This window comes from Thiomicrorhabdus chilensis DSM 12352 (genome assembly GCF_000483485.1).
Classification (GTDB): domain Bacteria; phylum Pseudomonadota; class Gammaproteobacteria; order Thiomicrospirales; family Thiomicrospiraceae; genus Thiomicrorhabdus; species Thiomicrorhabdus chilensis.
Genome location: NZ_KI519609.1, coordinates 1066146 through 1181488 on the forward strand (window position 1 = coordinate 1066146; position 115343 = coordinate 1181488).

106 protein-coding genes, 1 pseudogene and 1 riboswitch (2 of these 108 cut by a window edge) are annotated in these 115343 nt (G+C 48.2%); of the genes and pseudogenes, 62 read left to right on the forward strand and 45 right to left on the reverse strand.

The window, feature by feature from the left end:
* Positions 1 to 360: the 5' end (the start) of an energy-dependent translational throttle protein EttA gene (gene ettA / locus B076_RS0105075; protein ID WP_028486358.1), read on the reverse strand. The gene continues 1311 nt to the left of window position 1, outside the view; 360 of the gene's 1671 nt are visible here — the first part of the coding sequence; the start codon lies at positions 358 to 360; its stop codon lies off the left edge, out of view.
* 197 nt (positions 361 to 557) lie between these two features.
* Between ettA and glyA the strand changes: the two genes are divergently transcribed.
* The 8 genes from glyA to thiL all read left to right on the forward strand — a co-directional run bounded on the left by glyA (position 558) and on the right by thiL (position 7661).
* Positions 558 to 1829: a serine hydroxymethyltransferase gene (gene glyA / locus B076_RS0105080; protein WP_028486359.1), complete on the forward strand. Its 1272-nt coding sequence runs from the start codon at positions 558 to 560 to the stop codon at positions 1827 to 1829.
* A 196-nt stretch (positions 1830 to 2025) separates the two neighbouring features.
* Positions 2026 to 2505: a transcriptional regulator NrdR gene (nrdR, locus tag B076_RS0105085; protein WP_028486360.1), complete on the forward strand. Its 480-nt coding sequence runs from the start codon at positions 2026 to 2028 to the stop codon at positions 2503 to 2505.
* Positions 2505 to 3656 (forward strand): bifunctional diaminohydroxyphosphoribosylaminopyrimidine deaminase/5-amino-6-(5-phosphoribosylamino)uracil reductase RibD, encoded by a 1152-nt coding sequence (ribD, locus tag B076_RS0105090; protein ID WP_028486361.1) that lies wholly within the window; start codon positions 2505 to 2507, stop codon positions 3654 to 3656. Before nrdR ends, ribD begins: the two co-directional genes overlap by 1 nt.
* Before the next feature lie 30 nt (positions 3657 to 3686).
* Positions 3687 to 4340 (forward strand): riboflavin synthase, encoded by a 654-nt coding sequence (locus B076_RS0105095; RefSeq protein ID WP_028486362.1) that lies wholly within the window; start codon positions 3687 to 3689, stop codon positions 4338 to 4340.
* 2 nt (positions 4341 to 4342) lie between these two features.
* Positions 4343 to 5476, forward strand: a complete 1134-nt coding sequence (ribBA, locus tag B076_RS0105100; RefSeq protein ID WP_028486363.1) for a bifunctional 3,4-dihydroxy-2-butanone-4-phosphate synthase/GTP cyclohydrolase II — start codon at positions 4343 to 4345, stop codon at positions 5474 to 5476.
* 99 nt (positions 5477 to 5575) lie between these two features.
* On the forward strand, positions 5576 to 6037 hold the full coding sequence (gene ribH, locus B076_RS0105105; RefSeq protein WP_028486364.1) for a 6,7-dimethyl-8-ribityllumazine synthase: 462 nt from the start codon (positions 5576 to 5578) through the stop codon (positions 6035 to 6037).
* A 10-nt stretch (positions 6038 to 6047) separates the two neighbouring features.
* On the forward strand, positions 6048 to 6533 hold the full coding sequence (nusB, locus tag B076_RS0105110) for a transcription antitermination factor NusB (RefSeq protein WP_028486365.1): 486 nt from the start codon (positions 6048 to 6050) through the stop codon (positions 6531 to 6533).
* 108 nt (positions 6534 to 6641) lie between these two features.
* Entirely contained in the window at positions 6642 to 7661 is a 1020-nt protein-coding gene (gene thiL, locus B076_RS12160; RefSeq protein WP_051347186.1) for a thiamine-phosphate kinase, read from the forward strand.
* Between the two features lie 132 nt (positions 7662 to 7793).
* On the opposite strand, the gene aroG is transcribed toward thiL, so the two are convergent.
* A complete protein-coding gene (gene aroG, locus B076_RS0105120) occupies positions 7794 to 8861 on the reverse strand; it encodes a 3-deoxy-7-phosphoheptulonate synthase AroG (RefSeq protein ID WP_028486366.1) in 1068 nt (355 codons plus the stop codon).
* Positions 8862 to 9182: 321 nt separating this feature from the next.
* On the opposite strand from aroG, the gene B076_RS0105125 reads away from it, so the two are divergent.
* Positions 9183 to 9476 carry a DUF3579 domain-containing protein gene (locus tag B076_RS0105125; RefSeq protein ID WP_028486367.1) on the forward strand — a complete coding sequence of 98 codons (294 nt, stop codon included), beginning with the start codon at positions 9183 to 9185 and terminating at the stop codon, positions 9474 to 9476.
* Between the two features lie 132 nt (positions 9477 to 9608).
* On the opposite strand, the gene B076_RS0105130 is transcribed toward B076_RS0105125, so the two are convergent.
* From B076_RS0105130 to B076_RS0105145, 4 genes are all read right to left on the reverse strand, one after another.
* Positions 9609 to 10394, reverse strand: a complete 786-nt coding sequence (locus tag B076_RS0105130; protein WP_028486368.1) for a prepilin peptidase — start codon at positions 10392 to 10394, stop codon at positions 9609 to 9611.
* A gap of 129 nt (positions 10395 to 10523) precedes the next feature.
* Positions 10524 to 10901 (reverse strand): 6-carboxytetrahydropterin synthase QueD, encoded by a 378-nt coding sequence (gene queD / locus B076_RS0105135; protein ID WP_028486369.1) that lies wholly within the window; start codon positions 10899 to 10901, stop codon positions 10524 to 10526.
* 118 nt (positions 10902 to 11019) lie between these two features.
* The gene (locus B076_RS0105140) at positions 11020 to 11907 is read right to left on the reverse strand and encodes a farnesyl diphosphate synthase (protein WP_028486370.1); all 888 of its coding nucleotides are present in this window, start codon (positions 11905 to 11907) and stop codon (positions 11020 to 11022) included.
* Positions 11908 to 12024: 117 nt separating this feature from the next.
* Positions 12025 to 12627, reverse strand: coding sequence for a peroxiredoxin (locus tag B076_RS0105145; protein WP_028486371.1), 603 nt, complete (start codon positions 12625 to 12627; stop codon positions 12025 to 12027).
* A gap of 204 nt (positions 12628 to 12831) precedes the next feature.
* On the opposite strand from B076_RS0105145, the gene B076_RS0105150 reads away from it, so the two are divergent.
* Positions 12832 to 13464, forward strand: coding sequence for a CBS domain-containing protein (locus tag B076_RS0105150; protein ID WP_028486372.1), 633 nt, complete (start codon positions 12832 to 12834; stop codon positions 13462 to 13464).
* A gap of 67 nt (positions 13465 to 13531) precedes the next feature.
* On the opposite strand, the gene trxA is transcribed toward B076_RS0105150, so the two are convergent.
* Together trxA and B076_RS0105160 are read right to left on the reverse strand one after the other, a co-directional pair.
* Positions 13532 to 13900, reverse strand: a complete 369-nt coding sequence (trxA, locus tag B076_RS0105155) for a thioredoxin (RefSeq protein WP_028486373.1) — start codon at positions 13898 to 13900, stop codon at positions 13532 to 13534.
* 35 nt (positions 13901 to 13935) lie between these two features.
* On the reverse strand, positions 13936 to 15327 hold the full coding sequence (locus B076_RS0105160) for a class II fumarate hydratase (protein WP_028486374.1): 1392 nt from the start codon (positions 15325 to 15327) through the stop codon (positions 13936 to 13938).
* A 267-nt stretch (positions 15328 to 15594) separates the two neighbouring features.
* Between B076_RS0105160 and B076_RS0105165 the strand changes: the two genes are divergently transcribed.
* Both B076_RS0105165 and B076_RS0105170 read left to right on the forward strand, forming a co-directional pair.
* Positions 15595 to 17589: a hybrid sensor histidine kinase/response regulator gene (locus B076_RS0105165; protein WP_028486375.1), complete on the forward strand. Its 1995-nt coding sequence runs from the start codon at positions 15595 to 15597 to the stop codon at positions 17587 to 17589.
* 56 nt (positions 17590 to 17645) lie between these two features.
* A complete protein-coding gene (locus tag B076_RS0105170) occupies positions 17646 to 18299 on the forward strand; it encodes a response regulator (RefSeq protein WP_028486376.1) in 654 nt (217 codons plus the stop codon).
* 113 nt (positions 18300 to 18412) lie between these two features.
* On the opposite strand, the gene B076_RS12165 is transcribed toward B076_RS0105170, so the two are convergent.
* Complete coding sequence (locus B076_RS12165) at positions 18413 to 19153, reverse strand: DUF5610 domain-containing protein (RefSeq protein WP_084205709.1); 741 nt, start codon at positions 19151 to 19153, stop codon at positions 18413 to 18415.
* Positions 19154 to 19435: 282 nt separating this feature from the next.
* On the opposite strand from B076_RS12165, the gene prfB reads away from it, so the two are divergent.
* Positions 19436 to 20531, forward strand: a protein-coding gene (gene prfB, locus B076_RS0105180) for a peptide chain release factor 2 (RefSeq protein ID WP_096777356.1) whose coding sequence is annotated in 2 segments (ribosomal slippage) — positions 19436 to 19507 and positions 19509 to 20531 — 1095 coding nt in all. Because the reading frame shifts where the segments join, the coding sequence is not laid out codon by codon here.
* Positions 20532 to 20635: 104 nt separating this feature from the next.
* Positions 20636 to 22147, forward strand: a complete 1512-nt coding sequence (gene lysS / locus B076_RS0105185) for a lysine--tRNA ligase (RefSeq protein WP_028486378.1) — start codon at positions 20636 to 20638, stop codon at positions 22145 to 22147.
* A gap of 153 nt (positions 22148 to 22300) precedes the next feature.
* Here the strand turns inward: lysS and ygfZ are convergent, their stop codons facing one another.
* Entirely contained in the window at positions 22301 to 23386 is a 1086-nt protein-coding gene (ygfZ, locus tag B076_RS0105190) for a CAF17-like 4Fe-4S cluster assembly/insertion protein YgfZ (protein ID WP_028486379.1), read from the reverse strand.
* 235 nt (positions 23387 to 23621) lie between these two features.
* On the opposite strand from ygfZ, the gene B076_RS0105195 reads away from it, so the two are divergent.
* Entirely contained in the window at positions 23622 to 24182 is a 561-nt protein-coding gene (locus B076_RS0105195; protein WP_028486380.1) for a chemotaxis protein CheW, read from the forward strand.
* A 108-nt stretch (positions 24183 to 24290) separates the two neighbouring features.
* Here the strand turns inward: B076_RS0105195 and nadB are convergent, their stop codons facing one another.
* The gene (gene nadB / locus B076_RS0105200) at positions 24291 to 25898 is read right to left on the reverse strand and encodes an L-aspartate oxidase (RefSeq protein WP_028486381.1); all 1608 of its coding nucleotides are present in this window, start codon (positions 25896 to 25898) and stop codon (positions 24291 to 24293) included.
* A 113-nt stretch (positions 25899 to 26011) separates the two neighbouring features.
* Between nadB and B076_RS0105205 the strand changes: the two genes are divergently transcribed.
* The 12 genes and pseudogenes from B076_RS0105205 (at position 26012) to B076_RS0105260 (ending at position 38727) form a co-directional block, all read left to right on the forward strand.
* Positions 26012 to 26539, forward strand: a complete 528-nt coding sequence (locus B076_RS0105205; RefSeq protein WP_028486382.1) for a SoxR reducing system RseC family protein — start codon at positions 26012 to 26014, stop codon at positions 26537 to 26539.
* A 92-nt stretch (positions 26540 to 26631) separates the two neighbouring features.
* Positions 26632 to 28083 (forward strand): DegQ family serine endoprotease, encoded by a 1452-nt coding sequence (locus tag B076_RS0105210; protein WP_038150803.1) that lies wholly within the window; start codon positions 26632 to 26634, stop codon positions 28081 to 28083.
* 245 nt (positions 28084 to 28328) lie between these two features.
* Complete coding sequence (gene lepA / locus B076_RS0105215; RefSeq protein ID WP_028486384.1) at positions 28329 to 30137, forward strand: translation elongation factor 4; 1809 nt, start codon at positions 28329 to 28331, stop codon at positions 30135 to 30137.
* On the forward strand, positions 30137 to 30907 hold the full coding sequence (gene lepB / locus B076_RS0105220; protein ID WP_028486385.1) for a signal peptidase I: 771 nt from the start codon (positions 30137 to 30139) through the stop codon (positions 30905 to 30907). Before lepA ends, lepB begins: the two co-directional genes overlap by 1 nt.
* A gap of 1 nt (position 30908) precedes the next feature.
* Complete coding sequence (rnc, locus tag B076_RS0105225) at positions 30909 to 31619, forward strand: ribonuclease III (protein WP_051347188.1); 711 nt, start codon at positions 30909 to 30911, stop codon at positions 31617 to 31619.
* 98 nt (positions 31620 to 31717) lie between these two features.
* Complete coding sequence (gene era, locus B076_RS0105230) at positions 31718 to 32677, forward strand: GTPase Era (RefSeq protein WP_028486387.1); 960 nt, start codon at positions 31718 to 31720, stop codon at positions 32675 to 32677.
* 29 nt (positions 32678 to 32706) lie between these two features.
* Positions 32707 to 33435, forward strand: coding sequence for a DNA repair protein RecO (recO, locus tag B076_RS0105235; RefSeq protein ID WP_245566321.1), 729 nt, complete (start codon positions 32707 to 32709; stop codon positions 33433 to 33435).
* A 60-nt stretch (positions 33436 to 33495) separates the two neighbouring features.
* Complete coding sequence (gene pdxJ / locus B076_RS0105240) at positions 33496 to 34245, forward strand: pyridoxine 5'-phosphate synthase (protein WP_028486389.1); 750 nt, start codon at positions 33496 to 33498, stop codon at positions 34243 to 34245.
* Between the two features lie 8 nt (positions 34246 to 34253).
* Entirely contained in the window at positions 34254 to 34634 is a 381-nt protein-coding gene (gene acpS, locus B076_RS0105245) for a holo-ACP synthase (protein WP_028486390.1), read from the forward strand.
* A 131-nt stretch (positions 34635 to 34765) separates the two neighbouring features.
* The gene (locus B076_RS0105250) at positions 34766 to 35485 is read left to right on the forward strand and encodes a hypothetical protein (protein WP_028486391.1); all 720 of its coding nucleotides are present in this window, start codon (positions 34766 to 34768) and stop codon (positions 35483 to 35485) included.
* 59 nt (positions 35486 to 35544) lie between these two features.
* The gene (locus B076_RS0105255; protein WP_028486392.1) at positions 35545 to 36459 is read left to right on the forward strand and encodes a bile acid:sodium symporter family protein; all 915 of its coding nucleotides are present in this window, start codon (positions 35545 to 35547) and stop codon (positions 36457 to 36459) included.
* A 159-nt stretch (positions 36460 to 36618) separates the two neighbouring features.
* A pseudogene (locus tag B076_RS0105260) lies at positions 36619 to 38727 on the forward strand (bifunctional diguanylate cyclase/phosphodiesterase).
* A gap of 115 nt (positions 38728 to 38842) precedes the next feature.
* Here the strand turns inward: B076_RS0105260 and B076_RS0105270 are convergent.
* Positions 38843 to 39244: a hypothetical protein gene (locus tag B076_RS0105270; protein WP_028486394.1), complete on the reverse strand. Its 402-nt coding sequence runs from the start codon at positions 39242 to 39244 to the stop codon at positions 38843 to 38845.
* 154 nt (positions 39245 to 39398) lie between these two features.
* Positions 39399 to 39683 (reverse strand): helix-hairpin-helix domain-containing protein, encoded by a 285-nt coding sequence (locus tag B076_RS0105275; protein WP_038150433.1) that lies wholly within the window; start codon positions 39681 to 39683, stop codon positions 39399 to 39401.
* Positions 39684 to 39905: 222 nt separating this feature from the next.
* On the opposite strand from B076_RS0105275, the gene B076_RS0105280 reads away from it, so the two are divergent.
* Positions 39906 to 40544 (forward strand): transporter substrate-binding domain-containing protein, encoded by a 639-nt coding sequence (locus B076_RS0105280; protein ID WP_157753518.1) that lies wholly within the window; start codon positions 39906 to 39908, stop codon positions 40542 to 40544.
* 137 nt (positions 40545 to 40681) lie between these two features.
* Positions 40682 to 43603, forward strand: a complete 2922-nt coding sequence (locus B076_RS12985) for an EAL domain-containing protein (protein ID WP_407635176.1) — start codon at positions 40682 to 40684, stop codon at positions 43601 to 43603.
* 130 nt (positions 43604 to 43733) lie between these two features.
* Here B076_RS12985 and B076_RS0105290 read toward each other — a convergent pair whose 3' ends face one another.
* The 4 genes from B076_RS0105290 to B076_RS12990 form a co-directional block, all read right to left on the reverse strand.
* Complete coding sequence (locus tag B076_RS0105290; protein ID WP_051347190.1) at positions 43734 to 44951, reverse strand: efflux RND transporter periplasmic adaptor subunit; 1218 nt, start codon at positions 44949 to 44951, stop codon at positions 43734 to 43736.
* 4 nt (positions 44952 to 44955) lie between these two features.
* The gene (locus B076_RS0105295; protein ID WP_245566322.1) at positions 44956 to 47322 is read right to left on the reverse strand and encodes an ABC transporter permease; all 2367 of its coding nucleotides are present in this window, start codon (positions 47320 to 47322) and stop codon (positions 44956 to 44958) included.
* 4 nt (positions 47323 to 47326) lie between these two features.
* Positions 47327 to 48082, reverse strand: a complete 756-nt coding sequence (locus tag B076_RS0105300; protein WP_051347191.1) for an ABC transporter ATP-binding protein — start codon at positions 48080 to 48082, stop codon at positions 47327 to 47329.
* A gap of 155 nt (positions 48083 to 48237) precedes the next feature.
* On the reverse strand, positions 48238 to 49467 hold the full coding sequence (locus B076_RS12990) for a hypothetical protein (protein ID WP_051347192.1): 1230 nt from the start codon (positions 49465 to 49467) through the stop codon (positions 48238 to 48240).
* A gap of 151 nt (positions 49468 to 49618) precedes the next feature.
* Between B076_RS12990 and B076_RS0105310 the strand changes: the two genes are divergently transcribed.
* Positions 49619 to 50248, forward strand: coding sequence for a GDSL-type esterase/lipase family protein (locus tag B076_RS0105310; RefSeq protein WP_211230183.1), 630 nt, complete (start codon positions 49619 to 49621; stop codon positions 50246 to 50248).
* Between the two features lie 92 nt (positions 50249 to 50340).
* Here the strand turns inward: B076_RS0105310 and greB are convergent, their stop codons facing one another.
* The 5 genes from greB to B076_RS0105340 all read right to left on the reverse strand — a co-directional run bounded on the left by greB (position 50341) and on the right by B076_RS0105340 (position 54143).
* Positions 50341 to 50859, reverse strand: coding sequence for a transcription elongation factor GreB (gene greB / locus B076_RS0105315; RefSeq protein ID WP_028486401.1), 519 nt, complete (start codon positions 50857 to 50859; stop codon positions 50341 to 50343).
* A 41-nt stretch (positions 50860 to 50900) separates the two neighbouring features.
* Positions 50901 to 51344, reverse strand: coding sequence for a hypothetical protein (locus tag B076_RS0105320; protein WP_028486402.1), 444 nt, complete (start codon positions 51342 to 51344; stop codon positions 50901 to 50903).
* 154 nt (positions 51345 to 51498) lie between these two features.
* Positions 51499 to 51885 carry a DUF6858 family protein gene (locus tag B076_RS0105330; protein WP_028486403.1) on the reverse strand — a complete coding sequence of 129 codons (387 nt, stop codon included), beginning with the start codon at positions 51883 to 51885 and terminating at the stop codon, positions 51499 to 51501.
* Between the two features lie 26 nt (positions 51886 to 51911).
* Positions 51912 to 53036, reverse strand: coding sequence for an NAD(P)/FAD-dependent oxidoreductase (locus B076_RS0105335; protein ID WP_028486404.1), 1125 nt, complete (start codon positions 53034 to 53036; stop codon positions 51912 to 51914).
* 183 nt (positions 53037 to 53219) lie between these two features.
* A complete protein-coding gene (locus B076_RS0105340) occupies positions 53220 to 54143 on the reverse strand; it encodes a 1-aminocyclopropane-1-carboxylate deaminase/D-cysteine desulfhydrase (RefSeq protein ID WP_028486405.1) in 924 nt (307 codons plus the stop codon).
* A gap of 55 nt (positions 54144 to 54198) precedes the next feature.
* On the opposite strand from B076_RS0105340, the gene B076_RS0105345 reads away from it, so the two are divergent.
* From B076_RS0105345 to B076_RS0105360, 3 genes are all read left to right on the forward strand, one after another.
* Positions 54199 to 55416: an ammonium transporter gene (locus B076_RS0105345; protein ID WP_028486406.1), complete on the forward strand. Its 1218-nt coding sequence runs from the start codon at positions 54199 to 54201 to the stop codon at positions 55414 to 55416.
* Between the two features lie 136 nt (positions 55417 to 55552).
* The gene (locus B076_RS0105355) at positions 55553 to 57961 is read left to right on the forward strand and encodes a Lon protease family protein (RefSeq protein ID WP_028486407.1); all 2409 of its coding nucleotides are present in this window, start codon (positions 55553 to 55555) and stop codon (positions 57959 to 57961) included.
* 69 nt (positions 57962 to 58030) lie between these two features.
* Positions 58031 to 58384, forward strand: a complete 354-nt coding sequence (locus B076_RS0105360; RefSeq protein WP_157753519.1) for a PAS domain-containing protein — start codon at positions 58031 to 58033, stop codon at positions 58382 to 58384.
* 5 nt (positions 58385 to 58389) lie between these two features.
* Here the strand turns inward: B076_RS0105360 and B076_RS0105365 are convergent, their stop codons facing one another.
* Positions 58390 to 58944 carry a DUF2062 domain-containing protein gene (locus B076_RS0105365; RefSeq protein ID WP_028486409.1) on the reverse strand — a complete coding sequence of 185 codons (555 nt, stop codon included), beginning with the start codon at positions 58942 to 58944 and terminating at the stop codon, positions 58390 to 58392.
* Here B076_RS0105365 and B076_RS0105370 point away from each other — a divergent pair.
* From B076_RS0105370 to B076_RS0105395, 6 genes are all read left to right on the forward strand, one after another.
* Positions 58943 to 61510: a DNA internalization-related competence protein ComEC/Rec2 gene (locus tag B076_RS0105370; protein ID WP_028486410.1), complete on the forward strand. Its 2568-nt coding sequence runs from the start codon at positions 58943 to 58945 to the stop codon at positions 61508 to 61510. The two genes, B076_RS0105365 and B076_RS0105370, sit on opposite strands and share 2 nt — an antisense overlap.
* Positions 61507 to 62568, forward strand: coding sequence for a tetraacyldisaccharide 4'-kinase (lpxK, locus tag B076_RS0105375; protein WP_028486411.1), 1062 nt, complete (start codon positions 61507 to 61509; stop codon positions 62566 to 62568). Before B076_RS0105370 ends, lpxK begins: the two co-directional genes overlap by 4 nt.
* Before the next feature lie 27 nt (positions 62569 to 62595).
* A complete protein-coding gene (locus B076_RS0105380) occupies positions 62596 to 62796 on the forward strand; it encodes a Trm112 family protein (RefSeq protein WP_028486412.1) in 201 nt (66 codons plus the stop codon).
* 41 nt (positions 62797 to 62837) lie between these two features.
* Positions 62838 to 63626 carry a 3-deoxy-manno-octulosonate cytidylyltransferase gene (kdsB, locus tag B076_RS0105385; protein WP_028486413.1) on the forward strand — a complete coding sequence of 263 codons (789 nt, stop codon included), beginning with the start codon at positions 62838 to 62840 and terminating at the stop codon, positions 63624 to 63626.
* 4 nt (positions 63627 to 63630) lie between these two features.
* Entirely contained in the window at positions 63631 to 63837 is a 207-nt protein-coding gene (locus B076_RS0105390) for a hypothetical protein (protein WP_028486414.1), read from the forward strand.
* A 93-nt stretch (positions 63838 to 63930) separates the two neighbouring features.
* Positions 63931 to 65352 carry a PilZ domain-containing protein gene (locus B076_RS0105395; RefSeq protein ID WP_028486415.1) on the forward strand — a complete coding sequence of 474 codons (1422 nt, stop codon included), beginning with the start codon at positions 63931 to 63933 and terminating at the stop codon, positions 65350 to 65352.
* Positions 65353 to 65399: 47 nt separating this feature from the next.
* Here B076_RS0105395 and B076_RS12180 read toward each other — a convergent pair whose 3' ends face one another.
* The 3 genes from B076_RS12180 to B076_RS0105415 all read right to left on the reverse strand — a co-directional run bounded on the left by B076_RS12180 (position 65400) and on the right by B076_RS0105415 (position 70001).
* Positions 65400 to 66311: a cobalamin-binding protein gene (locus B076_RS12180; protein ID WP_084205714.1), complete on the reverse strand. Its 912-nt coding sequence runs from the start codon at positions 66309 to 66311 to the stop codon at positions 65400 to 65402.
* Positions 66312 to 66426: 115 nt separating this feature from the next.
* Positions 66427 to 68274, reverse strand: a complete 1848-nt coding sequence (locus B076_RS0105405) for a TonB-dependent receptor plug domain-containing protein (protein ID WP_028486416.1) — start codon at positions 68272 to 68274, stop codon at positions 66427 to 66429.
* A 159-nt stretch (positions 68275 to 68433) separates the two neighbouring features.
* Positions 68434 to 68653, reverse strand: a riboswitch (cobalamin riboswitch).
* A 136-nt stretch (positions 68654 to 68789) separates the two neighbouring features.
* Positions 68790 to 70001 (reverse strand): multidrug effflux MFS transporter, encoded by a 1212-nt coding sequence (locus B076_RS0105415; protein WP_028486418.1) that lies wholly within the window; start codon positions 69999 to 70001, stop codon positions 68790 to 68792.
* 357 nt (positions 70002 to 70358) lie between these two features.
* On the opposite strand from B076_RS0105415, the gene glnS reads away from it, so the two are divergent.
* The 3 genes from glnS (at position 70359) to dbpA (ending at position 74001) form a co-directional block, all read left to right on the forward strand.
* Positions 70359 to 72038: a glutamine--tRNA ligase gene (gene glnS / locus B076_RS0105420; RefSeq protein WP_028486419.1), complete on the forward strand. Its 1680-nt coding sequence runs from the start codon at positions 70359 to 70361 to the stop codon at positions 72036 to 72038.
* Positions 72038 to 72472, forward strand: coding sequence for a DUF3010 family protein (locus tag B076_RS0105425; protein WP_028486420.1), 435 nt, complete (start codon positions 72038 to 72040; stop codon positions 72470 to 72472). The genes glnS and B076_RS0105425 overlap by 1 nt, the downstream gene beginning before the upstream one ends.
* Before the next feature lie 149 nt (positions 72473 to 72621).
* Positions 72622 to 74001: an ATP-dependent RNA helicase DbpA gene (dbpA, locus tag B076_RS0105430; protein WP_028486421.1), complete on the forward strand. Its 1380-nt coding sequence runs from the start codon at positions 72622 to 72624 to the stop codon at positions 73999 to 74001.
* Between the two features lie 76 nt (positions 74002 to 74077).
* Here dbpA and B076_RS0105435 read toward each other — a convergent pair whose 3' ends face one another.
* Positions 74078 to 74542, reverse strand: a complete 465-nt coding sequence (locus tag B076_RS0105435; protein ID WP_028486422.1) for a peroxiredoxin — start codon at positions 74540 to 74542, stop codon at positions 74078 to 74080.
* Positions 74543 to 74834: 292 nt separating this feature from the next.
* Here B076_RS0105435 and B076_RS0105440 point away from each other — a divergent pair, with 292 nt between their 5' ends.
* The 3 genes from B076_RS0105440 to B076_RS0105450 all read left to right on the forward strand — a co-directional run bounded on the left by B076_RS0105440 (position 74835) and on the right by B076_RS0105450 (position 79881).
* Positions 74835 to 77411, forward strand: coding sequence for a CHASE domain-containing protein (locus B076_RS0105440; RefSeq protein ID WP_028486423.1), 2577 nt, complete (start codon positions 74835 to 74837; stop codon positions 77409 to 77411).
* Positions 77412 to 77425: 14 nt separating this feature from the next.
* Entirely contained in the window at positions 77426 to 78544 is a 1119-nt protein-coding gene (locus B076_RS0105445) for a PP2C family protein-serine/threonine phosphatase (RefSeq protein ID WP_028486424.1), read from the forward strand.
* Positions 78545 to 78684: 140 nt separating this feature from the next.
* Positions 78685 to 79881: a methyl-accepting chemotaxis protein gene (locus B076_RS0105450; protein WP_038150435.1), complete on the forward strand. Its 1197-nt coding sequence runs from the start codon at positions 78685 to 78687 to the stop codon at positions 79879 to 79881.
* 159 nt (positions 79882 to 80040) lie between these two features.
* Here the strand turns inward: B076_RS0105450 and B076_RS0105455 are convergent, their stop codons facing one another.
* The 11 genes from B076_RS0105455 to metG all read right to left on the reverse strand — a co-directional run bounded on the left by B076_RS0105455 (position 80041) and on the right by metG (position 90439).
* The gene (locus tag B076_RS0105455) at positions 80041 to 80835 is read right to left on the reverse strand and encodes an RMD1 family protein (protein WP_028486426.1); all 795 of its coding nucleotides are present in this window, start codon (positions 80833 to 80835) and stop codon (positions 80041 to 80043) included.
* Between the two features lie 236 nt (positions 80836 to 81071).
* Positions 81072 to 81359, reverse strand: coding sequence for a hypothetical protein (locus B076_RS12185; protein WP_038150436.1), 288 nt, complete (start codon positions 81357 to 81359; stop codon positions 81072 to 81074).
* A gap of 114 nt (positions 81360 to 81473) precedes the next feature.
* Complete coding sequence (locus B076_RS0105465) at positions 81474 to 81905, reverse strand: DUF1841 family protein (protein ID WP_028486427.1); 432 nt, start codon at positions 81903 to 81905, stop codon at positions 81474 to 81476.
* Positions 81906 to 81915: 10 nt separating this feature from the next.
* The gene (gene nth / locus B076_RS0105470) at positions 81916 to 82548 is read right to left on the reverse strand and encodes an endonuclease III (protein WP_028486428.1); all 633 of its coding nucleotides are present in this window, start codon (positions 82546 to 82548) and stop codon (positions 81916 to 81918) included.
* Between the two features lie 31 nt (positions 82549 to 82579).
* Entirely contained in the window at positions 82580 to 83344 is a 765-nt protein-coding gene (locus tag B076_RS12190) for an electron transport complex subunit E (protein WP_084205715.1), read from the reverse strand.
* The gene (gene rsxG / locus B076_RS0105480; RefSeq protein ID WP_028486429.1) at positions 83337 to 83978 is read right to left on the reverse strand and encodes an electron transport complex subunit RsxG; all 642 of its coding nucleotides are present in this window, start codon (positions 83976 to 83978) and stop codon (positions 83337 to 83339) included. The genes B076_RS12190 and rsxG overlap by 8 nt, the downstream gene beginning before the upstream one ends.
* An 11-nt stretch (positions 83979 to 83989) precedes the next feature.
* Complete coding sequence (locus B076_RS0105485) at positions 83990 to 85024, reverse strand: RnfABCDGE type electron transport complex subunit D (protein ID WP_028486430.1); 1035 nt, start codon at positions 85022 to 85024, stop codon at positions 83990 to 83992.
* Positions 85025 to 87202, reverse strand: a complete 2178-nt coding sequence (gene rsxC, locus B076_RS12195) for an electron transport complex subunit RsxC (RefSeq protein WP_051347195.1) — start codon at positions 87200 to 87202, stop codon at positions 85025 to 85027. It lies immediately after the preceding gene.
* Entirely contained in the window at positions 87199 to 87750 is a 552-nt protein-coding gene (gene rsxB / locus B076_RS0105495) for an electron transport complex subunit RsxB (RefSeq protein ID WP_028486431.1), read from the reverse strand. The genes rsxC and rsxB overlap by 4 nt, the downstream gene beginning before the upstream one ends.
* The gene (gene rsxA / locus B076_RS0105500) at positions 87747 to 88325 is read right to left on the reverse strand and encodes an electron transport complex subunit RsxA (protein WP_028486432.1); all 579 of its coding nucleotides are present in this window, start codon (positions 88323 to 88325) and stop codon (positions 87747 to 87749) included. The genes rsxB and rsxA overlap by 4 nt, the downstream gene beginning before the upstream one ends.
* A gap of 41 nt (positions 88326 to 88366) precedes the next feature.
* Positions 88367 to 90439, reverse strand: coding sequence for a methionine--tRNA ligase (gene metG, locus B076_RS0105505; protein ID WP_038150441.1), 2073 nt, complete (start codon positions 90437 to 90439; stop codon positions 88367 to 88369).
* Positions 90440 to 90709: 270 nt separating this feature from the next.
* On the opposite strand from metG, the gene B076_RS0105510 reads away from it, so the two are divergent.
* Entirely contained in the window at positions 90710 to 91021 is a 312-nt protein-coding gene (locus tag B076_RS0105510) for an STAS domain-containing protein (protein ID WP_028486434.1), read from the forward strand.
* A 165-nt stretch (positions 91022 to 91186) separates the two neighbouring features.
* Here B076_RS0105510 and apbC read toward each other — a convergent pair whose 3' ends face one another.
* Positions 91187 to 92311 carry an iron-sulfur cluster carrier protein ApbC gene (gene apbC / locus B076_RS0105515; protein WP_028486435.1) on the reverse strand — a complete coding sequence of 375 codons (1125 nt, stop codon included), beginning with the start codon at positions 92309 to 92311 and terminating at the stop codon, positions 91187 to 91189.
* 341 nt (positions 92312 to 92652) lie between these two features.
* Here apbC and mutL point away from each other — a divergent pair, with 341 nt between their 5' ends.
* From mutL to B076_RS0105560, 9 genes are all read left to right on the forward strand, one after another.
* On the forward strand, positions 92653 to 94551 hold the full coding sequence (gene mutL / locus B076_RS0105520; protein WP_245566367.1) for a DNA mismatch repair endonuclease MutL: 1899 nt from the start codon (positions 92653 to 92655) through the stop codon (positions 94549 to 94551).
* 34 nt (positions 94552 to 94585) lie between these two features.
* Positions 94586 to 95521, forward strand: coding sequence for a tRNA (adenosine(37)-N6)-dimethylallyltransferase MiaA (gene miaA / locus B076_RS0105525; RefSeq protein WP_028486437.1), 936 nt, complete (start codon positions 94586 to 94588; stop codon positions 95519 to 95521).
* 212 nt (positions 95522 to 95733) lie between these two features.
* A complete protein-coding gene (gene hfq, locus B076_RS0105530; protein WP_038150817.1) occupies positions 95734 to 95985 on the forward strand; it encodes an RNA chaperone Hfq in 252 nt (83 codons plus the stop codon).
* A 76-nt stretch (positions 95986 to 96061) separates the two neighbouring features.
* Complete coding sequence (hflX, locus tag B076_RS0105535; protein WP_028486439.1) at positions 96062 to 97381, forward strand: ribosome rescue GTPase HflX; 1320 nt, start codon at positions 96062 to 96064, stop codon at positions 97379 to 97381.
* Between the two features lie 137 nt (positions 97382 to 97518).
* Positions 97519 to 98745, forward strand: coding sequence for an FtsH protease activity modulator HflK (gene hflK / locus B076_RS0105540; RefSeq protein WP_028486440.1), 1227 nt, complete (start codon positions 97519 to 97521; stop codon positions 98743 to 98745).
* Positions 98745 to 99602 carry a protease modulator HflC gene (gene hflC, locus B076_RS0105545; RefSeq protein ID WP_028486441.1) on the forward strand — a complete coding sequence of 286 codons (858 nt, stop codon included), beginning with the start codon at positions 98745 to 98747 and terminating at the stop codon, positions 99600 to 99602. The genes hflK and hflC overlap by 1 nt, the downstream gene beginning before the upstream one ends.
* Before the next feature lie 59 nt (positions 99603 to 99661).
* A complete protein-coding gene (locus tag B076_RS0105550; RefSeq protein WP_028486442.1) occupies positions 99662 to 99847 on the forward strand; it encodes a DUF2065 domain-containing protein in 186 nt (61 codons plus the stop codon).
* A 73-nt stretch (positions 99848 to 99920) separates the two neighbouring features.
* The gene (locus B076_RS0105555; protein WP_028486443.1) at positions 99921 to 101096 is read left to right on the forward strand and encodes an ATP phosphoribosyltransferase regulatory subunit; all 1176 of its coding nucleotides are present in this window, start codon (positions 99921 to 99923) and stop codon (positions 101094 to 101096) included.
* Positions 101097 to 101150: 54 nt separating this feature from the next.
* Positions 101151 to 102470, forward strand: coding sequence for an adenylosuccinate synthase (locus B076_RS0105560; protein ID WP_028486444.1), 1320 nt, complete (start codon positions 101151 to 101153; stop codon positions 102468 to 102470).
* A gap of 168 nt (positions 102471 to 102638) precedes the next feature.
* Here B076_RS0105560 and B076_RS0105565 read toward each other — a convergent pair whose 3' ends face one another.
* Entirely contained in the window at positions 102639 to 102998 is a 360-nt protein-coding gene (locus tag B076_RS0105565) for a response regulator (RefSeq protein WP_028486445.1), read from the reverse strand.
* Between the two features lie 189 nt (positions 102999 to 103187).
* Between B076_RS0105565 and B076_RS0105570 the strand changes: the two genes are divergently transcribed.
* Positions 103188 to 105092 carry a SurA N-terminal domain-containing protein gene (locus B076_RS0105570; RefSeq protein ID WP_028486446.1) on the forward strand — a complete coding sequence of 635 codons (1905 nt, stop codon included), beginning with the start codon at positions 103188 to 103190 and terminating at the stop codon, positions 105090 to 105092.
* Positions 105093 to 105293: 201 nt separating this feature from the next.
* Here B076_RS0105570 and B076_RS0105575 read toward each other — a convergent pair whose 3' ends face one another.
* The 4 genes from B076_RS0105575 to B076_RS0105590 all read right to left on the reverse strand — a co-directional run bounded on the left by B076_RS0105575 (position 105294) and on the right by B076_RS0105590 (position 108115).
* Positions 105294 to 105566, reverse strand: a complete 273-nt coding sequence (locus B076_RS0105575; RefSeq protein WP_028486447.1) for a cupin domain-containing protein — start codon at positions 105564 to 105566, stop codon at positions 105294 to 105296.
* A gap of 18 nt (positions 105567 to 105584) precedes the next feature.
* Positions 105585 to 106259, reverse strand: coding sequence for a high frequency lysogenization protein HflD (hflD, locus tag B076_RS0105580; protein ID WP_028486448.1), 675 nt, complete (start codon positions 106257 to 106259; stop codon positions 105585 to 105587).
* A gap of 31 nt (positions 106260 to 106290) precedes the next feature.
* Positions 106291 to 107412 (reverse strand): tRNA 2-thiouridine(34) synthase MnmA, encoded by a 1122-nt coding sequence (gene mnmA / locus B076_RS0105585; protein WP_028486449.1) that lies wholly within the window; start codon positions 107410 to 107412, stop codon positions 106291 to 106293.
* A gap of 145 nt (positions 107413 to 107557) precedes the next feature.
* A complete protein-coding gene (locus B076_RS0105590) occupies positions 107558 to 108115 on the reverse strand; it encodes an rRNA large subunit pseudouridine synthase E (protein ID WP_028486450.1) in 558 nt (185 codons plus the stop codon).
* Positions 108116 to 108256: 141 nt separating this feature from the next.
* Between B076_RS0105590 and B076_RS0105595 the strand changes: the two genes are divergently transcribed.
* From B076_RS0105595 to B076_RS0105605, 3 genes are all read left to right on the forward strand, one after another.
* Positions 108257 to 110482, forward strand: coding sequence for an NADP-dependent isocitrate dehydrogenase (locus B076_RS0105595; protein WP_028486451.1), 2226 nt, complete (start codon positions 108257 to 108259; stop codon positions 110480 to 110482).
* Positions 110483 to 110600: 118 nt separating this feature from the next.
* Entirely contained in the window at positions 110601 to 111971 is a 1371-nt protein-coding gene (locus B076_RS12200; RefSeq protein WP_051347197.1) for a diguanylate cyclase, read from the forward strand.
* A gap of 143 nt (positions 111972 to 112114) precedes the next feature.
* A complete protein-coding gene (locus B076_RS0105605) occupies positions 112115 to 112558 on the forward strand; it encodes a host attachment protein (RefSeq protein WP_028486452.1) in 444 nt (147 codons plus the stop codon).
* Between the two features lie 77 nt (positions 112559 to 112635).
* Here B076_RS0105605 and B076_RS0105610 read toward each other — a convergent pair whose 3' ends face one another.
* Positions 112636 to 113208 (reverse strand): PhnA domain-containing protein, encoded by a 573-nt coding sequence (locus B076_RS0105610; RefSeq protein ID WP_028486453.1) that lies wholly within the window; start codon positions 113206 to 113208, stop codon positions 112636 to 112638.
* 341 nt (positions 113209 to 113549) lie between these two features.
* Here B076_RS0105610 and B076_RS0105615 point away from each other — a divergent pair, with 341 nt between their 5' ends.
* The 3 genes from B076_RS0105615 to clpA all read left to right on the forward strand — a co-directional run.
* Positions 113550 to 114398, forward strand: coding sequence for a DnaJ domain-containing protein (locus B076_RS0105615; RefSeq protein WP_028486454.1), 849 nt, complete (start codon positions 113550 to 113552; stop codon positions 114396 to 114398).
* A 229-nt stretch (positions 114399 to 114627) separates the two neighbouring features.
* Positions 114628 to 114945, forward strand: coding sequence for an ATP-dependent Clp protease adapter ClpS (clpS, locus tag B076_RS0105620; RefSeq protein ID WP_028486455.1), 318 nt, complete (start codon positions 114628 to 114630; stop codon positions 114943 to 114945).
* Between the two features lie 2 nt (positions 114946 to 114947).
* Positions 114948 to 115343: the beginning of an ATP-dependent Clp protease ATP-binding subunit ClpA gene (gene clpA / locus B076_RS0105625; RefSeq protein WP_028486456.1), read on the forward strand. Its footprint extends 1845 nt past the window's final position; only the first 396 of its 2241 coding nucleotides appear in the window; the start codon lies at positions 114948 to 114950; its stop codon lies off the right edge, out of view.

The window sequence follows — 115343 nt, forward strand, 5'->3', positions numbered from 1 at the left end:
GGCGTCAAAGTCCGCATCGGGTTCGGCATAGGCGGCATAGACGCCGTCCAGTTCTGCCAAGGCCTGCTTGACATCGGCAACCGCTTCTTCAATGTTGCCGCGCACGTCTTTGCTTTCGTCAAGCTGGGGTTCCTGCGGCAGATAGCCGATCTTGATGCCGGGTTGGGGGCGCGCTTCACCCACAATGTCCGTGTCGATTCCCGCCATGATTTTGAGCAATGTCGACTTACCGGAACCGTTTAGACCCAGTACCCCTATTTTGGCTCCAGGGAAGAATGACAGGGAGATGTCTTTCAAGATGTGACGGTTTGGTGGGACGACTTTCCCAACACGATTCATGGTGTAAACAAATTGTGCCATTTAGCGGTTTCCTAAAAGTTGTTAAATACAAATAATAATGACAGCAACTTTACCTAAAAACCGGTGCTTTATAAAGACAAAGTATAGATTCCTTGCATAAGAATTGTAAATCTATGGATTATCGTGGTTATTTTGTCGGAAAACGGGTAAAATTTCTTTCTTTGAACCAATTAAAACTTGAGACGGAGAGCCTGTTCATGTTCACAAAATCAATGACCATCGCCGGATTCGATGATCTGATTGCAGATGCCATTCAAAACGAAGAGAAACGTCAAGAATCTCACATTGAATTAATCGCTTCTGAAAACTATACCAGCCCACGAGTAATGGAAGCGCAGGGTTCTTGCTTCACGAATAAGTATGCGGAAGGTTATCCCGGAAAACGTTACTACGGTGGTTGTGAATTTGCAGACATCGTTGAGCAAGCGGCGATCGACCGTGCTAAAGAACTGTTTGGTGCCGATTATGCAAACGTACAGCCTCACTCGGGGTCTCAGGCCAATGCGGCGGTGTACATGGCGTTGTTAAAACCAGGTGAAACGGTTTTAGGGATGAGTTTGGCGCATGGTGGACACCTGACGCATGGTTCACATGTCAGTTTCTCGGGTAAGATTTACAATGCTGTTCAGTACGGAATTGATTCCGTGACGGGCAAGATTGATTACGATGAAGTACAGGCCTTGGCCAACGAACATAAACCTAAGATGATCATTGCCGGGTTCTCAGCCTATTCTCAAGTGATTGACTGGCAGCGTTTCCGTGACATTGCCGATTCAGTTGGCGCTTACCTATTTGTGGATATGGCACACGTGGCCGGTTTGGTTGCCGGTGGCAAGTACCCAAACCCTGTGCCGTTTGCCGATGTGGTGACCACGACAACGCATAAAACCTTGCGTGGGCCTCGTGGTGGTTTGATTTTAGCCAAGTCTAACCCGGATCTTGAAAAGAAATTGAATTCTGCGATTTTTCCGGGCGGTCAGGGTGGACCTTTGGTTCATGTGATGGCGGCAAAAGCGGTAGCCTTTAAAGAGTGTCTGGATCCGTCTTGGTCCGAGTACTGTGAAAATGTGGTGAAAAACGCCCAAGCCATGGCCAAGGTGTTTATGCAGCGCGGTTGCGATGTGGTTTCAGGCGGAACCGAAAACCATCTGTTTTTGGTCAGTCTGATCGAAAAAGGTTTGACGGGTAAGTTGGTGGATGCCGCTTTGGATAGCGCGCACATTACCATCAATAAAAACTCAGTGCCTAATGACCCTATGTCTCCATTCGTGACCAGTGGTATCCGTGTCGGAACCGCGGCATCGACCACGCGTGGTTTCACTGAAGAAGATTCCACCAATCTGGCGAGCTGGATGTGTGACGTCATTGATGCTTGTGACCAGGAAAATGAAACCTGGGACGAGAAAGTCATTGCTGAAGTACGTGAGAAAGTACAGCAATTATGCGCGGCTAAACCGGTTTATAAATAAGCGGTTGACTTAAAGCCGGCATTTAGGATGCTAAAAAACCACCAGGCCTGGTGGTTTTTTAGCATCTGTCGGTTTGTTTTTGATTGTAAGATTAACCAAAGTTGAAGTCGATTTTTTATCAAAGCTTGTCGCTTAGAGAGGATTTGATAAAAAGTTTGATTCAGTGAATCATTTTTGAGTGTGGAGTGAATGAATTATGCATTGTCCGTTTTGTAATGCACCGGATACTAAGGTGGTCGACTCACGGCTGGCGACCGAAGGAACCCAGGTGCGTCGCCGTCGCGAGTGTTTGCAATGTGCGGAACGTTTCACTACTTATGAGTCGGCGGAGCTTTCGTTGCCAAGGGTTGTCAAAAGTGACGGCAATCGAGAGCGTTTTGATGAGCAGAAAATCCGTCGAGGTTTGATTAAAGCGCTTGAAAAGCGTCCGGTTGAGAGCGATGCGATCGACCAGATTATCAGTCACATGACCAAGCGTTTGATGTCCGAAGGCGTCAGAGAGATCCCGTCTTCACAATTGGGTGAGTGGCTGATGGAGGCTCTTAGGGAGCTTGACCAAGTTGCTTATGTGCGTTTTGCTTCGGTTTACCGCTCATTCCAGGATGTGAATGCATTCAGAGAAGAGATAGAGCGTCTGGTTCAGGCGACAACCGCAAAAACGGATCTTAATTCTTGATGGATGCCGCTTTTAGTGAATCCGATCGGGCATTCATGTTACAGGCCATAGAGTTGGCCAAAAAAGGGATTTACTCAACCAAACCCAACCCAGCCGTGGGTTGTGTCCTGGTTCAGGATGGGGTTGTTGTTGGAGAAGGCTGGCACCGTAAAGCCGGATTGCCGCACGCCGAACGTATCGCTTTGGCTGAGGCGGGAGATCGATCTAGAGGCGCGACTGCTTATGTGACGCTGGAGCCTTGCTCTCACTATGGCCGCACACCGCCTTGTGCTGACGGTTTGGTTGAAGCGGGCGTCAGTCGAGTGGTGGTGGCGATGCGGGATCCAAATCCATTGGTTGCCGGTCAGGGGTTGGCTAAGATACAGCAGGCGGGCATCGTTGTTGAGGAGGGGCTTCTGGAGCAAGAGGCCCGAGCCTTGAATCCAGGATTTATTCACATGATGGAACAAAAACGTCCTTATGTCAGGCTTAAAATGGCGAGCAGTCTGGATGGCAGAACGGCAATGGCGAATGGGGAAAGTCAATGGATTACCGGCCCGGAAGCACGCCGACAAGTCCATAAATTACGGGCTCGCAGTGGTGCGGTGGTCACTGGGATTGGTACGGTTTTGGCGGATGATCCGAGTTTGACGGTTCGACTGGAACCGGAAACGCTACAAGAAATGAATTTGGATGCCGAATCTTGCCAGCCACTCAGGGTGGTATTGGATCCCGGTTTAAGTATGCCGTTGGACTCGAAAATGCTGACTTTACCCGGACGAGTGCTTCTGATGACTTCACCGGAAAGTGCTGAGCGTGAGGTAGATCTACTGGAAACCATGGCGGCTAAAGGCATAGAGTGGGTGGCACTGGCCTGCGAAGAAGGTCGTTTGGACATCGAAGCCGTACTGAATTATCTGGGGCATGAGGAAAGCGTGCATGATGTCTTGGTTGAATCGGGTGCTGTTTTGGCTGGAGCTTTCATGCAATCGGGTTTTGTTGATGAGTTGCACTGTTTTATTGCACCAGTTTTAATGGGTCATCAAGCCCGACCAATGTTTATGTTGCCGGGCTTGGAGTCGATGCAGGATAAATTAAGTTACTCTTTTGAGTTCATCGATAAAGTTGGCCAAGATGTTCATGTGATTTTAAAACCCGATAATGCGCGTTAATTAACGATACGCTCAAGGAAGAAAGACAAAATGTTTACTGGAATTATTCAGGCAGAGGGCACGATTGAAAAAATCGAGCCGCGCCAAGGCGATTGGCGAATGACCATTCACACGGGCAAGTTGGATATGCAGGATGTCGCCATTGGTGATAGTATTGCAGCCAATGGCATTTGTCTGACTGCAATTGAATTGGGCGACCACAGTTACGTCGCGGATGTCTCCGGAGAAACGTTGACGGTGACGACCGCCAATGACTGGAAAGTCGGGTCGGCGGTCAACCTTGAGAAGGCCTTGCGTTTACAGGATCGCCTGGGAGGGCATCTTGTCAGTGGTCATGTGGACGGTGTGGGAATGGTTAAATCCATCAGCCAGGATGCTCGTTCTTGGCGCTATGAGATTGAGGCCCCGATTGAATTGTGCAAGTATATCGCCGGTAAAGGGTCGATCTGCATTAACGGAATCAGTTTGACCGTCAATCAGGTAGAAGGTTGTGTATTCGGAGTGAACATCGTACCGCATACGCGTCAGGAAACTACCATCAAACATCTTCAGCAAGGGGATCGAGTCAACCTTGAAGTGGATTTGTTAGCACGTTATCTGGAGCGTATGTTGTCTGCTCCACAAGAAGCCAATCAGGCTTCAAACATCACGCCTGAATTTTTAGCTCAAAATGGATTTAAATAAACATGCCGTTGAATACGATCGAAGAGTTGATTGAAGATTATAAGCAAGGAAAAATGGTCATCCTGATGGATGATGAGGATCGCGAAAACGAAGGGGATTTGTTGGTTCCCGCGAGTACGGTTACGGCAGAAGACATTAACTTTATGGCGCGTTACGGGCGTGGATTGATCTGTCTGACGATGACACGCGAACGTTGTAACCAGTTGCATTTGCCGTTGATGGTTCGTGACAATACCGATCCTCACGGTACCAATTTTACGGTGTCGATTGAAGCCGCTAAAGGCGTCACCACCGGGATTTCCGCCGCAGACAGAGCGGTCACCGTACGCACTGCGGTATCGTCAGATGCTGGGCCGGCTGACATAGTAACGCCTGGGCACATTTTCCCGTTGATGGCTCAGCCTGGAGGGGTTTTGACACGTGCAGGCCATACTGAAGCGGGGTGTGATCTGGCACGCTTGGCCGGTTTAGAGCCGGCCTCGGTTATTGTTGAAATCATGAATGAAGACGGTTCTATGGCACGCCGAGATGATTTGGAGACTTATGCCCAGGAGCATGACTTGAAGATCGGTACCATTGCGGATTTGATTGAATACCGTTTAAAAAATGAAAAAACCATCGAGCGAGTTTCAGAATGCCAGTTGCCGACAGAGTTTGGTGAATTCAAATTGATCGGCTATCAGGATGTGGTTGAGCATAAAGCACATTTTGCATTGGTGTACGGCCAGTTGGAATCTCAAAAGCCAACCGCCGTGCGGGTACATATGCTGGATACTTTGTGCGATGTGTTTGCCTCCAAACGTTCAGAGTGCGGGTGGTCATTGCAAAAAGCGATGAAACAGATTGTTCAAGAAGGCAGTGGCGCAATTGTCGTGCTGCGAAAACATGAGGAAGCGGCGGAGCTGTTGGATAAGATTCAGCAATTCCAGATGAAGGATTTGGGCGTCAAATCTCCGGAACGCATTTTGGATGACGATACCAAAACCTATGGTTTGGGCGCGCAGATTTTGGTTGATCTGGGAATCAAAAAACTCAAAATTATTGGGTCGGCGTGGCGTATGAATGCGTTAAGCGGATTTGGTTTGGAGATCAACGAGATTTTACCCAAATTGGAAGATGTCGATTTGAGCGTCTGAAAACAGCGAACTCAAGTCGGATTTGAACCCGAATTTTTCTATTTTGCGACGGCTGTGGCAAAATAATTCAATTAACCTGAATTTTAAAGAGATAGATACATGAAAACAATTGTTGGAAATTTGACCGCAACGGATATGAAAATTGGCTTGGTTGTCGGGCGCTTTAACAGTTTTATCGTCGACCACCTGGTGGATGGGGCGGTGGATACCATTGTCCGACATGGCGGAGATGAGGCCAATATTGAAAAAGTGATGGTTCCGGGTGCGTTTGAGATTCCACTGGTTGCCCAAAAGATGGCTCAATCCGGCAAGTACGATGCGGTGGTGGCTTTAGGTGCGGTCATTCGCGGCGGCACACCGCATTTTGATTATGTAGCGGGCGAATGTGTTAAAGGCTTGGGTCAAGTACAACTGAACAGTGGCATTCCGGTCTCCTTTGGTGTTTTAACCGTAGACAGCATTGAGCAGGCAATTGAACGTGCCGGCACCAAAGCGGGCAACAAGGGCGAAGAGTGTACGCTGGCAGCCATTGAAATGGTTAATGTATTGAAACAACTTTAAGAAGTCACGAATGAAGAATCTGAATCAGTTAAAACCGGGACAAGGCGAAGAAGTGCCTGAAGTCGAGGAAAAGGTTTCGCCGCGCACTCAGTCTCGCCGAGTTGCGTTGCAGGCCCTTTATCAGTGGCAAATAAACGCCGATGAGCCGATGAGCATCACCAGGCAATTCAATGAAGATGGTTTGTTGGCTGGTGCCGATGTTGCCCTGTTCAATGAACTTTTGTCTCAAGTATCGAGTAAAGCCGTGGAGTTGGATGAAATCTACGGAGATCTGCTGGATCGTTCGGTTTCTATGATTGATCCGATTGAAAAAAACATCATGCGCATGGGGGTCTATGAACTTCAGACCAAGCCCGAAATTCCTTATAAAGTCATTATCAATGAGTGTGTGGAGTTGGCTAAACGCTTTGGTGCGGAAGACAGTCATAAGTATGTCAATGGTGTTTTGGATAAGGTGGCTCAACAGTTGAGAGCCTTGGAAGTCAGCGCCAACTAAAACCGAAAATGGAAGCGTTTTTTTGTTACGTTTCCGTTTCAGTGTTACCCAGTCAACCATAAAGCCCCGTAAGTTCGCTTGCGAGGCTTTTTTATTATGAGAGAAACTATGTCCGAAGAATTTAACTTGATTGATCGTTATTTTCTGCCTTTATGCCAGCCTCTGGCTGAGGGTGAGGTTGGAATTGGGGATGATGGTGCGGTGATCACTCCTCCGAGCGGACAGCAGTTGGCAGTGGTGACTGACACCCTGGTCAAAGGAGTGCACTTTCCGAATGAAACCTGTGCGTACGACATCGCCTGGAAAGCTCTGGCCGTCAACCTAAGCGACTTGGCGGCAATGGGCGCTGTTCCCGGATTTTATACTCTGGCTTTGACCTTGCCCGAAAATGAGCAGGCCTGGTTAACTGAATTTGCACGGGGTCTGAAAGACTTGGGGGAGCGTTACCAAGTGGCTTTGATTGGCGGCGATACCACTCGTGGACCATTGACGGTAACCGTCACCGCGCACGGTTGGGTGCCCAATCGGAGTGCCGTTTTACGCAGTGGGGCTCGGGTTGGCGACTTGATTTGTGTGTCCGGAGCCTTGGGCTGTGCCGGACTTGGGTTGAAAGTGGCGTTGAACACGCTGTCGGAAAATGAGCAGGCCTGGTTTACCGATGACATGGTCGAGTCTTGCCTACAGGTATTGAACCGTCCTCAACCGCAGCTTGATTTGGGTCTGGCTTTGCGCGATGTCGCAAGTGCCGCTATCGATGTTTCGGACGGGCTTCTGGCGGATTTGGGGCATATTCTTGAGCAGTCTTCCAAGCGTGCCTTGAGCACCTTGGGAGCGGAACTCTATCTGGATGCCTTGCCATTGTCTGAAGCCGTGGGGCAGTGGGTTTCTAAAACGGGAGACTGGTCTCTGCCGTTGGTGGCGGGGGATGACTATCAGTTGTGTTTTACGTTGCCTGAAGAGTCTTGGCAAGCGCTGCAGCAGGAAGCCGCTAAGTTGGAAATTGAGGTGCACACTGTCGGTCGTGTGATCGACAAAAAGGGCATTGAGATTAAACAGAGCCTGGATTCTGAAACCTGTGTTGAAGCACCCTGGTGTGATGGCCTTAAAGCTGGCTACCAGCACTTCTAAACGAAAGTTTGAAATCGAGTTGAGACCCCTAGGTTTTGTTGAATGGGGTTTAGACGGAATTTTCCTAGTGTGAAGCCCGGGGGGTAAGGGCTCTTGAAAATTCCGTAGATAGACAGGGTCAGGTTTTTAGGTTCACGCTTTGGATTGGCGGCGAGCTTTGACGCCTTGGGCCAAAGTCTGCAATATCTTCTCGCTGTCTTCCCAGCCGATGCATGCATCAGTGATGCTCTGTCCATAGGTCAAGGGTTCACCCGGCTGAACGTCTTGGCGTCCGGCCACTAAATGGCTTTCAATCATCGCACCCATGATGTGCGGCGAACCGTTCGACAACTGCTCGGCAATCGATTCGGCCACCACTAGCTGGCGTTCATGTTGTTTGCTGCTGTTGGCGTGGCTACAGTCCACCATCAGTTTATCTTCGACCCCGGCTGTTTGCAGCATGTCCACCGCCTGTTTAACATGAGCTTCATCGTAATTTGGCCCTTCGTTCCCGCCGCGCAAAATCACGTGACAATCCGGATTGCCATTGGTTTCAAAGATGGCTGAGTGGCCGGCTTTGGTCAACGACATGAAAATATGTGGATTATTGGCTGCACGAATCGCATCCACGGCGATTTGGAAGCTGCCGTCGGTACTGTTTTTAAAGCCCACTGGACAGGATAGGCCGGAAGCCAATTCACGATGTCCCTGGCTTTCGGTGGTACGTGCTCCGATGGCACCCCACGAGATTAAATCGGCAATGTATTGTGGTGAGATCAAATCCAGGAATTCGGTGGCCGCTGGTACACCCATGTCGTTGACGTCCAGCAATAATGAGCGCGCCAATTCTAGCCCGCGGTTGATTTCAAAGGATTCGTTGAGTCCGGGGTCGTTGATTAGTCCTTTCCAACCGACTGTGGTGCGTGGTTTTTCAAAATAAACACGCATGACAATCAGTAAGTCTTCACGATGCTGTTCGATCAAGCCTTTCAGGCGAGTGGCGTAATCGCGTGCCGCTTTAGGGTCGTGGATTGAGCAGGGGCCAATAATGACCAGTAAACGATCATCACGTCCGGATAGGATGTTATGGATTTGCTGACGCGTATCGTAGACCGTTTGCGCAGCCATTTCCGTAATGGGAAATTGCTCGTGCAACTCACATGGTGGACGGACTTCGGTAATGTTTTTAATACGTAAATCATCCGTTTGATACTGCGACATAATCAACCCTATTGTTATGTAAAACTCAAATTCTGTGTAGACGGCCTTAGTGACCAATTTAGAACGAGATATTATGCCATGTTATGCATCGAAATGTTTTAGGATTTGATGAATATGTAAGGCTTGAAAGCAAGAATTTTCAAAAAAAATCTTTTTTGAAAATCCACGGGTCTGGTATGAGAGATTTTTGAGAAAAAATAACTTAAAAACCCGCCTGGAATGCTGGGATAAGGATGGTTATTGGGTGGTTTTATGCTAAACTTACCGGGTTTGAATTTTATAGATTCAACTTTTGATTTGTTAATACCTGGACAGAAAAACGTGCATTGCAGATATATTATTGAAGGCTATACCGAAGATGGCCGTAAATTCAGACCAAGTGATTGGATTGACCGTATTTCGTCAATGATGGCAAGTTATGGTAGCGCCCATCGCCTTGTGTTTTCAGATTTGTTGCACCCTGAATTGTATGAAGGGCAGAAGTGCCTGATCATCGATACCGAATTGGAAATCAAAGATCCGATTATGTTTCAGTATGTGATGAATTTTGTTAAGAGCAATAACTTAAAAATGACTCAAGTATGCGACGCCACTGAGTCAAAACTGGGCTGTTAAGTTAAGCCCACGCTGAAATTTTTGAGAATCACATTTGGATTCGTACTTACAGAGATGCAAGTGTGCTTTGATGCGTTTTAGGGGATTCTGGTTTTCAAAGCGTTTTATATCGTTCAGTTTGTAACCGCCTGGTTACATAATATTGCTTCCCGCCAGCAGGGTTACGGCGCCGCCCAAAGCCAAAAAAGGGCCAAATGCCAGCGGGCTTTGATAATCCCTCAACTTCAGCAATACGCCACCCACTCCAATCAATAAACTGCTTACCGATGCAATCAGGATGATTTGCGGAATCGCCGCCAGTCCGAACCAGGCTCCCAAAGCTGCAAGCAGCTTGAAGTCCCCGTAGCCCATGCCTTCCTTGCCGGTCAGTAGTTTAAAACTGTGAAACAGAATCCATAAGATCATATAGCCCACGGCCGCTCCCCAGATGGCATCCGTAGGCGTAGTGAAGAGGGTTTGGGTGTTAAACAGAAGCCCTAACCACAATAGTGGCAAGCTTAAACTGTCTAAAATTAATTGATGTTCGATATCAATGACGCTGATGGTAATCAGAATCCAGATGAAGGCCAATGCGGCCAGACCTGTTGCCGTGAGACCGAATTGCCATACAATCAACGTGGTGGCTCCGGCGGTTGTTAATTCAATTAAGGGGTAACGCATTGAGATTCGGGTTTTACAGGCGTGGCAACGTCCTTTACTGAACACCCAGCTAAACAGGGGAATCAGACGATACCAGGGAAGGCGAGCATCGCAATTTGGACACTTCGAGCCTCCCAGGCTGATGGTTTTCAGCTGTTCACTTTCCTCCATCATCAGGATTCTGGGCAAACGCCAACTCAACATGGAAATGAAACTTCCAATGATTAAACCGATTAGGGCACTGAAGAGTAAAAGTTGAGTGAGGCTGAGCTGGGTCATGCTAAAAAAACCTATAATTTTATGGATAGGCCGATTTTAGCAGGCCTGTCTAAGAATCATAGGTTTTTTAGGGTGATTTTAAACCGCAGTCCCCAAAGGATTTGGATGACACCTTAAGTGAAATTTGGGTTATTCGCTGTAGGTCACGCAATTGCGGTCATTTTCCCAGACAGTAATGCTGTGCATTCGCACTTCCGGTGACGCGATGCGGGCCTCAATGGCACGAAACAGGTAGACGGCAATGTTTTCGGCGGTTGGGTTAACCTCTTGAAAGTGCGGGTGATCGTTGAGGAAAGTGTGATCCAATTCTTTGACGACCTCTTTGGCGTGTCGCTTAATCTCTTTGAAATCAATCACCATGCCGATGTCATTGAGTTGCGTGCCTGAGACCTGAACTTCGATTTTCCAGTTATGGCCATGTAACTTGGCACAATCACCCGGATAACCGCGCAGGCTATGAGCCGATGCAAAATCTAATAGGGTTTTTAAAACGAATGTCTGTGCCATGGCAAGGTGCCTACTCAACTCTGATAATGAAATGGGGGAAGGAATTATATCGAAAAGCCCCGTTTATTGAAAGCGTAGCATATACGACTTTGCTCGAGTCGATTTCTCCGCTAGGATCTCAGTGATTTCGCTGTGCGATGTACTCAATGAGCTTGTCGAGAAACGGGCTGTGTATTTGTAGTTCGATCAAATCCGCTTTGGCCTGACGGATCAAATCGTCACGGTACGTTTTAGACTGGGTCAGACCAAGTAGTTTCGGGAAGGTGGATTTATTGGCCTGTTGGTCGCTACCTTGAGGTTTGCCTAAGGTTTCTGTGTCCGCTTCGATGTCGAGGATGTCGTCTTGAACCTGAAACGCCAGCCCGATTTTATCCCCTAGGTTTGATAGTGTGCTTTGAAGGCTGGCAAAGCGCTCACTCTGCACCGCCCCCATCATCAACGCCGTTCTGATCAGCGCCCCGGTTTTCATGGAATGCAGGGTTTTCAGTTGCATTAGATCGAGTTGCTGGTCTTCTGATTGCATGTCGATTATTTGCCCGCCGATCATGCCGGACACACCACTGGCCTGACTCAGTAGCTGAATCAATTTGATTTTGTGGTGATCGGAAACGGTTTCATCATGACTGAGCACCTGAAACGCCAAGGTTTGCTGGGCATCACCGGTCAAGATGGCGGTTGCTTCATCAAATTGGATATGGCAGGTCGGTTGACCTCTGCGTAAGTCGTCATCGTCCATTGCTGGCAGATCGTCATGCACCAGTGAGTAGCTGTGGATTAGCTCAATGGCGCAGGCAGAACTGTCGAGTTGTACCAGCGGAATTTCAAGTGCTTCGCCAATCGCATAGAGTAAGGCAGGTCTTAAGCGTTTGCCATTGTTTAAGGTGGCATACTTAATCGCATCAGCCAGTTTGGCAGGAACCTTTGCATGAAAAGTTAGACTTTCAGATAACAGATCTTGTAATTTTGATTGGATGCGTTGTTGGTAAAGGGTGAGTTGTGTTTGCAAATCCAGCTCCATAAAAAAAGGCCGTCAATTTGACGGCCTTTTTGTGGTCATATTGATGCTGCTTATTTTAATCGCTGAAGGATTCTAAATAAACACCATTGCAATGAAATCACGCTTTTAGAGTTCGTCGGCGTGTTTGCTTAGGTATTCAGCGACACCGTCCGGAGAATCGGTCATCCCTTCATCGCCTTTGTTCCAGCCGGCCGGGCAGACTTCACCAAACTCAGCATGGAACTGCAATGCTTCGACCATACGAACCATTTCATCAACGTTACGTCCTAAAGGCAGGTCGTTGACAACCTGGTGGCGGACCACTCCTTCGTTGTCGATCAAAAATGCTCCGCGCAATGCAACATTTCCTGGGTGTCTTATGCCATAAGCGTCCATGATCGATCCCCCAAGGTCAGCAACCAATGGGAATTTAACCGGTCCAAGACCACCTTGGTTGACCGGAGTGTTGCGCCATGCGTTGTGTGTGAACTGAGAGTCGACGGAGATACCCACGACTTCGGTTCCCAATTCCTTGAATTTTTCGACACGGTGGTCAAACGCCAAGATTTCAGACGGGCAAACAAACGTGAAATCAAGCGGATAGAAAAACACTACGGCATATTTTCCGGCGATGTGGCTTTTCAGGTTGAAATCATCGACGATTGAACCGTCGGCAAGTACCGCCGCTGCGGTGAAATCTGGTGCGGGCTTGGTGACAAGTACTGACATACTAAAACCTCTGACTGATTAAAAATAAAATGAAAAATTAAAGACCTAAATAGTATAGTGGATTTGTAAGGCATGTGCCAGCTGTGCCGCTTTGGGATGTTTTAAACTCAAAGAGTGTGATAAATGGATGGATAAGAGTGGATTTAATAGTTTATTCATCTTGGCCGATAACCTAATACAGTCGCAAATAACAGAAGGTGTGGAATGTTTGTCGTTTATAGTCCAGAAGGCCGAAGTTTCATTGGGGCTGCTCAGAACCTGCCAGTTTTGAAGGTGGATCCGGCCAAGCGCATAAAAGCTTCTCCTAAAGCGAGTCTGGAAGACATGCGGATGGAACCGGATCACTCCAATCCGCATTTTAGAGAACAGGCGGCCTTGAAGCAGTACCAGCATGTTCAGCAGCCAGAAATGCAGCGTCATACGGTCGTGAAGGTGGAGGAAATTATGACTACACCGGTAATAACCATGGATTTGCATACGTCTATTGAAGAGGCGTGGAAGCTAATGGACGAGCGGAATATCCACCATCTCCCGGTAATGGAAGACAATCAATTGATTGGCATGTGTTCGAGAACCGATGTATTGAAACGAGTTATTCTCAATGGGCAGGGTGAATTGGAGCAGGCAATGCCGGAAGGGGTTGATGTCATTATGCAGTCTGAAGTGGTGACGGCAAAGCAAGGAACCGAGATTCGTCAAGTGGCGATGGCTTTGACGCAATACCATATCGGGGCATTACCCATCATTGATGAAGAGGAAAAGTTGGTGGGCATTGTGACACTGTCGGATTTGGTTAAGCGCCTCTCTCAACAACCTCCCGTAGAACTTTATATCTGACTCATTTTCAATTGCTTCGTGAGTGTGTTGTGGAGAGCGGGTATTTCGCGACCGCTCCCCATTAATTTTATTGCTGCTGTTGGGCTTGTTCCAGGTCTTTATGAACCTGCTGCATGTCCAATTCTTTTAGTTGCTTGATGCCTTCTTCAAGCGCGCTCCCCGGAATGGCTCCCGGATTTGAGAAGACCACAATTTTTTCACGCATGAAGACCAGGGTTGGAATCGAACGAACCTGAAACATTCCGGCCAATTCTTGTTCTTCTTCTACGTTGACTTTGGCAAATACAATGTCAGGGTATTTTTCTGAGATTTCTTCAAATACCGGCCCGAATTGTTTACAAGGCCCACACCACTCGGCCCAGAAATCAAAAATGACGATTTCATTGTTGGTGATGGTTTCTTCAAATTGTGCAGTGGTTAGGTTAACGACGGCCATGCTAACGGGCTCCTTTTTGATGATAAGTTTGAATTTTAAACGGTTGGGTTGCCGCCTTGCGTCAATACCGCAGGATTCAGATATTGACGTAAAGTGGCTTCATCCAAGTCGGTCATTTCCAGCGCGACTTCTAAAACCGGGCGGCCACTTTGGTAGGCTTGTTTCGCAATGGCCGCGCCTTTTTCATAGCCTACCACGGTATTGAGTGCGGTGACCAGAATTGGATTGACATCCAGTGCTTGTTTTAGGTTTTCGGTATTGACGGTAAAGTCTTTGATTGCCAGATCAGCAAGCTGGACCGCAGCATTGGATGCGATTTCAATGCTCTGCAAGAGGTTGGCGGCAATCATCGGTAACATAACATTCAGTTGGAAATTACCGGATTGGCCGCCAATCGTAATCGCAGTATGATTGCCGATGATTTGAGCGGCAACCATGCAGACCGCTTCGGGAACGACCGGATTGACTTTTCCAGGCATGATGGAGCTGCCTGGCTGTAATGCGGGTAGCTGTATCTCCCCCAGACCCGCCAAAGGGCCGGAATTCATCCAACGTAGGTCATTGGCTATTTTCATGAAACTGCTTGCAAGGACATTTAACTGGCCGCTAAGCTCTACCGCTGTGTCTTGACTGCTCAAACCGACATAGAGGTTTTCCATCTGTTCAAACGGAATGGCGGTGATGGTCGACAGGTTGGCGGCGACAAGGCGCCCGAATTCGGCTTCAGCATTAATGCCCGTTCCGACTGCAGTGCCTCCTTGCGGGATTTTATGCAGGCGTTTTTGGGTGTCTTTGAGGCGCTGGATATTGTCAGTAATTTGAACCCGCCAACCGGACAGTTCTTGGCTCATTTTGATCGGAGTGGCATCCATTAAATGGGTTCGACCGGTTTTGATGATGTCAGCCAGCGACCTCTCTTTGTCTTCAATGACGTTCGCCAAATGCATTAAGGCCGGTAGAAGTTGCTCTTCAAGGGCAATGGATGCGGCCACATGAATGGTTGTTGGGATGACGTCGTTGGAGCTTTGGCTCATGTTAAGGTCGTCATTCGGATGAACCTCGATGCCGGTCAAGTTTTTGGCAAGTTGCGCCAAAACTTCATTGGCATTCATGTTGGTGCTGGTACCGGAGCCGGTCTGAAAGACATCAACCGGGAATTGATCGAGGTATTCCCCTTTGATAATCTTGTCGGCGGCGGTTTGGATGGCGTGAGCCTTATCTTCGTCAAGTAACTGCAGTTCACGGTTACTGTCTGAACAAGCGAATTTGACGTAGCATAAAGCTTTGATAAAGAGCGCCGGCATCGGTGTGCCACTGATGGGAAAATTATTGATGGCTCTTTGGGTTTGGGCTCCATAAAGAGCGCTTTGAGGTACTTCAAGCGACCCCATGCTGTCTTTTTCGATTCGAAATTGCTTGTTTGACATGTCTTTAGTTTTTGAAAGTTGAATTGAGAAAAAAATTCGCCGTTTTCAGGATGTTTGAAGGCATCGGCTTTTGAATATATTTCCTATTTTAGTCGATTGTGGCATCGCTTTGGCAGCTTAATGTGTAAAACTTATCCCTAAACTGGGTTCTTTTTTGAGATAAGATAAAATTTTTAAGAAAATAGACGGATGTGGGTTTGCGGTGAAAATCATTTTGAAAGCTGATTGTTTCCTACAAATTGTAGTCGGATTGAGAATTGGATTGGTATGAATATCGATAAACAGTCCTTCAACTCCTGGGTCATTGGTGAGGTTTTATGGTGGCGTTGCGAAGTGGGTTCGACTGACTTTGCCATTCAGTGCTCCTCGGCTTTGCAAAACCTGTTCGATCATTCCGTGCTGACCATGGATGACCTGGTAGGGAGCCATGACGCCGCTTTAATTCATCTTAAAATCAATGAAGTGCTGGAGTTTCCACAGCGTGATATTCGTTTTGTCTGCACCTTTGATACCAAACGTGGTGCGCTGTCATACCAGCACCGCTTAAAGGTTTTTGCGGAGCCAGGGAAAAAGTTCATATTTGCCGAGTGTATTGATGTGACTGAAATGGTTGCGCTGAGCAAAGAAATGGTCGATGCGCAGGGTCGTCTTTCCTTGACGCAAGTTTATGAAAGACAATCTTTTTTGGAAGAGCAAAATCGACTGATTCAGGAGTCTTATAACAAACAGTCACGTTTTTTGGCGCTATTGAGTCATGAATTACGATCCCCCTTGTTGGGCATCAACAGTATGGTCACGCATCTCAAACAATACTATGCGCAGGATCAATATCTGGCGGAACGCTTGCGGATAATCAACTTGACGTCAGAGCAAATGATGTTTCTGGTGAATGATATTTTGACTTACTCACAGACCGAGTACGATGCGATCTCTCTGCACCCTAGACGTTTTTCTCTGAATCAGACGTTTGATTACGTGAAGCAGTTAACCAAATCGATCGCCATTGATAAAGGTGTATTTGTCTCGCTGGTCTATCTTGGTGAGCGCGATTGGGTTTATGGAGACAGTATCCGTTTGTCGCAAATCCTGATCAATCTGATCGTGAATGGAATCAAGTTTACCAGACTGGGAGGTGTCTCGGTTGAGGTGCGCCAGGAAAGCGGTGATCGCTTTTCATTTATGGTGATGGATTCCGGTGAAGGAATCGAAGCTGAAAAACTTGAGAAGATATTTGATCCTTTTACGCAGTTCAAGACGGAGGGCGCCACACGTACCTTGGGTTCCGGTTTAGGTTTGTCGGTGGTGAAACAGTTGGTTGATTTGATGGGAGGGGAGATTTCGGTTTCCTCAACGCCAGGAGTTGGAACGACATTTATTTTCACTCTTGAGCTGCCTGCCGCCGAAACGGATTCTGATAAGTCAATGGATGGGAAGCAGCTTAAGGAGCAAACGGCAATTACAAAGCCCGATTATATTCGAGATGAACAGCCTTTAAGGGTTTTAGTGGTGGATGATTCGAAAATCAATCGGATGGTTTTGTCGGGATACCTGAAAGAGTTGGATTGCACCGTGGTTGAAGCCACCGATGGCCTGGAAGCATGGACTGAATTTCAAAAGCAGCCATTTGATTTTGTGTTTCTGGATATTCAAATGCCGCAGATGGACGGGTTTGAGGTGATGCAGCACATTCAACAGTGCAAGCAAGAAGGCAAAGTACCGAATCTTAGAGCGGTGTTTGCCGTGACAGCAGGTGGCGGGGAGGAGTTGATCCCTAAAGGTCAGACATTGCAGTCTCTTGGGTTTAAAAAATGGTTGGTAAAGCCAATCAGTAAATCTCAAGTTATCGAGTTGCTTACCGAGTCGCCTGCAAAATCGTCTCTCACGCAACAGAAAAAAATGGAAAAAAAGGATGAAGTCGATGAGGCTGAACTTAAAGTCGAGTTTGACGATATTCCGACTGCATTCCATGCCTTACTTAAGCCTTTTGTAGAGGAGTTTTCGCAAAATCTGAACGCATTGGAAAGTGCCATTGAGCAAGAGAGCTGGGATGAGGTAAAACTCTTGGCGCATTATATGAAAGGGAATTGTATGGTATTTCAATTGGTTGCTTGGGTTGAGGTGCTCAGAGAGGTTGAAAGCCTTGCTGACAGGGCGTGTCAGTTCGATGAAAGCAAAAAAATATTGCGTTTGAGGTTGAAAACTCTAGAAAAGGCATTAAAACACCTTGAGAATTTGCGGTTAATTCGCGATAATGCTGATTGAAGCGATTGATTCAAAATCGGGGGCGATGTTGTCCTATATACAGAGGTTAAGGTTCCATGACAAAAAAGATTACGATTTTATTGGCTGAAGATCACAGTTTGGTAAGAGCTGGATTCAAATCGATTCTTCAATCCGAAGAAGACTTCAGCATCGTCGGTGAAGCTGAAGATGGATTGGAATGTCTGGAATTGGTCAGAGCCAAGTCGCCAATGGTGGTGCTGTTGGACTTATCCATGCCTAAATTAAGTGGGTTGAATGCGATTTCTCACATTAAAAAGCGCTATGCGGATACCAAAATCATTGTCTTGACGGCAGCAGAAACCCCAAGTGTTTGGACCGAGGTTCTGGATTTAGGTGTGAATGGTATCGCCATGAAATCGGTTTCTCAAAAAGAACTGATCTCAGGGGTGCGCAAGGTGGTCAGTGGAGAAACCTTTATTCATTCGGAAATCCAGCCGATTTTGGATGCGGAACTCGACAAATTGTCAGCCAATAAGAAATTGTCGGTGCGTGAAAAGCAAGTCGTCAAATTGGTGGCGGAAGGTTATAAAACCAAAGAGATTGCCGAGATTCTTGAGATTAGTGATCGTACAGTCTCCAAACACCGTGAAAACCTGATGACCAAAATGGGTGTGACTTCCACAGCGGAAATTACCAATTACGCGAATGAATCCGGTTTAACGAAAGTCGGACTCGAAGAGATCGAATAACGTTCGAGTCAACGATTCAATTGGAAGTTTATAACGCGATTGATTAGGTTGTCGAGTACAGAAAAAGGGCCGAAAGGCCCTTTTTTATTGTATGAGATAATCCCGAGATGGGGCTATTCCATAAGGTTGTCGGTTTCCCTTTCGGCAGCATCGTCTGCAGTCTTGCTTTGAGTTTCACCGTCTGTTTCAGAGGTGTTCGTTGTTTCAGTTCCAGGGATTGAAGAGATGCCTAGAAAATCGTTTTTGAAGCGTTCCAAACCTTCCTGTACTTTCTGATATGTCAGGTCGACGGTCTCTTCAATATCACCTTCCAATACTTTTAAGTCCCCCAATACGTCTTTGGCTTGACTGAAACCTTGGGTGATTCCGCCACCAATCACATCCAGAAAACGGTTGATGAGCTCTTCACCTTCAAGCTCGGGATGAGCTTTCTGAAACCCGGCTAAAAATGCCGTACTGCCGTCAATGATGCGTTGAGCGGTATTTTCTGGCGTCCAGTATTCCATGCCGCCTTGGCTTTTCAACGTCTCTTGGCTGATGGGTTGAAATTCCATTTGTTCGAACTCTGCGCTTAAAATTTCGTTGAGTTTGTCAATCGCTTCCTGGAAGGTGATTTTCAGGGCGTTTTCCGGAGCACTACTTGAATCGCCAAACAGGTGTGCGACGATGCTTGCCTGATGCTGTTGACGAATAAAAGCGTGAGCATTGACAGCTTGCTGTGCCGCTTGCTCGGGCAATTCCGGCTGGCCATGAGTCCGTTTCCCTTGATTGTTAGGATTGGCCTGGTCTGTAACATTGCCACTGTTCTTTTGGTAAGCGTTCAGCATGCCGTTGTTGATTGATTGAATGGCCATCTGAATTTCCTTTATATACGTTTTGCTTTAAACCATAAAGCGCTATATTACGCTTTATAGGAGTTTATGGTTGTTGATCCTCACCAAGCCTAGCGGGCAGACATTCGGTTTCATCGATGTCTAAAAATGGCTTTGGATTTCAGCTTGTAGGAGATTTATCGGCAGACTCTCAGAACTCTTTAGTTGAAACTGCAATCGTTTGTTGATAAGCCCAAGCAAAAAGCGTTAAATTCTGGTATTATCCCGGTTTATTTTTTAACCTTACGAGAAAGGTCTAAATACATGGAATTAAACCCAATTTATAGTCGAATGGAAGACTACCAAGCACGTACCAGTGTGCTGAGGGGGTATCTTTGACTATGAAACCAAATCGGAGCGTTTAGTCGAGGTTTTACGCGAATTGGAAGATCCGGCGATTTGGAATCAGCCGGAAAAGGCGCAATCTTTAGGAAAAGAAAAATCGCAACTAGAGAATATTGTCGCGACCATTGATGAACTTGAAAGCGGTCTGGACTCCTGTAAAGAGCTGGTCGAATTGGCTGAAATGGAAGAAGATCATGAAATGATCGGCGAAGTCGAGACCGAACTTGAGAGTTTGGGAACCAAGCTGGAGAAACTCGAATTTCAGAGAATGTTTTCCGGTGAACTGGACGCCAACAACTGTTATGTTGAGATCCAGTCGGGATCCGGCGGAACCGAAGCCCAGGATTGGGCCAACATGTTATTGAGAATGTATTTGCGTTGGGCGGAATCGCATGGCTTTAAGGCGGAACTGTTGGAAGTGACCGATGGCGACGTAGCCGGTATTAAAGGGGCGACCATCCATGTTCAGGGTGATTACGCCTTTGGCTGGCTAAGAACAGAAACCGGGGTGCACCGTCTGGTTCGTAAATCGCCGTTTGATTCGGGCAATCGACGCCACACTTCCTTTGCTTCGGTATTCATTTCGCCGGAAATCGACGACAGTTTTGAAATTGACATCAATCCGGCAGATTTGCGCATTGATGTGTATCGCGCCAGCGGTGCCGGTGGACAGCATGTAAACAAAACCGAATCTGCGGTGCGTATCACACATTTGCCGACCAATACCGTGACCCAGTGTCAGAACGGCCGTTCGCAGCACCAGAACAAGGCTGAAGCGATGAAACAGCTGCGTGCTAAATTGTATGAACTGGAAATGCTGAGTCGCAATGCAGAAAAGCAGGCGATGGAAGAATCCAAGTCGGATATCGGCTGGGGAAGCCAGATTCGTTCTTATGTGTTGGATTCCGGACGCATCAAAGATTTGCGCACCGGCGTCGAAACCGGAAATACCACGGCGGTATTGGACGGCGATCTGGATCAGTTTATTGTCGCCAGTTTGAAAGCCGGTATTTAAGAGATTTAAGAAATTACAGAAAATTAACCAGGCCTGCTCATTTTGAAATGCGTTAAAAATGAAGCCGGTCGGGTTCCATTCAAGAATTGAAAGAGAGTGATCTAATGTCAGAAACACAAACCAACGTGCCTGAAGTCGATGAGCATAAAATCATTGCAGAGCGCCGTGCCAAACTGGACGCTTTGAGAAAAATCGGGCATTCCTATCCCAATACTTACCGACGTGAAGATAACGCCGTCGATTTGCATGCGCAATATGACGAGTTTAGCAAAGAAGCCTTGGCTGAAGCCGAGCCGGTTCGTGTCAAAGTAGCCGGACGCATGATGTTGCGCCGCATTATGGGGAAAGCCAGTTTCGCGACCTTGCAGGATCACACCGGACGTATTCAGGTCTATGTAACACGCGATGAGCTGCCGGAAGGTTTCTACAACGAGCAGTTCAAAAAGTGGGATCTGGGTGACATTGTCGGTGCAGAAGGCTATCTGTTTAAAACCAATACCGGAGAACTGTCGATTCATGTTGAGCACATCGAATTGATCACCAAATCGATTCGCCCATTGCCAGACAAGTTCCACGGTCTTCAGGACCAGGAAGTCAAATACCGTCAGCGTTACATCGATTTGATCGTCAACCAGGAGAGTCGTGAAACCTTTATGCTGCGTTCAAAGATTGTCCAGCATGTGCGTAACTTCTTGATCGAGAAAGGTTTTATGGAAGTTGAAACGCCGATGATGCATGTGATTCCTGGTGGTGCGACGGCCAAGCCATTCAACACCCATCACAATGCGCTCGACATGCCTCTGTATCTGCGTATTGCGCCGGAGTTGTATTTGAAGCGTTTGGTAGTGGGCGGTTTTGAAAAGGTGTTTGAAATCAACCGTTCTTTTCGTAATGAAGGGCTTTCAACGCGCCATAACCCGGAATTCACGATGGTTGAGTTCTACGCGGCTTACACCGATTATCATCAGTTGATGGATTATACCGAAGAGTTGTTGAAAGAGTTGGCTGAGTTGACCGTTGGTTCGACGCAGGTGCCTTATCAAGGGCAGGTATTTGATTTTGGTAAGCCGTTTGCACGTTTGACCATGAAAGACGCGATTTTGAAATACAACCCGTCCGCCAAAGTGGAGCAGTTGGACGATTTGGAATCGGCCCGCGAACTGGCTAAGTCGTTGAATGTTCATGTGGAAGAATCTTACGGTTTAGGTAAGATCATGACGGAAATTTTTGAAGAGACGGCGGAAGAGAAGTTGATGGATCCGACGTTCATCACCGAATATCCGGCGGAAGTTTCACCTTTGGCGCGCCGTAACGATGAAGACCCGTTCATTACCGACCGTTTCGAGTTGTTTATCGGTGGCCGCGAATTGGCTAACGGTTTCAACGAGTTGAACGATGCCGAAGACCAGGCGGAACGTTTCAAGGCTCAGGTTGAGGCTAAGGATGCCGGTGACGACGAAGCCATGCATTTTGACGAAGACTACATTACCGCACTCGAGCACGGGATGCCGCCGACCGCTGGGGAAGGGATTGGGATTGACCGATTGGTGATGCTCTTTACCGATAAGCCGACCATTCGCGATGTGCTCTTGTTCCCGCACATGCGTCCGGCGTAATCCAATACCGTTGTTTTGATATGAAAAACCCGCTGTAAAGCGGGTTTTTTTATGGGGGAGGGGTTTATGCCTGCAAGCGTTATTGGAAAATCGGCAGGCCTGTGTTCTTAACAGGCCTGCCGGTTTTGAAGTGGCAAAATAGAGTTAAAAACATTATTCGTCAGTCAGGCTGTAAGGCATGGGTTCGATGATGGCGGCTTTCCCAGATTCGGTCATCAAGTTGCCTTCGACGCTTTCCAAAGGCTTCAGGCTGGCCACCGCCAGACAGCGTGTGCCACTGAGCACATCCGGGTTGGCGCTGATCACGTCGAAACTATGGGTTTTGCCGGCGCTGTCCTTTAGCTTAAGCGTTTCACCCGCGGAAAGTGACAGTGCCTCTTCCAAGTGAAGACGCAGCATGCGTTTGGTGACTTTGCCACGGTAGTGAATGCGGGCGATGATTTCCTGTCCGGGAAAGCAACCTTTTTTGAAGTTGATGGCATTGAGTTTGTCCAGGTTCAGAAATTGCGCCATGAGGGTGCCACTGTTGGCACGGGTGATTTCGGGAATGCCTGCGGCGATATTCAATAGGCGCCAATCTTGTGAGTTGGTAAAGTCGCAGTTGTCGCGAAGTTTCAACCAGGCCTGCTGAATCTGATCGGCCGGGCCGAAGAGATCATATTTGTGGTAGGGTCCTGGAACCTTGACCACGCAAACCTGCTCCATGCCTTCCATTTCAACCAGTCCGGTTTCGTAAACTTCTTTGACTTTGGTGTTCAGGCGTCTTTGGATGTCCAAGTCGCCAAACTCGCCACCGTAACCGATGTGGACCAGATGATCATGGGCATCGGTTACTTGAACATCTGAGCGCAATACAAACATGCTCAGGCGTTTTTGAATGGCGGACTGCAGCGAGCCTTCAAAACTCAGATAGAAGTCATTTTGGTATTTGAAAATCAAGAATACCGCCAGTACATTGCCTTTCGGATCGCAGTATGAGGAAAGTTGTGCGTTCTGATCGGTTACTTCGGCTAGGTCGGCGGTCAACTGTCCTTGCAGAAAGTCAAAAGCATCGCTGCCGCTGACCTTTAGTAGCGCCTGCTCATTCAAGCTGGTGAGAACCGGGCCGTGTTTAATCAGATAACGTTCCACCTCGGCATGACCAAAGGTTACAATTTTGCCGTGTTCGTCCAATTGTGCACCTTGTTCCGTTAAAAAGGCCTGCCAGGATGTTTGGGTTGTTTCATTCAGATCGGTCATGGTTTATCCTTGCTATTTCGATGTGCTGAAATGATACCTTAGAGGCACTAATTCACAAAGTCTCAGGGTTAGATTAATGGAATAAGAAGTAATAAATAGACGCATTCAGGGAATTGCATTTGAATTTTATGGGGGAAGACAGTAGTATTTGAATTTTATTGCATTGTGCACATGGGGCGGTGACCGGCCATATTTGGGTGGCGGCATGGTTCCGTAGCTAACTGGAGACAAACTCGTGTCTGAAACGAAAAAAGATTTTTTGACGTTCCGTTTGGGAAAAGAAGAATATGCGGTTGAGATTCTTCGTGTTCAGGAAATAAGAGGTTGGGAGACGCCTTCTCCTTTGCCGAATGTGCCCAAATTTGTTAAAGGCGTGGTCGACTTGCGTGGCAGTGTTGTGCCAATCCTGGATCTGAGGGAGAAGTTTCACCTGAATGTCTCTTATGATGCGACGACCGTGGTCATTGTCGTGCATGTGTTTACCTCACAGGGCGAGCGCGTGGTTGGCCTGGTTGTGGATGCGGTCTCGGATGTGCAACAGTTTGATATGGCTTCTTTGCAACCGGCGCCGGATGTGGCGACTTCGATCGAGAATCAGTTCATTTTAGGCTTAACCACGCTGGTTGAGGAAGCGGATAAAAACCAGAATGAAGCTGGCACCCATGATCAGCAGGGTCGTGTTACCGGCAAAGGCAGCATGGTGATTCTGATTGATATTGATAAGTTGGCTTCCGATGGTTTGATTGAGCAGGTCGCCAACGCTCAAAATCATAATATGCCGACCGGCAATGGTTGAGGCAACTTGCCTTACTTGTCTTTAGTGGAAACCATCGTTTTCTTTGAATGAAGCTCGAATGAGATCAAAAAAGCCGGCGCTTAATGCGCCGGCTTTTTTGCATAGGCGCTATGGGCGTTTATCTTTTTTGGGTTTCAGGATGGTTGGCTTGGCTTTTTTCAGGGTGTTTGGATAATCCAGATTGTAGTGCAGGCCTCGGCTCTCTTTGCGTTTCTGGGCGCTTTTCACCATCAATTCCGATACCTGAGCCAGGTTGCGCAATTCCAGCAGGTCACTGTGCACGGTGTGTTCGTGATAATATTCATTGATTTCTTTCTGCAGGTTTTTAATGCGTTGGCGGGCTCTCTGCAAGCGCTTGTTGGTACGCACTATGCCGACATAGTCCCACATGACGCGGCGTAACTCGTCCCAGTCATGCGCGACCAATATTTTCTCTTGGGGATCGGTAACATGACTGCTGTCCCATGGTTTTGGGGCTTCAGTATTGTTGATCTCTTTGTGGTAGCCATCTTCAATGCTCTGTTTTGCCATCTCCGCAAACACTAAGCCTTCCACTAATGAGTTACTGGCCAGGCGGTTGGCACCGTGCAGCCCGGTGCAGGCCGTTTCACCAATGGCGTATAAGCCTTCAAGATCGGTTTGGCCGTGCAGGTCGGTGGCGACCCCTCCACAGGTATAGTGTGCGGCGGGTACGACCGGAATTTGTTGTTTGCGGATATCAATCCCGACTTTGAGGCAACGTTCATAGATGGTTGGGAAGTGTTCCAGAATGAATTCTGGTGATTTGTGCGTGATATCGAGATAAACGCAATCTAGACCGTGTTTTTTCATCTCCTGGTCGATGGCGCGGGCGACAATGTCCCGGGGAGCCAAATCCTTTCTGGAGTCATATTTTTTCATAAAGGCTGTGCCATTGGGCAGGCGCAAGATGCCGCCTTCGCCGCGCACGGCCTCGCTGATCAGGAAGGAGCGGTCATTGGGATGGAATAGGCAAGTCGGATGGAACTGATTGAATTCCATGTTCTCCACTGAGCAGCCGGCGCGCCAGGCCATGGCGATGCCATCACCGGTTGAGGTGTCCGGATTGCTGGTGTAAAGATAAGCCTTGCTGGCGCCGCCGGTAGCCAGAACCGTAAAGTCTGCCCAGATGTCATACACCGTGTTTTCCAGTTTGTTGAGTACGTAGGCGCCAATGCATCGAGAGCGCTGCCGATTGAGGATCAGGTCAATCGAGATGTGTTCGGGAAGCAGCGTGATATTGGAGTGTTGTTCAACCTTTTTGATGAGTGTTTCAGTAAGGGAAAGACCTGTATGATCGGCGGCATGAATCACTCTGCGGTGGCTGTGACCGCCTTCTTTGGTCAGGTGGAATGGATAGGTGCACTGCTCTCCTTCGCAACGGCTGAAAGGTACACCCATTTCAATCAATTCTTTAATGGAACCGGCGGCGTGGCTGGCTACCAATTCAACCGCCTTGGGATCGCACAGCCCGGCACCGGCTTCATCAGTGTCGTGGATGTGAGATTCAATACTGTCAAAGGGGTCCAGTACGGCGGCAATGCCGCCTTGTGCATAATGGGTGCTGCCTTCAGATAAAGAGGCTTTGGCGAGGACAGTCACATGGTGGTTTTTTGCCAGTTTCAAGGCAATGGACAGTCCGGCTATGCCGCTGCCAATCACTAAAATGTCTGTTTTTAGGCTTTTTGAACTGGTCACTCGATTCCCTTTGGATTGTGGTGGGGCTTGAAGCTAACGGACTCATCGTGAAAGTCGTTTGGCGTTTTAATAAGAGTTTATTGTCCCCATGAACGGATGACTATTATAGAGAAATGCCGGGTTTAAGCGAAAGTTTTGTGTTAGTTTATGAATTTGATTTTATCAGTTTACAGGATGTGTTGAGTGCCATGGAAAACAATTTATTGACGAGTCAGGGTGTGGTGGTGGAACTTGATGGGGCGTTTGCTCTGGTGGATGTTCAGCGCCAAACCGGCTGTGGGGGATGTCAATCGCAAGCGGGGTGTGGAACCGCGACCTTGTCAAAGTTGTTTTCGCCAAACCGGTCGGCCCCGGTTAGGGTGCTGAATACGCTCGACGCACAAGTGGGAGACAGGGTGGTGGTGAGCCTGGATGAGTCACAGGTGGTTAGGCAAGCCTTTATGGCTTATGGCTTGCCATTAATCGGTCTGTTTTTGGTGGCCATTGTCTTGAAATTTATGGCACAAACCCTATTTAGTATGACAGCGCTTCAACTCGATCTGGTTGCGATTTTAGGAGGTGCAGCCGGACTGGTATTGGGGTGGGGCCTTACGAGAAAGCTGTATCAGCCAAGTTTGCCGGTTCTAACCGAGAAACTTTAGTCACGCAGTTAGGCTTCAAGGCTTTTGTCAGGATTTTAAATTGGATTCTTGCTAGGATGAAAACTCCTTGGAATGACGATAAGGTGAAAAAAATGAAAAGAGTGTCTTTTATTGCCTGGGTAATGGCCGGCGTCGTGTTTATGGTTCAGGCGCCTTTTGCCATGTCCAGTAATGTTGAGCCGGCTGATAAAGCCAGTGCCCAGTATTATGGTCTGCCGGATTTCAGTAAGCTGGCTGAAGAGAATAGCCCGGTGGTCGTGAATATCAGTACCACCAAAAAGATCCAACGCGCCAAGCATCCGCAATTTCAGGGGATGCCGGAAGAGTTGTTGCGTTATTTCTTTGGCATTCCCGGGTTTGGAATGAAAGAGCCGCCTTCGGGTGGCCAGCCAGTTCCTGAGCAGGAGGTGCATTCTTTGGGTTCGGGCTTTATCATCAGTGAAGACGGCTATATCCTCACCAATAATCACGTGGTTGATGGGGCCGATGATATTGTGGTTCGCATGCGCGACCGCAAGGAGTTGAAAGCCCAAATTATTGGAACCGATCCACGAACCGATGTGGCGCTGTTGAAGATTGATGCTGAAGACTTGCCTACCGCAAAAATCGGTTCGTCAAAAGACCTTAAAGTCGGTCAGTGGGTATTGGCGATTGGAGAACCTTTTGGCCTTGACTACACCGTGACACATGGAATCGTCAGCGCAATCGGCCGTTCTTTGCCGGATGACACCTATGTTCCGTTTATCCAAACCGATGTGTCGATCAACCCCGGAAATTCCGGCGGTCCTTTGTTTAACCTGGCAGGGGAAGTGGTCGGGGTCAATGCCCAAATTTTCAGTAAGAGTGGTGGCTCCATGGGGCTGTCCTTCTCGATTCCGATCGACATCGCCATGAATGTCGCCGAGCAGTTGAAAGACAGTGGCAAGGTTGCACGCGGCTTTTTAGGTGTCCAAGTTCAAGAGGTCACCAGTGACCTATCCAAATCCTTCGGTTTGGATTCGCCAAAAGGAGCTTTGGTGGGGCAGACCTTCCCGGATACGCCAGCCGAAAAAGCCGGAATTCGTGCCGGTGACATCATTTTGAAATTTAATGGCCAAGCCGTGAATAAGTCGGCAGATTTGCCGCCTTTGGTTGGGGTGGCGAAAATCAACCAGCCGATCAAGGTACTGCTTTTGCGTCAAGGTAAGGAGATTACCTTAACCGTTAAATTGACCGATTTGGATAAGGCAGAACAGTTGAGTTCGGAAGAAGCCGGTGCCAGCAAAAATGATCGTTTGGGTGCAATGGTGGAGGCCTTAAGCAAAGAGGAGCTGGAAGCATTAAACTTGCCGTTTGGTGTCAAGGTGCTGTCGGTTCGCGACGGTGCGGCACGTAAGGCGGGCATCTTGCCGGGGGATATTATCGTCACCATTGACTTCCAACCGGTCAAAAACGTGGATGCGTTGCGTAAGATTCTCCAGCAGGCTCCTGCGGGCAGATCGCTTCCGGTGAGAGTGGTGCGTAATAAACGCTCGCTGTTTTTGCCGTTGGTATTGGGCAAATGATGCAAAAGTCATAAAAGTGCTGCAGGCGGTTCAAATCGGTGATTTATCTCTGCGTTTTGAGTGAAATTATCGTAAAATACCACGCAATTAGATTTTGAACCGTACTCTATGCCGATTTACATTTTTTTAAATACATTTGGCGCATAGGGAATAAGGGGCTATTGGCCCCTTTTTTTGTAGCGAAATAAGGTGCCAAATACTTTAATATTAAGTGGATAGAGCGCGTTGTTACTGTTGGAGCTTAAATGTCAGACGCATTAAAATTGATTCGAAACTTTTCAATTATTGCCCATATCGACCATGGTAAATCGACCATTGCGGATCGGTTTATTCACCTTTGCGGCGGTTTGACCGATCGTGAAATGGCCGCACAGGTACTCGACTCAATGGATCTTGAGCGTGAGCGAGGCATCACCATCAAGGCACAAAGTGTAACCCTGAACTACAAAGCTAAAGACGGCAATACCTATCAGCTTAATTTCATTGATACGCCGGGCCACGTGGATTTTTCCTATGAGGTTTCGCGCTCATTGGCGGCATGTGAGGGTGCGCTATTGGTCGTGGATGCTTCTCAGGGGGTTGAAGCTCAGACGGTTGCCAACTGTTACACGGCAATCGAGCAAGGACTTGAGGTACTGGTGGTGCTTAACAAGATTGACTTGCCCGCAGCCGATCCTGATCGTGTCATTGAAGAGGTCGAAGAGATCATTGGCATCGAAGCCATGGATGCGGTGCGAGCCAGTGCCAAAGCCGGTATCGGCATAGAAGAGACGCTTGAGGACATTGTCAGCAAGATTCCACCGCCGCAAGGTGATCCAGAGGCGCCATTAAAAGCTTTGATCATAGATTCCTGGTTTGATAATTATCTCGGTGTGGTCTCTCTGGTACGTGTAATTGACGGTAAGATCGGCAAGAAAACCAAAATGAAAGTGATGTCCACCAAAGAAGAGTATTTGGTGGATGATGTGGGGATTTTTACGCCTAAACGCACCTCCAAACCGTTTTTGTCGGCTGGTGAAGTGGGCTATGTGATTTCCGGTATCAAGGACATTGATGGCGCACCGGTTGGGGATACCCTGGCGGATGCCGCCAGGCCGAATGTGGAAGCCTTGCCAGGGTTTAAGCCTGTGCAGCCACGGGTATTTGCAGGCCTGTTCCCAATCAGTTCCGAAAATTATGAAGACTTGCGCGAAGCCTTGCGCAAGTTGCGCTTGAATGACGCCGCCTTGCATTTTGAACCGGAAACCTCGGAAGCTTTGGGCTTTGGTTTCCGTTGCGGTTTCTTGGGCATGCTGCACATGGAAATCATCCAGGAACGTCTTGAACGTGAGTACAATCTGGATTTAATCACCACAGCACCGACGGTTGTCTATGAGTTGTTGACCAAAAAAGGCGATATTATCAAGATCGATAATCCATCCGAATTGCCTGATCCGAGTATTATCGATGAAATTCGCGAGCCGATTATTCAGGCCAATATTCTGGTGCCGCAGGAGTATGTTGGGGCGGTGATGAAGCTGTGTATTGAAAAGCGTGGCGTGCAAAAAGACATGCAGTATTCCGGTGGCCAAGTCTCCATTAATTACGAATTGCCTTTGAATGAAGTGGTACTGGATTTCTTTGACCGTCTTAAGTCGTGCAGTCGAGGTTATGCCTCAATGGATTACGAGTTCAAGCGTTTCCAGGCGGATGACTTGGTGAGAATGGACTTCCTGATTAACGGTGAAGCAGTGGACGCTTTGGCGGTGATTGTACACCGTAATTTTGCCGTTCAGCGCGGCAAGGTCATTATTGAAAAGTTACGCGAAGTGATTCCGCGGCAGATGTTTGATGTGGCGATTCAGGCCGCGATTGGCGCCAAAGTGATTGGCCGCACCAATGTGAAAGCGCTGCGTAAAAACGTAACGGCTAAGTGTTACGGTGGTGATGTGTCGCGTAAGAAAAAATTATTGCAAAAACAGAAAGAAGGTAAAAAGCGCATGAAGTCGATCGGCAGCGTGGATCTACCTCAAGAGGCTTTCTTAGCCATCTTGGATACTGGAGGGGAGTCTTAATGAGTTTTGAACTGATATTGGTCATCGTTACGGCGGTGACAGGCGTGATTGCCTATGTGGATCGTTTGGTCTGGCGACCGAAACGTGAAAAGGCTCTGGCAACTGAGAAGGAACCGATTCTGATTGAATATGCGCGCTCGCTTTTTCCAGTTTTCCTGGTGGTTTTAATCCTGCGTTCGTTTGTCATTGAGCCTTTCAGAATCCCTTCCGGTTCTATGTATCCGACTTTGGAAATCGGTGACTTCATTGCCGTCAGCAAGTTCTCTTACGGCATCAAACTGCCGGTGACTCAGACTAAAATTATTCCAGTGGGGGAGCCGGAGCGTGGCGATGTGGTGGTGTTTAGCTATCCTAAAGACCCAGAGGTTGACTACATCAAACGTATCGTCGGCTTACCTGGCGATAAGATTTCCTATATCGGCCGCATTGTATTTGTTAACGATAAGCCGATTGGTCAGCAGGTCAAAGGGGTGTATCTGGGCAATGATTCCGGTGCGGTGATGAACGGTGCCGACCTGGTCAGCGAAACCATGGACAACGACCATCGTTATGATATTTTATTGGATATGGATAAAATCAGCCGGGATATGGATACCATTACCGTGCCGGAAGGTCATTATTTTGTCATGGGCGATAACCGTGACCACAGTAATGACAGTCGTTTCTGGGGCTTTGTGCCTGAAAGAAACCTAAAAGGCAAGGCGTTTGGTATTTGGATGAACTGGGATAACGGCATTCATTTGAATCGACTTGGCAAAGGGATTGAGTAACATGAAAGACCGAGCTGTCTCATTGAGTGTGGAACGTCAGGCAAAACTCAAGCAGTTATCGAAAAAACTGGGGTATGAGTTTAATAATATCCAGTTTCTGCAACGAGCTTTGACCCATCGTAGCATGGGCGCCAAAAACAATGAGCGTTTGGAGTTTCTTGGGGACAGCTTGGTCAACTTTATGATTGCCGATGTCTTGTTCCATCAATTTAGCAAATTGCCGGAAGGCGATATGAGCCGTGTCAGGGCGCATCTGGTCAAGGGTGAAACTCTGGCCGTGATCGGCAAGGAATATGCGCTGAGCGACTATTTGGTGCTGGGGCCAGGAGAGTTGAAAAGTGGCGGTTATCGTCGCAACTCAATCATTGCCGATACGGTGGAAGCCATTATTGCTGCGGTTTATGAAGATGGCGGTTTGGAAAAATGCCGTGAACTGGTAAACCGTTTTTATGAAAAACGTCTGCAGGAATTGGATCCGACCAAGGTCGGGAAAGACCCTAAAACCCGTTTGCAGGAGTGGCTGCAGTCGCGCCAGGAACCGCTACCTGAATACAGCATCATCAGTGTCAATGGGGCTGCGCATGCACAGGATTTTACCGTGTCGTGTTATGTGGCCAAATTAAACACCAAATTTGAAGCCACCGCCTCCAGCCGCCGTAAGGCCGAACAGAAGGCGGCTGAAACCGCTTTAGCTGCGCTGGATGGTTTGTAAAGTTTGATTGCATGGTGTTCAAACCACCAATTTGCACAATGCCGTTTTTACAGACTGTTTGTTGTGCATCCCACTATAGATTTTAAAAAGGCTTTTGAATGGATCTTTCGGACTTAAATCACAATTCAGATCACTCTCAGGAATCTGCCTCAACCGACTTTCAATCGGGCTTTGCTGCGGTTATTGGACGTCCCAATGTCGGCAAATCCACCATCATGAACGAATTGTTGGGCCAAAAATTAAGCATCACCTCGCACAAACCGCAAACCACACGTCACCGCATTCATGGCATTCACACAACCGACCATTATCAGATTGTCTATGTGGACACGCCGGGCATGCATCTGGGAGGCCAGAAAAGCATCAACGAATACATGAACCGCACCGCCAGCAGTGCGTTTGCGGATGTGGATGTAATTCTGTTTGTGGTGGAAGCCGGACGCTGGAGTCAGGAAGACCAGGCCGTGGCGAATAAACTCAAAGGTCTGGATGTTCCGGTCGTCGTCATCGTAAACAAGGTGGATAAGTTCAAAAACAAAGAGGAACTGTTTCCGTTTATTCAGGAGGTGTCGGAAAAGGTTGAGATGACGACGCTGATTCCGGTTTCTGCCTATAAGAAAAGCGGCCTGGATCTGATTGTAAATGAAGTGCTGAAACACATTCCGAAGCAACCGGCGATTTTTCCGGAAGACGAGATTACCGATCGCTCCACGCGCTTTCTGGCCTCGGAAATTATTCGTGAAAAACTCATGCGTACCTTGGGCGAAGAGGTGCCTTACGGCGCGACCGTGGAAATCGAAGAGTTCAAATACGATGAACAGGAAGGCCGTTGGGTGATTCACGCCTTGATTTTGGTGGAGCGTCCCGGGCAGAAGAAAATCGTCATTGGGAATAAAGGCGAACTCATCAAAAAAATGGGCACCCAGGCGCGTAAGGACTTGATTGCGCTGATGGAGGCTCGTGTGCATTTGGAGTTATGGGTCAAGGTCAAGGAAAATTGGTCTGACGATGCACGCGCTTTGGCCAGTTTGGGTTATAACGACGATTACAGTCGTTAAACCATTTGTTTAAAACTCTTGGCGAATAGATGATGGAGATTTCGCAGCCGGCTTATCTGTTGCACAGTCGACCTTATCGGGAAACCAGCATCCTCGCGACCCTATTGACACCTGAATACGGCAAGGTCAATGCGGTGATTCGGGGCGTGCGTAGCTCGTCCCGTAAGGGCAAAACCCAAAAGGGTGCCATTTTGCAGCCGTTTCAAAAAGTGTTGTTTGAATGGCGAGAAAAGCCTAACCGGGCTTCGGATCTGATCTCGATTCGTGCGTTTGAAGCGATGCATCTGCGCTTTCCGCTTGAAGGTGAAAGCAGTTTCTGCGGCCTTTATCTCAACGAGTTGTTATATCGACTGCTCTATGGTGGGGTGTCGGTCGATGCACTGTTTTCAGAATATGAGCAGGCCTTGTTTGCGTTATTAAAAACCCAAACCCGAAATGAACAGGCCTGGGTCTTGCGACAGTTTGAGTTCCAATTATTGGAATCGCTGGGGCTGAATTTGAACTGTGAAATGGATGCCCATAATCAGACGATTATCGCGGAACGTGACTACCATTTTTATCCGGAGATTGGAGCCGTTCCCGCCGAACAAGAGAGTGCCGGGGGGAGTGGGGTATTGATTTCGGGTGCCTGTCTGCAACGGCTGGTGAACAAAGAGTATTGTGAACCTTGCCTTTTGGTTTGGAAACGCCTGTTACGTCAGGTTTTAAGTCTTTATTTGGGGAATAAACCCATTTTGGCACGTCAGCTTTTTAAGTGATCTGAAGCGTGTCTGTTTTCTACGTTATTTTCATGGTTTGACTGTTTTCGGGAGAGTGTTATGTCGCCAATTTTTTTAGGGTTAAATATTGATCATGTCGCCACCTTAAGGCAAGCTCGGGGCACTCGTTACCCGGATCCGATCAAGGCGGCATTGGATGCCGAGATGGCGGGCGCCAATAGCATTACGTTGCATTTGCGCGAAGACCGTCGCCACATTCAGGATGAGGATGTCGCCAAGATTTCGGCCATGCGCCAGACCAAAGTGAACCTGGAAATGGCCGCCACACAAGAGATGGTTGATATCGCTTGCCGTTACGAGCCGGAAGATGTGTGTTTGGTGCCTGAAAAACGTGAAGAGCTGACCACCGAAGGCGGGCTCGATGTGGCCGGACAGAAAGTCTGGTTGACTCAAGTCTGCAGCACACTCGCCGAAGCCGGATGCCGTGTTTCGCTGTTTATCGATCCTGACGAGACTCAGATTGAAGCGGCCAAAGAGGTCGGAGCGCCGGTGATTGAACTGCACACCGGAACCTATGCGGAATTGGAAAAACCGGCCGAGGTGGCGGCGGAACTTGAGCGCATTCGTCACGCGGCCGAATACGCCACCCGACTCGGTTTGGTGGTCAATGCCGGGCATGGCCTGCATTACCACAATGTGCAGGCGATTGCCGCCATTAAAGAGATTGAAGAGCTCAATATCGGCCATGCCATCATCGCACAGGCGGTTTTCTCTGGCTTGCCGAATGCGGTTTCCGAAATGAGACGCTTGATGGTCGAAGCGCGTCAGCAAGCCTACATGAACGATTAGGTTTGGGTATGATTGTCGGCATCGGCACCGATATTGTGGATGTGGATCGCATCGCCAAGGTCTACCAGCGCCAGGGTGAAGCTTTTGCACGGCGTTTGCTGTCCGAGCAGGAGTGGGCACGTTTTTCAGTGCACTCTTTTCCGGAGCGTTATCTGGCAAAACGTTGGGCGCTCAAGGAAGCGGTTTCCAAAGCCTTGGGCACCGGCATTGCTCAAGGGGTCTCTTTTCATGACATGACCATTAAAAACGCCCCAAGCGGCCAACCTTATTTGGAGCTCGACGGGGTCGCGCGGCTCAAGGCCGAACACCTGGGCATCACCCATTGGCAGATCAGTGTCAGTGACGAGAAAACCCATGCGGTGGCGTTTGTGGTTGCGGAAAGTCGCTAGAGTCTAGTAAGCCACAGGGTTGAAAGTGATGGATTTGAACTTCACATCTCGATATCTTATCCAAGGCTTGATTTACACCTTTTTAATCCCCATTTTTAAACGACCGAATTACTTGATGAATGGAAAGTTAAATGAATAAAAGTCTGATCACCAATATTCTGGCAGGCCTGCTGCTTTTGCTGGGTCTGATTTTGTCAAACAGTATGCTTTTTTGGACAGGCCTGTTCGCTTTGTCTGGGGCTTTGACAAACTGGCTGGCGATTTACATGCTGTTTGAGAAGGTTCCAGGGCTTTATGGTTCCGGTGTCATTCCAAACCGGTTCGAAGCTTTCAAAAGCGCCATTCGTGACTTGATGATGCAGCAGTTTTTCAATCAGCAAAACATTGACCGTTTTGTGAGCGGGCAACCACCGTTGCATACCCAGCTCAAACTGGCTCCGGTGATTGAGAAGGTCGACCTGACGCCGGCCTATGACAAGCTGGTTCAGGTCATTATGGACTCTTCGTTTGGCAGCATGCTGGGTATGTTTGGCGGCGCCAATGCCCTGAATCCTTTGAAAGAGCCGTTTATCAGCAACATGAAAAGCGCTCTGATCGAAATGACCGAGGAGGAAAAGTTCCTCAAGCTGCTTCAGGACGAGATAGACCAACCCAATGTGATGGCGGACATTCAAGCCAAAATCGAAGAGATCATTGAGGCGCGACTGGCGGAATTGACGCCGCAATTGGTGAAGCAGATGGTGCAACAGATGATTCAACAACATCTAGGTTGGCTGGTTGTTTGGGGCGGCATATTTGGCGGTCTGATCGGTTTGCTTTCCGCATGGGGCTCGCTTTATGTGGCCTTTTAAAACGGCTCTGAAAACCAGCAGGCCTGCCTGTTTTTTCACAATGCCTTTCTGGCGCTAATATGACGCAGCGACTGACGATTCTTTTTCCTTTGTGGGCGTTGCTGGCCTCATTGGTGGCGTTTTACTTCCCGGCTTTTTTCATCGACTTGAAAAGCTGGATTGTGCCCTTGCTCATGCTGGTAATGCTTGGCATGGGCTTTGTGCTGCGTTGGCAGGATTTTCAGGGCGTATTGCGCTTAAAAAAGGCGGTGAGCTTAGGCATGCTGATTCAGTTTACGGTGATGCCGCTGGCGGCGTTTGTGCTGGCCCAGTTGTTTGGGTTGTCTGAGGATTTGACCATCGGTCTGATGTTGGTCGGAGCGACGGCAGGCGGCACCGCCTCCAATGTCATGACCTATCTGGCGAACGGCAATGTGGCCTTGTCGGTGAGCATGACCTTGGTTTCCACTCTGGCGGCGGTCGTGGCTCTGCCGTTTTTGACATGGTTGTATTTAGGCCAAACCGTGGAGGTGCCGGTCACCGCGATGATGGGCAATTTAGTTCAGCTAATTGTGGTGCCGGTTGTCTTGGGCATGTTGCTGGGCCATGCTTTGAGTGAAAAACTGTCTTTTCTGGATAAGGTTTTTCCGATTTTTTCGATGATGGCGATCGTATTGATTGTCGCTATCGTTGTGGCGCTTAATCACAGCAACCTAAGCGGTCTGGCTATAAGTCTGATCGTCGTCATTATGTTGCATAATGTGATCGGATTAGGCAGCGCTTATTTTATCAGTCGGCGCTTGGGGTACGATACCGTGATTTCACGCACCTTAGCCATTGAGGTGGGCATGCAGAATTCGGGTTTGAGCGTTGCGCTGGCGTTGCAATATTTTTCCGCACTGAGTGCGCTTCCAGGGGCGTTGTTTAGTGTCTGGCATAACCTGTCCGGCGCGCTTTTTGCCAGTTATTGGCAATATCGCCGGGACAAGGTTTGAGTTTTACCATCAATGTACAAAACAAAACCCTGAACGATAAGTGGTTTTTATGCGTACCCTCTTAGCCTGTATGAGCTTACCCTTTCGTTTTTGTTATGATGTCTAAAAATTACGTAAAAATATGTTATCAATTTGAGTTGATTTGGTGAATTTCGGATTATGAATATAGATTCTAATGTAAACACGGATGATGGTTTTAGCTTATTAAAGCGTATCCTGGAGGCGCTGCCTGATGGTGTGTTTACCTTGAATCATGAACTGACCATCACTTATGTCAACCCTGCCTTTTGCCAACTGATGGGATTCGAGCCGGCGGAGTTGATCGGCCATGAAATCACCGAATATCTGGGCGACCTGAGTATTCTGTCGGCGTGCCATGAAGAGGTGTTTGCGACCGGTTCCTGCCGCGATCAAGAAACCACTTTCAGGCGTAAAGACGGCTCTTTGGTGAATATCTCAAAGAATGTGCAGATGATGACGGATGAGCATGGCCAGCCTTTTATCATCGTCAGTGTGCGTGACTTGACTCAGGTGCATGAACTCAATAAGCAGTTGGCGAAATCCGCCGAGCAACTTGAGCAGTATAATCAAAATTTATCAGACAGAGTATTGCAACGCACCCAGCGTCTTAACGAACAGATGGCGTTTTTGAGCAGTTATAAGAAAGCCTTGGATGCGAGCAGTTTGGTGAGTATCTGCACTCCGGATCAGCAGATGACGCAGGTCAATGAGGCGCTGTGCCAACGTTCCGGCTATTCGGCGGCTGAATTGGTGGGGCAGGACTGTTCGTATCTGTGGACCGAGGAATACAAAGCATTATTGCCAGCCGTTTTGGACTGCGTGCTAAATGGAGATGTCTGGAAAGGGCAGGTTTCGGCCAAAAGCAAACAAGGGGAAGTGTTTTATATCGAGGCCTGCATTGTGCCTATTACCGATGAAGCCGGTTTGGTTCGAGAGTTGGTGAATATCAGTTACGACATCACTCCGTTGATCGAATCCAGAGAGTCCATGCTCCATCGTCTTCATCACGATGCGTTGACCGAACTGCCGAACCGAACCAAGTTGTTGTCCGACACGGAAGAGTCCGTCAATCCTAAATGGATTGCACTGTTCAATATCGACAGCTTCAACGAAATCAATGCCTTTTACGGGGTTGAGGTGGCCGATAAACTTCTACAAGCGATCGCCGTGCGATTGAGTCAATTGATTATCGAGTTGCCCGCTCAGATCTATAAATTGCCGGTGGATGAATATGCGCTGGTCATTCATAAGAACTGGGAACAAAAAGAGTTTGAACAGTTTATTAATTTGTTGATAGAACAGGTTTCCGAACAGGGCGTGTTGGTAGAAGGTGCGAATATTAATGTCACCATGACGGCGGGTCTGGCCTCTTCGGACAAGATTGATGAATTGGCCAAGGATGTCGTCATCGCCGCCGACATGGCGCTTAAAATGGCCAAGAAGCGCCAGAAACCATTTATCTTTTATGACCCGCAGATGAATATCAAACAAGGGTATGAACAGAACCTGAACTGGATACAGCGATTGCGCAGTGCCATGGATGAAGATCGACTGGTGCCTTTTTATCAGCCGATTGTGAATACACAGACTTTGAAAGTCGAACGATACGAATGTCTGGTGCGCATTATTGAAAAAGACGGGAGTGTGATTTCCCCGTTCCATTTCTTGGAGGTGGCCAAAAAGCTCAAGCTTTATCCATCATTGACCAAACGTATGATTGAAAAGTCGTTTGCCAAATTTGCGAATCAACCGTTGCATTTTTCCATCAATCTGTCGATTGAAGACATTGTCGACCCTGCCATGAGTGCGTGGCTGTTGAAGAAAGTACAGGCCTGTGAATTTTCAGAAAGAGTCATTTTTGAAATTGTAGAATCCGAAGGCATACAAAACTATGATGTGGTCAACCGTTTCATCCAAGAAGTGAAACGTTACGGCGTGCAAATTGCCATTGATGATTTTGGCGCCGGTTATTCAAACTTTGCCTATATTATGCGCCTGGATGTCGATTTTATTAAGATTGACGGTTCCATTATTCGTGATATCCATCAAAACTGATCTTCCCAAGTTATTACCGAGACCATTCTCGACTTTTCCAAAAAGCTGAACATTCAAACTGTGGCCGAGTTTGTTGCCGATGAAGCGGTCTATGACTATGTCAAGAATTTGCAAGTAGATTGCCTGCAAGGTTATTTGTTCGGTGAACCCCGATCTGAACTTCTGCCTGACGATCATCAAGTATCAGCCTAGCATTCCGTTTTGACTGATTAGATTTTTTCTGCAAAAAACGTTCTAATTTTTACCTTTTCAGTCAAAACCACCAGGCCTGCCGGTTCATTAAGCAAAACAGCGTTTGATTGATGCTTTATTGCCGTTCTATGGCCAATCGGTACATCAGAACCGCGCTCAGCAAGGTTAAGGGCGTGAAAATCAGGGTCTCCACGGTCGTGTCCGCCAGAAAATTGCCCAGGGCGTTGATCGAAAAGGCGATGACCAGCACCCATAATACGAACTGCATGGCTCGACTGTTCTGCAAAGAGTGCAAAACGTAACCGGCTTTGGTCAGGACAATGCCGATAATGATTAGGTTGATAATGATCGCCTCGGTTTCAAAACGTTGCATCTGCTGCACACTCTCAAGCTTTCCGCCCCAGACGATGGCGTAGGGAATAACCTGTAAAATCACCAGTACATGAAAAAGTAGCAGTCCCGAAAAAATCGCTAACAAGCCGTGCACGGCCCATTTGAAATTGAGGTTTTGTATCATCTATAAAGTCTTTTTTAAACAGAAATGGGAAAGGGAACGAGTGTGCTGCGGCACACAGAATGTCTTCGTTGATTACTTTATACACCACTCCCGGGGTATTTCATAGTCATTAGCAAAATAAGTGGGGGTTGCTTTAGCGCCTTAAATAATGCTTTTAATTCGGGTTTGATTCTGTTTCTCTCTGGTCTTTCCAGAACCACCATTTCAGGCGTTCTGCCTCGGGTTCGGCAGTTTCGCAATAATAGACCGCACAACGGAATACGTACAGCAGACAGCGGTCAACCGGATGTCCCACCAGTTTTTGATAAGAGTCATACAAGTTTTGTGGGTCTTGGCCGCACAAATCCTGAGGGTGATGGATGCCGAGTCTATGTAGCTTTTGGGAGATCTTAGGACCGATTCCCGGAACGCTTTGCAGTGTGTCGTAGCTTTTGTTCATCACAATCCCCCTTTTGCAGCAGGTATTTTCGTTTTAAAAATGCATCATTGAAATCTATTTCAATATTCCACCAATTTGCAATTATAGGCAAAATAAATTGACTTTAATTGCTGTTTTTATAATAGTGGTTAATACTTAATTTGTTGCGGGCTATCGACCGATATGAGCACAAAACCAGATTCTATCCCTCTTTACAGGCTAAGGTTAGACAAGTATTTTGTTTTGCTTTTATGGTTTTTTACCGCTAGCTATTTCAGCCTTTTTAACCTTGCTCACGCCAATGAAGCTAATGAGCAGTCCCCTGATCGAACAGGGGAGTCTTTTGAGTCCGGCTTCCAGCTTTCCCAAACAGAAAAACAATGGCTAGCGGCACATCCGCGAATCAGCGTTGGCCACATGCGTGACTGGGCTCCTTTCAGTTTTGTGAATCAAAATGGGGTTTCGAGCGGCATCAGTGTCGATTATGTAAAGGCATTAAATAAACGTTTGCATGGGGCTTTGGTTTTAGAGCCTGGGAATTGGGCAAATCTGTACGAATCGGTTAAGCGCAAGCGTGTGGATGTGATTCTGGATATTACCGCAAAACCTGAAAGAGAAGCGTTTTTTAATTTTACGGTTCCTTACTTGGATATCCCCCATGTTTTTGTGACTCGGAAAGATCATAGCTCCTTAAATAATGTAGATGCGATGTCGGGAAAAACCGTGGCTTTGGAAAAAGGGTTTGGCAATGTCGAGTATTTTAAACGCCATTATCCCAAGATACTGATTCGCGAATACCCGACACCCATCAAGCCCTGGAAGCGGTTTCCAGAGGTGATGTCGAAGCCTATGCCGGAAACCGCAGTGTTGCGGTGTATTTAATGCGCCAGAAGGTCATGAGCAACCTCAAGGTGAATGGTGTCTTGAATAAAAAAGGCTCCATTTTGTCGATCGGCGTTCGTAAAGACTGGCCGATATTGAGAGAGATACTCAATCGGGCTCTGGCCGATATGACGCAAATGGAAATCCAACAGATTCATCAGAATTGGCTAGAAAGATACTATGATTCCGAGATCGCTTTAACTCCGGCGGAACGCCTTTGGCTAGAACAGCATCCCGTAATTCGTATTGCCTATGATGAGGCCTTTGTTCCCTACAGTTATAGAGGTCACGATCAGAAATTTGTCGGTGTTTCCATTGATATCGTTAAGGAGTTAGGTAAACGTTTGGAAGTTGAGTTTTCCGTTTATCCCAATGGCAACTGGTCTGAGTTATTTAAGGCGGCCAAAAAAGGTGGCGTCGATGTGATTGCCACCCTGGAAGAGCGCCCGGAAAGGATGAAGGATTTCAATTTTTCCCAACCTTATGTGTCTTTAAGCCAATATATGGTCACTCGGAAGTCTGAAATCCAGGCCTTCCAGCAACCTTCATCATTGACAGGTAAGACAGTGGCGCTGGTGCGTGATTATTCGACCGCAGCCCGAGCACTGCAAGAGGTGAAAGAGATACAGCCGTTGTTTGTTGAAAATTTGCAGCAGGCTTTTTATGCCGTCTCAACCGGTCAGGCTGATGCGACGATTGCCGATGCCGGAATGGCGCAACATCTGTTCGCTCAAACGGGTCTGCAAAACCTCGGTCTTGCCGGTCTTTATTCAGCAGATAAGTCATTGCAACGTTTTGGCGTGAGAAAGGATTGGCCCGAGTTGAGCTCCATTTTGGATAAGGCGTTGAACTCTTTAAGTTATCGGGACTACCTGTCGATTTATGCGAAGTGGCAGATTCAAGAACATATAGACACCTTGGAGGAGATGCGACCATTTAAGGATCGGCTGAGCAAGCAAGAAAAAGCGTGGTTGGCGGAACATCCCGTTGTGCGTTTAGGGTCCGATTACGCTTGGCCTCCTTTTGCCCAGGTGACACAGGACGGCAGCTATAAAGGCATCGTGGCTGATTATATGAAGCTTGTTGAAGCCCGTCTGGGCATCAAGTTCGAAAGCTCTCCCATACTGCCATGGTCAGATATTGTTAACAGCGTGAGCGCCAAACGTTTGGATGTTTTGGATGCTGCCCAAGCCACCAAGGAGCGTCAGAAGTCAATTCTATTTACTGAGCCCTATATCACTCAGCCGATTGTGATTTTGACACGCGATAACGTCGGTTATGTCAACGGGCTTTCCGCCTTGGCCGGTAAGACAGTCGCCTATGAACATGGATATGAACCATTTGAGCATGTTTTATCCCTACATCCAGAGATCAAACAACAAACTTATGCAAACAGCCTTCAGGCTTTGAGCGCGGTCTCCAGTGGAGAGGTTTTCGCCTATTTGGGTAACATCGCCACAGTCAGTTACCTGATGCGCAATCAGGCGATTACCAACGTCAAGGTGTCTGGCCAGGTTGAGCAACACTTTGAGCTTTCAGTTGGCGTTCGTAACGATTGGCCGCTTTTATTATCCGCGCTTCAGAAAGCACTGGATTCGGTGACGCTTGAAGAGAAAGATGCGATTTATCAAAAATGGGTCAAAGTGAAGCTCGACTCTGGATTGGGGTTTTGGAAGATCGTGCAATATCTTGCCATTGCCGTGTTGATTTTGTTGTTGTTTTTAGTCTGGAACCTGTTGCTGAAAAGAAAAGTTCGGGCCGTGACCGAGCAATTGCAATATCGCTCCTATCACGATGCCATGACCGACTTGCCTAATCGTTACTTAATCCAAGACCGGTTGAACCAGTTGATTAAGGAAGCGCGAAGAGAGGGTGAGTATGTCGCGGTCTTGACCATCGGACTGGATAACCTCAGTAAGATCAACAGCAGTTTGGGCTTTGCTGCTGGCGATCAATTTATTATTGAATTTTCCAAACGCATTCAAAGTAGCGTACGCACTGGGGATACGGTGGGACGATTCGACGGCGATACCTTCATTGTCTTGATGGGTGGCCTGAAGTCTCCCCGAGAGGTGGACAGGGAAGCGGAAAGCTTACTCAACCAATTTAGATTGACTTATATGGTAAATGGGCGTGAGTTGAACGTCACGGCAAGTGTTGGTATTGCACTTTATCCAACGGATGGTGTCGAGGTGCAAACCATGCTGCATTATTCGGGAGCCGCACTTCAATACGCCAAAAAGAATGGAAAGAATAACTTTTCGTTTTACACCAGAGCCATGAATGAGGTGGTCAATCGGAAGCTGCAACTGGATGAAGCCATGAGCGGCGCACTGGAGCGAGGTGAATTCCAACCCCATTATCAAGCCAAGGTCATTATTAAAACCGGTGAAATCTGTGGGTTTGAAATCTTGTTACGTTGGCACCATCCCGAATTGGGCTGGGTGTCTCCCGACGAATTCATTCCGGTGGCGGAAGAGAATGGATTGATTTTGCCGATTGGAGAATTTGTTCTACAGGAAGCGTTGAGGCAGCTTGCACTGTGGAAATCCGAGTTTGGTAAAAATCTGTCTATGGCGGTCAATTTATCCCCCGTGCAGCTAAGGGATTCGACTCTGGTCAATAAGGTCGAAACCATGCTGCGGCTTTCAGGGCTTGGTGCCGAGTTTTTGGAGCTTGAAATTACAGAAGGGGTCTTGATGGGAGAATGCCAACCGATTCAAACGAGCTTGAATGCATTGAAAGCGTTAGGTCTCAAAATTTCGATGGATGATTTCGGCACAGGCTACTCTTCATTGAGTTACTTACGAAAATACCCGTTCGATCTTATCAAGATCGATCGTGAGTTCATTATGGATCTTGAGGTGGCTCACCATAATAAGGAATTGGTTATCGCAACCATCGCTATGGCTCACGGTCTGGGGTTGCGGGTGGTTGCGGAAGGGGTGGAGACGGCACAGCAGCTTGCTTTCCTTGACGCACATGATTGCGATATCGCGCAAGGGTATTATTTCAGTAAACCGATCCCAGCTAATCAGGTGGGCAAATTATTTAATTGATCGAATGGATACAGTAGGTGGTATATCTTAAATTTTTAAAAGTGGTTTGATTTGCGGCAGGCCTGCCCAATTTGTTTTGAACAGGCCTGTCCAGAATACGGTTTAAGGTTTGCAGATCGTTAGATAGTTTTTATGACTGCCGTTCTTTCAGCCTGACACCATCTTCCACGGCATCACTGGGATGGTTGATGATGCGGTCGCCTTCTTTTAAGCCGCGCAGAATCTGCGCGTTCAGGCCATTACGCTGTCCAAGGGTGACCGTTTGCAGCTTGGCGCGTTCGTTTTTGATGGTGAACACTGCCCAGCCGTTTTGGTAACGGAACAGGGCACTGGAGGGAACTTGCAACACCTCGTCCTGATGCCAGAGCACAAACTTAGCTTCCACCCGATAGCCGTCTCCCAGTCGTTCCCATTCTTCGGACGGTGAGGTGAAATCCGAAATCACCAAGACGCGCTGTTCTTCAACGCCCAAAGCCGAGACTTTGGTAAAACCTACCGGTTCAATGTTGCGTACCAGACCTTCCAGGGGATGGTCACCTCCCCAGCGATCGAACAGCACTCGCATACCAGGTTTGATTTTGACTGCATCGGCCGATAACACATCCACTTCGACTTCTAGGGCGCCGGGATCGCCCACTTCCAGTAATGATTCTCCGGTGGTCACCGGGCCTTCACATTTGCGTGCGACCTTAAGAATTCGGCCGTCGATGGGTGAGGTCACCGGCACACGCTCAACCGTGATGTCGCTGGGCTGGGCTGCAGAGTATTCCAACGTGGTCAGAGCCGCTTGCAGTTCATAATCGGCGACCTCAACTCTGAAATCTGCTGAGCGTTTGGCGGCATTGGCCGTCAAGGATGCGGTTTTGGCCTGATCAAACGTCTCTTGAGACACCAGGCCTTTTTCGATAAGCGGTTGATAACGTTTGTATTTGTCACCGGCCAATTGCGCAGCCGCCTGGGCCGATAGCGCCTGCTGTTTGGCGGCTTGCAGTGCCGAGCGGGCGGCTAAAACTTGAGCTTCGGCTTGGGCGCGACTGCGAGGATCCAGCACTTGGGATTGCAAAGGGGTGATGCCCAGCAAGGTTTGCCCTTGTGTAACTTCGTCTCCCACCTTAAGGTGCATGCGGCAGGTCATGCCATTGACCGGCGAGGAGATGACGTAACGGTCTATCACGCGGGTTCGTCCTTCTTCCTCAATGGTCACCGTTAAGGGGGCGCGCTTAACCTGTGAGGCTTCGATCATTACCGGTTGAGGCCAAAAGCCCCAGGTCAGGAAAGCGATAGTCAGAATTGCGACCGCTAAAATGCCGGGATGGTTTCGTAAAGGTTGAATGAAATGCAGAGGCATGAATTTACTCCTTAGCCTTTAATACGGCGACCATATCAAGGTTTGCCAGATTGCGCCATATCATCATGGCAGAAATAATGGATGAGACAATCACCACCAGTGCCGCAAACGCATAGACGTGGGTGCCCAGTACCAGTGGAATACGGTAGAGATCGGTGGCGAATTCGAAAATCAGATATTGACACAGGGCGTTACCGATTAGAAAGCCGATGGGAATCGCCACCAGGGTCAGCAGGGCCAGTTCCCCCAAGAGGATGTAGGCAACCTCATTACGTTGGAATCCGAGAATTCTAAGGCTTGCCAGTTCACGACTGCGCTCCGATAGGGCGATGCGCATGCTGTTGTAGACCACGCCAAAGGCGATGCTGCCACCGAGCAGGGTATTGATGAAGGTGAAAAACAGGATGGTCTCGTTCATGGTTTCATAAAAACCTTCAATGGAAGATTTTTGCTCGACTACGCCGGCGATGCGGGGCAATTCTTTGAGTTTTCGGTAGACTTGATTTTGATGCAGTTCATCGACCTTAAGCAGGGCGCCGCTGATGGCATCACCTTCTTTGAGTAGGCGGTTTAAGGTGCTGCGTTGCAGGTAGACATTGACCCCCAGGTATTGTTTGGCAGTGCCGATGACCGGTACTTGGAAAGTCGGACGATTACCTTCCAGCACCTCGATGGTCAGCAGGTCTCCGGGTTGGATTTGTAATAACTCTGCCAGGTAATCAGTCATGATGACACCATCTTTGGGAACCTGTATCGTATTTAAATCGGTATCCAGTAAACGCATGAGCTGGCTGTCCGGTTCAATGCCTTGCACGCTGGTTCGGTACGTGCGATGTTCAAATTGGAGTCGGGCATTGACCATGCGAAAGCCTTCCGCCAGTTCGATTCCTTGAAGTCCCTGTAGAGAATAAAGTGATTTATTAGAGGTGGGTTCGGTGAAGATGGCCATCAGATCTTCACGCTGACTGAGGTTGTATTGCACGTCAATCATATGGTCGATGGCGCCTTTTTGAAAGCCTCCGACCATCATGGTGCCGCACGCCAGGCTGATGCCTAGCATGGTCAGAAAAGATTTGAACGGACGTCGTTCGATGTGTCTGAGAATCATCCTGGAAGGTTGAGAAAAACGTTTTTGAAGTCCCAGACGTTCCACGATGGTAGGACGAAATGCCGTGGGCTGTTCAGGGCGCATGCCTTGCGCGGGAGGCAATCTGACTGCTTTTTGAACCGCGAAGAGTGTGCCGCTAACCGCCACCACGATGCTGATGAGTGCAGCGCTGACGATAATCTGAGGTTTCAGTTCATAGAGGATAAAGGGGAGGCTGTAAGAGTTCATGTAAATCTTGCTCACCCCCTTGCCCATCCAGACGCCCACCGCGAGCCCAAGAAGCACGCCGATCAATACAATCATCAGCACCAGCTTGCTGTAATGCACGCCAACGGCCAGATTGCTGTAGCCAAAGGCTTTGAGTACGGCAATTTGTTCGCGTTCCAGACTGATCAGTCGGCTGACGACTACGTTCAGCAAAAAGGCGGCGACGCCAAAAAAAATAATCGGGAACACGGTCGCGGTGGTTTTTTGCTGTTCCAGCTCCTCGGACAGAAATCGATTGGAGAGTTGATCTTTGCGGTCGTAAGCACCGGTTCCGCCATAGGGCTTGAGTATGTCATCGAGTTGGTCAATCACATCCTGAGAATGCGCTCCCTTGCTAAGCGTCAAGGTGACATTATTGAAGGCACCTTCCATGTCGTATGCGCTGGCCAAAGGGTTGCGTGCCATCCACATTACGCCATAGCGCTCAAAGTCTGGAAACATAGCGCCGGGGGCGATTTGGTAAATGTACTCGGGTGAGAGGCCTGTGCCTACCACTGTCAAACTCTTGAGCCGACCGTTGATGGTGGCCTTGATTTTATCGCCGGCTTGCAATTTGTGCGCTTGAGCGAATTCTTTGCTGAGTATGATCTCATCGTCTCGTCCGGATTCGATCAGGCGGCCACTGTTGAGAAAGATCTGATTCAATAAGCCACGGCTGTTATCCGGCAGTGAGATCAAATGGCCGCTGACCGGTTCGTTAAAATCGGGTATGTCCAGATTGATGTAGGTCACCACCCGGGTTTCGACCTTATTGACTCCGGGAATTTCCTGTATGCGCCTCGCCACAGAGATGGGGGCACGTTTCAGGGAGGCAAACACGTCGGCAAAGTGATGCTCGCGGTAGTAGCTTGCCCGGGTTTCGGTCAGCGAATCCATGGTGCTCATAGACATGACGAATATTGACACGCCACCGACAATCACCAACGCGATCGCCAAGGCCTGCATGCGCATGGCCCAGAGTTCCCGCCAGAGTTTTTTATCGAGCGCGCGCATCATAACGTTACCAACTCAATTCATGCGGCGAGAGCCGCGTGTCATTGGTCGTAATCTCACTGATTTTACCATCGGTGATATGGATGACACGGTTCGCCATTTGTGCGATGCCGGCGTTATGGGTAATGATCGCTGTGGTGGTACCCAGTTTCTGATTGACTTGTTGCAGGGCTTCCAACACCATGATGCCAGTTTTGGAATCGAGTGCGCCGGTGGGTTCATCGCAGAGCAACACGTCGGGATTTTTGGCGATGGCGCGGGCAATCGCAACGCGTTGTTGCTCACCGCCGGAAAGCTGGGCGGGAAAATGATCCAGGCGTTCTCCCAAACCCACTAGGCTGAGCGCCTCTTCCGGCGTCATCGGATTCTTGGCGATTTCGGTGACCACGGCCACATTCTCTCGTGCGGTGAGACTGGGAATCAGGTTGTAAAATTGAAACACAAAGCCGACATGGTAACGACGATACTCGGTTAATTCGCTTTCGCTGGCATGGGTCAAATCCTGATCAGCATAGATAACATGGCCGTCGGTCGGCGTATCCAAGCCGCCAAGAATATTGAGCAAGGTCGATTTTCCACTACCGGAAGCGCCCAGCAATACGGTCAGTTCCCCCCGATACAAGTCCAAATCGATACCACGTAACGCCTTGACCTGAACCTCACCCATTTGATAGGTTTTGGTGACACCGTGGATGTGGAATACGACGTTCTCATTGAGCGGTTCGTGGGGAGATGGCGTGGAATTTGATCGTGTTTCGGACATGGCATTACCTCTGCATAAAAGTATAGCAGTTCGGCAAGCCGATGCCAGTGTGATATTCCTTAAATAAACAGGCCTGTTGAGATGAGACAGGCCTGTCGGTTTTGAGTGGGATTAAATAGGGGGCTAGGTTAACACCTTGGCGGATATTGAATGAATCACACCGCCAAGTCGATTTGTTGCACGCTGCCGGCCCCTTTTCCATCCTCATAGAGAAAAACCCCACTGCTGACCACTTGTCCCTGTAGCTGATTGGTTGGATCTTTATGGCTGAAAGGGGTGGTGATGTTTTGTAAAGCGATGGCCCCTATGTTGAGTTCCATCAATCCTTGTAAATGGTCGAGACCGTTGGCATCCTTATGCCAGATCTGCAATTGAGAAAACACCGCATCGTTTTCGTCGATCCAGCCGTTGCCATCGTCATTATAGTGTGCCAGATCGGCAAAGCCGTTGCCGCTTTGGGTGCCAAACAGTTCCTGTCCATCATTGACCTGTCCGTCAAGATTTTTATCCAGTGCCAAAAAACCGGAACCGGGCTGCACAAAGGAGACGGAGTCTTTTTGGCCATCCGCGTCAATATCAAATTGGACTTTCTCCAAGGTCAAACTCGCCGGGCTTCCACCGAAGTTCACGGTAAGTGGATCTTTCAGAACCAGGCCTTTTTCGCGTTCGACTGTGACTTGAGTGGAGAAGCTGCGGCTCATATGCATGTTGAGGTCAAATTTGATGGTTTTTCCATCGGTCGTTTTAACATGACCAAGTGCTTGGAAAGCACTCTGTTCTTGCTCGTGGTAGGTGCTCAATAGCTGCCAACGTTCGCCCAGCACCGAAGTTTGGCTGGCTGGGCGTTGAAAACCGCCAATTTCAGGCTGACTTAAGGCCGGGGCCTCAACCGGAAGCGAATCCGCAGAATCCGTATCACGCGGTTCATAGCCATAGACTTTGAGGTGATAGGGTTTGCCGGTCATCTTTTCCATCAGCGATTCAATCGCCTCGATCATCTTGATCAGGCCGGGCGGCAAGGAGGGTGCGTTAGCCACTCCTTGATTGTCCATCACATTCGTCTGGCCGTTATGCGACGAATTTTGAGGCGTCGATTTAAAATGTTCGCTTAAGCGCGTCAGCTGACGATCGTCTTGTCTATCCGGACGCCCCAGCGTATCGTTTAAAGAGGAAGCGCTTCGTGAGTTTTCCCCCTTGTTGTGTGAAGATCGATGGCTTGCGTGTTGTTCAAACAAGCTCATCGACTCAGTTTTGCTGGTGGCGGTTTCCGTGGTTCGGTTGTTGAGCATTCCGTCCACAAAGGTTTCGTGAATACGTTGGATTCGGCTTTCAGTTCGCGTGTAATGCTGCGCCGAAAGCTGAAGATTCTGGTCTAAAATTTTCATACGACAGTCCCGTTTTTTTAATGGATGTTCCATTTCTTGAGTTCATGGAATCTTGGGTTTTCCCTTGGGCTGTGTTTTTATAGGGTATATTTTTATTAAACAGTTAACGGCTGAAAGTGAAATAACTTGAGATATATGAGGGTTTTTAGAAATGAAACAGAGGTTGAATAGGGTGGGATTGCCAGTTCACATGAGTCTTCTGGCCACACTGTTATTGGTTTTAAGCGGATGTTCGGATCATAAATTGCTGCCTCTGGCGGAAAATGCCCAAATTCTGGCGTTTGGCGACAGTTTGACTTTAGGTGTGGGGGTGCCGTCTGCCCAGAGTTATCCAGCGATTTTGGCGCGTTTGAGTGGGCGTGAGGTGATCAATGCCGGCGTGTCTGGAGAAACCACCGCCCAGGGTCTGGAGCGCTTGCCCGAACTGCTGGAACGCCATCAACCTGCACTGCTGATATTATTGCAAGGAGGCAATGATGTGTTGAAAAACGTGCCAGCTGAAACCGTGGAAGCCAATCTTGGTCGCATGATTGATATGGCTCAGCAGAAGGGCATTGCGGTCTTGCTGGTCGGCGTGCCGGAGAAAGGGGTGTTTGCGGATACCGCAGATTGGTATGAAAATCTGTCGGACGACTACGGCGTGCCCCTTGAAGAAGAAATCGTCGCCGATTTAATGGGGCGTTTATCAATGAAGTCCGATTATGTGCATTTTAACGAGAAAGGTTATCAGGCCTTGGCTGAAGCGATTTATCAAAAATTGCAAGGCTCCGGAGCTTTGTGATTTCAAACAGCCGCTTGATTTTGCTGCGTTTGAATGAATCCGAACGTCATTGATTTAAAACATTGGTTTAAGAATGGACAGGCCTGCTTATTTTAAAGGTTTTCGCTAAAAGCTTGATATTGAATGACATTAATGTACCAAAGTCTTTTTCCTTCCGGCGTCTGTACCACCACTTCATCATCCACGACCTTGCCGATGAGTGCGCGCGCCATAGGTGAATTGACGCTGATGGCGTTTTTTTGTGGGTCGAATTCGTCGGCACCGACAATGCGGTAGCGGGCGATTTGACCCTCGTCGTTTTCCAGTTCCACCCAGGCGCCAAAAAAGACCTTACCGTCCTGTACGGGGGAGTATTCAACCACCTGAAGCACATCCAGGCGTTTGCGCAGGAAGCGAATGCGTCGATCGATTTCACGCAGACGGCGTTTCCCTTCTTTGTACTCGGCGTTTTCCGAACGGTCGCCGTGCGCGGCGGCTTCAGTTACTGCTTGTGTGACCTGTCGTCGTTCAACCCGCCATAGGTAATCCAGTTCTTTTTCGAGGGTGACGCGGCCTTCGCGGGTGATGAGGTTGGCTCTGGAAGGTGTCTTGGATGGAGTGTTTGTACTCATGCTGTGGAAATACCAAATGAATTTGCGATGGGTCGCGGCGCTCAGAGTTCGCTGGGAAACCAAGGCGACAGTTCGGCCTGATTGTAGAGCATTTTCAGCTTTTGCTGGAACTGCTTCAAAAGTCCCTTGTCTTTGGCCAAATCGCAGCCGCCCATTTCAAAGAGCTGTTTATAGAGGTCTTTCTTGAGTGCTTCTTTGTAGGCTCGCGTATCGCGGTCGATATACTGTTTGATGAAGTTGTTGATGGTCATGCCGTATTTTTGCAGAAACAGGCGTTCGACTTGATAGCTTTCGCCTGCAACCGAAATGCCGCGACAACGTTTATTGTAAAAGTCGTATTTCAAAGCGGTTTCCACCAGTTTGATGTGCAAGGCTTCCCCCTCCAGTTTTTGGGGTGCTTGCTGTTCAGCGCTTAGAACAGATTGACTGTAGGTGGCGAGCAGGGCGCTGAAAACGAGAATCAGAAAACGTTTCGAAATTGACATCGTACTCACTGTTTTGATTATTCAAGACTTAAGAGTATAGCTTTTATGAGCTTGAGGGCAAAATTTATCAGCATTTTTATGTTGATTCAGACCGGTGAATACAAAAAAGCCCTCAAAGAGAGGGCTGAATGATAGCGGAGGAGATCCGTTTGGCTTACTTAAGCAAGGATTTCACCCATTCCTGCATGGTGTCTTGTGCCACCGGGTTAGGGGCTTCCATGAAGTTGACGACAAAACTGTCTCCCATATCGGTCACACCGATCGAGCGAGGACGCACCGCAACCGGATCGGCACCCGGTAGTTGGAAACCGAAACAGAAGACGATGTTCTGAGCATCGACAATCGCAGGGTTGATCTCGCCATCGATGTTTTGGGTGTGGGAGAAGTGATCGAAACGCGCAATATTAACGGCTTTTGGGTGCGCTTCGATTTTCGCTTCAAGTTCATCTAAGATTGCCGGAACGCTGTCAAATTTTGAGTCGGCTTTAGCGAACTTAAGTTCAAAAATAGGGTATTTGTCTTGAAACATCTTCTTTTGCATGTTGCGTATTTTCCTGTTTTGTTGGGTTATTTGTATTGACGAATGTAGAGCCATTCAAAAACTCGTTTGGCGACATGTAGTAAACGGCATGGCGGTAACAAGGTGGTGCCTTTTTCGGTTCGTTTGATCAGGATGCCGTGTTTCAAGGTATCCACAATGCAGATCAACTCGTGTTTAAAGGCTTCAAAATCGGTTTGTCCGTTTAAAGACTTGACCAGGTTTTTGGCGGCCGCATTAGCTTGCAAGTCGGCTGCATGCGCTTGTTTGGCTTGCCAGTCTGGGCCTGGGTAACTGCCCGCATCTCCGGCTACGTAGGTGTTTTCATAGCCTTCAACCAAACAGTGCATATCGGCTTTAATCATGCCGCCTTCGGATTTGGGCAGTTCGCTATTAGGTAGCCAGGCCGGGCCGGTCATGCCAGGCATGAACAGAATCAAATCGGCGTGAAATTCACCCCCTTCGGTTTTGACGGTGGTCTCTTCAAATCCGACCATCTTGTTACCCAGGTGGGTTTCAATGCCTTTTTTGGCCATCATGGCCCCCAGCTTTTCGGGGACTTGAGGCCCTAAACGTTTACCGGGTTCGGGGGCTGGATTGAAAAACACCAGTTTGAATTGATCTCGTCGCCCTTGTTTGCGTAAAAGGTTGTCGATTCCAAATAAAAACTCGAACATCGGACCGCCACGCATAGCTGAAGGTTCTTTGGGGTTGCCGCCAAAGCCGATGGCGATTGTGCCTCCGCTCATGCTGTCGAGTCGCGATTTAATTTTCTCTGCCGCGGCAATGCCTTCACAAGGGGTAATGGCATGCTCGATTCCAGGTAGTTTTTTAATGAAGCGTCCACCTGAAGCGATGATCAAACCGTCGTTGCGATATTCACCTTGAGTAGTGATCACGGTACGTCCACCATCGGTGACATTTTCAACCGAGGCTTCGATGAATTCTACTTTTTGACGATTAAAGAAGTTGTGCAGGTTGATTTTAAGGTCACTGCCTTTTCTGAGTCCGGATGGAATCCAGATCAGACTGGGCATGTAGACAAACTCTTCGCGTGGTGCAATCACGGTAATGTTTGCATTGGGTGCTTGTTTACGGGTTTGTTTGATGGCGGTCAGAGCGGCGAAACCCGAACCTAAGATGGTGATGTTCATAATCGACTACTCACTGTATTTAGTCCATTAAATAATTTAATGCATTATAGAAAAAAATTATCACGAAGCTATTCAAAACTTTTTATCCATCTTACCAAAATTAATTTATCCGTTGCGTGCTCTCCGATAAAACTTTACGTATTTAGTCGGTGTGAAAGTTTTATCGGTCATGTTTTTATGAGTTCAGGTAGCGTTGCCTTGCAATCCGCCGGTATGCAGCAGAATAATCTGTGATCCTGAAGGGAAGGCTCCCTGTTCAACCTGCTGGTAAAAGGCATGGATCATTTTTATGGTATAGACAGGGTCAAGCGGAATTTGGTGCTGGCTTTCAAATTGGGATTTTAAGATTTGCAATGGGTTGGAAAGTTTGGCGTAACCCCCGTCATGATACAGGGTAAGCAGTTGCCATTTTACGGCAGATTTATGATTTAACCATTGTCGAATCTGTGGCAGGAGTGCCTCTCCCTGTTTTAAAACGGCCACACCTTGAATGAGTCGGGTGGTTGAGTCGTCTGGATGGTTTTTAGCGTATTTGATCAGGCCTGCCAGTGTTCCGCCGGTTCCGGTCGCCGTCAGTAGATGTGTCCAATTTGGGCTTTGTTGTTCCAGCTCCTGCATCAGGGGTTCAAAGCCTTTTATGGCCAAATCATTGCTACCGCCTTCGGGAAGAACATAGGCGTCAGGTTGCTGTTGTTTTAATTCATCTAAAAAATCCGGTGAAGCTTTGAGACGATAGGATTGTCGACTCAAAAACTTGAGTTGCATGCCGTTTTGATGGGCTGTTTTGAGCGTCGGGCTCCAGCGTTCGGGTTTGCCAGCAAGTTCATCTCCGCGAATCATTCCCACACTTTGAAAGTCAAAACTTTTGGCCGCATAAGCAGTGGCGGCAATGTGGTTGGAGTAGGCTCCGCCAAAGGTCAAAAGGGTGCTTTTTCCCTGTTTTTTTGCGGCCTGAAGATTGTATTTGAGCTTATGCCATTTGTTGCCTTGTATTAAAGGGTGATTCAGGTCGTCGCGTTTGATCCAAACCCGTATTTGTCGGCGTTCAAATAGAGAATCGTGCAACTCGGTCAAGGGGGTGGGTTTTTCAGAAAAATTAGCGGTCATTTTTTGTTAAAATTTGAGTGGATAAAAATAATCATAAACTTTTTTGGAGAATTCTGTGGAGCAGTTGACAACCAGCGTAGATGTTTTGTTCATTCTATTGGGGGCTATTTTAGTTCTGTTTATGCACGCGGGTTTCGCTTTTTTGGAAGTGGGAACCGTGCAACACAAAAATCAGGTAAATGCTCTGGTGAAAATCATGAGTGATCTGGGGGTCTCGACCGTGGCCTATTTCTTTGTCGGCTACGGCATGGCTTATGGCGTTTTCCTTGGATTTAATATGGATGGCGCCTTAACTCAGGCGATGACCGAGCGATCGGGGTATGATTTGGTCAAATTCTTCTTTCTGATGACCTTTGCCGCCGCCATTCCGGCAATCGTATCCGGCGGTATCGCCGAGCGCGCCAGGTTTTACCCGCAATTGGCCGCGACTTTTTTCATTGTCGCTCTGGTTTATCCGATGTTTGAAGGCATCGCCTGGAACGGTAATTTCGGTATTCAGGCGATTCTCGAAGAAAATTACGGGGCGGGTTTCCATGATTTTGCCGGTTCGATTGTCGTGCATGGCGTAGGCGGATGGATCGCATTGATTGCCGTGATTCTGTTAGGTGCGCGTAAAGGCCGCTATACCGCTGATGGTCAAATCAAGCAAAACCATCCGCCGTCCAGCATTCCGTTTTTGGCTTTGGGCGCGTGGATTCTGACAGTCGGCTGGTTTGGTTTCAATGTGATGTCCGCTCAGCAAATCGAAGGTATTCAAGGCTTGGTGGCGGTTAACTCCTTAATGGCGATGGTGGGCGGTATTCTGGCTGCGACTTTTATCGGCGATAAGGATCCGGGGTTTGTACACAATGGTCCTTTAGCCGGTCTGGTGGCGATTTGTGCCGGTTCCGACGTGGTCAGCCCATTGGGTGCTTTGGTCATCGGTTTGATTGCCGGCGCTCTGTTTGTTAAAGCCTTTACGTGGACGCAGAAACACCTCAAGGTGGACGACGTCTTGGGTGTGTGGGCGCTTCACGGCCTTTGCGGAGTGTGGGGTGCCATTGCGGTGGGCATCTTTGGTACTACCGCCCTAGGCGGACTGGGTGGAGTCTCCATTGAGTCACAGTTGGTAGGCACCTTGATGGGGATTTCCATCGCCGTGGTCGGTGCGACCATCGTCTACGGACTGTTGAAAATGTTTGTGGGCTTACGACTGACCGAAGAGCAAGAATACGATGGGGCGGATTTGAGCCTGCACCGCATTCATGCCAATCCACCGCGCGACGATTATTAAGTTTATTTGCCCATGCCGGTGCTTCTGCATGTTGGCCTAGTCGGGTATGATAAAGGGAGTTGTTTGCTTGAAAACAGCTCCCTTTTTATTTTGATGATTGATAACTTATTTTAATAACAATAACTTGGCTGAATCCATGCACAAACTTTCTGCAGATAATCTTTACCGATACACGTCCATTAACGCTCAAGATTTTGACCCATCTAAAATCAAGGTAGAAGAGCGGGATGTGATTGAGTTTATGCAACGTTTTCATCCCAGGGCTTATCAGTCTCTTAATTTCGGTCTGCATCTAAAACGCAACCAGAACCATATTTTCATTATGGGAGAGCCCGGTGTGGGGCGTATCGGCATGACCAAGGCGATGTTGAAACAAGCCGCCAAACTTAAGCCGGAACCCAAGGATGTGGTGTTGGTTTCCGATTTCAGTGAGAGCAACAAGACCCAATATCTGTATTTCAAAGCCGGACATGGGCATGAATTCAAAACCTCGATGGAAGCTCTGATTACCCAGCTTAAATCGCAATTGCCTATTGTGTTTGACGGCCACGCTTACCAGTTGCGCAGTCAACAGCTGGAAAATGATTTGGTCAGTAAGCAGCAAGCCATATTGGAACCGGCTTTTGAACTCGCGGAGAGTCTGGACATAGAAATCACCCAGACTGAAAACAACTTTGTGCTGTCCATCATTATTGAGGATAAACGCTATAAGTTAAGTGAACTCAAACAGTTTGACGAAAAAGTGCAAACGCATTTTGAAGAGGCGCTGGAAAAAGTCGAAGACGCGCTCAACAAGGCCTTGACACACTTTCCGTTTCTACAGCATGAGTATCTGGACGCCGGTAAAAAACTCAATACCGAAGTGGCCAACGACCATATCCATCCGTTAATTGAGACTTTGAAACTCGAATTTGGTGAGACCGAGCAGATCAAGCAGTACCTCGATGCGCTGCAGGACAGCCTGGTGTCGAAACTGCATCTTTTTTGGGACCAGAGTGCCGACCAGGTCACCAGTGGTGGTGCCCAGATCAGCATGGACGAGCTTTTGTCGGAACAACAAGGCCTGTCTATTTTCGAGGTCAATTTGTTGGTTGATCATCGCGGCTTGGAGCATGCTCCAATCATTTACGAGCAGAACGCCAGCATGCCGAAACTGTTTGGTTATGCAATCAATTCCGCTGCCGCCTCGGCGGTCGATACCTTGAGTTTGGCGATGAGCCATCAGGCGGGGTTATTGCAGCAGGCCGACGGAGGTTATCTGATACTCGGGATCCAATCGGTGTTAAAGGATCCCGATATTTGGGCACATCTTAAGGCCGCGCTGATGTCGAAGAAGATTACTTTTGAGATTCCATCTTCCAGAAATGTCGCCCCTTACCACTTGCCTGATTTTCCGTTGAATTTGACTCTGGTGCTGGTCGGGCAGTCGGTGCATTTTTATGCGCTGCAGGAGATTGATCCCGAGTTTAGCCGTTTGTTTAAAGTGCAGGTGGAGTTTGAGGTTGAATTGGAGCGCACCACTGAGCATGAGAGCACATTGGCACGCCAGCTGGCTTACGAAGTCGGCTTTTGGGAGGACTTGCCCATCGAGGTCAGCGCCTATGAATGTTTGATCGAATACGCCTCGCGCATGGCCGAGGATGCCCATCGGCTTTACACCAATAAAGCGATTCTGCGGGATGTATTGGCCGAAGCCAATGCGTTTGCCAGAGCCAACGGCGAAGATCAGGTGACCCGCCAAACGATTGAAGAGACGATTAAACAGAGGGAGTTCCACACCGGACTGATGGAAGACTATTACCATCGCGCCATCATTGAGCAGCAGGTGTTGATCTCCCTGGAGGGTCGCCATATCGGTCAGGTGAACGGTTTGACCGTTCTGACCGTTGGTAAACAGTCGTTTGGTCAGCCGGTGCGCATTACCGCACAGGCTTCCGCCGGTGATGAAGGTGTGGTGGACATTGAGCGCGAGGTGGAAATGGCCGGTCCTATCCATTCCAAAGGGATGTTGATTTTGAGTGGTTACCTGCGTGGGCGTTATATGAAGCAGCGTTCGCTTGGATTCAGTGGCTCCATTGTCATGGAACAGTCCTACAATGGGGTGGAGGGGGATTCCGCTTCTTCAGCCGAATTGTTGGCCTTGCTTTCGTCATTGGCTCAGGTGCCGATGCGTCAAGATCTGGCCATTACCGGTTCCATCAACCAGTTTGGTGAGATTCAGCCGATCGGAGGGGTAAACGAAAAGATTGAAGGTTTCTTCAAGGTCTGTAAGGCGCGGGGTTTGACCGGCACTCAAGGGGTCATTATTCCGGAGGCCAATGCCAAACATTTAATGCTGAACACGATGGTGCGCGATGCAGTCGAGCAGGGGCAGTTCCATGTTTATACAATGAGCCATATCGATGATGCGTTAGGTTTGCTGACCGATATGGCGGTCGGCACGGCAAACGAGGCGGGCGATTTCCCCGAAGGCAGTGTCAATGCCAAGGTGGTGGCTTCTTTGGAAAAAATGAACGAAAAACATGATGACGATCATCATCACTGAGTTGAGCGGTTTGCCATGAAACAGAATTTTTGTGAGGAACTGGCTTCAACGGACGCTTTGATGTAGACCGTGAGAGCCAGTGAAAAGTGGGTGTTTGTACATGACTATAAACGGATACTGTGGATTTCACCCTCTCTGGCTGAGCAATTGGGGTATTCTCAACGAGAGATGGAAGGAACTTTGCTGATTAAGTTTATTCCCGCCAGCGGATATGTCGGCCTGATTCAGGCCATCAGCAAAAATCGCCTGGCTCTGTTGAAAGGGAGTGCAGGCGAATTTAATCCCTCTCCGACCAAAGTAAAGCATAAAAACGGCGGAACGCTACGCCTTCAAGCTAAATGCTCGGCGGATGTGGAACTTGCTGAACTGACTGGCAGTAGTAAAGCCAGGCTGACGCTGGTTGAACATGCAGAGGCGTATTAACCCCTTTATTTTTCGAGGCGTGACTGTTCGCGGAATTTCTTTTGCCACTTTTTACGACGTCGTGCCTTCCAGCTTTTGATGACATGCATGCGCCAAAAGATGTCGATGGTGAAATAACCTATCAGCCCTAGAGCCAGCCCCACCACGGCACTGCCTAAAAAGAGTGGCATCCATAAATCGCCCAAGGTGTGCCACATCCATTGCCAGCTGAGTTCAAAGTGCCAGTCCTCGGTCGCTTTAAGCCCGAGAAGATGGCTGCCGACGACATAATTGAAATAGAAAATCGGCGGCATGGTGAAAGGGTTGCTGATCCAAACCAGGGCAACACTGATCGGCAAGTTGGCACGCATGACAACCGCACTGAAAGCGGCGGCAATCATTTGTGACGGCATGGGCATCGCCATCCAGAAGAGCCCGATCAGAAAAGCCTTGGAAACCGAGTGGCGATGCAGGTGCCAAATGCTGGGATTGTGCAGCCATTTTCCCAAAACACCTAAGCCTTTAATTTTCTTGACTTTATCAGGTGTAGGTAGGTAGCGTTTAAAGAGATGTTTGGGCATGTTTGTTAGTTTTGTAATTGCATTCGTATTAGCGGTTTTTAGCTTTTACCAGCTTAAAACGCTGCCACCCTTGTGGTTGGCCGTGGCGTTATTGCTCGTCTTGCTGAGTATTGTGCTCATGACTAAAAAAAGTGGTGTTTCGCTTAGCACCCGTCCGCTATCTTTACCTGCATCTAGGTTTTCTTGGTTAAAACGTCCTGAACCCAGTTGGGTGCTTAATGTTTTATTGGGGTTCATTATAGGCTGGAGTTGGGTGTTTTGGCAGACTTTTTTTTCGGTTAATGTCGAGCCGCTATGGCTGGATAAACCGGTTGTGATTCAAGGCGAGGTGGTCGGGTTGCCGCAGATGACAACCACTGAAAGAGGGCTGCGCTATCGCTTTTCGATGCGCCTTCATCACATCCGTGATCCAGAATCACTTCAGCCAACGGCAAAAAACAAGTCATTTGAAAACGAGCAGGCCTGGTACGGGCCAAAACCGACGGTTCAACTCAGCTGGTATTTGAGGCCAGAAGCAGAACAATTGAAACCCTTTCTGCCGGAGCCCAAGCAGATCTGGCAATTGCAGGTTAAATTGAAAACCAATCACGGCTCCATGAACCTGGGTGCTCTGGATTATGAGTCCTGGTTATATCAGAACCGCATCGCCGCTAAAGGCTATGTGGTGGACAAGATAGATAAGGCCGATGGCACGCAGGTGAACCGCCTGCTTCCTGGAGAGGTCGATAGCGGTCTGCGCCATCAGCTCGCGCAGAGGTTGCAGAATGTGTTTGCAGACAGTCCGTTTAAGGGCTTGTATCAGGCGCTCAGTTATGGAGACAGAAGCGCGATAACGGATGGCCAATGGCAGGTTTTACAAAATACCGGCACCGTACACCTGATGGCCATTTCAGGGCTGCATATGGGCATGGTGGCGCTCTTGGGCTATTTGCTGTTTAAGGTTTTGTGGTGGCTGGGTCTTTATCGAATCCGGCATTTGAATCTTCCCCTATTCGGAGCAACCGGAGCCTTGCTTTTTGCCAGTGTGTATCTGGTTCTGGCTGGATTCTCCATCCCCACCCAACGCGCCTATCTGATGGTGGTGGCGGTGTTGCTGTTCTTGTTTATGAAACGCACATTCCAACCCTGGTCAGCATTGGCTTTGGCCGCATTATTGGTGGTGTTGTGGGATGTGCGTTCGGTGCTCAGCCTGGGATTTTGGCTGTCTTTTTTGGCGGTGGCGCTGATTTTTGCGGTTTTGCAGATCCCATTGGTCAAAAGGTCACCCAGGTGGCAGCAACTGATCTGGATTCAATTGGTTTTGACCTTCGGTCTGGCGCCTTATTTGATTTGGAGTTTCCATTTCTTACCCACTTTTAGCTTGCTTGCTAATCTGGTCGCGGTTCCTTTTGTCAGTTTTATCGGGTTGCCGATGGTGTTTTTGGCTTCTTTTTTGGCTTTGTTGTCAACTTCCATAGCGTCACAAAGTGTGGTGTGGATGGATGGGCTGTGGGAGCTGGTGTGGTCTTTTTTACAAACTTTGTCCGCATGGCAGAACGCGTCCATCACCTTAGGCAGTTTGAGTTTGTGGCAACTGGGTCTGTGCTATTTTCTGATGTTTACTGTGTTGCTGGCTGGAAATCGTCGTTTACGTTTAGCGGCAATGTTTTTTCTGCTAATCGGTGTGTTGTGGGTCGGGGTGTTTTCAGCAAAAGAGCGGCCTCAAAACGGGCAGGCCTGGTTGAATGTGCTGGATGTCGGCCAAGGGCAGGCGCTGGTGATCGAGACTCAAAATCATGTTTTGGTGTATGACACCGGAGCTAAGTGGGGCACTAAGATGGATGGAGCCAAGCTGGCGGTTTTGCCTTTTTTAAGAGCCAGAAACTGGACTCAGGTGGATAGGGTGATGGTCAGTCACAGTGATATGGATCATGCCGGCGGTTTGCAACGGCTGTTGAATGAGATTGATGCCAAAGAGGTCACCAGTGGCCAACCAGAGGTGCTAATGAAGGCGCTGAGGCCAACTGAATACACTATTGAATCCTGCCGTGCCGGACAGCAATGGCAATGGGACGGTGTGGAGTTTTTTGTTTTGTCCCCGGGCATTGCCGGTTTGGATAAGAGCTTGCGTAGCGACAATGACCGTTCGTGTGTGCTTAAGGTAACTGCCGGAGCGCACTCCATTCTAGTGACCGGCGATCTGAGTGCGCGCGGCGAGAAAAAATTGCTGAAGGCTTATGCGCAAACAGCCGACGGAAATCCGTTATCGGCGGACATTCTGGTTGCAGGCCACCACGGCAGTCGTTATTCAACCGCCCCGGAGTGGCTGGCGCGGGTTCAGCCCAAAGTGGTACTGTTTTCTTCGGGTTATAAAAACCGCTATCACTTTCCGGCACAGCAAACCCTGCAGCGTTTGGACTCAAAGGTGCGGTGGTTCAATACGGCGTGTGCGGGTGGGATCGGTTATCTGATTGACCGCAATCGCGATGAATTCGGGTCTGAGCCTCAATATCAGGCGAGACAATTGCGGCTTAAATGGTATCATCACCGCTGTTCACCGGAAAATAAAGGAATTCTGTTTCAATGAGCTGGCCAGCCTTTTGGGCGAAAACCAATTGGAAAACGACGTTGCTGATGCCCTTGAGCCGACTGGTTTGCCAAGAAGCCGCCCGACGTCTGCATAAATTCAGGTCTGCTTCTGTCTCCAAATCCTCGAAAGCGGTGGTGATTGTCGTCGGCAATATCGTGGTCGGTGGCAGCGGTAAGACGCCGTTTATTCTCTGGCTGGTCAAACGCCTGCAGCAGCAGGGGCTCAAGGTTGGCATCATCAGCCGCGGTTATGGCGGCAAGTCAAAAAAATGGCCTCAGTGGGTCGATGCCCAGAGTTCACCTGAATTGGTCGGGGATGAGCCGGTGTTGCTTGCCAAGCATTTGAAGTGTCCGGTGGTGGTCGCGCCGAAGCGCAATCAGGCGCTGAGCATGCTGCAACAAGAAGCGCAACCCGATGTCATCATCAGCGATGATGGGTTGCAGCATTACGGCTTGGCCAGAGACATTGAAATCGTGATGGTCGATGCAAAGCGTTTGTGGGGTAACCGCTTGTGCCTGCCCGCCGGTCCGTTGCGCGAGCCCTTAACACGGTTGGACGAAGTGGATTTTATTGTCTATAACGGTGTTAAACCCGCTGACGATGGCTTGTCTGGAAGCGGTGTCAATGAGCAGGCCTGTGCGTTGAAAAGTTTTGAGATGGCGTTGCAGCCGGTACGTTTTCGTCAGGTTGCCGATCCGCAGCAAGAGCGCCCATTACCTTTCTTCAAGGCACAAAGCGTGCAAGCCATGGCGGGCATCGGTAATCCCCAACGTTTCTTTGATACTTTAGAAACCTTGCAAATTGAGGTGGATGGGCGTCCGTTTGCAGATCATCAGGCTTATCGTTTGTCCGACTTTGATTGGGTTAAGGATGAAAAACCCTTGTTAATGACCGAGAAAGATGCGGTAAAATGTCTTGAAATCGCGCAAAAGCAACAAAAACATAACTGGTGGTTTTTAGAGGTTGAACCGCAGGCGGATGACGACTTGTTTGATAAACTGTATGCACGTATCCAGTCTGTCAGAAACGCTGTTGGCCTAGCTTCAAACTCTTAGATAACCACGCTAAAAATTGAGAGAGAGATGGATCCTAAACTGTTAGAAATTCTGGTTTGTCCTGTGAGCAAAACCAAACTGATTTACGACAAGAGTCGCGACGAACTGATTTCCACTGCGGCTAACTTGGCCTATCCGGTGCGGGACGGCATTCCTATTTTGCTGGAAGATGAAGCGCGCCAAATCACGGCTGAAGAGGCCGAAAAATACCGTTCTCAGAAAGCCTGAGAACCTGAACTGCAGCCTTAATGTGAGATTCAACTGAATTTATGGCCTTTACCGTTATTATTCCAGCGCGTTTTGAATCCAGTCGTTTGCCGGGCAAACCGCTGATGGAGATTCATGGCAAACCCATGATTGAGTGGACTTGGCGTCAGGCCAAAAAGTCCGGTGCAGAACGCATTATCATCGCGACAGAATCGCTTGAAGTTCAGCACGTTTGTGAAGCCTTTGGTGCCGAGGTGTGCTTGACCGACGACCGACATCAATCGGGTACCGAACGCATTGCCGAGGTGATCGATGTCGCAGGCATTAAGGGGGATGAAATCATCGTCAATGTGCAGGGCGACGAACCCATGTTACCGCCGGAGTTGATCCATCAGGTGGCGGACGGCTTGATGGCGCACCCGGAAATTTCCATGGCGACCTTGTGTGAACCGATTGAAGATGTGGAAACCGTGTTTGACCCCAATGCGGTCAAAGTCAGTCGTGATGTTGCCAATCGCGCGATTAACTTCAGCCGAGCACCTTTGCCGTGGTCTAGAGACAGCTTTTCAGCGGATGCACGGGAGTTGCCCAAAGAGTGGGCTTATAAACGTCATATCGGTTTATACGCTTACCGAGCCGGCTTTGTAAAGCAGTATGTTTCCTGGCCCGAATGTCCGCTGGAACAGGTAGAGAAACTTGAACAGTTGCGGGTGTTATGGCGTGGCGAAAAAATTCTGGTTTTGGATGCCCTGTGTGATGCTGGGGTCGGAGTCGATACCGAAGCCGATCTGATCAAAGTACGCCGATTGTTGGAAAGTCCGACTTCTGAAAACAACAGCGGCGGGTTTTGAGGAAATGCTCAAATATCTAACTCTGGCAGGGATTGTTTACTTTTTTTATTGGTTGATCAAGCATAAGTTGCGGGTTCGCAAACTGGAGCGCCAGGGCATTGTGGTTGAGCAAAAAGGCTTGCGTCCCATCACCTTGCTGAGCATTGTCATGGTCGTGATGTACGGCGGTTATATGCTGTATTATTTGCTTAACCAAGCCGTGGAGTCTTAATAAGCATTATCAACCTCGGTTCAAAGTGAATCTCTCGGACAAGGTTCAGGCAGTGCAACACAAGATGGATCCTATTAACATAAGGTATTGAAAATGCCAGGTACGCATTACGACAACGATCACTCTTTTATTGAAAGCCTGCCTTTTGAATACCGTGCCGTGGCCTATCACATTCTGCGTAGCAGCTCTTTAGAAATCCTGCTGATGGACCTGAGGAGCCAGTACTCCAAACACTTTGAAGATTTCAGAAGCTCCAAGCCCCTTAACGAGCAGGGCATAGACCAAACCCTTTGCGCCTGTATCGTCGCCAAAATCACCTCTTTTTCGCATGACCTTTATATCAGCCAGGTGCATCAGCAGTTTTTGGAGGAGACCCTTTACAAAGTATTGGCTGTGCTTTTGCAAATGCCCGGCGCCGATAGACGCCGTATTCAGAAGGTACTGAAAGAGGATCACCCACGAACCTGGCACTGGTTGAATCAGGATAAGACGCAAAGCCCGCGTGAGAAACAAAGGCTGGCAATCCGTAAACGACACGACAACATTCGTCGTTATTTTCGCTACAAAGCCGATATGAGTTATCACTTTATCCGTATTGGCAGTCACGAAAGTGTCGAGGAGTTGCAGGGGGATATCTACAGTTCAGGCATTAAACACTTCACCAAAATCGTCAATGAAAAACTCGATACGGTGGTGGTGAACTATACCAAAAACATCCACTTGGCGCTGCACGATCAGTACCCGCAAGCCCACCGACTGTTTATGGAGGTGTTGGAGAAACTCGAACACTTGCGTGAAGTGCTCAATGGGGTGTCGGTGGGCGTACTGGATATGCAGGCGGCGCAGGAGCAACTGAACACCAACCTGAACCAGTCGTTGGATTATGCCTCCTTGGACGGCAATATCCGTACGGAAAGCATTCTGCGCGATTTTGAAGAGAAACTGAACCAAATCAATCGCAGTACTTTGATTTTATTAGAGAACTCGACCCCGCATAAGCTCTATGAAGGCCCGGTTCTGGAAAAGCTTAAAATCGATTACGACATTCGGGATTACATCGAAAAAAACAAACAGAATGGTTCCAAGTTATTGAAATCGTTTATTGATTTATATCACTATACGTTGCTGATGGAGAAAATCTACAACAACATTTCCAGCAGCAATTACATCATCATCTTTCCGGAATATTGGTCGCGTGATTATCACGATATTTCGCCAACCGGTTTCGCATTTTTAACCGAATTCCTGGTGGATAAGAACGATATCCTGGAGTTGTTTTTCCGTATCAATGTGTCGACGACCGAGGTTGAAGACTATGAGATTATCCATCAAAGAGCCAAGGTGGTGCGCATTGAGGAAAAATATGATCTGGGCCGATATCTGATCGCCTGCGAGTTCATTATGTGTCCGAAAGCCACCATCGATATCATCACCAAATCCACTCAGGGGCAAGAGGTGATTGATGCCTATAATTCGGCCGGTCTGATGGATGAAGATGAGCCATTTGGGTTTTGATTTGAAGAATGATGTTGTGCTGTTGAGTTCGGGGCAGTCACCTCACTTTATTGATCGCCAAGGCCGGGAGTTCGCTCTTCAGGAGCTTTAAGACTTAAACGTGCTTGTTGGATATTTTCACACAACTGCGGCAAGGCTTCGATCAGGCGAGCCGTCGCCCGATGGAAAAAATCTGCGTTCAGAGTGTAGATCTGTTGGTTTTTCACCGCTGTCAGGCTGTGCCATTTTTGCCACTCTTGCTGCCATTGTTTTTGCATGGCTTCCTCTCCGCCGAGCAAAATGATTTGCGGGTCACGTTGCAATACGCTTTCCATGTTCACCTCTCCGGCCAGCAATGGCAAGTCCGCAAAGATATTACGGGCGCCGCACAGTTGCATGGCCTGGCTGATGAATTGTTGTTGGTTGACGGTCATCAGCGGGTCGTTCCAAATCTGATAAAAAGCCCGAACCGGTAAAGATGATGTATAGCGTTGGCGCAAGGTCTCAATCAGTTTTTCCAGTTTTAAGGCTTGGATTTCGGCGTGATCAGCACTATTGAAAAGTGTCCCGAAACGACGTATTTCCTGAGGAATTTCAGAAAGTTTGCGCGGTTCCGAAAAGATCACGTGGAATCCCAGTTGGTTCAACCGCTCCACATCTTGAGGGCGGGTGCCGGATTGCCAGGCGATGATTAGGTCGGGCTGCAGTTGAATAATGCGCTCTATTGAGAGTGCGGCCGCCGTGCCCACGTTGGCTATGTCAGACACCTGAGGGGGGTAATCGGAGAATGCGACCCGTCCAATCAGTTTGTCGCCGGCTCCAGCACTGAACAGCAGTTCGGTGATATGAGGGGATAGGCTGATAATGCGTTGGTAGTCGGCACGTGAGGTCGGCGTCTCGTTATCCGACCAGGCCTGCTGAATTTGCAAAAGCAGCAGACAGCCTGTAAACAGGGTTTTCATTAGAAAAGAGGGGAGCATAAATTATCCAACCTACGGTTTGTTTGGGATATTGTAGCGATTCACATCGCCTTAAACCAAAAAAGGGCTATGAATCATAGCCCTTTAGGTATTAATCATCATTTTCCGGAAGCGATTAGATATTGCCGCGGATTCCCACAAAAGTCTGCATCCCGCCATTGGAATAGACATTGTTTGAGCTCGCATCGGTGATGGCGCTGGTGTAGTCTTCGCCAAAGACGTTGACGACACGGACATACATGTTTAACCCTTTATTCAGCGCATAGCTGGCCGTCAGATTGGTGGTGAAGTAATCGCCTATCTGTTGGCCTTGCTGATCGTTTTGGTCATACATCTGTCCCACATAACGGCTCTGAATACCTATCTGAGTATTGGCAAAACCATCGTACATCACCTGCAGGCTGACTTGATCCTGTGGACGGCGTCCAAGCCATTGGTTCTCGGCATTTTTGGCCATCAGCGTATCGTACGCTAACTCGAAGTCGGTATTCAGTTGCTTGAAATAGCGCGCGTATCGTACTTCGAATCCGCTGAGAGAACTGGTGCCATCTTCGTTGTAGGCTTCGTAAAGGCTGTTGTAACCGATCAGGTCGGTTACGTCGTTATCGTAGTAACTCACTTCCAGTCCGTAAGCGCCCAAGTTGATTTCATACCCCTCTGTGGTTTCCGGCTGCAATCCGGCTACCGAGTGGGTGTAGTCATACAGCGACGGCGCATTATAGGCGGTGCCGTAATTTGCGCCCAGATAGATGTCCGGCTTGATTCGGTATTTGATGCCGATTCTTCCGGTTAGCTTGTCATCGAAATCGTTGTCGTATTGATCGTTGCGCAATGATTCGCTGATAATCAAGCTGCCGTTATTGAACAGGTTGGTGTTGGTGACAAACAAGCCGGTCGATTGGTATTCGGCTTCGGAGAGACCGTAGTAATCGCTGACGCCTTTATACTCGCTGAGCACGGCTCCGGCCGTTAAGGATTGACCGCTCAGGTATTCGTAATTGACTACGCCGCCTTTTTCGGTGGATTCGCCTTCGTAGTATCCGGTGACAAAAGGTTCGACATAAGTACGCTCAATTTGATAGTTGCTTAAGTAGAGTCGCGCGGAAAGTCCATCTTGTTGATAACGGTACTGCAATTTGCGCAATTCGCTGTCGATTTTTGCATGCGAGACGGCATCTTCCGGATCATAGCCGTTTGGCCAGGCATAGGCGTCGTAATCGAAATCACTTTGGTTTTTCTTGATCGAGGTTTCCAAACGATGCTGCGTGCTCAGGTTCAAGCCGAGTTTAAAATTGATATCGGTTTGTGAATGCCCGTCTCTTTCGGAATCGTCGCTGTCGGCATCCGCCGCAATGACGCTGGAATAGCCGTCGCTGCTGGTATCGGACAAGGAAAATACAAAATCTGCGTGGTCATTGGCCGCACTTAAGGTGGTGGCTAATTTTTGGGTATTCCAAGAACCCCTTTCAATGTTGACTTGAGCGTGCCCACCTTGGGTCGCTTGTTTGGTGATGATGTTCACCACGCCCGCAGCCGCGTTGGCACCCCAGACACCGGCCTGAGGGCCTTTGACGATTTCGATGCGATCTATGTCTTGCAGAGCCACCGTATTCAGGTTTGCGCCAAAGGAAGAAGGATCGTTGATCGAGACACCATCCACCATGATGAGTACTTGACCGTTGCTTGAACCGCGAACTTGCAACAATGTGGTTTGAAGCGGGCCGCCACTATTGTAGAGGTTGATGCCGGGAACCACCTGTAGAGCTTCTTGAATAGTTTGGTAGTGTTTTTCCTCAATTTCTTGAGCTGTAATCACGGTCAGGTTGGAGGTGACACTGCGAATGGACTGTTCGCTGTTGGTTGGCGACATCACCAGAATGTCGTTTAATTCGGTTGTTTCGGAAAGCGCCGGAGAGGTCGCGATCGCCGTCAATACCGCAACGGATAAAGTAGAGGGTTTCATGGAGTTTCCTTCAATTCATAAAATTCATAATGAACGAAGGCAAAACGGGTCGTTAGCTTAACACAACAAATCAGCGCCAACCCTTGGGGGGACGCTAAAAATAAAGAGGTAAATTCACGCCGCATTGCCCACCGCAATCGGTTGTGAGTGATCCGTGAGGGTTCACTCGTTTCTCTGGCCGGTATCCGGGCTTAAGAGCGGTTTCAGATGGCCTTCTCGGAAAGGATTTTCCAATGGCATGTTAATCTGTCTTCTCTATCACCGTTGCGGGGGCAGCGTAGGAATTAAAGCCACACAAAAAAACATGATCGTGTGTCTTTGCACCAAACTTCCCGTTTAACGCAATCCAAGTCATCAAATCAAATAGACAATAATCAAATGGATTGTGCACCAGAAAACGCGCATTGTAAGCCTTTAGGCGCAAGCTTGCAAATCCATCAAGGGCGATTTGAGCAGGCCTGTCCATTTTGCGGTGGCATGTTGTTTTGAATAAGGACTTATAAATTAAGTTTGGATTAAAAATTTTGCACTTGATTGGCCAGCTTGGGAAGTTGGCGATAGACACTGAGCCATAGAAGCAGGCCGATCAACCACATGCTGAGCAGGGCGACCGCCATCTCGATCAAAGAAGCGTGCACTAATGGCACCACCAGTATGGAGATCAAAGCCGCCATTCCCATCTGCAACAGACTTTGCAGTGAAGCCGCCATGCCTCGTTTTTCGGGGAGACAATCCATGGCAAGAATCGAGAGCACAGGCAGGCTTAGCGACACGGCAAATGCGTAGAGGCTGATGGCTGGAATGACGCTCCAAAAATGCGGGTCATTGAAACTCACCAATATTAAATTAAGCATGGTTGCCGAGCCGCCGATTAGAAAAGCCAGATTGGCCATGCGTAAGGGACTCTGCCGATTAGACAGCTGATGGGCCAGGAAAGATCCCAATACCATGCCGCTGACCATTGGCACGAATTGTATCCAAAAGTCTTCTGGCCCCAGTTTGAGGTGATCGAAAATCAAACTGGCAGAACCGGCGATGTAGACAAAAAATCCTCCGAATACAAAGGATTGAGCAAGCACCAGACGAATGAACAGTGGATGTTTCAAGCTGTGACCATAGGAGATCAATAACCTTTTAGGCGCAATCGATTGTATGTGCTCAGGGTTCTGGGTTTCGTCAATGAAAAAGTAAATGAGCGCGAGGGTGAGCAGTCCGTAAGCGCACAAAAACCAGAAAATGCTTTCCCAGTCGAAGTGAAGCTGTAAAAACCCGCCGATAATCGGGGCGATGGCCGGACCTACGGCAAAGACCATCATGACGATGGCCATGGCTTTTTGCGCTTCATTGGCGGGATAACTGTCTCGAATCATAGCGCGCGCGGCAATGATCACGCCTCCGGCCAGAACCCCTTGCAACACCCTGAAGAGCATGAAATGGTCGAAAGTGGCCGCCAGGGCGCAGCCGCCGGAGGAGAATGCAAATCCTAAAAGGGAAATGGTGGCGACTTTTTTTCGGCCAAAGCGGTCAGCAAGCGGCCCCCATATTAAGGTGGTGATGGCAAACGCCGCCAAATAAGCGCCCATTGAGGCCGCCAGCATGTCGCGTGACACCTGATAGTGGCTTTCAATCGCCGGAAAAGACGGCAAGTAGGTGTCGATTGAAAAGGGCGCAATCATATTGCCCAAGGCAGCAAATAGAATCAGCCTGATTTTGGCTTTATGGGACAAGCATCCTCCCTTCAGGTGTGAGCGACAGCACTGAAAACAAGCCACTAATTTTAGCACGACAGACCAGAAACCGTTCGAGCGTTTGCTGCTTCTGAACCCCTCTTTTAGTTTAAAAACGCACCGACAGATAAGGCTTCAGACAAATAAGCACTAAATAAGCAGCTATTTAGGCGATCTACCCATTCGGTTATCTTTATGGGCTTAGCGCATTGATGCTATAATTTTGCCTATTTCACGCGTATCCCTGTCCGGCCCGATATTTAAAGGGCGCTTAAGACAAAGGATTGGGGATACCAAGACCAGGCCTGCTGATTTTCAGGCTTGGATTAATCGGCATTTGAACAGGTTTTAGAATAGATGAGTAAAGCAGGTAAAAGCGAAGCAGTGGAGCGTCCGGTAAATTTCATTCGTAACATAATCGATGAAGATTTGGCTAAGCACAAATATGAGTCGGTGCGAACCCGTTTCCCACCCGAACCGAACGGTTATCTGCATATCGGTCACGCCAAGTCGATCTGCCTGAATTTTGGCATCGCCGAAGACTATGACGGGGCCTGTAATCTACGGTTTGATGACACCAATCCGGCTAAAGAAGATTTGGAGTACGTTGATTCAATTCAGCAAGATGTTTGCTGGCTGGGATTCAAATGGCCGGGTGAACCGTGTTATTCGTCCAATTACTTCGACCAGTTTTACGCTTATGCGGTGGAGTTGATTGAAAAAGGATTGGCTTATGTCTGTTTCTTAAACGCCGAAGAGACACGGGAATATCGCGGTAATCTAAAGGAGCCGGGTAAAGACAGTCCATACCGTGATACCTCGGTGGAAGAGAATCTGGCACTGTTCGAGAAGATGAGAAGTGGTGAGTTCAAAGAAGGTGAGTGTGTTTTAAGAGCCAAAATCGACATGGCGTCTTCATTTATGTGCATGCGCGATCCGACTTTGTATCGTGTGCGTTTTGCCCACCATCACCAGACTGGCGATAAATGGTGCATCTACCCGATGTATGATTTTGCGCACTGCCTTTCCGACGGCATCGAAGGGGTGACACATTCCCTGTGTACCCTTGAGTTTCAGGATAACCGTCGTCTTTACGACTGGGTGTTGGACAACCTCAATGATTTCCAAAAGCCGGATCGCCCGTTCCAGTACGAGTTTTCGCGTTTGAATCTGGAATATACGGTGATGTCCAAACGTAAACTGCATCAGCTGGTGGACGATAAATTAGTGGAGGGTTGGAACGACCCGCGCATGCCGACCATTTCCGGAATGCGCCGCCGCGGTTACACTCCGGCTTCAATCCGTGACTTTGCCGAACGCATTGGTATTTCCAAAGTGGACAGCATGACCGAGATGGGCATTCTGGAAGCGGCGGTACGTGATGACCTAAACAAGGTCGCGCCGCGTTCGATGGCGGTGATTGACCCGATTAAAGTGGTGATTGAGAATTATCAGGACGAGCCACAGACTTTGATGGCGCCGGTACATCCGCAAAACGAGACAATGGGTAAACGTGAAATCTTTTTCGGACGCGAATTGTACATTGACCGTGCCGATTTTACCGAAGTCGCGCCAAACGGCAAATACATGCGTCTGGCGCTGGACAAAGAAGTACGTTTGCGCAATGCCTATGTAATTAAAGGCCTGCGTGCCGATTATGATGCTGATGGCAATGTGACGACCGTGTATTGCAGTTATGATCCGGATACGCATGGTAAAAACCCGGCAGACGGGCGTAAGGTCAAAGGCGTGATTCATTTTGTGGAAGCGAGCCACGCCCTGCCGGCTGAATTCCGTTTGTATGATCGTCTGTTCACGGTGGAGAACCCGGCCAAGGAAGAAGATTTTGAATCCGTCCTCAATCCCGAATCTCTGGTGGTCAAGTACGGTTTTGTGGAGCCAGGCCTGCTCAATTCGGCCGCCGAACAAGCCTACCAGTTTGAGCGTGAAGGGTATTTCTGCCGCGATAATCAGTGCGGAGACAAGCAGGTTTACAACCGCACCGTGGCCTTGCGTGATACCTGGAGCAGTAGATAATGCTGGTATGCGGCGTTGAATTGAGCGGTAACGATGCGGTGATCTGTTTGCTTTCGGAAAACGAAGGCATCTATTACTTGCCGGAATGCCGGGTAAGGCGTATTCAGTGCGCCAACCCGGATCGCGCGGAGGATCTTAAGTATTTCCAGAAAACCTTCGCCAAATTGGTCGAGGATTACAAAATCGATCACGTGGTCATCAAGGAACGCATGAAAAAGGGCAAGTTTGCCGGGGGCGCCAATGGCTTTAAGCTGGAGGCGGCCTTGCAGTTGGCACCGGGATTAGAGGTGTCGCTGTTGTCGGCCACCGAGCAGAAAGCCAATCTAAAACACTGCCCGATTCCATTTTCGTTTGCCGATACCGGCTTAAAAAAGTTTCAGGAAACGGCCTTTAACGTGGCTTTTGCCTATTTCGCGGGCAAACATGAATGGTAGCAAAATATTTAATTTGAGCTCAAATAGAGCTTGAATAACACCCCTTTAAATATCCACTGCCGTTGGTGTGTTTCTGATAACAGGACACTATGCAAAACCGGTGATGGGTTAGCCGAACTTTCATTCTGTATGGATAAATGAGAACACACATGGCTTCAACTTTTGAACATCTGGAACTGCCCACTGCGCAGTTGGAAAACCTCAAGGCCTTAGGCTATGAGTTCATGACTCCGATTCAGGAGCAGGCTTTGCCACTGGCTTTGGGGGGCAAGGATATGATTGCCCAGGCCAAAACCGGAAGTGGCAAAACCGCCGCCTTCGGCATTCCGATGCTGGATAAGATCGATCCCAAGATTTTTGCGGTGCAAGGTCTGGTGATTTGTCCGACGCGCGAGCTCAGCAATCAGGTGGCCGAAGAGTTGCGGCGTCTGGCGCGTTTTCAGCACAATATCAAAGTCGTGGTGCTCTGCGGTGGTGTGCCGATGCGTCCGCAAATCAGTTCGCTGGAGCATGGCGCGCATGTGGTGGTGGGCACGCCGGGTCGTTTGAAGGACCATATTCTAAAGGGGAATCTTGATATCAGCGGTGTTGAGACGCTGGTGCTGGATGAAGCGGATCGTATGCTGGAAATGGGATTCAAAGAAGAGATGGTCGAGATCATCGGCTATACCTCAATGGACCGTCAGACCTTGCTGTTTTCCGCAACCTTCCCGGATGACATCGAATACATCAGTCGTCGTTTTCAAAAGAACCCGATGCAGGTGGTGGTTGAAGCCCATCATGGTATGGACAGCATCGATCAGCAGTTTTTCATTTGTCACCATAAGGATAAGCTCGACAGTCTGGTTAAACTCCTGGCTTTCAACGCTTTCGAACACGGCATGATTTTTTGCAATACCAAAGCACTGGTACAGGAAGTCACCGACTTTCTGAGAGAAAAGGGTTTCAGTGTTGTGGCGTTGCATGGCGATATGGAACAACGCGAGCGTGAACAGATTCTGATTCGTTTCAAACACCACAGTGTGAATCTTCTGGTTGCCACTGATGTGGCGGCGCGTGGACTGGATATTGCCGCCTTGCCCGTGGTCATCAATTTTGAACTGCCGCGCAACCATGAGACCTATACCCACCGCATTGGCCGCACCGGACGAGCCGGACTGGAAGGCACGGCCATCACCCTGTTTACCGAAAAAGAACGTTACAAACTCGATAACCTGAGTGCCTTTCAAGGTCATGCCTTGGCCTATGAGTCCATCGATACGCTACCGAGTGTGCGCGGAAACCGGGTGCAGCCAAAATATGAGACCCTATATATCTCCGGAGGCCGAAAAGACAAGTTGCGTCGCGGCGATGTGCTTGGGGCGATCATCAAGCAGGCGGGCGTGGACGGCCAGTACGTTGGCAAGATCGATGTAGTGGATCATTCCACCTATGTGGCCATTGAACGCGAACAGGTCGCAAAAGTGGTCAAGGAGTTGAATCAAAGCAAAATCAAGGGCCGCAAGTTCAAGGTCGGCCGAATTCAGTAGTATCCTTGAAGAGAACCACCAAAATGAACAGGCCTGTCCATTTTAGTGAAGTGACTCTTTAAAGGAATTGAATGCTTTATAGGGTTTTGACTTTCTCGAGTATGGCCGCTGCATGGCCTTCCGGGCTCACGCCATACTCAGCATATGCGAGCATGCCTTGTTTGTCGATGATAAAGGTGGAACGCACGATGCCCATTTTTTTGACTCCGTTTCTCTCTTTTTCCTGCCATACGGCATAAGCTTCGCAGAGCTCTCCCGAAGTATCCGCCAGCAGCTCCACCTGCAAAGAAAATTTGTCGATAAAGGTCTGATGGCTTGCGCACGAATCTTTGCTGACACCCAGCACGACGGTATCCGCTGTCGCGAACTCATTGGCCATTTGAGTGAATTCATTGGCTTCAATGGTGCAACCCGGTGTGTCGTCTTTTGGATAAAAATAGAGCACCACATTTTTATGTCCGATGAAATCGCTTAAAGTGACCGTCTGCTGATGTTGATTGAGTACGCTGAAATCCGGCGCGGGCTGGTTGCTGTGTAACATAATGGAAGCTCCTTTTTGAAACCCCCATCATACCCAATTCCGCATGACATGCGTAGTTTGAAACAGGGGTTTGTTCATGCGATTCTATGCGATTGTGTGCATTAGGCTGATTTAGAGGTATTGATAAAGCTATTTTAGAGGAAGAAGCGACTCAACTGGCTATTATGTGACCATAAATGAGTTGAATCGCGGCCGTGTCTTTTTGAGCCCTTTTTGAAAGAGGATAGGCTAAAATGAAGCCTGGTCACTTTCAGCCTCAGACCGTTTTATTGACTTAAAAAAAGGGATTTGCGTGCACTGGATTCGCTCCAATAAACAGGTCTATCTGCTCAGTGCTTTGGTGTTTTTACTGGGCTTGGCGCTAACCGGAATGCGTTATAACTTTTTGGTTGAAAAAAACAACGCAGCGCTGGAATCACATTTTACCGATCACGCCCAAAGCTTCTACCAAGCGGTCAGTCGTGCGATGCGCAACGAAGTTGAGCGTTTGGAAAGTTTGGCCGCCGTGTTTAATTTCAGCGAGCAGGTGAGCCGCAATGATTTCAACCATTACGCTCAGGTTCTGACCTCTTCAAGACACGCCATACAGGCGTTGGAATGGCTTCCGGTTATTTCGCATTCACAACGTCACGCCTATGAAAACTCGGTTCGTGACGAAGGCTATGAACAATTTTCCATCATGGCCTGGCAAAACGGAGAACTGATCAGCGCTCCCGAATCAGACACCTATGTGGTGGTGGATTATGTTTATCCGATGGCCGGAAATGAACGCGCATTGGGTCTGGACGTTGCATCGATACCCTCCCAAAAACAGACCATTGAGCAGGCTGCCGTCTTGCGAGAGACGGTCATCAGCCCGCCATTTCAACTGGTTCAGGAGACCGGCGATCAGAAGGCGGCATTGATTTACCAACCGATTTTTTCTGACACGCACCCTGCGGAACTGAAAGGGTATGTTTTGTTAATTTTGCGAATGAATGATTTTCTGAATTTCGTTAAACAGGATTACCTGCTTTCCTCCTATTTGAGTTATTCCATTAAAGACGTCACCGATAGCCTTTCCAAGGCGTTTGTCGATGAGCACAGAGCTCATCCTGTCTCCTCCGGTCATTATCGAGAAGACAGTAGCCTGTTCACTGTCGGCAATCGCGACTGGGAACTGTCCGCCTGCGTCGACCTTCGACAGATCCCCGAATATGAAGTACATCAGTTGTTGCTTAACAAACGTCCCATCCTCAATGGCGTTGCGATCAGCCTGCTGGTGGCTCTGTTTGTATTCGGTTATTTTCGGTTTCGTTTGGTCAGCCAGCAGAACCGACGCCATTTGGAAGAACAAAGAGGCCGTTATCAACAACTGATCGAGCAAAGTTCCGATGGCTTTTATCTGGTGAATTGCGACGGTGACATACTGAATGTCAACCAGGAGGCCTGCAAGATGTTGGGCTACCCGCGATCTCAATGTTTAAGCATGAACCTCAGTCAGATTGAGGCCCGTTATACAAAGCAAGAGCTTGACGCCATGTGTAATGAGCTTAAAGTCGGGCAAAAAGTTTTGGTGCAAAGTATTCATATACGAAAAAGCGGCAGTGAATTTCCGGTGGAGATCAGTGCAACCAAATTTGTCATAGACGGACATGAAGTGGTGGCCTGTTTTGTTCGCGATTTGACCGAACGGCTGACTTATCGTGCCTTATCGCTTGATAACAGTTTGCTGCAAGCGGAATTGAAAAAATACACTCAGGAACTGCAGGAGCAGAAGAACGCCTTTGAAACCGTGTTTGAAAAATCGACTGACGGAATCTTTCTGACCGAGGGGCGTCATATCATAAACTGTAATGAAGCCACTTTGAAGACTTTTGGCTACGCTTCCAAAGAGAGGGTTCTAAAGCTTCCGAGCCATGTTTTTTCGCCCGAGTATCAACCGGATGGCGAGACTTCTTTGCGCAAAGGGAATCGTATGCTCAAGCAGTGTTTGAAGAAAGGTTCCCATGCTTTTGAATGGATGAATGTGCGTGCCGATGGCGAACCTTTTTGGACGGATGTGGTGTTGACCAGACTGGAGTTATATGGGCGTACCATCATCCATATCGCTTTCCGTGATATTTCCAAACGCAAGCAGTTGCAGAGCGAAATCATTTTGGCCAAAGACAATGCCGAGAAAGCCAATCAGGCCAAGTCGGAATTTTTGGCCAATATGTCACATGAAATTAGAACGCCCTTACACGGTATCTTGAGTTATGCAAACCTGGGTGAAAGTCGTTTTGAAACTGCCGACAGACAAAAGCTGGGACGCTATTTCAGTTTAATTAATAGCAGTGCCCAGCGTTTGTTGGTTTTGCTTAATGAATTGCTTGATTCGGCGAAATTGGAAACCGGAAAAATGGACTTTCATTTTGCTTTGCAGGATCTAACCGGGGTGATTGGTCAAGCCCTTGCCGAGCAAGAATCCACTTTGCTCGACAAAGAACTGACGGTGGTGAGTCCGTCTAGCGCTCAGGTCGCCTATTTCGATGCCTTTAGAGTGACGCAGGTTTTAGCCAACCTGCTGTCAAATGCCATTAAGTTTTCCCCGAGAGGAGGGCGCATCAAGATTGACTATCAAGTCGATGGTGGTCAATATTTGCAGGTTAGGGTCATGGATCAAGGTCCCGGCATTGATGAAGAATCGATCGAGGCGGTGTTTGACAAGTTTGTGCAAACCTATCCGAAAAACGGAAAAACACTGGGTACAGGACTTGGGTTGTCGATTTGCCGCGAGATAATCCAAGCCCATCACGGCCAGATATGGGCTGAAAACCTGCCAGAAGGCGGAACCATGCTGGTGTTTACTTTATCCATGCAGACTTTAAGAATTGATCAGCTGGATTGAAAAAAAGGTGAAAAATGACTGCAAAGCCTTATTTGTTGGCGGTTGATGACGAGCCTATTAATCGTTTTGTTCTAGAAGATTTACTTGAAGAACTTTATGATTTGACCCTGTTGGAAAATGGGCAGGCCTGTCTAGACGCGGTGAGTTTACGCAAACCCGACCTAATTCTATTGGATATTACTATGCCGCATATGGACGGTTATGAAGTGTGTCGTCAACTCAAAAGCCGGATTGAAACACGCGATATCCCGATTATTTTCTTGACCGCAAAGGTGGAGGCGGCAGACGAGAAAAAGGGCTTTGATTTGGGGGCGGTGGATTTCATCACCAAGCCTTTTACCGAATCGTTATTGCTTGCCAGAATTGGAACGCACTTGAGTTTGTCGGAATCCCAAAGAAAACTTGCTGAACAGAACTCAGAGCTTAAGAGGGAACGCACCTATATCGAAGACATTATTTTGAAAATGCGCGACGATGCAAAGTTTGTTCATGATTCCCTCAATTTTGTGATGACACCACTGAACCGCACCAATGGCGATTTGGTGTTGTCTTCCAAAACGCAAAGCGGCAAACAGTATCTATTGATTGGCGACTTTACCGGGCACGGATTGCCGGCGGCACTGAGCGCTCCCTTGGTGTCGGCGCTGTTTTATATGCTGACTGAACAAGAACGGTCTCTGCAGGAGATTCTGCTTAAGCTCAACTACGAACTCTGTCATAAAATGTCCGCGGAAATGTTTATGGCTGCACTTTTGGTTGAATGGCAGGTGGATCAGAAGCAAATAACGGTCTGGAATTACGGCATGCCCGATCTGCTGCACTACCGTGGCCACCAGCTTGTCCAACAGGTGCCTTCCAGCAGCTTTGCGTTGGGTATTCAAAAGGATTTGTCTGCGGTTTCTTCAGCTGTTCTTCAGGTTGAGGAGGGCGATCATTTGTTTGCCTATTCCGATGGCGTGGTCGAGTCGCGTTCAGTCGAAGGTGAGCTGTTTGGCTCTCAGCGTTTGCAAAACCTGTTGGCTGAGTGCTTACAGCAACAACGCCAATTGGCAAGTATTCAACAGGCGGTCAATGACTTTGCTGGAGATTCGGGATTAACCGATGACATTACTCTGGTGCATCTTCAGGTTTGATTCCAGGCTGATTTATCTTTCTCAAGGTTTTAAGTGTTTAACTGAATTAAGTTGGCTAGGATATTGCTTTAACCCAGCTAACTTAATTCGCTTTAAAAATACGTCTCTATCATCGATGGGGAATACAGGAAAAACCGGTTATGATTTCATTTGATTTTAGCAAGCCCAGCATTCTTAGAAATATGTTTCTGGCGTTTATGTCTTTCGGTATTGCGATGGGCATCATTTTCCCATTTTTCGCGAACCTGTTCGTGGAATGGAAAGACGGCATGCTGGTTTGGTTTATTCTTTCCTGCATTATTGCCGGAATCAGTATTGGGTTGTTCAACTTCTGGCTGTTGAACAAGATGTTGTTGCAGCGCCTAAAACGTATTGGTGAAGTGGCTAATGCCATCAGTAACAACGACATTTCGCATAAATGTGTGATGCAGAGCAATGACTTTATCGGCGATATGGCCATGAGTTTTAATCTGATGGCGCAAAATCTTCGCACCATGATCAAACGCATTGCCGATGTTTCCGAACACCTCAATCAGGCTTCTTCGCAAATGGTCAGTGTCAGTGAATCCACCCAGGCGGGTCTGGATCAACAGAAACGCGATACGCATAATGTGGCCTTGAGCATGGAGCGTATGAATGAGGCGGTCATCGACATGTCCAAACATGCTTTGGAAGCCTCCAATGCCGCCAATGAGGCCAACGCCGAAACCCGCAAAGGCTCTGATGTCGTACATAACACGGTCGAGGCGATCGGTAAGTTGGCGGAAGAGGTTGAGCAGGCCGCCGAAGTCATCAAAAGTTTAAGACAGGACAGCGAAACCATCGGTACGGTTTTGGATGTGATCAAGGACATTGCAGAGCAGACCAATCTTTTGGCGCTCAATGCGGCTATTGAGGCGGCGCGAGCCGGTGAGCACGGTCGTGGATTTGCTGTGGTGGCCGACGAGGTCAGAATCCTAGCGAGCCGAACTCAGGACTCCACCAAAGAGATTGAAGTGACTATTGAACACTTGCAGCTTGCCGCCCAGCAGGCTGTCGGGGTGATGAACCGAGGCCGTGAACAGGCCAATCAGAGTGTTGAACAAGCGCACCAAGCGGGCACTTCGCTTAAGGCGATCGATTCAGCGGTGAGCACCATTAACCAGATGAACAGTCAGATTGCCAGTGCCTCCGAGAATCAGCGCAGGCAAGCCGAAGAGGCCAATGCCAGCATTGAGAAAATCAGTGATGTGGCGGAAGAGGCTGCAAATGGAGCGGCAAAAACGTTCGATTCTAGTTCTCAGGTAGGCGATTTGGCCAGACAGTTGAGCAAACTCATCAGAGAATTCAAAACCTGAGTTTGACTGAATTCTTGAATTGCAGGTCAGCGTTCGGCATTTTTTGCCGATTGTGACCGTCACTCCTGCCAGAACCAGTGAATTCAACCGGTTGCGACGATGTGTGGCAATCGGTTTTTTTGTGGTGTTCAACCAGGCCTGTTGATTCCTGGCCGAATCTTAAATGTAACCCAGCAAGTCATGAAATATGGTCACAAATACCTCGAAGGTGATCAGCCAGATGATGATCCATTCCAGCAAAGAAGAGTGCTTATGCTTCTGTTCTTCGGACATCATTTCAAAGAGCTCGTGAATGGTTTCCAGTTTTTTACTGAGTACCTCGATTCTCTGCTTTATCTCAAGATAGTCGGACACTGTGCCATACAGGCTATCGAGTTCAGGGTTTTCCCAAAAAAAGTCGGGCACATCCAATAGGTCGTAATTCAGCATGATATTGCTTTTGCTGATAAACAGATGCCCTCGCAGCTTGGAGAGTGCTTTAGCGGACAGTTTGGACTTGCCGGTGTCAGCAATGTTTTTGGGAATATAAGCGGTGTCATTGATGGTGTTCTGAACCTGGAACTCAAAATGCGCTAATTTGGTGGATTGCGCCAGTCCGTGGGAGAGCGCTAAACGGACCAGCGGCTCGTCACGATTGAGTGATATATGGTCATTTTTGATGCTGAGCGCGTGTCCGTCGCTTGAGAAGGTAAACTCATCCTCAATCAGCTGCATGAGGATTTGATTGCTAAACGACGTGAGTTTTTCAAGCAGATCATGGCGATCGTAGGGGTCGACATTCCAAAATACCACCACGCCGTAGTCAAATATATAGACGTCGCCGTGTTTCCATTTGAGTTCTATGACATTGCGGAAACGCTTCGAGTCATAATGCTGATTCAAGTGGGTGTGGAGTTCATTAAATTCAAAGTTGGCGCAATAGCATAGGGTATAGATCAGATTGCTTTGGGGCATGTTGTGTGTCTCTTAGTAGACTCGGCTTGCTGAGCCGCAGGATGTAAAGGAAAATTACAACGCTATTAGATGCCATTTTCAGTCAGAGATAAAGTGTTTTGCAGTGCGCAGGATGATAATTATTTGGCAAGCTTCTGAAAGACCACAGGGGCGAAAAAAATTTGGAAGTCCTGCACGTGGTGTTGATAGGAAGAGCGCACGCCAAAACAGGCAGGCCTGTCTGTTTTGGCTGGAGCTTATTGATTTCCTTTAGAGCCATGCGGGTTATTAGGATCACTAGAATCATTAGAGCCACGCTCTGTTTGCTCTTGTGCTGAGTTTTCGGCCTGTTGTTTGTATTTGTTGAGCAGGTTTTGCGTGTAGCGGAAAGAGAGCCATAAGGCCGGGAAAGTGACGGCAAAAGTAAAGAGAGTCGTCATCAGGCTGTTTAGAAGTGTTTGCCCTTGATAAATGACCAGACCGCCGACCACCAAACTGATGAGCAGACTGTTTCGAAGGGCGCGTTTCATGGGTGAAAGTTCCATTGGAATTTCCTGTTTAAGTTATTGTTTATATGTGGTTATTTTGATTTTTACTTATGGTTGATCGGATGGTTTTAAGTTTGAGTTCTTCATGGCACGTTGATTACTCAGCCAAAATTATTTGATCAGCAAACTCTGCAGGCAGCGCAAATAAGCACTTTCGTCGGGTTCAGTCTGATCACGTTGCGCCTGCCAAAGTGATTCCGCCAGACAATCCATCATCGCATGCTCGGTGGCCATGACGTCTCCAAAACGTTCGCCAAGCTGCTGATAGACGGCCTGAATTCCCTGGGGTCGGTCAAGTGCCACCTGTTCCTGGAGCGCCAAATGCATGCCCATGTGCAAAAACGGATTGGTTTCACCGTCTTCGGGTTTGTATTCATTGCCCAGGTGTTTCTCATTGTTGAGCATGGCATGATATTCGGGATGCATCTCAATGACTCTGGCCACCATCTGTTCCATAGCGTCCATTGGTTGACCGGTGCGTGCCTTATTCCAAGTGTCGGCATAAAATTGGCGAAGTCGATCTCTTTCGGAGGTGTAAAACATAAGGGTTCTATTACTCGGTTTTGTCTTTGTATTCACATAAATCGTAGATGCAACAGGCGCCACATCTTGGTTTGCGCGCGGTACAAGTGTAACGGCCATGCAAAATCAATAGATGATGCGCCGGAATCAAGTATGCCTTGGGAACGAACTTGAGCAGGTTTTTTTCCACTTCCAAGACGGTTTTTCCCGGAGCCAGTTTGGTTCGGTTGGAGACGCGGAATATGTGGGTGTCTACCGCCATGGTCGGCTGCCCAAAAGCGGTGTTGAGCACTACATTGGCGGTTTTACGGCCGACACCGGGCAAGGCTTCGAGATCTTTTCGGTTATCGGGCACCTGAGAATCGTGCAAGTTCACCAACATCTTGCAGGTTTTGATAATGTTCTCGGCTTTGGTATTGAACAGACCGATGGTTTTGATATAGGTTTTTAATCCCTCTACGCCCAAAGCGTAAATGGCCTCAGGGGTGTTGGCGACCGGAAACAATTTGGCCGTGGCGATATTGACGCCTTTATCGGTCGCCTGAGCAGAGAGGATCACGGCAATCAGCAATTCGAAGGGTGTGCTGTAGTTCAGCTCCGTTTCCGGCTCCGGAATGGCGGCGCTCAAGCGTTCAAATATTTCTAGTCGTTTTTGTTTATTCATGGCCGGTTTTTCTGTGAGTTTAAAGCAGATCCTAGTTCAGATGCCGTACTGAATTGACGGCGATTTGAATGTTAAGCTGATTCTGTTGTTTATTGGTTTTTTTGGCATCCACATAGTTTTTGAATGCAATCAATAGACCCAGTCCGATAAAGGCGCCAGGTGGCAGAATGGCAAGCAACACACCTTGATAATGTTCTCCAAAATCGATTGTCCAGCTGCGGGCGTTTTCGCCGAACATCAAATAGGCCTGGTCAAACAATGTGCCGTTGCCGATGATTTCACGCATGGCTCCCAGCAGAACCAGAATGAACAGGAAACCAAGCCCCATGAAGAATGCATCGACAATGGCTTTGTCCACAGTGTTTTTCGAGGCGTAGGCTTCAGCACGACCCAATATCGCACAGTTGGTTACAATCAGCGGGATGAATATCCCCAAAATGCCATGCAATGTATGGAAGTAGGCGTTCATCAGAAGGTCAATGATGGTCACCGCGGTGGCAATGATGGCGATGAATACCGGGATGCGGATCTCGTCGGACACATGGTTTCGGATCAGCGAGACCAAAATATTGGAAGACATTAGAACCAGCAAGGTCGCCAGGCCGAGTCCTAAGCCGTTTACAGTATTATTGGAGACCGCCAGCAGAGGGCACAGCCCAAGCAGTGCAACCAGCGCTTGGTTGTTGTTCCATAAACCGTTCTCGGCGATTTTACGGTAGTCTTGCCAGGCGCTCTGTTGAGAGGAATTTGTGGGAGTTTCAGCGGGAACTTCTTGGCCCTGTGCAATGTCAGTCATAGAGCGTCTCTCCTTGTTGATTGATCCATTTCAGGGTTCGTTTGACGGCTCCGACGACTGCACGCGGCGTGATTGTGGCGCCGGTAAACTGATCAAAATCTCCGCCGTCCTTTTTAACCGCCCAGCGAGGATCGTTATCCTCACGCAGATTGCGACCGTCGAACTCCAGTATCCATGGGTTTTTAGCAATTTCAATTTTGTCCCCCAGCCCCGGGGTCTCTTTGTGTTTAAGTACGCGTACACCTGAAATACGACCATCGGCTAAGACGCCAATCAGTAAATGTATTTGACCACTATAACCGTTTGGTGCGATGGCGGTGAGTATGACCCCTACAGGCTTGCCAGCTTTGCGTGCCCGATAGAGCGTAACGACTTCGTCGCTGCCCAGTTGTTTCAAAGAGCCTGAGTCTTCAATGAGAAGGGTGTCTTGAATTGGATTGTTGTCATATAAATCAACCGGTAAGACTTCATCGAAGGTCGACAGCAGGGTTTGTTTTTCCGCTTTGGCGACCAGCGGATCGGTGAGGGCCTTGACCGCCAATAATAAAATGACGCTGACGACGACAAACAGGCTTAATTTGACCGCCGAACGAAGACTGGTTTTAAGAATATTGGGGTTGTTTGATGATTTCATGGCACCAAGACTCATCGGTTATGACCAAACACACGGGGCTGAGTGTATTGATCGATTAGCGGTACCGCAATGTTCATCAACAGGATTGCGAAGGCGATCCCATCCGGAAAAGCCCCCCAATTACGAATAACGTAGACCAGAATGCCGATGCCGCAGGCGTAGATCAACTTGCCACGAGGCGTGGTGCTGGCAGTGACTGGATCGGTGATGATGAAAAACGCCGCCAACATGGTTCCACCTGTCAGTAAAACAAAATCGACAGGCGGGTAGGTGGCCGGGTCAATCTGGTTGAATAGCAAACTGATTGCAGCAAGGGAGCCAAGGAAGCCGACCGGGTATTGCCAGCTGATGACACCCGAGTAAATCATCCACACCCCACCAAGCAGAAACGCGACATTGATCCATCCCCAGCTACTTAAGCCCCATAGGGAAGAGAGCGCACTGTTATTTAGGGTGTCCTGGACGCTCAAGCCTTGTGACAGACCATTACGCACTTCATTGAGCGGGGTCGCGCCGGTATACATATCCATAGAGAGTCCGGGTATTTGTCCGGTGAAAATCACCTGGGCAGACTGAAGCAGATTCAGGGCTTCACCGGTGTATTCTATTGGCAAGGCCCATTGGGTCATTTGTACAGGGAAGGAAATTAACAGAAACGCATAACCGAGCATCGCCGGATTGAAGGGATTGTATCCAAGTCCACCGTAAAGGTGTTTTCCGAAGGTCAGTGCAAAGGCACTTCCGGTGACAATGACCCACCAAGGGGCTTCAGGTGGAATGCAGAAAACCAGTCCCGTTATGGTGATCAGCGCGCTCATGTCGGAAATGAAAGGGAGAACTGGACGCCCGCGTAATTTAAGCATGACGTACTCCACCACCAAGGCCGTCGCCACCGCCAGCATCCATTGAATGGCAATGCCGAAGCCAAACAGGTAAATATGGGCGATGAGTGCGGGCAGGGCAGCAATCTGTACCTGCAACATCACCTTGCGGACACTTTGATTGTTATGCGTATAGGGGGAGGAAGACAGTATCGATTGACTCACTTAGGTGTTCTCCTGGTTATCCGCAGCTTGATTTTTTTCAGCTTGTCGTTGTTTGGCTCGTTTCCGTGCGGCTTCCATCGCCTTTTGACGTTTGTCGGAGTTTTCATCCTGCTGGTGCGTTTGGTTATCCGAACGCTCTCCAGAAGGTTTGTCTGAAGACACTTGATGGTCACTCGATGATACCTTGCGCTTTTTTGCGGCCGCTCTGGCCGCTTGCATTGCGGCTTTACGGGCCGCTTCTTTTTTGGAGGCCGTCGTCGCTTCGCTTGTCTGGGTCAGGTCTAGGCTAATTGCCTCAGCGGAGGGCTCTTTTGTGGGTGACGAAGACTCGGATTTGAGGTTTGTTTTTGCATCCTTGTTTGCAGGTTCACTTTGGGCTTTGACCTTTTGGGCACGCTTTTGAGCGGCTTTTTGGGCCGCCTGACGTGCTTTGGATTTGGCGTCGCCTGTGCTTGATTTCATGGATGCCGTCGAGCCTGCTTCCAGTTCGGAGTTTTGAGCCGCTTTCTTGGCCGCTTCAATCGCTTTCAAGCGTGCCGAAGGCATGGCTTTGTCAGAACCGGAGGATGGTTTGTTTCCTTTTTGCATCGCGCGTTTTGCTGCGGCTGCTCTGGCGGCGGCGGCCGCACCAGCAGCCTTTTTTGCCGGCGTTTTTTCTGATGAGTCTTCCGTTTTGGCAGCGGCCTGTTTGACCGCCTCTTTTTTGGCTTTCAAACGAGCCTCGCGCTCTTGTTTTTCACGCTCTATCCGTGCGAGTTTGAATTCATGACGCTGTTTGGCTAATTCTACGGCTTTTTCTTCGGCATGAATCGCTTTGATTTCCGATTTGGCGTGACGGTAATATTGCACCAGTGGAATGTGGCTTGGACAAACATAGCTGCAACAGCCACATTCAATGCAATCAAATACCTGAAGTTTTTCAACTTTGTCAAATTCATGCGCCTGACTATACCAATACATCTGCTGGGGTAAGAGGTTGACTGGACAGACATCCATGCACTCGCCACAGCGAATACAAGGCATCTGCATGTCAACTGGTTCAGGCGGGTTAGCTAACACGCAATTTGTGGTTTTCAGTACTGGTACTTCATTGCTTTTTACTTGAAAGCCCATCATAGGCCCACCCATGACCAAGGGATAGTCAAGTTTGACTTTGGGCTTGGCGGCCTGTGCGAGGCTATTGAAAGGCGTGCCGATCATGACATCCATATTGAAGGGTTTTTCAAGCCCTAATCCTGAAACGGTCACCAATCTTGACGTCAGAGGGTCGCCCAGCGAGACGGCTCGGTAGATTGCGGTTAAGGTCGCCACATTCATCATTAATAAACCGATATCAACGGCATGGGAATCATGCGGCGTCTCTATTCCTGTGAGTTCCAGGGTAAGCTGTTTTTGTCCACCCATTGGATAGACTGTTGCCACCTCTTTGATTTCAACGGATGTGGATGCGGCCGCTTTTTTCATGGCTTGAATCGCAGCCGGTTTATTGGTTTCGATGCCGCAAATGATGCGTTCTGCGCCCAAGGCTTCGGCGGTCAGCAAGGCGCCTTTTATGATGGCTTCGGCCTGGGTCTGCATCAAAAGGTCGTCACAGGTTATGAACGGTTCGCACTCGGCGCCGTTAATCAGTAGGGTATGGATGCGACCGCGCTCGTTTGGGAGTTTGGCGTAAGTTGGGAAGCCGGCTCCGCCCATGCCGACAATGCCCGATTTTAATAAAACGGATTTTAGCTCGACCGGGGTTTTGGGTAATGATCCATCGACCTCAAGGGCATTTTCAATGGCCTGGTTGGCCCCGTCCGGTTGTAAGATGATACAGACACCTTCCAGACCCGACGGATGTGCTAGAGTCGCCTCTTCGATAGCGATGATGGTTCCGGAGGTAGGGGCATGAATCGGTACACTCAGAGCCTTTTGAGGGTCTTTTGACGGTTTGGCCAACAGTTGGTTTTTCTTTACCTTGTCGCCAACCTGAACAATGGGGCAAGCGGGCAAGCCTACCTGTTGCTGCAAAGGTAAAATCAACTTTTCCGGTATCAGTTGTGGACGAATGGGTTGGCTGGCTGACAAGGACTTGTTGTAGCGTGGAAACACCCCACCATGGAAGCGATAAGCCCAACGTTTGGCAGACGGATAGATTTTGGACAATTGTTTGACGACAAGCATGAAAAAGTTCATCTGTCGTCCTCATTTAAAAAATTAGGTTCTGGCCATTTCCAGTCATTGGGCGTGACTTTTGGCGGGATCATATCGATGCAATCGACCGGGCAGACCGGAACGCATAATTCACATCCGGTGCACTCTTTCTCTATTACGGTATGCATCATTTTGGTGGCCCCAAGAATGGCATCGACTGGGCATTCTTTAATGCATAAAACGCAACCGATGCACAAATCCTCATTGATAAAGGCGACCTCTTTCTCTTTTGGTTCGGCCGCAGCCTCATCCATCGCCTTGGGTTCCAGTCCGGTGATTTCGGATATTTTAATCATCACCTCATTACCGCCGGGAATGCACTGGTTGATGTCGGCCTCTCGGTTGGCCACCGCCTCGGCATAAGGTTTGCAACCCGGGTAACCGCATTGCCCGCATTGGGTTTGCGGCAAGATTTTATCGATTTGTTCGGCTTCCGGATTGCCTTCCACCTTAAAGCGGATCGAAGCGTAACCAAGCAGTAGCCCAAACAGAACGGCCAGAGCGAGAAAAATGAGAATCGCTTCAATCATTTGACCAAACCACCAAAGCCCATAAAGGCCATTGACATCAATCCTGCAGTGATCAGGGCGATGGGTGCTCCTTTGAAAGGGGTAGGCACGTCGGAAGCATCGACACGTTCACGAATGGACGCGAACAGAATCATCACCAGGGTGAAGCCCATCGCAGCCCCGAAACCGTATACCGCAGATTCGATAAAGTCGTTCTTTTCACCGACATTCAGCAGGGCTACCCCTAATACCGCACAGTTGGTGGTGATCAGTGGCAGGTAGATTCCCAATACTTGGTATAAGGTTGGACTGGTCTTGTGAATGGCCATTTCAGTAAAGCCGACTACTGCGGCAATGGCAAGAATGAAACCAATGGTCTGCAGGTATTCGAGCCCGAAAGGTTGCAACAGATAAGTGAAAATGATGTAACTGAGTACTGATGACAATGTCATCACAAAGGTCGTAGCCAATCCCATGCCCAGAGCCGCATCGGTCTTTTTAGACACGCCCATAAAAGGGCAAAGGCCTAAAAACTTGACCAATACAAAATTATTAACCAGCACGGTGCTGATTAGAATTAGGATGTACTCTTGCATCATGGGCTCACTTTATAGGGTTTGGCTGAGTCAATTTTTGCCTACTTCACTCTCATGCCGGGTTGCGCGCCTTCGTCAGGAGAGAGAACGAACAAATCGCTTCCTCCTGGGCCTGCCGCCAATACCATGCCTTCAGACATACCAAAACGCATCTTGCGAGGTTTTAGATTGGCGACCATGACTGTCATTTTACCAATCAGCTGTTCGGGCTCGTAAGCGGATTTGATGCCGGCGAAAACCTGGCGTTGTTCAAATCCAATATCCAAGGTCAATTTTAGAAGTTTGTTGGCTTCTGGAACGGCCTCGGCATTGAGGATTTTAGCTACGCGCAAATCGATTTTAGCAAAGTCATCAATTGAGATTTCTTCGGCCAAAGGGTCTAAATCCGCTGCGGGTTGTTTGCTTTCAGACGCTGCTGGAGCCTGCGCAGTGAGAGTCTTTTTGGAGTCTTCGAGCATTTTGTCAATCTGGTCCATTTCTAGTCGTGTCAAAAGCGCATTGAACTTATTAATTGAATGCTGTTTAAGTGGTGTGGCCACGTCATTCCATTGCCAGTCATCAATATTTAAAAAGGCTTTCGCTTTTTCCGCCGTTTCGGGTATGACTGGAGCCAAATATGTCATTAGAACACGGAACAGATTGATGCCCAAACTGACCGATTCATGCAGTTCTGCCTCTTTGCCTTCCTGTTTTGCCAATACCCAAGGGGCGGTTTCGGCGATGTATTCATTGGCACGGTCAGCGAGCGCCATGATTTCACGCATGGCTTGACCATAATCACGCTGTTCGTAGAGTTGTGCGATCATTTCGGATTCATTGGCAAAACTCTCATAAAGAGACTGGGCTTCATCGGACCAGTTGCTGCTCAGTTGGCCATCGAATTTTTTGACCACAAAACCAGCACAGCGGCTGGCGATGTTGACCACCTTGCCAACCAGGTCGGAATTGACACGCTGTGCAAAGTCTTCTAGGTTGAGGTCGATGTCGTCAATTCGACTGGAGAGTTTGGCGGCAAAATAGTAACGCAAATACTCCGGATTCAGGTGGTCCAAATAGGTCTTGGCCATAATAAAGGTACCGCGGGATTTGGACATTTTTTGACCGTCTACCGTCAGAAAACCGTGCGCATAGATGGCGTCCGGAGTACGGAATCCGGCACCGGCAAGCATGGCGGGCCAAAACAGGGCGTGAAAGTAGATGATGTCTTTGCCGATGAAATGGTAGAGTTCGGCCTCACTGCCCGCTTGCCAGTATTCATCGAAATTCAGCCCGGATTTGTCGCAATAGGCCTTGAAGCTCGCCATGTAACCTACCGGCGCATCCAGCCAGACGTAAAAGTATTTATCGGTTTCACCGGGAATCTGGAATCCGAAATAGGGCGCATCTCGGGAGATGTCCCAGCCGCGAAGTCCCGCTTCGAACCACTCATCCAGCTTGTTTGCAATTTGCGATTGCAGGTGTCCCTGATGCGTCCAGTTCTTGAGCATCTCTTCAAAGTGAGCGAGTTCAAAAAACAGATGGTCTGTCTCTTTTTCAATCGGGGTCGCACCCGAAACTACGGATTTAGGATCAATCAGTTCGGTTGGGGTATAGGTGGCACCGCATACTTCACAGTTGTCGCCATACTGGTCTTCGGCTTTACATTTGGGGCAGGTTCCTTTAATGAAACGGTCCGGAAGAAACATCTCTTTTTCAGGGTCGTAAAACTGTTTGATGGTTTTACGGCTGATGTGGCCCTTCTCCTTCAATTGGTTATAGATGTAGCAGGCAAAGGCTTCATTTTCAGGCGAGTTGGTACTGTGGTAATGGTCAAACGCAATATTGAAACCGGCAAAGTCGGCTTGATGGTCTTGGGATGATTTGGCAATCAGCTCTTCGGGTGTTATACCTTCTGCTTGAGCGCGCAACATGATTGGTGTGCCGTGTGCATCGTCTGCACAAACGTAGGTACACTGGTGGCCGCGCATTTTCTGAAAACGTGCCCAGATGTCTGTTTGGATGTATTCGACCAAATGTCCCAGATGGATCGGCCCATTGGCATAGGGCAGAGCGCTGGTGATTAAGATTTTTCTTGGTGATGCATTGGTCACGTTGGCATTCGTTTTGTCAGACATCTTAAGGGAATCCATTTTCAATAATTAATGAGTCGGCTTGTCCACACTTTCTTGGTTTGAATGAAGTGTTTTAAATTAACCGAATATTATAGCGATTTTGTGGCTTGGGGTGTGTTTAATGTGAGCTTAAATGTAGGTTAATCTGAGTCGGTTATCCTTTTGTCTATTGGGGTTGCTTGTGTTTGCTACGTGTTTTTGCAGATACTGTTTGAATCCGTGTGGAGAGTCCTTTATCATGGATGAACTTTTAATTTATTGACGGGGCGGCAGGTGGCCATTTTTTGCAAGGTAACCGATCAGGTGGTGACGATTTCCATTGAGGGAAGTTTTGACGTGAGTTGTTATGATGCTTTTAATGAGCTCTATAAGCCCTATTTATCTTCAGTTGACAGTGTGTTTGTCATCGATATGGCGCAAACGACTTATCTGGACAGCTCTGCGTTGGGTATGCTTCTTTTACTGCGTGAACGAACCGGCGGCGTAAAAGGGCGCATACGAATTGTCAATGTCGGTGAGGCGGTGATGGAGATTCTTAAAGTGGCCCATTTTGATCAGCTTTTTAGTGTTGAAGTCAGAAGCTGAATGGAATTTCCCTTACGGAACCATAAAAAGGTTCGGTTGAAAGTAGAGGCAAGCTGATGACCAGGCCTGCTGGTTTTGAAAAAGCACGTTTTTACGTGCTTTTTTACTTTGAGGGGCTTTTAGGAAAGGAAGATTGAGTCTTGTCCTTGATTTGCCAAACGCTCTTTAGGTGTTTTGAATCACAATTTCCGGAAACAGGTTGCCGTAGTTGCGTTTGGTGGTGCCGATTTTAGCGCTGGTCCTGTGAGCGATGTCTCGGTATTTCTGTGCGATTGCGCTGCCGGGTTCAGCGGTGACAGTGGGTTTGCCCATGTCGGCCTCTTCGCGAATACGTTTATCCAGTGGTAAAGAGCCTAGAAAGTCCACTTTGTAGGTTTTGGCAAGCTCCTCCCCTCCATGCTCTCCAAAAATCGCTTCTTCATGTCCGCAGTTGCTGCAAATGTGGGTAGCCATGTTTTCAATCACGCCCAAGATCGGAATTTCAACCTTTTCAAACATTTTTAGGCCTTTTTTGGCGTCAATCAGTGAGACTTGTTGTGGGGTGGTGACGATGATCGCACCGGTGACAGGGATTTGCTGGGCCAAAGTCAGTTGAACGTCACCGGTTCCAGGAGGTAGGTCGATGACGAGATAGTCGAGTTCATCCCAATCGGTCTCTTTGAGTAGTTGCGTCAGCGTTTGGGTGACGATTGGACCGCGCCAGATCATGGGAGAGTCCTCTTCAATTAAAAAGCCGATCGACATGATTTGCAGGCCATAGGCGGTGACCGGCTTCATGGTTTTACCGTCTTCCGATTGTGGTTTGCTGTGGGTACCCAGCATGGTCGGGATGCTGGGGCCGTAAATGTCTGCATCTAGAATGCCAACACGGGCTCCTTCCTGCTGCAGTGCCAATGCAAGGTTGACACTGGTGGTGGACTTGCCGACCCCGCCTTTACCAGAAGCGACGGCAATAATGTTTTTGATGTTTTTCAGGGGCGTGGCGCCTTTTTGTACGTCATGAGCGACCACTTTGGTTTCCCAGTTGACCGTAACCGACTCGATTTCTTCAAGGCTGTCGAGCTGGTGTTTCAGGTTTTGTTTCAGTGCCGGCCAAAGACTTTTGCATGGAAAAGGTAGGCTGATTGTCAGGCTGAGCTGCTTTTTTTTCAGCTGAAGCTCGCTGACTGATTTGAGGCTAAGCAGGTCTTGTTGGCTGACGGGCTCAATGGTTTGTTTAAGCCGATTTTCGATTTCTGTTTGTAACTCTTCAGAAATCCCGTTACCAAAAAGTTTATTGAGTAGTCCCATCGCTTTGCGTCCCTTGGTTGAAGTGTGGTTGGTCATGCTAGAACCAAAGTGCAGATTTTATCAGGTGTTGAGAGGATTAAAAAATCCAATATTGTGGGGTTATTTTTTGAAGTCTAATTTGAATGGGTCTTTCAAATGGCTATACAGAGAGGATTGGAGAAGCTTGTAGGAAAAAAGTCTGCAGGTCGCTACTTGTAAAAACCCCTTCAAAGCCATAAAAACCCAAAGTGGGATGTTATAATTTTTACTATTTTCAGGCTGTCGGTGATTTGTTTGCACTGGCAGAATTTCTTTTTTATCCGTTTGTTTGATTAATTTAAAGACTGTTTACTTTGACTTCTATCGATTCAATCCTTTCTCCCGATGCTACCTCTTTGACGAATGAACGCAGGCAAATCAGCCAGCTTCCTTCCCATTTGGCTGACCAGATTGCGGCCGGTGAGGTGGTTGAACGTCCCGCTTCGGTAGTTAAAGAGTTGCTGGAAAATGCCTTGGATTCGGGGGCCACGCAAGTTGATATTGTGATCGAGCAGGGCGGAGAAAAATTGATTCAGGTAACCGATAACGGTTCGGGGATTCCTCAGTTGGAGCTGTCTTTGGCAGTCAGCCGGCATGCAACCAGTAAAATTCAATCGGTTGATGATTTGTCGGCGGTGAAAACGCTCGGGTTCCGTGGTGAGGCCTTGGCAAGTATCAGTTCGGTGTCACGCTTTCAAATCGTCAGCAAAAGTGAAGAGTCGGGTGCGGCATGGCAGTTGAGTGCCGAAGGTGAGGGGAATTGGAGCGATTTGTCTCCGGTGGCGGGAACCTTGGGTACACAGGTGCGTGTTGAGGATCTGTTTTTCAATACCCCTGCCCGAAAGCGCTTCCTGCGTTCTGCGCAGACGGAGTTTTCGCATATAGATCAGTTGGTTAAACGTGTGATGTTGAGTCGCCCCGAAATCGGCTTTAAGTTGACTCATAATGCCAAGGTCGTCCGTCAGGTATTGCCGGTGGTGGATGAGGCCACACAACAAAAGCGCTTGTCGCAACTGATGGGGCAGCCTTTTGTTGCCCAGAGTCTCAGGGTGGAGTTTGAGTCACAGGAAATAAAGCTTAGCGGCTGGGTGGGTTTGCCAACGTTTAATCGCAGTCAGACGGATATGCAGTACTTGTTTGTGAATGGCCGTATCGTGCGCGATCGTTTACTCTCTTATGCGGTCAAGCAGGCCTATGCAGATGTGCTATACCATGGGCGGCATCCCGCCTATTTGCTGTTTTTGGAGATTCCGCACGATCTAGTGGATGTCAATGTGCATCCGGCCAAGTATGAAGTGCGATTTGCAAACGGACGCTGGGTATATGATTTCTTGAGACGCTCTGTGCGTGATGCGGTGGGTCGTCCATTGAACGCCGAGCAGGGCAGTGGCCGTTCTTTCGGTGATTTTTCAAGCTCCTCCGCGGCGACTGGGGCTAACGGCTTTCAGAATCCTGTGGCTTGGCAGGATAGAGGAGCAGGAATGCAGTCTGCGATGCAGTTTCAATCCCCGGCGGTGAATACCGACAGGTCGGCGTTAGATGCACGTTTATTGCAGTACGGAGCCGAGTCTTTTGCAGAAAAATCGGGCGTGAGTGAAGCGGGTGCTTCTTATGACGGCCAATCTGGCTCTGTTCAATTTAATAAGCTGGGTTTTGCGAAGATGCAGCTTCATGGGGTGTTTATCCTGGCCGAAAATCAGCAGGGTCTGGTTCTGGTGGATATGCATGCGGCACATGAACGGGTAGTTTATGAGCGCCTCAAAAAGCAATGGCAAGAGCATCGTTTGATAAGTCAGCCTTTGCTGGTGCCAATGGTACTGGCGCTTGAGAGTTCCCAGGTTGAAGTGTGGCAGGCCTTTTCAAAATGGTTCGACAAGCTGGGGTTTGAAATCGAACAGATGGGGCCGGAACAATTGAAGGTAACGGCTTTGCCGGCGCTTTTAAGCAAAAGCGATGTGGCCGGGTTGGTGAATGATATGTTGGCGGATCTGGCCGTGGCCGGGCAGACACAGCAGGTTGAAGAGCATATAAACGCAATGCTATCGACCATGGCGTGCCATGGCTCGGTGAGGGCGAACCGTCAGCTGACGATTGAAGAGATGAATGCCTTGCTTAGAGAGATGGAGCGAACCGAGCGTTCCGACCAGTGCAATCATGGTCGCCCGACTTGGGTCCAACTTTCAATGGAACAGCTTGACGCTTTGTTCATGCGCGGTAAATGATGAGATTGAGAAGGTACGGATGTCAATAAAGAGCATGATTCAAAAAAAACAGTGTCTGGCGCTGATGGGGCCGACGGCTTCGGGTAAAAGTCAGCTTTCCATGGATTTGGCAGAATCCTTTCCCATTGAAATTATCAGTGTCGATTCAGCCCTCATCTACCGGGGCATGGATGTTGGTACGGCTAAGCCAAGCCTCGAGGAAATGGAGCAGGTTCCGCATCATTTGATCAATACGCATGATGCTTCCCAGAGCTATTCGGCCTCAGAGTTTGTCGAAGATGTGCACGACCTGGTTGATGCCATTTTTGCGCGCGGAAAACTCCCGGTTTTTGTGGGTGGAACCATGATGTATTTTAATGCGTTGCAGCAGGGCATGTCCGATCTGCCTTCTGCGGATGAGGCGGTTCGCGCCAAACTCCAGGCTTTATGGGAGTCCAATCCACAGGCACTGCACGAGCGACTGCTTGAAGTGGATCCGGAGTCTGCGGCGCGTATACATCCTAATGATCCGCAGAGGCTGATTCGAGCTTTGGAGGTGTTTGAAGTTTCGGGCAAAACGCTGACCGAGCATCGCGCCAAACCCAAATCGGCTCTATCCTCTTTCAGTTTGTTGAAAGTGGCGCTAATCCCCGAAGATCGCTCCCGTCTGCATGCGCAGATTGCGGCACGATTTCAGACGATGCTGGAGCATGGATTTCTTCAGGAAGTTAAAGCACTTATGGCGAGAGGTGATTTGAGTGTAGATATGACCTCTATACGCAGTGTTGGATATCGGCAGGCCTGGTTGTTTTTACAGGGAGAATACGATTACGACACTTTTGTCGATAAAGGCGTGGTCGCCACACGTCAATTGGCCAAGAGACAATTAACCTGGTTACGCAAGGAGTCAGATTTGATAACCTTGGATCCGTTTAAGACATCACGGCAAGAACGTTTGCAGCATGTGAGTAATTTAATTGAATCTGTCTGAAAAGCTTATAGAATAGAAGCCTGAGCGTGAATGTCTCTTATTGATAAATAAAATTGATTGATATAGATAAATAACGGCACTGTGATATGCTTCATGCTTTAGGATAAAAAAGAATTATTTCTGATTCCGCTCTATTAAACACGTATGCAGTCGGATAGGAATGAATATTTAAAAGACAATAATAATAGGAAATAATCATGGAGACTAAAAAGGTGGCTAAAGCTTTACCTATTCAAGATCCTTATTTGAATGCACTGCGTAAAGAAAAAATTAGCGTATCTATTTATTTGGTAAATGGGGTTAAGTTGCAGGGTCGTGTGGACTCTTTTGACCAGTTCGTGGTGCTTTTGAGAAGTAATGTGACGCAAATGGTCTATAAGCATGCGATTTCAACCATTGTGCCTATGCGCGATCCAAAGCCTTATGAGCACGCAGCCGACGACGCTCATACCTCGGATGATTAATTCCGCATTTCAAACAGATTTTTGCAAGTCAATTCTGTAAAAAAACGACAATAATTCAAGGAATTGAACGGATTAAATGGAATTATTTGATCGTCTAGAAAGACGTGATCTGGACCGAGCGGTACTGGTTCACGTCGATTTTCATAATGAAGCAGACCGAGAAGAATTGGACGAATTTTATGAATTGGTCGATTCAGCCGGGGCTGAAATCTGTCAGCTAATCACAACCAAACGTCAATCACCGGACCCCAAGTATTTTGTCGGTAAAGGCAAGGCCGAAGAGGTCAAGGACGCCGTGGCTTTACATGATGCCGATGTGGTGATTGTCAATCATGCTTTATCCCCGGCTCAAGAACGAAACTTGTCCAATTTACTGGATTGTCAGGTGCTGGATCGTGTCGGTTTGATTTTGGATATCTTTGCGCAACGAGCGCGTTCCCATGAGGGTAAATTGCAGGTCGAGCTGGCCCAGCTTAAGCGCATGTCTACGCGTTTGGTCAAAGGCTGGTCTCACCTTGACCGTCAAGGCGGGATTGGCGCGCGCGGACCGGGTGAGACGCAGCTGGAATCCGACAGACGTTTGGTTCAGGGGCGAATCAAACAGCTGGAGGCGCGAATAGATAAGGTGCGCAGGCAGCGTAGTCTTGGGCGACGTGCTCGTAAAAAGTCTGAATTGCCTACTATCACCATTGTCGGCTATACCAATGCTGGTAAATCAACACTCTTTAACCATATGACTTCGGCGGGTGTTTACGCCGAAGACCGTCTTTTCGCCACGCTGGACTCTACTTTGCGCCGGGTTCATTTACCCGGCGCGGGGCCGGTGATATTCGCAGATACAGTGGGCTTTATTCGCCATATCCCTCATGATTTAGTGACTGCATTCCGCTCGACACTTGAAGAGACCAGTGAGGCCAGCCTGTTGATTCACCTTGTGGATGCTTCGGATCCGCACCGTGATGAAAAGATCCAGGATGTGCTGGAAGTGATTGATGAGGTCGGAGCCCGCGATGTGCCGCAATTGCTGGTCTTTAACAAGATTGACAGCTTGGATCCGCCCGTTTCCCCCAAGGTTGATCTGAATGAAGAGGGTGTGCCGGAGCGTGTCTGGATTTCAGCTAAAAACGGTCAGGGTATTGACTTGTTGATGGATGCGGTCGGGGCTTTTTTCAAAGGTGAATTCTTTACCGTAGCGCTGACACTGGATGTTTCGGCCGGTAAAAAAAGAGCGGAACTCTACCAGTTAGGAACGATTCTTGAAGAGGGCTTTGATGAGCAGGGCAATAGCCTATTCAAAATGCATTTAACTCGTCATGAGTGGGAAGAGGTTAAAGAGTGGAAAGAGTTGTTGAAAGCCGAGGTGTTATCTAAGGATAGCCCGGATAAAGGACTTTAAATGAAACTGGAATGGCGAAAACAGGCTGAATAAAAAATTTTAATGGGTGACATTTTAAAGTTAACCCTCTAAAATGATTCCTATTTCGTGTCTCATAAAATGATGCGTCTTGCAGACCCATGAACGGAGAGAAATACATGGCTTGGAACGAACCAGGTAAACCCGGACAAGATCCTTGGGGTAACCCAGGCAATCAAGGTGGCTCAAACAAACCACCAAAAAAATCAGATAAGGATCCTGATATCGATGCTTTGCTTAAAAAGGCACAAAGTCTTTTTGGCGGGGCGGGCGATAAATTCAATAACGGTGGATTCGGCGGCATTGGCGGAGGAATCATCATCGGTGTTATCATCGTCATTTGGTTGTTGTCCGGTATCTATATCGTGGATCCGGCAGAACGGGGTGTGGTTACCCGTTTTGGTGCCTTTGTCGAAGAAACCAAAGCCGGTCCCCATTGGCACATTCCGTATCCGATAGAAACCGTTCGTGTGGTCAATGTCGATCAAATTCGTACCGCCGAAATAGGTTATCGTTCCGACAGTCGTAACCGTTCAGGCAATGTGCCGAACGAGTCTTTGATGTTGACGAAAGATGAAAACATCGTCGACCTTAAAATTGCCGTTCAATACAAAATCGAAAGCGCCAATCAATACCTGTTTGAAGTTTCCGATCCGGACATGACGTTACGTTCGGTGGTTGAGAGTGCGTTACGTGAAGTGGTCGGTCAAAATCGTATGGATTTTGTTCTTACCGAAGGGCGTAATGAAGTGGTTTCAAAAGTTCAGGAGTTGGCGCAGGCCAATCTGAACGATTATCGAACCGGTTTGATGATCACCAGTGTTAACCTTCAGGATGCGCAGCCTCCAGAACAGGTGCAATCAGCCTTCGCTGACGTTGTTAAAGCGCGTGAGGATAGAGAGCGTTTGATCAACGAAGCGGAAGCTTATGCAAATGATATTCTACCGAAAGCGCGTGGTACTGCAGCACGTGAACTTGAAGAAGCGAGCGCTTATCACGATCGTGTGATTGCTCAGGCTACGGGTGAGGCGTCTCGTTTTACCAGTATCGTTACTGAGTACCAAAAGGCACCGGAAGTAACACGTAACCGTCTATACATTGATGCCGTCTCGAATGTTATGGAAAACAGCAGTAAAGTCTTTATGGGCTCAGAAAATAGTAACAATTTGTTGTACTTGCCATTAGATAAAATGCTTGGTGGTCAACAAGCTGTGCCGTTAAAACCAGTGCAATCAAACAGCAATAATTCCGAGCCAGCAGCAAAAACAGCTGGAGGAAATACGTCTACTATCAATCCGCAACGAACCAACATTCGTGATTATTTAAAAAATAGGGAGTTACGTTAATGAAATCAGTACTATCTATTTTAGTTGCGGCGATTCTATTTATAGCCAGCAGCTCAGTTTTTGTTGTCAATCAGTGGGAGACCGCTGTCGTGCTCAGATTGGGTGAAATCGTCAAAACCGATGTTGAACCCGGGCTGCATCTTAAAACGCCATTTATCAACAACGTGCGTAAATTCGATGCTCGAATTCAGACGTTAGACTCCTCACCGGAACGTTTCCTGACCAGTGAGAAGAAAAACTTGGAAGTGGATTCGTTTGTTAAGTGGCGTATTAAGGATGTGGAAAAATTCTACACCACCATGAACGGTGATAACCGTCTTGCGGGCATGCGACTTGGGCAGATCGTGAAAGATGGTTTACGGGCCGAGTTTGGTAATCGTACCGTTAAGGAAGTCATTTCCGGAGAGCGTATCGAAATCGCTCAGAAAATCAAAGATACTACGGCCAATGCCGCAAATGAATTTGGGATTGAGATTGCCGATGTACGCATCAAGCGTATCGATTTGGCCAAGGATGTCAGTGAATCTGTTTACCGCAGGATGGAAGCAGAGCGTAATCGTGTTGCTAAAGACTTGCGTTCGAAGGGGTCTGAAGCTGCGGAAAGAATTCGTGCCGATGCCGACAGACAGCGTGTGGTCATTTTAGCCGATGCTTACAGTGAAGCGGAGATCCTTCGAGGGCAAGGGGATGCGAAAGCGGCTGAGATTTATGCTAAAGCGTACAATAAAGATGCTGAGTTTTATTCGTTCTATCACAGCATTAACGCTTACCAGAAGACCTTTAAAGATAAGTCCGATATTCTGTTGGTTGACCCCAACTCAGACTTCTTCAAGTACTTCAACAATTCTGTGAAGTAGTTGTTTACAAATCCGTTGATTTTAAAGGTGGGGTAACCCACCTTTTTTATGGAAGCATGATGGAAAATACGTTAATAGCTGCGATCGCTCTGGTTTTTATTTTAGAAGGACTTTTGCCTTTTGTCTTTCCCGAGTTCTGGCGCAAAGTGATGACTGAAGCGGTTCAGCTTACGGAGAAACAGATTCGCATCATGGGATTGGTCAGTTTAAGTGCCGGAATGGCCCTGCTGTTATTTTTCAGTTAAACGCAGTGATTTGATTTAAAATAAATCGGTTAAATTAATTCAGATAAAAATTTTCAAGAAAAGAAGTGAAATAATGCAACAATCGACCTGGTTCACGCCTGAAGGCCTCGAAGACCTCTTACCTCCACAAGCTCAAAAGCTGGAATATTATCGTCGTATCTTGATTGACGGTTTCCACCTTTCCGGTTATGACTTGGTTTTACCTCCCATTGCAGAGTTTACCGACTCTCTTTTAACTGGAACCGGGCGCCACAGAGCCACCGACACCTGCCGTTTTACTGATCAGGAGAGCGGCCGCATGATGGGGGTACGCTCTGACATGACGCCTCAGGTTGCCAGGATCGTCAGTAATCGCTTGAAAGCCGCTGAAGGTATTACGCGTTTGAGTTATGTGGGTGAGGTGCTTAAAACCCGTAACAATAAGGCTAAAGGTTCGCGCAGTCCGATTCAGGTTGGAGCCGAATTGTTTGGACATCAAGGTGTCGAGAGTGACATTGAGGTGATTGAATTGATGCTGGACGGTTTGAATGCTTTGTCGTTGCCCCAGTTACAGTTAAGCCTTGGCCATGTAGGTGTGGTCGATGAGTTGATGTCATTAGCTCAATTGAATGAGCAGCAGCGCTCAGACCTGTTGGATATACTCAAGCGCAAAGCCATCCCTGAGTATCAGCAATGGCTGGATAGCGTTGACCTGCCTGGTTCGGTCGGTTCAGCCTATGCCGAAATGATGAATTTGGCGGGTGATGCACAGGCGGTACTTGATCAGGCTGGTAAGGTTCTTTCTGGTTTATCAGCCGCGTTGGATAACGCCTTGCAGCGCCTGCAGTTGATTGTCACACATTTGCAAAACACGCAGTCGGTTCAGATTCACCTGGATTTGGCCGATATTCGTGGTTACCAATATCATACGGGGATCATTTTCGGCTGTTACAGCATGGGAAGACAAATGCAGCTGATTGCCAAAGGTGGGCGTTATGACGGAATCGGCAGCGAATTCGGTTTGTCTTTACCAGCGACCGGCTTCAGTTTGGATTTGAGAACCGCCTTGGATCTTTTAGCGGATGTTGCGGATTCGGTTCAGGGAATCGTTTATGCTCCGGTTGCATCGGATCCGGCACTCAAGCAAGCCGTATCCGAGTTGAAGCAGAAAGGCTATCAGGTGATCAAAGCCTACGATATGGATGCAGTCGATTCTCAGGCGCTTCAGTTAGTCATGCAGGATGGTCAGTGGAAACTGCAGAACAGTTGATCTCTTGTTTTGTTTATTCGTTTTTTAAAATCGTTAACCGTTAAGAAGTAATTTATGTCAAAGCGTAATATTGTTGTTGTGGGTACCCAGTGGGGAGATGAAGGTAAAGGTAAGATTGTTGACCTTTTGACTGACCGGGTAGCTGCAGTTGTTCGTTTCCAAGGTGGGCATAATGCTGGCCATACTCTCGTGATTGACGGGAAGAAGACCGTCTTACACCTGATTCCATCGGGTATCTTGCGTGAAGAGGTAGAGTGCTTTATCGGCAATGGCGTGGTGCTTGCACCAGAAGCCTTAAAGAAAGAGATGGCGCAGCTTGAAGAGACCGGGCTGAAGGTGCAAAATCGCCTTAAGATCAGCGATGCCTGCCCGTTGATTCTGGATTACCATGTTGCTCTGGATCAGGCGCGTGAAATCGCTCGTGGAAACAAGGCGATCGGCACCACCGGTCGAGGAATTGGACCCGCTTATGAAGATAAGGTTGCGCGCCGTGGATTGCGAGCAGGCGATCTTAAAAACATGACGACCTTCAAGCAGAAGTTGCTTGAAACTCTAGCCTACCACAACTACATGTTGGAACATTATTATAAGGTTGAGCCGGTTTCCTTTGATGCCTTGTGGGCCAAGTGTGAAGAGTACAGCCGAATGATTGTGCCCATGCTGGCCGATATTCCGGATCTGATTGATTGCTATAATCGCGATGGCAAGAACCTGATGTTTGAAGGGGCGCAAGGTACCTTATTGGATATCGACCAAGGAACTTATCCTTATGTGACTTCTTCCAACACCACTGCTGGAGGCGCGGCCTCAGGCGCAGGCATTGGTCCAACCCAGATCGACTATGTCTTAGGGATTACCAAAGCCTATGCGACGCGTGTTGGCGGCGGACCTTTTCCAACAGAGTTGGTTTATGATGTAGCTAACGATAGCGGCGATGTTATTGGCAAAGAGCTGGGTACGCGTGGTCGTGAATTTGGTGCGACAACGGGGCGTCAGCGTCGTTGTGGTTGGTTTGATGCGGTCGCTTTGCGTCGTTCCGCTCAAATTAACGGCATGACCGGCATGTGTTTGACCAAGCTGGACGTAATGGACGAGCTTGAGGAAGTTAAAATCTGTGTTTCCTATTCTAAAGAAGGGCAGACTTTGTTGTTGCCTCCAAGCAGCGCCGACGATTATGAATCTTGTGTGCCGAATTACGTTACCATGCCGGGTTGGAAAACTTCCACAGTTGGTATCGAATCTTGGGAAGCCTTACCGCAAGCGGCCAAGGATTATATCCAGTTCCTTGAAAAGGAAGTGGGGGTTCCGGTTTCCATCCTGTCGACCGGACCAGACCGGGCTGAAACCCTGGTGTTGACCGATCCCTTTGCATAATTAAGCACCATTTGAAAACAAAAAAGCCCCGCCAAACATCGTGTTGGCGGGGCTTTTTTATTGCCATTTTAAATGCAAAGAACCAACAGTAAAATAGGCAGGCCTGCTGCGGTTTTGCATTTCTGATTTTATGAGCAAAAATCGTTTTAGTACGTTTAGGTCTGATTGTCAGCCGCTGACACGTTCCAAGACTTTAATCAGTTTTTCGGGATCAAACGGCTTGGTAATCCAGCCAGTTGCACCGAGTTCTTTACCTTTTGCTTTCATCTCTTCATCGGCTTCGGTTGTCATCATCAATACCGGGGTGTAGCGATGTTTCGGGTCCTCTCTTAAAGCCTGAAGAAAATCGAGTCCATTCATATTTGGCATATTGATGTCGGAGACGATGACATCGTAGTCTTGTGTGGAAAGCGCTTCCAGTCCCTCTAAACCGTCGGTGGCCAGGGTAATGTCATAAAGTTTACTCAATACCATTTCGACCAGACGGCGCATGGACTTTGCATCGTCGACATAGAGGATTTTTTTCATGGGGCTCTTTGATTGTATGTATGAGTTAGATTTATTGTATCTGAAAAACCCAATTTAAACGTGATTCTTGTTGTAAAGCCCGGTTTGTTCAAAATTATGCGTAATTTATGATAAAGAAGATGAAACAGCTTGGGTAGATTGGTATCATAGAACGCTATTTTAAGAACGTAATACACTAAAGGAAAAAGCATGTTACAAGCCATTAGAGATAACGCGCAAGGCTGGATTGCCTGGGTGATTGTCGGTCTAATTATCTTAACGTTTGCACTGTTTGGGATTGATCAGTATGCGCGTGGTGATAAGGTTGTTGTGGTTGCGCAGGTAAACGGTGAGGACATCACCGCGCGCGACTTCATGACATTATACAGTCGCCAGAAGTCCCGTTTGGAACAGCAATTTGGTGACATGTACGATCAAGTGGTCAAGGATAACGAACTGCGTGACCAGGTTTTGGACGCCTTGATTGAATCCGAGGCGATCCGTCAATGGGCGAACCGCAATCACATGACCATCAGCGACCAGCAGCTTGCGGCCACGATTCATTCCGCGGATGTGTTTCAGCAGGATGGGCAGTTCTCCGAAAAAGTGTATGAAGATGTATTGCTTCGTAATGGCCTGAACGTCGCACGTTTTGAGTATGAACAGCGCCAGTTCCTATTGGAAAATCAGTATCGTGGATTGACACAGAGTTCCTCTTTTTCCACGCCGTCAGAGGTAGCACAGTTGGCTAAAATTCAAGGTCAACAGCGTCATGTCAATTACCTGAGAATCGATCAGCGTCCTTTTCTGAAAACGGTGGAAATCAGCGAAAAACAGATTGCCGACTACTATGAAAAAAATAAAGTGGCTTATGTTGAGCCCGAAAAGGTCGTGATTCAGTATCTGGAACTGTCACAGGCCGAGTTGGCCAAGCAGGTTCCGGTTGACGATGAGATCTTGCAAGCTTATTACAATGACAATCAGTTGTTGTATACCTTGCCCGAAAAGCGTCAGGCCAAGCATATTTTGATCTCGGTTGAGGCGGAGTCTGAAGCCTCTGAAACACAAGCTCAAGAAAAAATCGCTGAGATTCAGAAGAAATTGGCGGATGGAGAGTCTTTTGAAGCCTTGGCTAAAACTTACTCTCAGGATCCAGGCTCGGCTCAGTCTGGTGGTGATCTGGGAAGTTTTGAACAAGGCATGATGGTTCCTGAATTTGACCAGGCCGTGTTCTCGATGCAGGTTGGAGAGGTCAGTGAACCGGTCAAAACAGACTTTGGTTATCATCTGATCAAATTGGAAAACATTGAACCCAAACAGACCCAGGCTTTCGCCGAAGTGAAAGATCAGGTCACGCAACAGTATCAGGCGCAAGAGGCTGAAAAAGTCTATTTCGATAAGTTGGAACAACTCAATACCATTGCTTATGAGCAATCAGATAGCCTGGAACCGGCTGCTGAGGCAACCGGATTGAAAGTCATGACCTCTGATGCCTTTAGTCGTGACGGTGGTGTAGGCCCGATTTTGTCGAATTCGAAAGTGGTCAATACCGCCTTTTCTGATGAGGTTTTGAAGTCTCGAGTCAACAGTAGCTCAATTGACCTTGCGCCGAATCAGTCTGTTGTATTGCGTGTCAAAGACTTCTTTGAAGCACGTCAGAAGTCTTTGGAGGAAGTCAGTGCGGGCATTAAGGAAACCCTGGTTCGTCAGTCCGCCATTGAAGAAGCCGCTAAGCTGGCCGATACCTTGTTGAAGAAAGTGGAAGCGGGTGAGAATCCAGAGTCTTTGATGGGCAAAGGGGTGGAATGGCATACGGTTGGCTGGATTGATCGCAATAATCAGCGTATCTTGCCGCAGATGACTGCTCAGGTTTTCAAAACGCAAAAGCCTAAAGACGATAAGGCTAGCTGGCGTTCCTATCAGTTGAGTACCGGAGATACCGTTTTGATTCAAGTTACGGAAGTTAAAGACGTCGAAGTCGATGAAGCACAGAAAGCACAATTGACTCAAGCGATCACGGAACTTATGGCAAATACGGAACTGGACGGCCGGCTGAAGGCTGTCATTGCAGATGCCGAAATCGTCAAGAAAGAGAACTATAAAACACTTAAGTAATTTGCTTTTATAGTACTCTTCACAATGTAACCGTCGGTTGCGGTTAATTCTTAACCACCGGTGAAAATAAGCAAGTAGACAGGCCTGCTTATTTTCACCGGTGGTTTTTTTATATGAGTCTGATCAAAATACATTCAGAGTGGCGTTTCTTCGTGGAGATCACTGCTTCTGCTATTCAATAAGCGAAAGCTAAGCTAAGAATTAGCGGAACAAGTAGTGTTTACGAATGTCTTGTGTGATGTGCCAACGACAGTGCATGCCTTTGGGGAAAGTGACCAGATCGCCTGCTTTGATGCGAACCGGCTGACCTTTTTCGGGTGTGACAATGACTTCACCTTGTAAAATCAAGCAGACCTCTTCCATCTCGTAGAACCAAGGAAATTCAGAGACCTCTTTTTCCCATATCGGCCAATTATTGACGGCAAGGGTGTCGAGATATGATTGGGCTGGGTGGCTTTCGATCGTAATTTGCATTAACTAACCAGGCCAGTCTTAATTATCTGGGTTGAAAAAAGAGGGTGGCTGGCTGTCCTGTGGGCCACGGGACAGGGCTTGAGCCGCACGCAAATACTTTTTGCGTGACCAGATTAAACCCCAGCGGCTTCCTCCCACTTGGCGCCATAAGGTGGCCGAGCGGATGCCCGCTAATAAAAGGGCGCGTATCTTATTGGCGACAGCGGGGTTTTGCAGGTGTCCGTGCTGTCCATTGACCATCACCCTGGGGGAGACATCACTGACATTTTTTGAGTAAGTGTTGGCCAAAGAGGCAATCACGTTTTCATGAAAATCGCTGAAGTGTTCACATTGTGCCTTAGCGGTTTCCAGGCCCGAGTAAATGGCTCCCATTTTGCCTTCAATCTGATTGAGTTTCTTTTCCAGAATGATCATGCTGAGCACGTAGCGGGTCACTTCCACATTGCGGTTTTGGATCGCTTGGTCAGAGCTCATTTGCGCCAGTAGAGTATTGACGCCGAGTTGAATGTTTTCAACTTCGCCGCCATACACGGCCAGCGTATTGTCGGGCTGGTCGCAAAACAGCGAGTCGATGCTGGTTTGAAAAGCCTTGTCATTGGTGTTTCCGGTGGTCGCCAAGTCATATACCATCTTGGCGGTTTGGTAAATGCCAATAAGGGCGATGGCGCGATCCTGGTCAGTGTATTCAGACATAAGGTTTCCCGATAAATATAAAAATTTAGAGCTAATCCAATCGTTCAGACAGATCGTGAAGACGTTGTTCGATGATGCCGCCGCCCAGACATTCTTCATCCAGATAAAAAACGATTGACTGTCCGGGCGCGACCGCTGTCTGCGCTTCATCAAAACGGACAATGATTTTGCCGTCTGTAGAGTCGATAATCTGGCAGGGTTGTTCTTGCTGACGGTAGCGAATTTTAGCTTTTAGAGGGGAATTCAAAGTCGGGCATTGCCCTGAAACCCAATCCAAAGTATTGGCGATGACAATTTCATGTTGCAGTAAGGGGTGTTGCTTGCCTTGCACCGCAATGAGCTGGTTAGTGGCCAGGTTTTTGTCTGCGGCAAACCAGGGTGAATTATCCTTGCCGTGACCTCCACCGATGCCCAATCCTTTGCGCTGACCGATGGTGTGGTACATAAGGCCATCGTGACGGCCGATGACATTGCCTTGGTCATCCACAATGTCGCCGGGCCGGGCTGGCAAAAAACGCTGCAGAAAGTCTTTGAATTTACGTTCACCGATAAAACAGATTCCGGTACTGTCTTTTTTATCATGGGTGATTAAATCCGCCTCTTCGGCTAATTGGCGAACATAGGGTTTTTCCAGTTCACCAATCGGAAACATGGATTTTTTCAACTGCGACTGCTGCAGGGTATAAAGAAAGTAACTTTGATCTTTGTTTTCGTCCAACCCTTTTAAAAGGTGACAGGTGCCGTCCGCATCGCGTTTAATGCGGGCATAGTGACCGGTGGCGATGAAATCCGCCCCCAGTGTCAGGGCATGATCCAGAAACGCTTTGAATTTCACTTCCTTGTTACACAGGATATCCGGATTGGGGGTTCTGCCCAATTTGTATTCGGCCAGAAAGTGTTCGAAAACGCGATCCCAGTATTCATTGGAAAAATTTTCGATATGCAGAGGGATATCGAGTTTTTCACAAATGGCGATGACGTCTTTGAGGTCTTCGGCTGCCGGACAGTAATCTTCGGTATCGTCGCCTTCCCAGTTCTTCATAAACAGCCCTTCGACATCATAGCCTTGCTGTTTGAGTAAAAGAGCGGTAACGGACGAATCGACACCTCCCGAGAGGCCGACAATGACTTTTGTTTGGGAATTTTCTTTCATGCGCCTATTTTAGCAAACAACCCAGCGGGTTTGCATAACTTAACCAGTCAAGTTTAGGTTATAGGGCGAGAGGGTGGCAGCTTTTTTGACGAGCACATCTATGCATGACCGTTGTTTACTAGGCAGGATTCAAGCTGAGCCGGGTTTAGTCGAACTCAATGAGTGTGCTTTCTCCCGGTTTGAGGCGGTTGATTTGAAATTCGCCGATGCTTAAACGTATCAGCCTTAAGGTTGGAAAACCCACAGCAGCGGTCATGCGCCTTACCTGACGGTTTTTGCCTTCGCTAATGGTCAGTTCTACCCAGCTAGTGGGAATGTTTTGACGCTCTCTAATCGGCGGATTTCGTGCCCATAACCATTTGGGGGGATTCACTTTTTTGGCTTTAGCTGGTCGGGTTAATCCGTCTTTGAGTTTGACGCCTTTTTGTAACTGCTTGAGTGCATGGCTATCGATGTCACCTTCAACCTGAACCAGATAGGTTTTGGGTAATTTGTGTTTGGGGTCGCTGATGCGGTGTTGCAGTTTCCCGTCATTGGTCAATAATAGCAAGCCTTCTGAATCACGATCCAGTCTTCCGGCCGCGTAAAAACCGGGCTTTTGAATATAGTCAGCTAAGGTTTCGCGTTGCCCTTTATATTGCTCTTCGTCGGTAAATTGACATAAGACGTTGAAGGGTTTGTTGAATAGCAGGATCTGGCTCATGAGGATTTCATTTAAAATTTAGAAGTTTTTTAGCGGTTCTTTTTGGGACTTATGTGCGCTGTGAGTTAGAATACGCAATATTCTAACATTTTTAATTGATCCCAGTTCTCAACGTCGAGGCGAACAACTTCAGGAATTCAGATGACAGAAAAAGCTAAGATTATTTACACCTTAACGGACGAAGCCCCTGCATTAGCCACTTACTCATTTTTGCCGATCGTGCAAGCCTTTACCAATGCTGCCGGTGTGCAGGTGGAAACTCGCGACATCTCCTTGGCGGGACGTATTATCGCCAATCTATCCGAATACCTTCCAGCGGAACAGCAGATGGGCGATGCCTTGGCTGAGTTGGGCGAATTGGCGAAAACCCCTGAAGCCAATATCATTAAGTTGCCGAATATCAGCGCCTCAATACCGCAGCTGAGCGCTGCCATTAAAGAACTGCAGGCACACGGTTATGACTTGCCGGATTACCCTTCTGATCCTCAAACAGAAGAGGAGAAAAAAATTCAGTCACAATACGCCAAGGTTCTGGGATCGGCGGTCAATCCTGTATTGCGTGAAGGAAATTCCGATCGACGCGCGCCGACTTCGGTTAAGAATTTCGCCAAGAAACACCCTCATTCTATGGGCGCCTGGTCCGCCGATTCGAAATCAAGTGTGGTGCATATGTCAGAAGGCGACTTTTACGGTTCGGAAAAGTCGTTAACTGTTGAGAAAGCCTCGGAGTTTAAAATCGAGTTTGTGAATGAACAGGGTCAAACCCAGGAGTTGAAAGGCTATGCTCCGCTTCAAAAGGGTGAGGTTATTGACGCAGCGGTAATGAGTCAAAAAGCGTTGAGAGATTTTCTGGCAAAATCGATTGCTGAAGCTAAAGAGCAAGGTGTTTTATTCTCTTTGCATTTGAAAGCCACGATGATGAAAGTATCCGACCCGATTATCTTCGGCCAGGCGGTGGCCGTGTTTTTTGAAGAGGTGTTCGCCAAACATGCCGACACTTTCGCCGAGCTGGGGGTTAATCCAAATAATGGTTTAGGCGACGTTTACAGTAAGATCGCTGCACTTCCAGCCGAAAAACAGGCCGAAATTGAATCCGATATCAATGCGGTTTTGGCGGCTAAAGCCGATATGGCTATGGTGGATTCCGACAAAGGGATTACGAACCTACATGTGCCGAGTGATGTGATTGTTGATGCTTCTATGCCGGCTATGATTCGCTCATCAGGGAAGATGTGGAATAAAGATGGAAAGCAGCAAGACACCATGGCGGTGATTCCGGATCGCTGTTATGCGGGCGTTTATCAGGAAACCATCAATTTCTGTAAGCATCATGGCGCTTTTGACCCGACTACCATGGGAACCGTTCCCAATGTGGGTTTGATGGCACAAAAAGCCGAAGAGTATGGTTCCCATGACAAAACCTTCCAGATGACTGGGGACGGCACGGTACGCGTAGTAGATGGCGATGGACAGGTTTTGTTGAAACAATCCGTTGAGAATGGCGACATTTTTCGTATGTGTCAGGTTAAAGACGCCCCGATTCAGGACTGGGTAAAGCTCGCCGTTAATCGTGCCCGCGCAACCCAGACGCCGGCGGTGTTCTGGCTTGATACCGAGCGTGCGCACGATCACCAATTGATCGAGAAGGTTAACAAATACTTGTTGGATCATGACCTGACAGGTTTGGAAATTCACATTATGTCGCCGGAAGAGGCCACACGCTTTACCTTACGACATGTCAAAGAAGGAAAGGATGTGATTTCTGTGACCGGTAATGTGTTGCGTGATTACCTGACCGACTTATTTCCGATTTTGGAATTAGGCACTTCGGCCAAAATGCTTTCGATCGTCCCATTGATGAACGGTGGTGGTTTGTTTGAAACCGGCGCCGGGGGTTCGGCACCGAAACACGTCCAGCAGCTTTTGGCCGAAAACCATTTGCGTTGGGATTCCTTGGGCGAGTTTTTGGCTTTGGCGGTCTCTTTGGAGCATCTGGCCACTCAGTTCAATAATCCAAAAGCGCAAGTGCTGGCCAATACGCTCGATAAGGCAACCGGCCTGTTTTTGGAAAACAACAAGTCGCCGTCGCGCAAGGTTGGTGAGTTGGATAACCGAGGTAGTCATTTTTATTTGGCCATGTATTGGGCGCAGGAGCTGGCTAAACAAAACGATGATGGCGACCTGCAAGCCCGGTTTGAAAAGGTTGCAGCGAATTTACTGGCCAATGAGCAAGTCATTACCGATGAACTCAATTCGGTTCAAGGGCATTCAGTTGATATTGGAGGGTACTACCAACCCAATGCGGAATTGGCCTCACAAGTCATGCGTCCGAGTACGACCCTGAATCAGTTGCTGGGGTCTTTGTAAAAACCAATAGCGAATAAAGCGTTAATCTAACTTTAAAGCCAAAACCAGCAGGCCTGTTGGTTTTGGCTTTTGTATTTTGATAGATAATTTCACTTAGCGAGTACAGTGTGGTGGCCCCATGAATATATTGATTGTCGATCCCTCGACCAGTTATCGAAAATTAGTCAGTGAATTACTGAGTAATGAGGATATCCGTATCACGCAGGCGGCTTCCGGAAAAGAGGCTCTGGAATATCTTGGCAAGCACAAGCCAAGTGCCGTCACTTTGGCGCATGAATTGGGTGACATGAACAGCGTCCACTTTTTAAGGCAGGTCAATGCAATTCAGGGCTTGCAAAGCATTCCTAAATTCCTGATTACCTCTAATGCCTCCAAAGAATTTAAACGTGAAGCCTACGATGCCGGCTTTACCGAGATTTTCATCAAGTCTGATTTCAATACCCTAAAACGTGCCATGCACAGTTTGCTGATCTACGCCACCGTCAATATCTCGGCCAAGGTTCTCTATGTTGAAGATACCCAAAGCACCGCCGATTACACGCGATTTATCATGGAGAGCGCCGGTTGGAGTGTCAATCATGTTAAAAGTGGCGAGGCCGCGGCAGAGTGCTTGGAAAAAGAGCGATTTGACTTGGTTGTCACCGATTTAGTACTGGAAGGTGCGCTCAGTGGAATTGGTTTGATCCATTTGATTCGCCATGGTCGGGAAGAGATTCGCAATACCCCGATACTCGCGGTTTCGGGTTGGAACGATCTGTTACGTCAGGTTTATGTCCTCAAACATGGTGCCGGTGATTTCATTGCCAAGCCTTTCCATGAAACCGACTTTCTGGCACGTGCCATCAATCTGATCTTATCCAAGAAACAGTTGGATGAATCCATGGCCTCGCAGAAGGCTTTGCACAGTAAAGCCCATATTGATCATGTTTCCGGGTTGAATAACCGCCATTATCTGGATGAGTTCGGTCACCGGATGGTGCAGAAATCGGTTAATAACAATGAGGCGATCTCGGTATGCATTATCGATATCGACTATTTTAAAAGCATAAACGACAATCATGGCCATTCAGTAGGGGATGGCGTGCTTATGAAATTAGGTGAGTTGATCAAAAACAGCCGACATCCAAGAGATGTGGCGGTGCGTTATGGCGGCGATGAGGTGGTCATGATTATGCCGGACTGCGGCCAGCAGCAGGCTTTGAGCAAGCTAGAGCAGTTGCGTGTTGAAGTTGAAAAGTTGAAGCCGCATGGGCTCGATATTACCGCGACCTTTGGTGTGGCCAGTGTTGACAGGCATCAAGGTTATGATTTGAATGAGTTGCTTGACAGTGCACTTGAGCAGAACCATGGCGCGCTTGATTTCAATGCCTTGTTTGACAATGCCGATCGCTCGCTTTACATGGCTAAAAACGCGGGACGCAACCAGATTTGCATCAATCAAACACTGCTGGATGAAGCCTTTAGCGGGACAGCACCTCCGTCAATTTGATTGTTTTGCGGAATCGATTTTGGTTTTTCAGCCACATGAAAAGTGGGTTTCTTTTTTATTTTATGAGCGTAGAATGAAAAGGTCCCGTTATTCATGAGACCGGATAACAGTTTGATTAATCAAAGTTTTATGGGGTGTTTATTATGAAGCCAGTATGGATTCTTGTTGCCGATAGTAGCCGTGCGCGAATCTTTTCCGCCGAAAACTCTGCTGCAGAGCTGATTGAAATCGAAACCTTATCGCATCCTCAAGCTCGTTTGCACGAGCAGCAATTGGACAGTGACTTGCCTGGCAAGGCAAACGGTACCATGGGGGCTGGAGGGCACAACTATACGGATGAGGTCAGTCCAAAAGAGCAAGAAGAGATAAATTTCTCAAAAACGGTTGCGACCCTTTTATGCGATGAATTAAATCAGAATAAATTCGATAAGTTGTTCGTTATCGCCGCGCCCTCTTTTTTAGGGGATCTGCGTCGTGCCTTTTCAACACGTTTGAGTAAACACCTTGTTTTCAGTTTAGATAAAAATGTGGTCTCTTTGACCCCGCAAGAAATTCGTTCCCACCTACCGCTTTCGTTATCTGTTTAGCATTAACGAAAACAAAAAAACCGCCTAAAGGCGGTTTTTTTGTTTAACTCTATTAGCAGTATTTTACGGCAGTAGAATCAGGCTTTCTTTAGATAGGCCGCAACCAGTACGATCTGAGTGCCATTGACCTTACCTTCAATATGAAGTGGATTGTCGGTGAGGTGGATGTTTTTTACCAAGGTGCCGCGTTTGGCGGTGAATCCCGCTCCTTTTACATCCAAGTCTTTAATCAGGGTGACGTCATCGCCTTCCTGAAGAAGTGTGCCGTTGCTGTCTTTGGTTGGTGGTGTATCATCCTCTTCCTCGGAAACAATCCCCGATTCGGCCCAAGCTTTGGTGTCATCTTCCAAGTACATCATGTCCAATAAGTCCTGTGGCCAACCCTCACTGCGCAGACGATGCAACTGGCGGTAAGCCATTACCTGAACCGCCGCTATGGGAGACCACATGCTGTCGTTTAGACAGCGCCAGTGGTTGGCATCCATGGTTTCCGGGTTTTCAATCTGTTCCTTGCAAGTTTGGCAAACCAGAATGGCGGTGTCCGCAGTGCCGTCACTTGGTGTCACTTCGTATACACTCAGGTTTTCTTCGTTACCGCAAAGTTCGCATTTTGAACCGCTGCGTTCCATTAAGTTCTGTTCAATACTCATGATGTTGTTCCTTACTTTTTGGGTGCGCATATTATCGCTTATTTGCATACACTTTTTGTGAGAATTGTGAATGTTTTCTATGGATGCGGCCTGTAAATATATTAAAAGTCTGTATCTGCGGAGTTCACGGGCTGAAATAAGGTCTAAATATTGGAGGGATTGAGTTTCTAATTTGAATGTTTAAGGTTTACGTACAAGTGCGGAACTTTAAATTACTTAGTCCTCTCTTTTTTTTTATCAGATGACACGTTAAAATGAATTTAAATGCTGGCCTAAAAGGATTGTTTTTGGCTGATTTATTGTTTGATCCTGAATTTCTGGAGTGAGAACCGTCGCACTGAATGGCTAACTTTAACTGTCCATATAATCCAACTGTTGATTACTTTGCCATTTTGGGGGTGCATCAATTAGCATGCCCTAAAACCGTGAAGTTGGCTTACCGTAAATTGGCACGGCGTTATCATCCCGATGTCTCTAAAATCCATGACGCGCAAAAGAAATTTCAGCAAATCGCTGAAGCCTATGAGATTTTGAGTAAATATCGGGACGCTTATTTACATGATTTTCAGCGTCGAAATCGAGCCGTTAACGGTAACAGCCGAACGTCAAAATCCCAGTCGACAAACACTCACCAATCCAAACGATCCCGCAGTACCTCAGAGCGGGATGATAAAGAAAAAAAATCGACCCAGGGTACGCACTCTTTTTATGAAAAAGCCTACCGAAAGCAAAAGCCAATCGACGGAAAAGATCGGGTGATTACCTACCCGTTGACTTTGCGTTATGCGATTCGGTTATTGCGTTTGGGTTCCTTTTATATTCCCGGCCTTAAAGTGAAAATGAAATTCACCCGAGAAGCCTTGATGGGTAAAACCTTTCGTTTGCAGGGTAAGGGCTATAGCGGGCTTTTCGGGGGGAAACCGGGAGATTTTCTGGTGCGCTTTGAAGTCAAGAATGAAAGCATTAACTGGCAACTCAAAGGTGCCGATATTTATGGCACTTTCCATGTAGCCAGTCAATTATTGACCGAAGGAAAATTAATTAAGCTGGAAGCCCCGAGCGGTTCCTTTTCGGTCGAAGTGCCTTCGGATTACGCGGCCGGCCATTTTATTCTGGTTGAAAACATGGGGTTGCCTTCCGATGACTCCTTACAAGCCGGGCATCTGTATGCACGCCTGATTGCCGCTTGAGTCGGTCTGCCCTGAAAAGCCGTTCACTGTGATCGGTGGTTGCCGACCTCATTCTTCTTTTTCCCGTGATTGCTTTCCTTGACGACCTTGAAAACGCTACAATATGGTCCTATGTAAGCTTATAAACCTAATGCTTGTACCAGTTGTGTTTGTTCAGATCAGGTGATATTTCTCTGAACGATGAATCATAAATTACACTTCAATAAATTTTAAGAGATTGTTTTTTGTTATGCCGCACTCCCATGATCACGATGATGGAAATCTTCTTCTGGATACCGCCCGGCCTAAAGTGAAGCCGCCGAAACGCTATCAGGTGGTGTTGTTGAATGACGACTTTACACCGATGGATTTTGTGGTGGAAGTATTGGTGCGATTTTTTGGTATGGATGAAGCAAAAGCAAATGTGGTGATGCTGGCGGTACATCATGAAGGCAAAGGCATTTGCGGAGTGTACAGCCGTGAGGTGGCGGAAATGAAGGTCAATCAAGTAAACCGATATGCGCGCCAGCATCAATATCCGTTAATGTGTCAGTTAGAGGTGGCTTAAGCATGTTAAGTAAAGAATTACAGATGACGTTAAGTAACGCCTTCAGTGTGGCACATGAGTATGAGCATGAGTTTGTAACCCTGGAGCATCTTTTGCTCGAGTTGCTGGGTCTGCCGGAAGTTCAGGAGGCGATTCGAGCCTGTGGAGTCGAAGTCGGGCAAATCGAGGAAGGTTTGGAGAAATTCCTGGAATCTGAGATGGTTAGCCGTAAACCTGACGAGCTCCAGCCTACGATGAGCTTTCAACGAGTCATTGAACGTGCCATTTATTTGGTACAGTCCAACGGTTATCCAGAAGTGACAGGTCTGCATGTTCTGGCATCGATGTTTTCCGAACAGGATTCGCAGGCAGTGTATCTGCTTGAAAGCAATGGCGTCGATCGGGTTGATGTGCTGAGT

Coding starts and splice junctions, on each gene's coding strand:
- glyA (WP_028486359.1), top strand. CDS start 558: ATGTTCACAAAATCAATGACCATCGCCGGATTCGATGATCTGATTGCA.
- nrdR (WP_028486360.1), top strand. CDS start 2,026: ATGCATTGTCCGTTTTGTAATGCACCGGATACTAAGGTGGTCGACTCA.
- ribD (WP_028486361.1), top strand. CDS start 2,505: ATGGATGCCGCTTTTAGTGAATCCGATCGGGCATTCATGTTACAGGCC.
- B076_RS0105095 (WP_028486362.1), top strand. CDS start 3,687: ATGTTTACTGGAATTATTCAGGCAGAGGGCACGATTGAAAAAATCGAG.
- ribBA (WP_028486363.1), top strand. CDS start 4,343: ATGCCGTTGAATACGATCGAAGAGTTGATTGAAGATTATAAGCAAGGA.
- ribH (WP_028486364.1), top strand. CDS start 5,576: ATGAAAACAATTGTTGGAAATTTGACCGCAACGGATATGAAAATTGGC.
- nusB (WP_028486365.1), top strand. CDS start 6,048: ATGAAGAATCTGAATCAGTTAAAACCGGGACAAGGCGAAGAAGTGCCT.
- thiL (WP_051347186.1), top strand. CDS start 6,642: ATGTCCGAAGAATTTAACTTGATTGATCGTTATTTTCTGCCTTTATGC.
- aroG (WP_028486366.1), bottom strand. CDS start 8,861: ATGTCGCAGTATCAAACGGATGATTTACGTATTAAAAACATTACCGAA.
- B076_RS0105130 (WP_028486368.1), bottom strand. CDS start 10,394: ATGACCCAGCTCAGCCTCACTCAACTTTTACTCTTCAGTGCCCTAATC.
- queD (WP_028486369.1), bottom strand. CDS start 10,901: ATGGCACAGACATTCGTTTTAAAAACCCTATTAGATTTTGCATCGGCT.
- B076_RS0105145 (WP_028486371.1), bottom strand. CDS start 12,627: ATGTCAGTACTTGTCACCAAGCCCGCACCAGATTTCACCGCAGCGGCG.
- B076_RS0105150 (WP_028486372.1), top strand. CDS start 12,832: ATGTTTGTCGTTTATAGTCCAGAAGGCCGAAGTTTCATTGGGGCTGCT.
- trxA (WP_028486373.1), bottom strand. CDS start 13,900: ATGGCCGTCGTTAACCTAACCACTGCACAATTTGAAGAAACCATCACC.
- B076_RS0105160 (WP_028486374.1), bottom strand. CDS start 15,327: ATGTCAAACAAGCAATTTCGAATCGAAAAAGACAGCATGGGGTCGCTT.
- B076_RS0105165 (WP_028486375.1), top strand. CDS start 15,595: ATGAATATCGATAAACAGTCCTTCAACTCCTGGGTCATTGGTGAGGTT.
- B076_RS0105170 (WP_028486376.1), top strand. CDS start 17,646: ATGACAAAAAAGATTACGATTTTATTGGCTGAAGATCACAGTTTGGTA.
- B076_RS12165 (WP_084205709.1), bottom strand. CDS start 19,153: ATGGCCATTCAATCAATCAACAACGGCATGCTGAACGCTTACCAAAAG.
- lysS (WP_028486378.1), top strand. CDS start 20,636: ATGTCAGAAACACAAACCAACGTGCCTGAAGTCGATGAGCATAAAATC.
- ygfZ (WP_028486379.1), bottom strand. CDS start 23,386: ATGACCGATCTGAATGAAACAACCCAAACATCCTGGCAGGCCTTTTTA.
- B076_RS0105205 (WP_028486382.1), top strand. CDS start 26,012: ATGCCGGGTTTAAGCGAAAGTTTTGTGTTAGTTTATGAATTTGATTTT.
- B076_RS0105210 (WP_038150803.1), top strand. CDS start 26,632: ATGAAAAGAGTGTCTTTTATTGCCTGGGTAATGGCCGGCGTCGTGTTT.
- lepA (WP_028486384.1), top strand. CDS start 28,329: ATGTCAGACGCATTAAAATTGATTCGAAACTTTTCAATTATTGCCCAT.
- lepB (WP_028486385.1), top strand. CDS start 30,137: ATGAGTTTTGAACTGATATTGGTCATCGTTACGGCGGTGACAGGCGTG.
- rnc (WP_051347188.1), top strand. CDS start 30,909: ATGAAAGACCGAGCTGTCTCATTGAGTGTGGAACGTCAGGCAAAACTC.
- era (WP_028486387.1), top strand. CDS start 31,718: ATGGATCTTTCGGACTTAAATCACAATTCAGATCACTCTCAGGAATCT.
- recO (WP_245566321.1), top strand. CDS start 32,707: ATGATGGAGATTTCGCAGCCGGCTTATCTGTTGCACAGTCGACCTTAT.
- pdxJ (WP_028486389.1), top strand. CDS start 33,496: ATGTCGCCAATTTTTTTAGGGTTAAATATTGATCATGTCGCCACCTTA.
- acpS (WP_028486390.1), top strand. CDS start 34,254: ATGATTGTCGGCATCGGCACCGATATTGTGGATGTGGATCGCATCGCC.
- B076_RS0105250 (WP_028486391.1), top strand. CDS start 34,766: ATGAATAAAAGTCTGATCACCAATATTCTGGCAGGCCTGCTGCTTTTG.
- B076_RS0105255 (WP_028486392.1), top strand. CDS start 35,545: ATGACGCAGCGACTGACGATTCTTTTTCCTTTGTGGGCGTTGCTGGCC.
- B076_RS0105270 (WP_028486394.1), bottom strand. CDS start 39,244: ATGATACAAAACCTCAATTTCAAATGGGCCGTGCACGGCTTGTTAGCG.
- B076_RS0105275 (WP_038150433.1), bottom strand. CDS start 39,683: ATGAACAAAAGCTACGACACACTGCAAAGCGTTCCGGGAATCGGTCCT.
- B076_RS12985 (WP_407635176.1), top strand. CDS start 40,682: ATGGAAATCCAACAGATTCATCAGAATTGGCTAGAAAGATACTATGAT.
- B076_RS0105290 (WP_051347190.1), bottom strand. CDS start 44,951: ATGCCTCTGCATTTCATTCAACCTTTACGAAACCATCCCGGCATTTTA.
- B076_RS0105295 (WP_245566322.1), bottom strand. CDS start 47,322: ATGATGCGCGCGCTCGATAAAAAACTCTGGCGGGAACTCTGGGCCATG.
- B076_RS0105300 (WP_051347191.1), bottom strand. CDS start 48,082: ATGTCCGAAACACGATCAAATTCCACGCCATCTCCCCACGAACCGCTC.
- B076_RS12990 (WP_051347192.1), bottom strand. CDS start 49,467: ATGAAAATTTTAGACCAGAATCTTCAGCTTTCGGCGCAGCATTACACG.
- B076_RS0105310 (WP_211230183.1), top strand. CDS start 49,619: ATGAAACAGAGGTTGAATAGGGTGGGATTGCCAGTTCACATGAGTCTT.
- greB (WP_028486401.1), bottom strand. CDS start 50,859: ATGAGTACAAACACTCCATCCAAGACACCTTCCAGAGCCAACCTCATC.
- B076_RS0105320 (WP_028486402.1), bottom strand. CDS start 51,344: ATGTCAATTTCGAAACGTTTTCTGATTCTCGTTTTCAGCGCCCTGCTC.
- B076_RS0105330 (WP_028486403.1), bottom strand. CDS start 51,885: ATGCAAAAGAAGATGTTTCAAGACAAATACCCTATTTTTGAACTTAAG.
- B076_RS0105335 (WP_028486404.1), bottom strand. CDS start 53,036: ATGAACATCACCATCTTAGGTTCGGGTTTCGCCGCTCTGACCGCCATC.
- B076_RS0105340 (WP_028486405.1), bottom strand. CDS start 54,143: ATGACCGCTAATTTTTCTGAAAAACCCACCCCCTTGACCGAGTTGCAC.
- B076_RS0105355 (WP_028486407.1), top strand. CDS start 55,553: ATGCACAAACTTTCTGCAGATAATCTTTACCGATACACGTCCATTAAC.
- B076_RS0105370 (WP_028486410.1), top strand. CDS start 58,943: ATGTTTGTTAGTTTTGTAATTGCATTCGTATTAGCGGTTTTTAGCTTT.
- B076_RS0105365 (WP_028486409.1), bottom strand. CDS start 58,944: ATGCCCAAACATCTCTTTAAACGCTACCTACCTACACCTGATAAAGTC.
- lpxK (WP_028486411.1), top strand. CDS start 61,507: ATGAGCTGGCCAGCCTTTTGGGCGAAAACCAATTGGAAAACGACGTTG.
- B076_RS0105380 (WP_028486412.1), top strand. CDS start 62,596: ATGGATCCTAAACTGTTAGAAATTCTGGTTTGTCCTGTGAGCAAAACC.
- kdsB (WP_028486413.1), top strand. CDS start 62,838: ATGGCCTTTACCGTTATTATTCCAGCGCGTTTTGAATCCAGTCGTTTG.
- B076_RS0105390 (WP_028486414.1), top strand. CDS start 63,631: ATGCTCAAATATCTAACTCTGGCAGGGATTGTTTACTTTTTTTATTGG.
- B076_RS0105395 (WP_028486415.1), top strand. CDS start 63,931: ATGCCAGGTACGCATTACGACAACGATCACTCTTTTATTGAAAGCCTG.
- B076_RS12180 (WP_084205714.1), bottom strand. CDS start 66,311: ATGCTCCCCTCTTTTCTAATGAAAACCCTGTTTACAGGCTGTCTGCTG.
- B076_RS0105405 (WP_028486416.1), bottom strand. CDS start 68,274: ATGAAACCCTCTACTTTATCCGTTGCGGTATTGACGGCGATCGCGACC.
- glnS (WP_028486419.1), top strand. CDS start 70,359: ATGAGTAAAGCAGGTAAAAGCGAAGCAGTGGAGCGTCCGGTAAATTTC.
- B076_RS0105425 (WP_028486420.1), top strand. CDS start 72,038: ATGCTGGTATGCGGCGTTGAATTGAGCGGTAACGATGCGGTGATCTGT.
- dbpA (WP_028486421.1), top strand. CDS start 72,622: ATGGCTTCAACTTTTGAACATCTGGAACTGCCCACTGCGCAGTTGGAA.
- B076_RS0105435 (WP_028486422.1), bottom strand. CDS start 74,542: ATGTTACACAGCAACCAGCCCGCGCCGGATTTCAGCGTACTCAATCAA.
- B076_RS0105445 (WP_028486424.1), top strand. CDS start 77,426: ATGACTGCAAAGCCTTATTTGTTGGCGGTTGATGACGAGCCTATTAAT.
- B076_RS0105450 (WP_038150435.1), top strand. CDS start 78,685: ATGATTTCATTTGATTTTAGCAAGCCCAGCATTCTTAGAAATATGTTT.
- B076_RS0105455 (WP_028486426.1), bottom strand. CDS start 80,835: ATGCCCCAAAGCAATCTGATCTATACCCTATGCTATTGCGCCAACTTT.
- B076_RS12185 (WP_038150436.1), bottom strand. CDS start 81,359: ATGGAACTTTCACCCATGAAACGCGCCCTTCGAAACAGTCTGCTCATC.
- B076_RS0105465 (WP_028486427.1), bottom strand. CDS start 81,905: ATGTTTTACACCTCCGAAAGAGATCGACTTCGCCAATTTTATGCCGAC.
- nth (WP_028486428.1), bottom strand. CDS start 82,548: ATGAATAAACAAAAACGACTAGAAATATTTGAACGCTTGAGCGCCGCC.
- B076_RS12190 (WP_084205715.1), bottom strand. CDS start 83,344: ATGACTGACATTGCACAGGGCCAAGAAGTTCCCGCTGAAACTCCCACA.
- rsxG (WP_028486429.1), bottom strand. CDS start 83,978: ATGAAATCATCAAACAACCCCAATATTCTTAAAACCAGTCTTCGTTCG.
- rsxC (WP_051347195.1), bottom strand. CDS start 87,202: ATGAACTTTTTCATGCTTGTCGTCAAACAATTGTCCAAAATCTATCCG.
- rsxB (WP_028486431.1), bottom strand. CDS start 87,750: ATGATTGAAGCGATTCTCATTTTTCTCGCTCTGGCCGTTCTGTTTGGG.
- rsxA (WP_028486432.1), bottom strand. CDS start 88,325: ATGCAAGAGTACATCCTAATTCTAATCAGCACCGTGCTGGTTAATAAT.
- metG (WP_038150441.1), bottom strand. CDS start 90,439: ATGTCTGACAAAACGAATGCCAACGTGACCAATGCATCACCAAGAAAA.
- apbC (WP_028486435.1), bottom strand. CDS start 92,311: ATGGGACTACTCAATAAACTTTTTGGTAACGGGATTTCTGAAGAGTTA.
- miaA (WP_028486437.1), top strand. CDS start 94,586: ATGATTCAAAAAAAACAGTGTCTGGCGCTGATGGGGCCGACGGCTTCG.
- hflX (WP_028486439.1), top strand. CDS start 96,062: ATGGAATTATTTGATCGTCTAGAAAGACGTGATCTGGACCGAGCGGTA.
- hflK (WP_028486440.1), top strand. CDS start 97,519: ATGGCTTGGAACGAACCAGGTAAACCCGGACAAGATCCTTGGGGTAAC.
- hflC (WP_028486441.1), top strand. CDS start 98,745: ATGAAATCAGTACTATCTATTTTAGTTGCGGCGATTCTATTTATAGCC.
- B076_RS0105550 (WP_028486442.1), top strand. CDS start 99,662: ATGGAAAATACGTTAATAGCTGCGATCGCTCTGGTTTTTATTTTAGAA.
- B076_RS0105555 (WP_028486443.1), top strand. CDS start 99,921: ATGCAACAATCGACCTGGTTCACGCCTGAAGGCCTCGAAGACCTCTTA.
- B076_RS0105560 (WP_028486444.1), top strand. CDS start 101,151: ATGTCAAAGCGTAATATTGTTGTTGTGGGTACCCAGTGGGGAGATGAA.
- B076_RS0105565 (WP_028486445.1), bottom strand. CDS start 102,998: ATGAAAAAAATCCTCTATGTCGACGATGCAAAGTCCATGCGCCGTCTG.
- B076_RS0105570 (WP_028486446.1), top strand. CDS start 103,188: ATGTTACAAGCCATTAGAGATAACGCGCAAGGCTGGATTGCCTGGGTG.
- B076_RS0105575 (WP_028486447.1), bottom strand. CDS start 105,566: ATGCAAATTACGATCGAAAGCCACCCAGCCCAATCATATCTCGACACC.
- hflD (WP_028486448.1), bottom strand. CDS start 106,259: ATGTCTGAATACACTGACCAGGATCGCGCCATCGCCCTTATTGGCATT.
- mnmA (WP_028486449.1), bottom strand. CDS start 107,412: ATGAAAGAAAATTCCCAAACAAAAGTCATTGTCGGCCTCTCGGGAGGT.
- B076_RS0105590 (WP_028486450.1), bottom strand. CDS start 108,115: ATGAGCCAGATCCTGCTATTCAACAAACCCTTCAACGTCTTATGTCAA.
- B076_RS0105595 (WP_028486451.1), top strand. CDS start 108,257: ATGACAGAAAAAGCTAAGATTATTTACACCTTAACGGACGAAGCCCCT.
- B076_RS12200 (WP_051347197.1), top strand. CDS start 110,601: ATGAATATATTGATTGTCGATCCCTCGACCAGTTATCGAAAATTAGTC.
- B076_RS0105605 (WP_028486452.1), top strand. CDS start 112,115: ATGAAGCCAGTATGGATTCTTGTTGCCGATAGTAGCCGTGCGCGAATC.
- B076_RS0105610 (WP_028486453.1), bottom strand. CDS start 113,208: ATGAGTATTGAACAGAACTTAATGGAACGCAGCGGTTCAAAATGCGAA.
- B076_RS0105615 (WP_028486454.1), top strand. CDS start 113,550: ATGGCTAACTTTAACTGTCCATATAATCCAACTGTTGATTACTTTGCC.
- clpS (WP_028486455.1), top strand. CDS start 114,628: ATGCCGCACTCCCATGATCACGATGATGGAAATCTTCTTCTGGATACC.